Source organism: Pseudomonas sp. PDM21 (assembly GCF_014852505.2).
Classification (GTDB): domain Bacteria; phylum Pseudomonadota; class Gammaproteobacteria; order Pseudomonadales; family Pseudomonadaceae; genus Pseudomonas.
This window is the reverse complement of record NZ_CM181223.1, coordinates 616,998-727,593: the sequence shown is the minus strand read 5'-3', so window position 1 is coordinate 727,593 and position 110,596 is coordinate 616,998. Positions and strand designations below refer to the sequence as shown.

At 63.5% G+C, this 110,596-nt stretch carries 113 protein-coding genes, 6 tRNA genes, 3 rRNA genes and 4 riboswitches (1 of these 126 running past the window's edge); of the genes, 30 read left to right on the top strand and 92 right to left on the bottom strand.

Features of this window, described 5'->3' with window-relative positions; genetic code table 11:
* A protein-coding gene (locus IB275_RS03590) for a class I SAM-dependent methyltransferase (RefSeq protein WP_192290510.1) crosses the window boundary here: on the bottom strand, positions 1 to 439 show its 5' portion. 416 nt of this gene lie to the left of the window's left edge; only the first 439 of its 855 coding nucleotides appear in the window; its start codon is at positions 437 to 439; its stop codon lies beyond the left edge, outside the window.
* A 63-nt stretch (positions 440 to 502) separates the two neighbouring features.
* Between IB275_RS03590 and IB275_RS03585 the strand changes: the two genes are divergently transcribed.
* Both IB275_RS03585 and IB275_RS03580 read left to right on the top strand, forming a co-directional pair.
* Entirely contained in the window at positions 503 to 1,222 is a 720-nt protein-coding gene (locus IB275_RS03585; protein ID WP_192290512.1) for a DNA-3-methyladenine glycosylase, read from the top strand.
* On the top strand, positions 1,219 to 2,535 hold the full coding sequence (locus IB275_RS03580; RefSeq protein ID WP_192290514.1) for a bifunctional DedA family/phosphatase PAP2 family protein: 1,317 nt from the start codon (positions 1,219 to 1,221) through the stop codon (positions 2,533 to 2,535). Before IB275_RS03585 ends, IB275_RS03580 begins: the two co-directional genes overlap by 4 nt.
* A 7-nt stretch (positions 2,536 to 2,542) precedes the next feature.
* Here IB275_RS03580 and IB275_RS03575 read toward each other — a convergent pair whose 3' ends face one another.
* Positions 2,543 to 3,457, bottom strand: a complete 915-nt coding sequence (locus IB275_RS03575) for a LysR family transcriptional regulator (protein ID WP_192290516.1) — start codon at positions 3,455 to 3,457, stop codon at positions 2,543 to 2,545.
* Positions 3,458 to 3,560: 103 nt separating this feature from the next.
* Between IB275_RS03575 and IB275_RS03570 the strand changes: the two genes are divergently transcribed.
* Positions 3,561 to 3,848: a putative quinol monooxygenase gene (locus IB275_RS03570; RefSeq protein WP_017521835.1), complete on the top strand. Its 288-nt coding sequence runs from the start codon at positions 3,561 to 3,563 to the stop codon at positions 3,846 to 3,848.
* A gap of 25 nt (positions 3,849 to 3,873) precedes the next feature.
* Positions 3,874 to 4,887, top strand: coding sequence for a zinc-binding alcohol dehydrogenase family protein (locus IB275_RS03565; protein ID WP_192290518.1), 1,014 nt, complete (start codon positions 3,874 to 3,876; stop codon positions 4,885 to 4,887).
* A 61-nt stretch (positions 4,888 to 4,948) separates the two neighbouring features.
* Here IB275_RS03565 and IB275_RS03560 read toward each other — a convergent pair whose 3' ends face one another.
* The 13 genes from IB275_RS03560 to nrdR all read right to left on the bottom strand — a co-directional run bounded on the left by IB275_RS03560 (position 4,949) and on the right by nrdR (position 14,691).
* On the bottom strand, positions 4,949 to 5,749 hold the full coding sequence (locus tag IB275_RS03560; protein ID WP_192290520.1) for a cobalamin-binding protein: 801 nt from the start codon (positions 5,747 to 5,749) through the stop codon (positions 4,949 to 4,951).
* Positions 5,749 to 6,165, bottom strand: coding sequence for an MFS transporter (locus tag IB275_RS03555; protein ID WP_192290522.1), 417 nt, complete (start codon positions 6,163 to 6,165; stop codon positions 5,749 to 5,751). Before IB275_RS03555 ends, IB275_RS03560 begins: the two co-directional genes overlap by 1 nt.
* A complete protein-coding gene (gene ribA, locus IB275_RS03550) occupies positions 6,162 to 6,791 on the bottom strand; it encodes a GTP cyclohydrolase II (protein ID WP_081517131.1) in 630 nt (209 codons plus the stop codon). The genes IB275_RS03555 and ribA overlap by 4 nt, the downstream gene beginning before the upstream one ends.
* Positions 6,792 to 6,928: 137 nt before the next feature.
* Entirely contained in the window at positions 6,929 to 7,573 is a 645-nt protein-coding gene (locus IB275_RS03545) for a retropepsin-like aspartic protease family protein (RefSeq protein ID WP_192290524.1), read from the bottom strand.
* 5 nt (positions 7,574 to 7,578) lie between these two features.
* Complete coding sequence (locus IB275_RS03540) at positions 7,579 to 8,364, bottom strand: substrate-binding periplasmic protein (RefSeq protein WP_192290526.1); 786 nt, start codon at positions 8,362 to 8,364, stop codon at positions 7,579 to 7,581.
* Between the two features lie 9 nt (positions 8,365 to 8,373).
* Positions 8,374 to 8,889 (bottom strand): phosphatidylglycerophosphatase A family protein, encoded by a 516-nt coding sequence (locus tag IB275_RS03535; protein ID WP_081517128.1) that lies wholly within the window; start codon positions 8,887 to 8,889, stop codon positions 8,374 to 8,376.
* A gap of 2 nt (positions 8,890 to 8,891) precedes the next feature.
* Positions 8,892 to 9,851 carry a thiamine-phosphate kinase gene (gene thiL, locus IB275_RS03530; RefSeq protein ID WP_192290528.1) on the bottom strand — a complete coding sequence of 320 codons (960 nt, stop codon included), beginning with the start codon at positions 9,849 to 9,851 and terminating at the stop codon, positions 8,892 to 8,894.
* A 3-nt stretch (positions 9,852 to 9,854) separates the two neighbouring features.
* On the bottom strand, positions 9,855 to 10,337 hold the full coding sequence (nusB, locus tag IB275_RS03525) for a transcription antitermination factor NusB (protein ID WP_192290529.1): 483 nt from the start codon (positions 10,335 to 10,337) through the stop codon (positions 9,855 to 9,857).
* The gene (ribH, locus tag IB275_RS03520) at positions 10,334 to 10,810 is read right to left on the bottom strand and encodes a 6,7-dimethyl-8-ribityllumazine synthase (protein ID WP_081517125.1); all 477 of its coding nucleotides are present in this window, start codon (positions 10,808 to 10,810) and stop codon (positions 10,334 to 10,336) included. The genes nusB and ribH overlap by 4 nt, the downstream gene beginning before the upstream one ends.
* A 97-nt stretch (positions 10,811 to 10,907) precedes the next feature.
* Complete coding sequence (gene ribBA / locus IB275_RS03515; RefSeq protein ID WP_081517124.1) at positions 10,908 to 12,005, bottom strand: bifunctional 3,4-dihydroxy-2-butanone-4-phosphate synthase/GTP cyclohydrolase II; 1,098 nt, start codon at positions 12,003 to 12,005, stop codon at positions 10,908 to 10,910.
* A gap of 16 nt (positions 12,006 to 12,021) precedes the next feature.
* Positions 12,022 to 12,690, bottom strand: coding sequence for a riboflavin synthase (locus tag IB275_RS03510; RefSeq protein ID WP_192290531.1), 669 nt, complete (start codon positions 12,688 to 12,690; stop codon positions 12,022 to 12,024).
* Between the two features lie 154 nt (positions 12,691 to 12,844).
* Positions 12,845 to 13,007: riboswitch (FMN riboswitch) on the bottom strand.
* A 122-nt stretch (positions 13,008 to 13,129) separates the two neighbouring features.
* Positions 13,130 to 14,230: a bifunctional diaminohydroxyphosphoribosylaminopyrimidine deaminase/5-amino-6-(5-phosphoribosylamino)uracil reductase RibD gene (gene ribD / locus IB275_RS03505; RefSeq protein WP_192290533.1), complete on the bottom strand. Its 1,101-nt coding sequence runs from the start codon at positions 14,228 to 14,230 to the stop codon at positions 13,130 to 13,132.
* Complete coding sequence (nrdR, locus tag IB275_RS03500; protein WP_045215192.1) at positions 14,227 to 14,691, bottom strand: transcriptional regulator NrdR; 465 nt, start codon at positions 14,689 to 14,691, stop codon at positions 14,227 to 14,229. The genes ribD and nrdR overlap by 4 nt, the downstream gene beginning before the upstream one ends.
* A gap of 128 nt (positions 14,692 to 14,819) precedes the next feature.
* On the opposite strand from nrdR, the gene IB275_RS03495 reads away from it, so the two are divergent.
* The 3 genes from IB275_RS03495 to trxA all read left to right on the top strand — a co-directional run bounded on the left by IB275_RS03495 (position 14,820) and on the right by trxA (position 17,022).
* A complete protein-coding gene (locus IB275_RS03495; RefSeq protein WP_192290535.1) occupies positions 14,820 to 15,287 on the top strand; it encodes a YbaY family lipoprotein in 468 nt (155 codons plus the stop codon).
* Complete coding sequence (locus IB275_RS03490) at positions 15,284 to 15,940, top strand: class I SAM-dependent methyltransferase (RefSeq protein WP_192290537.1); 657 nt, start codon at positions 15,284 to 15,286, stop codon at positions 15,938 to 15,940. Before IB275_RS03495 ends, IB275_RS03490 begins: the two co-directional genes overlap by 4 nt.
* Positions 15,941 to 16,152: 212 nt before the next feature.
* A complete protein-coding gene (gene trxA, locus IB275_RS03485; protein WP_192290539.1) occupies positions 16,153 to 17,022 on the top strand; it encodes a thioredoxin in 870 nt (289 codons plus the stop codon).
* 81 nt (positions 17,023 to 17,103) lie between these two features.
* Here the strand turns inward: trxA and IB275_RS03480 are convergent, their stop codons facing one another.
* Complete coding sequence (locus IB275_RS03480) at positions 17,104 to 17,460, bottom strand: hypothetical protein (RefSeq protein ID WP_192290541.1); 357 nt, start codon at positions 17,458 to 17,460, stop codon at positions 17,104 to 17,106.
* A gap of 129 nt (positions 17,461 to 17,589) precedes the next feature.
* Between IB275_RS03480 and IB275_RS03475 the strand changes: the two genes are divergently transcribed.
* The 6 genes from IB275_RS03475 (at position 17,590) to IB275_RS03450 (ending at position 22,009) form a co-directional block, all read left to right on the top strand.
* A complete protein-coding gene (locus IB275_RS03475) occupies positions 17,590 to 18,174 on the top strand; it encodes a DUF2796 domain-containing protein (protein ID WP_192290543.1) in 585 nt (194 codons plus the stop codon).
* Positions 18,175 to 18,184: 10 nt separating this feature from the next.
* On the top strand, positions 18,185 to 18,892 hold the full coding sequence (locus tag IB275_RS03470; RefSeq protein WP_192290544.1) for an ABC transporter ATP-binding protein: 708 nt from the start codon (positions 18,185 to 18,187) through the stop codon (positions 18,890 to 18,892).
* A 2-nt stretch (positions 18,893 to 18,894) separates the two neighbouring features.
* Positions 18,895 to 20,160: an ABC transporter permease gene (locus tag IB275_RS03465; RefSeq protein WP_192290546.1), complete on the top strand. Its 1,266-nt coding sequence runs from the start codon at positions 18,895 to 18,897 to the stop codon at positions 20,158 to 20,160.
* A 53-nt stretch (positions 20,161 to 20,213) separates the two neighbouring features.
* Complete coding sequence (locus IB275_RS03460; RefSeq protein ID WP_192290675.1) at positions 20,214 to 20,738, top strand: DUF3299 domain-containing protein; 525 nt, start codon at positions 20,214 to 20,216, stop codon at positions 20,736 to 20,738.
* A gap of 137 nt (positions 20,739 to 20,875) precedes the next feature.
* A complete protein-coding gene (locus tag IB275_RS03455; RefSeq protein ID WP_081517113.1) occupies positions 20,876 to 21,595 on the top strand; it encodes an OmpW/AlkL family protein in 720 nt (239 codons plus the stop codon).
* A 57-nt stretch (positions 21,596 to 21,652) separates the two neighbouring features.
* On the top strand, positions 21,653 to 22,009 hold the full coding sequence (locus IB275_RS03450) for a SirB2 family protein (RefSeq protein ID WP_192290548.1): 357 nt from the start codon (positions 21,653 to 21,655) through the stop codon (positions 22,007 to 22,009).
* Here IB275_RS03450 and IB275_RS03445 read toward each other — a convergent pair.
* The 4 genes from IB275_RS03445 to nirA all read right to left on the bottom strand — a co-directional run bounded on the left by IB275_RS03445 (position 21,990) and on the right by nirA (position 26,116).
* On the bottom strand, positions 21,990 to 22,937 hold the full coding sequence (locus tag IB275_RS03445; RefSeq protein WP_192290550.1) for an NAD-dependent epimerase/dehydratase family protein: 948 nt from the start codon (positions 22,935 to 22,937) through the stop codon (positions 21,990 to 21,992). The genes IB275_RS03450 and IB275_RS03445 overlap by 20 nt on opposite strands.
* Positions 22,930 to 23,814: a sugar nucleotide-binding protein gene (locus IB275_RS03440; RefSeq protein WP_045215221.1), complete on the bottom strand. Its 885-nt coding sequence runs from the start codon at positions 23,812 to 23,814 to the stop codon at positions 22,930 to 22,932. The genes IB275_RS03445 and IB275_RS03440 overlap by 8 nt, the downstream gene beginning before the upstream one ends.
* Positions 23,815 to 23,954: 140 nt before the next feature.
* A complete protein-coding gene (locus tag IB275_RS03435; protein WP_192290552.1) occupies positions 23,955 to 24,443 on the bottom strand; it encodes a DUF934 domain-containing protein in 489 nt (162 codons plus the stop codon).
* On the bottom strand, positions 24,440 to 26,116 hold the full coding sequence (nirA, locus tag IB275_RS03430) for a nitrite reductase NirA (RefSeq protein WP_192290554.1): 1,677 nt from the start codon (positions 26,114 to 26,116) through the stop codon (positions 24,440 to 24,442). The genes IB275_RS03435 and nirA overlap by 4 nt, the downstream gene beginning before the upstream one ends.
* Positions 26,117 to 26,461: 345 nt before the next feature.
* Between nirA and ccoG the strand changes: the two genes are divergently transcribed.
* Entirely contained in the window at positions 26,462 to 27,871 is a 1,410-nt protein-coding gene (gene ccoG / locus IB275_RS03425; RefSeq protein WP_192290556.1) for a cytochrome c oxidase accessory protein CcoG, read from the top strand.
* A gap of 86 nt (positions 27,872 to 27,957) precedes the next feature.
* Positions 27,958 to 29,367 (top strand): GntR family transcriptional regulator MpaR, encoded by a 1,410-nt coding sequence (gene mapR, locus IB275_RS03420; RefSeq protein WP_192290677.1) that lies wholly within the window; start codon positions 27,958 to 27,960, stop codon positions 29,365 to 29,367.
* Positions 29,368 to 29,706: 339 nt separating this feature from the next.
* On the opposite strand, the gene cobM is transcribed toward mapR, so the two are convergent.
* The 4 genes from cobM to IB275_RS03400 all read right to left on the bottom strand — a co-directional run bounded on the left by cobM (position 29,707) and on the right by IB275_RS03400 (position 32,010).
* Positions 29,707 to 30,462 (bottom strand): precorrin-4 C(11)-methyltransferase, encoded by a 756-nt coding sequence (cobM, locus tag IB275_RS03415; protein WP_192290558.1) that lies wholly within the window; start codon positions 30,460 to 30,462, stop codon positions 29,707 to 29,709.
* A complete protein-coding gene (locus IB275_RS03410; protein WP_192290560.1) occupies positions 30,459 to 30,875 on the bottom strand; it encodes a cobalamin biosynthesis protein in 417 nt (138 codons plus the stop codon). The genes cobM and IB275_RS03410 overlap by 4 nt, the downstream gene beginning before the upstream one ends.
* A gap of 77 nt (positions 30,876 to 30,952) precedes the next feature.
* Complete coding sequence (locus IB275_RS03405) at positions 30,953 to 31,663, bottom strand: CbtA family protein (protein ID WP_192290562.1); 711 nt, start codon at positions 31,661 to 31,663, stop codon at positions 30,953 to 30,955.
* A gap of 158 nt (positions 31,664 to 31,821) precedes the next feature.
* A complete protein-coding gene (locus tag IB275_RS03400; RefSeq protein WP_192290564.1) occupies positions 31,822 to 32,010 on the bottom strand; it encodes a CbtB domain-containing protein in 189 nt (62 codons plus the stop codon).
* 103 nt (positions 32,011 to 32,113) lie between these two features.
* Positions 32,114 to 32,332, bottom strand: a riboswitch (cobalamin riboswitch).
* 71 nt (positions 32,333 to 32,403) lie between these two features.
* Positions 32,404 to 32,598: riboswitch (cobalamin riboswitch) on the top strand.
* Between the two features lie 235 nt (positions 32,599 to 32,833).
* Here IB275_RS03400 and cobW point away from each other — a divergent pair.
* Positions 32,834 to 33,886 (top strand): cobalamin biosynthesis protein CobW, encoded by a 1,053-nt coding sequence (gene cobW, locus IB275_RS03395; RefSeq protein WP_192290566.1) that lies wholly within the window; start codon positions 32,834 to 32,836, stop codon positions 33,884 to 33,886.
* A gap of 93 nt (positions 33,887 to 33,979) precedes the next feature.
* Positions 33,980 to 37,711, top strand: a complete 3,732-nt coding sequence (gene cobN / locus IB275_RS03390; RefSeq protein ID WP_192290568.1) for a cobaltochelatase subunit CobN — start codon at positions 33,980 to 33,982, stop codon at positions 37,709 to 37,711.
* Between the two features lie 168 nt (positions 37,712 to 37,879).
* On the opposite strand, the gene IB275_RS03385 is transcribed toward cobN, so the two are convergent.
* On the bottom strand, positions 37,880 to 38,977 hold the full coding sequence (locus IB275_RS03385) for a 3-deoxy-7-phosphoheptulonate synthase (protein ID WP_225601999.1): 1,098 nt from the start codon (positions 38,975 to 38,977) through the stop codon (positions 37,880 to 37,882).
* A 302-nt stretch (positions 38,978 to 39,279) separates the two neighbouring features.
* Positions 39,280 to 39,414, bottom strand: a complete 135-nt coding sequence (locus IB275_RS03380) for a hypothetical protein (RefSeq protein ID WP_263864838.1) — start codon at positions 39,412 to 39,414, stop codon at positions 39,280 to 39,282.
* 143 nt (positions 39,415 to 39,557) lie between these two features.
* On the opposite strand from IB275_RS03380, the gene IB275_RS03375 reads away from it, so the two are divergent.
* Positions 39,558 to 40,565, top strand: coding sequence for a magnesium chelatase ATPase subunit I (locus IB275_RS03375; protein ID WP_192290570.1), 1,008 nt, complete (start codon positions 39,558 to 39,560; stop codon positions 40,563 to 40,565).
* Positions 40,490 to 41,236 (top strand): vWA domain-containing protein, encoded by a 747-nt coding sequence (locus tag IB275_RS03370; RefSeq protein WP_192290572.1) that lies wholly within the window; start codon positions 40,490 to 40,492, stop codon positions 41,234 to 41,236. Before IB275_RS03375 ends, IB275_RS03370 begins: the two co-directional genes overlap by 76 nt.
* A 27-nt stretch (positions 41,237 to 41,263) precedes the next feature.
* On the opposite strand, the gene IB275_RS03365 is transcribed toward IB275_RS03370, so the two are convergent.
* The 4 genes from IB275_RS03365 to cbiE all read right to left on the bottom strand — a co-directional run bounded on the left by IB275_RS03365 (position 41,264) and on the right by cbiE (position 45,059).
* Entirely contained in the window at positions 41,264 to 41,887 is a 624-nt protein-coding gene (locus IB275_RS03365; protein ID WP_192290574.1) for a glutathione S-transferase family protein, read from the bottom strand.
* A gap of 135 nt (positions 41,888 to 42,022) precedes the next feature.
* Positions 42,023 to 42,751, bottom strand: coding sequence for a cobalt-precorrin-6A reductase (locus tag IB275_RS03360; protein WP_192290576.1), 729 nt, complete (start codon positions 42,749 to 42,751; stop codon positions 42,023 to 42,025).
* Positions 42,748 to 43,845 carry a cobalt-precorrin-5B (C(1))-methyltransferase gene (locus IB275_RS03355; RefSeq protein WP_192290578.1) on the bottom strand — a complete coding sequence of 366 codons (1,098 nt, stop codon included), beginning with the start codon at positions 43,843 to 43,845 and terminating at the stop codon, positions 42,748 to 42,750. Before IB275_RS03355 ends, IB275_RS03360 begins: the two co-directional genes overlap by 4 nt.
* Before the next feature lie 2 nt (positions 43,846 to 43,847).
* Positions 43,848 to 45,059 carry a precorrin-6y C5,15-methyltransferase (decarboxylating) subunit CbiE gene (gene cbiE / locus IB275_RS03350; protein ID WP_192290579.1) on the bottom strand — a complete coding sequence of 404 codons (1,212 nt, stop codon included), beginning with the start codon at positions 45,057 to 45,059 and terminating at the stop codon, positions 43,848 to 43,850.
* Between the two features lie 67 nt (positions 45,060 to 45,126).
* A riboswitch (cobalamin riboswitch) is annotated at positions 45,127 to 45,367 on the top strand.
* 78 nt (positions 45,368 to 45,445) lie between these two features.
* Between cbiE and cobG the strand changes: the two genes are divergently transcribed.
* The 8 genes from cobG (at position 45,446) to IB275_RS03310 (ending at position 55,548) form a co-directional block, all read left to right on the top strand.
* Positions 45,446 to 46,801: a precorrin-3B synthase gene (gene cobG, locus IB275_RS03345; protein ID WP_412548210.1), complete on the top strand. Its 1,356-nt coding sequence runs from the start codon at positions 45,446 to 45,448 to the stop codon at positions 46,799 to 46,801.
* The gene (locus tag IB275_RS03340) at positions 46,794 to 47,420 is read left to right on the top strand and encodes a precorrin-8X methylmutase (protein WP_192290583.1); all 627 of its coding nucleotides are present in this window, start codon (positions 46,794 to 46,796) and stop codon (positions 47,418 to 47,420) included. The genes cobG and IB275_RS03340 overlap by 8 nt, the downstream gene beginning before the upstream one ends.
* On the top strand, positions 47,420 to 48,160 hold the full coding sequence (locus tag IB275_RS03335) for a precorrin-2 C(20)-methyltransferase (RefSeq protein WP_081517091.1): 741 nt from the start codon (positions 47,420 to 47,422) through the stop codon (positions 48,158 to 48,160). The genes IB275_RS03340 and IB275_RS03335 overlap by 1 nt, the downstream gene beginning before the upstream one ends.
* The gene (gene cobJ, locus IB275_RS03330) at positions 48,160 to 49,809 is read left to right on the top strand and encodes a precorrin-3B C(17)-methyltransferase (protein ID WP_192290585.1); all 1,650 of its coding nucleotides are present in this window, start codon (positions 48,160 to 48,162) and stop codon (positions 49,807 to 49,809) included. Before IB275_RS03335 ends, cobJ begins: the two co-directional genes overlap by 1 nt.
* Before the next feature lie 145 nt (positions 49,810 to 49,954).
* On the top strand, positions 49,955 to 50,452 hold the full coding sequence (locus tag IB275_RS03325) for a sigma-70 family RNA polymerase sigma factor (protein WP_081517089.1): 498 nt from the start codon (positions 49,955 to 49,957) through the stop codon (positions 50,450 to 50,452).
* Positions 50,449 to 51,423: a FecR domain-containing protein gene (locus tag IB275_RS03320; RefSeq protein ID WP_318652551.1), complete on the top strand. Its 975-nt coding sequence runs from the start codon at positions 50,449 to 50,451 to the stop codon at positions 51,421 to 51,423. Before IB275_RS03325 ends, IB275_RS03320 begins: the two co-directional genes overlap by 4 nt.
* Positions 51,424 to 51,599: 176 nt before the next feature.
* The gene (locus IB275_RS03315; protein WP_192290587.1) at positions 51,600 to 54,044 is read left to right on the top strand and encodes a TonB-dependent siderophore receptor; all 2,445 of its coding nucleotides are present in this window, start codon (positions 51,600 to 51,602) and stop codon (positions 54,042 to 54,044) included.
* A 175-nt stretch (positions 54,045 to 54,219) separates the two neighbouring features.
* Positions 54,220 to 55,548 (top strand): MFS transporter, encoded by a 1,329-nt coding sequence (locus IB275_RS03310; RefSeq protein WP_192290589.1) that lies wholly within the window; start codon positions 54,220 to 54,222, stop codon positions 55,546 to 55,548.
* A 53-nt stretch (positions 55,549 to 55,601) separates the two neighbouring features.
* On the opposite strand, the gene IB275_RS03305 is transcribed toward IB275_RS03310, so the two are convergent.
* The 3 genes from IB275_RS03305 to IB275_RS03295 form a co-directional block, all read right to left on the bottom strand.
* Entirely contained in the window at positions 55,602 to 55,790 is a 189-nt protein-coding gene (locus IB275_RS03305) for a hypothetical protein (RefSeq protein ID WP_192290591.1), read from the bottom strand.
* A gap of 174 nt (positions 55,791 to 55,964) precedes the next feature.
* Positions 55,965 to 56,462 (bottom strand): single-stranded DNA-binding protein, encoded by a 498-nt coding sequence (gene ssb / locus IB275_RS03300; protein WP_017521888.1) that lies wholly within the window; start codon positions 56,460 to 56,462, stop codon positions 55,965 to 55,967.
* Positions 56,463 to 56,480: 18 nt separating this feature from the next.
* Positions 56,481 to 57,869, bottom strand: a complete 1,389-nt coding sequence (locus tag IB275_RS03295) for an MFS transporter (RefSeq protein WP_081517085.1) — start codon at positions 57,867 to 57,869, stop codon at positions 56,481 to 56,483.
* 213 nt (positions 57,870 to 58,082) lie between these two features.
* Between IB275_RS03295 and uvrA the strand changes: the two genes are divergently transcribed.
* Positions 58,083 to 60,917: an excinuclease ABC subunit UvrA gene (gene uvrA / locus IB275_RS03290; protein WP_081517084.1), complete on the top strand. Its 2,835-nt coding sequence runs from the start codon at positions 58,083 to 58,085 to the stop codon at positions 60,915 to 60,917.
* 120 nt (positions 60,918 to 61,037) lie between these two features.
* Here the strand turns inward: uvrA and bfr are convergent, their stop codons facing one another.
* The 56 genes from bfr to tyrS form a co-directional block, all read right to left on the bottom strand.
* Positions 61,038 to 61,502, bottom strand: coding sequence for a bacterioferritin (gene bfr, locus IB275_RS03285; protein ID WP_015475340.1), 465 nt, complete (start codon positions 61,500 to 61,502; stop codon positions 61,038 to 61,040).
* Positions 61,503 to 61,636: 134 nt separating this feature from the next.
* Complete coding sequence (katA, locus tag IB275_RS03280; protein ID WP_192290593.1) at positions 61,637 to 63,085, bottom strand: catalase KatA; 1,449 nt, start codon at positions 63,083 to 63,085, stop codon at positions 61,637 to 61,639.
* A gap of 272 nt (positions 63,086 to 63,357) precedes the next feature.
* Positions 63,358 to 63,747 carry a 50S ribosomal protein L17 gene (rplQ, locus tag IB275_RS03275; RefSeq protein WP_015475338.1) on the bottom strand — a complete coding sequence of 130 codons (390 nt, stop codon included), beginning with the start codon at positions 63,745 to 63,747 and terminating at the stop codon, positions 63,358 to 63,360.
* Positions 63,748 to 63,790: 43 nt separating this feature from the next.
* The gene (locus tag IB275_RS03270) at positions 63,791 to 64,792 is read right to left on the bottom strand and encodes a DNA-directed RNA polymerase subunit alpha (RefSeq protein WP_009617182.1); all 1,002 of its coding nucleotides are present in this window, start codon (positions 64,790 to 64,792) and stop codon (positions 63,791 to 63,793) included.
* A gap of 22 nt (positions 64,793 to 64,814) precedes the next feature.
* Positions 64,815 to 65,435, bottom strand: coding sequence for a 30S ribosomal protein S4 (rpsD, locus tag IB275_RS03265; protein WP_054906702.1), 621 nt, complete (start codon positions 65,433 to 65,435; stop codon positions 64,815 to 64,817).
* A gap of 16 nt (positions 65,436 to 65,451) precedes the next feature.
* Positions 65,452 to 65,841, bottom strand: a complete 390-nt coding sequence (gene rpsK / locus IB275_RS03260; protein ID WP_003093689.1) for a 30S ribosomal protein S11 — start codon at positions 65,839 to 65,841, stop codon at positions 65,452 to 65,454.
* Positions 65,842 to 65,859: 18 nt separating this feature from the next.
* The gene (gene rpsM, locus IB275_RS03255; RefSeq protein WP_024767079.1) at positions 65,860 to 66,216 is read right to left on the bottom strand and encodes a 30S ribosomal protein S13; all 357 of its coding nucleotides are present in this window, start codon (positions 66,214 to 66,216) and stop codon (positions 65,860 to 65,862) included.
* 130 nt (positions 66,217 to 66,346) lie between these two features.
* Positions 66,347 to 66,463: a 50S ribosomal protein L36 gene (gene rpmJ, locus IB275_RS03250; protein WP_045215308.1), complete on the bottom strand. Its 117-nt coding sequence runs from the start codon at positions 66,461 to 66,463 to the stop codon at positions 66,347 to 66,349.
* Between the two features lie 24 nt (positions 66,464 to 66,487).
* Complete coding sequence (secY, locus tag IB275_RS03245; protein WP_024767080.1) at positions 66,488 to 67,819, bottom strand: preprotein translocase subunit SecY; 1,332 nt, start codon at positions 67,817 to 67,819, stop codon at positions 66,488 to 66,490.
* Complete coding sequence (gene rplO / locus IB275_RS03240) at positions 67,820 to 68,254, bottom strand: 50S ribosomal protein L15 (protein WP_045215310.1); 435 nt, start codon at positions 68,252 to 68,254, stop codon at positions 67,820 to 67,822.
* Positions 68,255 to 68,257: 3 nt separating this feature from the next.
* Positions 68,258 to 68,434, bottom strand: a complete 177-nt coding sequence (rpmD, locus tag IB275_RS03235; protein WP_009617174.1) for a 50S ribosomal protein L30 — start codon at positions 68,432 to 68,434, stop codon at positions 68,258 to 68,260.
* Positions 68,435 to 68,436: 2 nt separating this feature from the next.
* Positions 68,437 to 68,937, bottom strand: a complete 501-nt coding sequence (rpsE, locus tag IB275_RS03230) for a 30S ribosomal protein S5 (protein WP_009617173.1) — start codon at positions 68,935 to 68,937, stop codon at positions 68,437 to 68,439.
* A gap of 3 nt (positions 68,938 to 68,940) precedes the next feature.
* Complete coding sequence (gene rplR, locus IB275_RS03225) at positions 68,941 to 69,291, bottom strand: 50S ribosomal protein L18 (protein ID WP_017521897.1); 351 nt, start codon at positions 69,289 to 69,291, stop codon at positions 68,941 to 68,943.
* Between the two features lie 10 nt (positions 69,292 to 69,301).
* On the bottom strand, positions 69,302 to 69,835 hold the full coding sequence (gene rplF, locus IB275_RS03220; protein ID WP_015475332.1) for a 50S ribosomal protein L6: 534 nt from the start codon (positions 69,833 to 69,835) through the stop codon (positions 69,302 to 69,304).
* An 11-nt stretch (positions 69,836 to 69,846) separates the two neighbouring features.
* Positions 69,847 to 70,239: a 30S ribosomal protein S8 gene (rpsH, locus tag IB275_RS03215; protein ID WP_015475331.1), complete on the bottom strand. Its 393-nt coding sequence runs from the start codon at positions 70,237 to 70,239 to the stop codon at positions 69,847 to 69,849.
* 188 nt (positions 70,240 to 70,427) lie between these two features.
* Positions 70,428 to 70,733: a 30S ribosomal protein S14 gene (rpsN, locus tag IB275_RS03210; protein WP_045215313.1), complete on the bottom strand. Its 306-nt coding sequence runs from the start codon at positions 70,731 to 70,733 to the stop codon at positions 70,428 to 70,430.
* A gap of 13 nt (positions 70,734 to 70,746) precedes the next feature.
* Complete coding sequence (gene rplE, locus IB275_RS03205; protein ID WP_017521899.1) at positions 70,747 to 71,286, bottom strand: 50S ribosomal protein L5; 540 nt, start codon at positions 71,284 to 71,286, stop codon at positions 70,747 to 70,749.
* 19 nt (positions 71,287 to 71,305) lie between these two features.
* Positions 71,306 to 71,620, bottom strand: coding sequence for a 50S ribosomal protein L24 (gene rplX / locus IB275_RS03200; protein ID WP_045215317.1), 315 nt, complete (start codon positions 71,618 to 71,620; stop codon positions 71,306 to 71,308).
* Positions 71,621 to 71,632: 12 nt separating this feature from the next.
* On the bottom strand, positions 71,633 to 72,001 hold the full coding sequence (rplN, locus tag IB275_RS03195; RefSeq protein WP_017521901.1) for a 50S ribosomal protein L14: 369 nt from the start codon (positions 71,999 to 72,001) through the stop codon (positions 71,633 to 71,635).
* Positions 72,002 to 72,017: 16 nt separating this feature from the next.
* Positions 72,018 to 72,284, bottom strand: a complete 267-nt coding sequence (gene rpsQ / locus IB275_RS03190; protein WP_009617165.1) for a 30S ribosomal protein S17 — start codon at positions 72,282 to 72,284, stop codon at positions 72,018 to 72,020.
* Positions 72,285 to 72,286: 2 nt separating this feature from the next.
* Positions 72,287 to 72,478, bottom strand: a complete 192-nt coding sequence (gene rpmC, locus IB275_RS03185) for a 50S ribosomal protein L29 (RefSeq protein WP_003093720.1) — start codon at positions 72,476 to 72,478, stop codon at positions 72,287 to 72,289.
* Positions 72,478 to 72,891 carry a 50S ribosomal protein L16 gene (gene rplP, locus IB275_RS03180; protein WP_009617163.1) on the bottom strand — a complete coding sequence of 138 codons (414 nt, stop codon included), beginning with the start codon at positions 72,889 to 72,891 and terminating at the stop codon, positions 72,478 to 72,480. Before rplP ends, rpmC begins: the two co-directional genes overlap by 1 nt.
* An 11-nt stretch (positions 72,892 to 72,902) precedes the next feature.
* Positions 72,903 to 73,589, bottom strand: a complete 687-nt coding sequence (gene rpsC / locus IB275_RS03175; RefSeq protein ID WP_015475326.1) for a 30S ribosomal protein S3 — start codon at positions 73,587 to 73,589, stop codon at positions 72,903 to 72,905.
* 13 nt (positions 73,590 to 73,602) lie between these two features.
* A complete protein-coding gene (rplV, locus tag IB275_RS03170) occupies positions 73,603 to 73,935 on the bottom strand; it encodes a 50S ribosomal protein L22 (protein ID WP_015475325.1) in 333 nt (110 codons plus the stop codon).
* Between the two features lie 12 nt (positions 73,936 to 73,947).
* A complete protein-coding gene (rpsS, locus tag IB275_RS03165) occupies positions 73,948 to 74,223 on the bottom strand; it encodes a 30S ribosomal protein S19 (protein ID WP_017521902.1) in 276 nt (91 codons plus the stop codon).
* A 16-nt stretch (positions 74,224 to 74,239) separates the two neighbouring features.
* Positions 74,240 to 75,061: a 50S ribosomal protein L2 gene (gene rplB, locus IB275_RS03160; RefSeq protein WP_024767388.1), complete on the bottom strand. Its 822-nt coding sequence runs from the start codon at positions 75,059 to 75,061 to the stop codon at positions 74,240 to 74,242.
* Between the two features lie 11 nt (positions 75,062 to 75,072).
* Positions 75,073 to 75,372 (bottom strand): 50S ribosomal protein L23, encoded by a 300-nt coding sequence (rplW, locus tag IB275_RS03155; RefSeq protein WP_015475322.1) that lies wholly within the window; start codon positions 75,370 to 75,372, stop codon positions 75,073 to 75,075.
* The gene (rplD, locus tag IB275_RS03150) at positions 75,369 to 75,971 is read right to left on the bottom strand and encodes a 50S ribosomal protein L4 (protein ID WP_017521904.1); all 603 of its coding nucleotides are present in this window, start codon (positions 75,969 to 75,971) and stop codon (positions 75,369 to 75,371) included. The genes rplW and rplD overlap by 4 nt, the downstream gene beginning before the upstream one ends.
* A gap of 14 nt (positions 75,972 to 75,985) precedes the next feature.
* Complete coding sequence (gene rplC, locus IB275_RS03145; RefSeq protein ID WP_024767389.1) at positions 75,986 to 76,621, bottom strand: 50S ribosomal protein L3; 636 nt, start codon at positions 76,619 to 76,621, stop codon at positions 75,986 to 75,988.
* An 82-nt stretch (positions 76,622 to 76,703) separates the two neighbouring features.
* Positions 76,704 to 77,015, bottom strand: a complete 312-nt coding sequence (gene rpsJ / locus IB275_RS03140; RefSeq protein ID WP_003243886.1) for a 30S ribosomal protein S10 — start codon at positions 77,013 to 77,015, stop codon at positions 76,704 to 76,706.
* Between the two features lie 155 nt (positions 77,016 to 77,170).
* Complete coding sequence (tuf, locus tag IB275_RS03135) at positions 77,171 to 78,364, bottom strand: elongation factor Tu (protein ID WP_054910987.1); 1,194 nt, start codon at positions 78,362 to 78,364, stop codon at positions 77,171 to 77,173.
* A 28-nt stretch (positions 78,365 to 78,392) separates the two neighbouring features.
* Complete coding sequence (fusA, locus tag IB275_RS03130) at positions 78,393 to 80,528, bottom strand: elongation factor G (RefSeq protein ID WP_045217356.1); 2,136 nt, start codon at positions 80,526 to 80,528, stop codon at positions 78,393 to 78,395.
* A gap of 30 nt (positions 80,529 to 80,558) precedes the next feature.
* A complete protein-coding gene (gene rpsG, locus IB275_RS03125) occupies positions 80,559 to 81,029 on the bottom strand; it encodes a 30S ribosomal protein S7 (protein ID WP_015475318.1) in 471 nt (156 codons plus the stop codon).
* Between the two features lie 85 nt (positions 81,030 to 81,114).
* Positions 81,115 to 81,486: a 30S ribosomal protein S12 gene (rpsL, locus tag IB275_RS03120; RefSeq protein ID WP_015475317.1), complete on the bottom strand. Its 372-nt coding sequence runs from the start codon at positions 81,484 to 81,486 to the stop codon at positions 81,115 to 81,117.
* Between the two features lie 154 nt (positions 81,487 to 81,640).
* Positions 81,641 to 85,840, bottom strand: coding sequence for a DNA-directed RNA polymerase subunit beta' (gene rpoC, locus IB275_RS03115; protein ID WP_081520878.1), 4,200 nt, complete (start codon positions 85,838 to 85,840; stop codon positions 81,641 to 81,643).
* Positions 85,841 to 85,906: 66 nt separating this feature from the next.
* On the bottom strand, positions 85,907 to 89,980 hold the full coding sequence (gene rpoB / locus IB275_RS03110) for a DNA-directed RNA polymerase subunit beta (RefSeq protein WP_192296375.1): 4,074 nt from the start codon (positions 89,978 to 89,980) through the stop codon (positions 85,907 to 85,909).
* A 223-nt stretch (positions 89,981 to 90,203) separates the two neighbouring features.
* Positions 90,204 to 90,572 (bottom strand): 50S ribosomal protein L7/L12, encoded by a 369-nt coding sequence (gene rplL, locus IB275_RS03105; RefSeq protein WP_192296376.1) that lies wholly within the window; start codon positions 90,570 to 90,572, stop codon positions 90,204 to 90,206.
* Positions 90,573 to 90,648: 76 nt separating this feature from the next.
* Positions 90,649 to 91,149: a 50S ribosomal protein L10 gene (gene rplJ / locus IB275_RS03100; protein ID WP_015475313.1), complete on the bottom strand. Its 501-nt coding sequence runs from the start codon at positions 91,147 to 91,149 to the stop codon at positions 90,649 to 90,651.
* 202 nt (positions 91,150 to 91,351) lie between these two features.
* Positions 91,352 to 92,047, bottom strand: coding sequence for a 50S ribosomal protein L1 (rplA, locus tag IB275_RS03095; protein WP_015475312.1), 696 nt, complete (start codon positions 92,045 to 92,047; stop codon positions 91,352 to 91,354).
* A complete protein-coding gene (gene rplK, locus IB275_RS03090; protein WP_024767122.1) occupies positions 92,047 to 92,478 on the bottom strand; it encodes a 50S ribosomal protein L11 in 432 nt (143 codons plus the stop codon). Before rplK ends, rplA begins: the two co-directional genes overlap by 1 nt.
* Positions 92,479 to 92,598: 120 nt before the next feature.
* Positions 92,599 to 93,132, bottom strand: a complete 534-nt coding sequence (gene nusG / locus IB275_RS03085; protein ID WP_015475310.1) for a transcription termination/antitermination protein NusG — start codon at positions 93,130 to 93,132, stop codon at positions 92,599 to 92,601.
* Between the two features lie 9 nt (positions 93,133 to 93,141).
* Positions 93,142 to 93,510, bottom strand: a complete 369-nt coding sequence (secE, locus tag IB275_RS03080) for a preprotein translocase subunit SecE (RefSeq protein ID WP_045217345.1) — start codon at positions 93,508 to 93,510, stop codon at positions 93,142 to 93,144.
* A 44-nt stretch (positions 93,511 to 93,554) separates the two neighbouring features.
* A tRNA-Trp gene (locus IB275_RS03075) sits at positions 93,555 to 93,630 on the bottom strand.
* 53 nt (positions 93,631 to 93,683) lie between these two features.
* Positions 93,684 to 94,877, bottom strand: coding sequence for an elongation factor Tu (gene tuf, locus IB275_RS03070; RefSeq protein WP_054910987.1), 1,194 nt, complete (start codon positions 94,875 to 94,877; stop codon positions 93,684 to 93,686).
* A gap of 83 nt (positions 94,878 to 94,960) precedes the next feature.
* Positions 94,961 to 95,036 (bottom strand) — tRNA-Thr (locus IB275_RS03065).
* A 19-nt stretch (positions 95,037 to 95,055) separates the two neighbouring features.
* Positions 95,056 to 95,129, bottom strand: a tRNA-Gly gene (locus IB275_RS03060).
* Between the two features lie 26 nt (positions 95,130 to 95,155).
* Positions 95,156 to 95,240: transfer RNA gene (locus IB275_RS03055), tRNA-Tyr, on the bottom strand.
* Positions 95,241 to 95,381: 141 nt separating this feature from the next.
* The gene (locus tag IB275_RS03050) at positions 95,382 to 96,062 is read right to left on the bottom strand and encodes an SPOR domain-containing protein (RefSeq protein ID WP_192296377.1); all 681 of its coding nucleotides are present in this window, start codon (positions 96,060 to 96,062) and stop codon (positions 95,382 to 95,384) included.
* 9 nt (positions 96,063 to 96,071) lie between these two features.
* Entirely contained in the window at positions 96,072 to 96,821 is a 750-nt protein-coding gene (locus IB275_RS03045; RefSeq protein WP_192296378.1) for a pantothenate kinase, read from the bottom strand.
* Complete coding sequence (birA, locus tag IB275_RS03040; protein ID WP_192296379.1) at positions 96,811 to 97,755, bottom strand: bifunctional biotin--[acetyl-CoA-carboxylase] ligase/biotin operon repressor BirA; 945 nt, start codon at positions 97,753 to 97,755, stop codon at positions 96,811 to 96,813. The genes IB275_RS03045 and birA overlap by 11 nt, the downstream gene beginning before the upstream one ends.
* A gap of 135 nt (positions 97,756 to 97,890) precedes the next feature.
* Positions 97,891 to 98,006, bottom strand: a 5S ribosomal RNA gene (gene rrf / locus IB275_RS03035).
* 134 nt (positions 98,007 to 98,140) lie between these two features.
* Positions 98,141 to 101,032: ribosomal RNA gene (locus IB275_RS03030) — 23S ribosomal RNA — on the bottom strand.
* A gap of 229 nt (positions 101,033 to 101,261) precedes the next feature.
* Positions 101,262 to 101,337: transfer RNA gene (locus tag IB275_RS03025), tRNA-Ala, on the bottom strand.
* A 27-nt stretch (positions 101,338 to 101,364) separates the two neighbouring features.
* Positions 101,365 to 101,441, bottom strand: a tRNA-Ile gene (locus IB275_RS03020).
* Between the two features lie 64 nt (positions 101,442 to 101,505).
* Positions 101,506 to 103,042: ribosomal RNA gene (locus tag IB275_RS03015) — 16S ribosomal RNA — on the bottom strand.
* Together the 16S, 23S and 5S rRNA genes with 2 tRNA genes alongside form the textbook arrangement of a ribosomal RNA operon.
* Before the next feature lie 545 nt (positions 103,043 to 103,587).
* Entirely contained in the window at positions 103,588 to 104,787 is a 1,200-nt protein-coding gene (gene tyrS, locus IB275_RS03010) for a tyrosine--tRNA ligase (RefSeq protein ID WP_192296206.1), read from the bottom strand.
* Between the two features lie 182 nt (positions 104,788 to 104,969).
* Between tyrS and IB275_RS03005 the strand changes: the two genes are divergently transcribed.
* Both IB275_RS03005 and IB275_RS03000 read left to right on the top strand, forming a co-directional pair.
* Positions 104,970 to 106,415 (top strand): peptidoglycan DD-metalloendopeptidase family protein, encoded by a 1,446-nt coding sequence (locus tag IB275_RS03005; protein WP_192296207.1) that lies wholly within the window; start codon positions 104,970 to 104,972, stop codon positions 106,413 to 106,415.
* A 3-nt stretch (positions 106,416 to 106,418) separates the two neighbouring features.
* Positions 106,419 to 107,510, top strand: coding sequence for an anhydro-N-acetylmuramic acid kinase (locus tag IB275_RS03000; RefSeq protein WP_192296208.1), 1,092 nt, complete (start codon positions 106,419 to 106,421; stop codon positions 107,508 to 107,510).
* Positions 107,511 to 107,567: 57 nt separating this feature from the next.
* Here the strand turns inward: IB275_RS03000 and erpA are convergent, their stop codons facing one another.
* The 3 genes from erpA to IB275_RS02985 form a co-directional block, all read right to left on the bottom strand.
* Positions 107,568 to 107,918 (bottom strand): iron-sulfur cluster insertion protein ErpA, encoded by a 351-nt coding sequence (gene erpA / locus IB275_RS02995; RefSeq protein WP_045212604.1) that lies wholly within the window; start codon positions 107,916 to 107,918, stop codon positions 107,568 to 107,570.
* Positions 107,919 to 108,053: 135 nt separating this feature from the next.
* Positions 108,054 to 109,088, bottom strand: a complete 1,035-nt coding sequence (argC, locus tag IB275_RS02990; protein ID WP_045212607.1) for an N-acetyl-gamma-glutamyl-phosphate reductase — start codon at positions 109,086 to 109,088, stop codon at positions 108,054 to 108,056.
* Positions 109,089 to 109,177: 89 nt separating this feature from the next.
* Entirely contained in the window at positions 109,178 to 110,545 is a 1,368-nt protein-coding gene (locus tag IB275_RS02985) for a chloride channel protein (protein WP_225607893.1), read from the bottom strand.
* Positions 110,546 to 110,596: the final 51 nt, after the last annotated feature.

The window sequence follows — 110,596 nt, the reverse complement described above, 5'->3', positions numbered from 1 at the left end:
GTTCGGCGAGGATATCCACGGCCCGCACGCGGTGCTTGCCGTCCAGCCAGCCCTGTTCCTGCAGCAGCGCAGACTTGCGTGCCGCCATCGGCGGCAGGTCGGCTTCAATGTAAGTCAGCTGGGGATAGCGTTCGCGGAAGCGCCGGCCACGGGGCGAAAGCCCGCAGGCGATCTCCACCACCTGGGTAACGCCGCGCAATTCGATGGCCTGGGTCAGCCGGGCATCGATCAGCAGGTGACGTTGTAACAGGAAGTCTTCGATATTCAGCCCGAAGCCGATCCGCGCCCCCCAGTTGATCGGCGCCACACAGCCGTGCACCCAGCGGCCGAACGCCGTGGCGAAGGCCGGATCGGCCAGTTGGTGGCGATACCAGACGTAACCGGTGTAGTGCGCGCTGGGGGTGATGTGGGCGCTGTCGGCCCGGATCCGTTCAGCCATGCTTAAGAATCTTGTTGTTATGATCCCCCAGCCTAAGACCGGCCCGAGAACCGCGACAATCCGATGCCCGCCGAACCCAACCTAAGTTTGCCCTGGCCCGATGCGAATCCGCTGCCGGACGCCTTCTTCAACCGCGACGCCCTCACCGTCGCCCGCGAGCTGCTGGGCAAGGTGATCCGCCACCGGGTCGGCGAGCTGTGGCTATCCGCGCGGATCATCGAGACCGAAGCCTATTACCTGGCCGAGAAAGGCAGCCACGCCTCGCTGGGCTACACCGAGAAGCGCAAGGCGCTGTTCCTCGATGGCGGGCACATCTACATGTATTACGCCCGCGGCGGCGACTCGCTGAACTTCAGCGCCGGCGGTGCGGGCAATGCGGTGCTGATCAAGTCCGGCCACCCCTGGCTCGATCGCATTTCCGGCGACGCCGCCCTGGCCTGCATGCGCCGGCTCAACCCCGCCGCTGACGGCAGCGAGCGCGCGCTGGGCAAGCTGTGCTCCGGCCAGACCCTGCTCTGCCGCTCCATGGACCTGAAGGTGCCGGACTGGGACGCCCAGCGTTTCGACCCGCAGCGCCTGTTCGTCGACGACCTCGGCGAGCAGCCCTCGCTGGTCATCCAGACCGCGCGCCTGGGCATTCCCCACGGCCGCGACGAACACCTGCAATACCGCTTCGTCGATGCCGCCTTCGCCAGCTTCTGCACGCGCAACCCTTTGCGCCGCGGGCAGGTCGAAGGCCATGACTACCACTTGCTCGGAACCCAGGACGCCACCTTCCGATGATCGATCTCGCCGCCTTCAACACCTGGATGGCCACCCATCCGCAATGGCTCGCCCTGGTCCTGTTCCTGGTCGCCTTCCTCGAATGCGCCGCCGTCATCGGCATCATCCTGCCCGGCGTGGTGATGCTCTTCGCCATCGCCGTGCTGGCCGGCAGCGGCGCCCTCGGGCTGTGGGAAACCCTGGCGCTGGCGTTCTTCGGCGGCTTGCTGGGTGATATGTCGTCCTACTGGATCGGCCGCCACTTCCATCAGGACATCCGCCGCCTACCGGTGCTGCGCCACCATCCGGAATGGATGGCGGCCGCCGAAGGCTTCTTCCACCGCTACGGTGTCGCCAGCCTGCTGGTGGGCCGTTTCATCGGGGCGCTGCGGCCGTTCCTGCCGATGATCGCCGGCATGCTCGACATGCCGTTCGGGCGCTTCCTGGCAGTCTCCATCGTGGCCGCCGCCGGCTGGTCGATCGCCTACCTGGTGCCCGGCTGGGCCACCGGCGCGGCCATGCGCCTGCCGCTGCCCGAGGGCTTCTGGCCGCAGGCCGGGGTGGTCGCCGCCTGCGTCGCCGCGGTGCTGACCCTAATCATCCACGCCGAGCTGCGCAAGGAGCGCAAGGCTGCGCTGATCGGCGCAGCCGGCTGTTTCGCGCTGCTGATCGCCATGCTGATCGGCTGGCCGCACCTCGATGCTTTGGACAAGGGCCTGATGGCGCTGGTACAGGAACACCGCCACGCCTGGCTGGACGATGTGATGGTGGCCGTCACCCGCGTCGGCGACTTCCGCACCCAGTTCATCGCCGGCGCTTTGCTGGCGGTGCTGCTGGCCGCGCTGCGACTATGGCGCCACGCGTTCTTCGCCGCCGGCACCATGGTCGGCACCGCCCTGCTCAACACCACCCTCAAGCACCTGTTCAGCCGCGCGCGCCCCGAAGTGATCGCCGACCCGCTGTCCGCCTTCAGCATGCCCAGCGGGCACAGCTCGGCCTCCTTCGCCTTCTTCCTGGTGCTTGGCGTGCTGGCCAGCCGCGAGAAGTCCCCACGCGTACGCCTGACCTGGATGCTGCTGGCAGTGATCCCTGCCGCCAGCATCGCGCTGTCGCGCGTGTACCTGGGCGCCCACTGGCCCAGCGACATCATTGCCGGCGCCCTGCTCGGCGCCTCGGTATGCGCCGCCAGCCTGTGGATAAGCCAGCTCCGCAGCGAGCTGCCGGCCCTGGCGCCACGCATCTGGTGGAGCCTGCTGCCGACCGCCATGGTGCTGCTGGCGGTGGCCAGCGCCTGGGGCCTGTCCGCGGCGATCCACCGCTACACGCCGCTCTGATCCCGCGTCAGGCCCAGGGGCGCTCGCGCATCAACTCGGTGCAACGCCACTGGACGAACTCGCGCAGCTGGGTCACCGCCCGGCTGAGCTGGGCGCGGTGGGTACAGAACAGGTTCATCGGCGTGGCCTCGCCCAGGTAATCTGCCAGCGCCACCTCCAGCCTGCCGGCCTGCACGTCAGCCGCGACGTCCAGCCAGGACTTGTAGACCACCCCCTGCCCCGCCACAGCCCAGCGCCGTACCACATCGGCATCGTCGCAAAGGCGGTCGCCGCGCACCGCCACCACATGCTGCTTGCGGCTGTCGCTGAAGCTCCAGCGCTCATGGGCGCGTCCTCCCAGCATGTAGAGCAGGCAATTGTGCCGGTGCAGCTCGTCCGGGTGCGTCGGCTTGCCGTGGCGTGCGAAATACTCGGGAGCGGCACAGAGCACGCGGCGATTGTCCGGGGCCAGCGGCAGCGCCACCAGGTTGGAATCACCCGGCTGGCCGAGACGGAAGGCCACGTCCACCGGTTGCCGGTAGAGATCGGCCTGGCGGTCGCTGATCAGCAGACGCAGGTTCATTCGCGGGTGCAGCGCCTGGAATTCGTCGAGCCAGGGGAGCAACACGTTGCGGCCGAAGTCCGACGGCGCCGAGACCTGGAAGTTGCCGGCAATCTCGCTCTTGCCGCCGGCCAGCAGCTGGCGGCCGTCGTCCAGGCTTTGCAGCGCGGCACGAGCGTGGGCCAGGTACAGCTCGCCCTCGGCAGTCAGACGCAGGCTGCGGGTAGAACGGGCGAACAGGCGCACATCCAGCTCGCTTTCCAGGCGTTTGAGCGCCGCGCTGGCCACCGCCGGTGACAGCTCCAGCTCACGGGCGGCGGCCGAGAGGCTGCCCCGCTCGGCGGTGCGGACGAAGATCTGCAGGTCGTCGAAACGCAGCATTTTCAAAAATCCTTTGAAAGAGACTCTCTACTTACGCGGTTTTTCTTCCCAACGAAAGAGAGCAGCATGCCCTCACCTTCCCCGCCCCACTGGAGATACCCGGATGAGCCTGACCCTGATCGCCATCATTCGCGCCAAACCCGGCCGCGCCGACAGCCTGCAGGAACGCCTGCACGGCATGCTCGCGCCTTCCCGCGCCGAGGCCGGTTGCCTGCAATACGACCTGCACCGCGACATCAAGGACGCCGAGCTGATCTACATGATCGAGCAGTGGCGCGATGAGGAGGCCCTGGCCGAGCACGAGGCCAGCCCGCACTTCCAGGCCTTCGTGAAGGCCGCCGAACCCGACCTGGCGGAACTCGATATCCGCCTGATGAACCGCATCGACTGATCGCCTCGAACGCATAGGAATTCCCATGAAAGCCATCGGCTACACCCAGAGCCTGCCCAGCACCGACGCCAATTCCCTGCTCGACATCCAGCTGCCCGAGCCCACGCCCGGCCCGCGCGACCTGCTGGTGGAAGTGCGCGCCATCTCCGTCAACCCGGTGGACACCAAGGTGCGCCAGCGCGCCCAGCCCGCCGAAGGCCAGTACAAGGTGCTGGGCTGGGACGCCGCTGGCGTGGTTCGCGCGGTGGGCAGTGAGGTCAGCCTGTTCAAGCCGGGCGACAAGGTCTGGTACGCCGGCGACCTGACCCGCCCCGGCAGCAACGCCGAGCTGCAGCTGGTGGACGAGCGCATCGTCGGCCCGATGCCGCAGAGCCTGGACTTCGCCCACGCCGCCGCACTGCCGCTGACCACCATCACCGCCTGGGAACTGCTCTTCGACCGCCTGCAGGTGGCCGAAGGCAAGGCCAGCGCCGGACAGAGCCTGTTGATCGTCGGCGCCGCCGGCGGTGTCGGCTCGATCCTCACCCAGCTGGCGCGCCAGCTCACCGGCATGACCGTGATCGGCACCGCTTCGCGTCCGGAAACCCAGGAATGGGTGCGCAACCTCGGCGCGCACCACGTGATCGATCACCGCAAGCCGCTGAGCGAAGAACTCAAGCGCATCGGCGTCGGCGAAGTCACCCACGTGGCCAGCCTCAACCAGACCGAGGAGCACCTCGCCGAGATCGTCGCCAGCCTGCGCCCGCAGGGCCGCCTGGCGCTGATCGACGACCCGCTGAACCTCGACGTGCGCCTGCTCAAGCAGAAGAGCCTGTCGCTGCACTGGGAGTTCATGTACACCCGCTCGATGTTCCAGACCGACGACATGATCGAGCAGCACAAGCTGCTGCAGCGAGTGGCCGGGCTGATCGACAGCGGCGTGCTGAAGACCACCCTGGGCGAGCACTTCGGCAGGATCGACGCCGCCAACCTGCGCCGCGCCCACGCGCTGCTGGAAAGCAACACGGCCAAGGGCAAGATCGTGCTGGAAGGGTTCTGACCTGCGGCTCCCTGTAGGAGCGCCCCATGGGCGATCGCGGGCATGGCCCGCTCCTACAGGGTTACTCTTTCGCCTTGGACAGCAACCGACAGAGCTTCTCGGTGGCGTCGAGCATCGCAAAGCTCGGCTTCTCCAGGTTGCGATCCGGCACCACCCAGAGCTGCCTGAGCCGCGTGGCGCTGAGTTGCTGCATGCCAGTCCAGCTACGCAGCTGGTCCTCGCTGGCCGCCACGATCACCTGCGGATCGCGCGCCAGCACGGCTTCCCGGCCAACCTGCGGCGCGGGCAGGTCTAGATCGGCGAACAGGTTACGGCCCCCGCAGACTTCCAGCGCCTCGCTGATGATCTGCCGACCACCGACGGTATAAAGCGGACGGTCCCACACCTGATAGAACACCTTGAGCGGCGGCGCGCGGTGGTACTGCGTCCGCAGCTGCGCCATGCGCGCCTCGAAGGCTTGCGCCAGTTCTCGCCCCTTCTCCGCTCGCCCCAGTCGCTCGCCCAGCTCGCGGAACTGCCGGGCGATATCCTCCAGACGGTGCGGATCGGCCACATAGACCGGGATGCCCACGGACGTCAGGCGTTGCAGCTGCGCTTCGGGCACGGCGCCAGGCCAGACCAGCAGCAGGTCAGGCTGCAGGGCAAGAATCTGTTCGAGGTTGACCTGACCATAGCGGCCGACGGAAGGCAGGTCTTTCAGGGATTCCGGGCGCGGCCCGCCATCGAGCAGGCCGGCCAGCCGGTCGCCGGCGCCCAGTTCGAGGACCATGTCGGTGAGGGAAGGCGCGAGGCTCACCACCCGCTCCGCCGCCGCAACCGGCAGGCCGGCAAGCAGCAGGAGCAGGCAGAGTAAACGGCGCATCAGGCCAGTTGGCGCGGCAGACGGTACAGCCAGAGGATGACCAGGCTGGCGAAGCCCAGCAGCAGGACGGGCACGCCATGCAGGTCGACCAGCACCGCCAGGGCGCCGATCCAGCCCGGCAGGCTGCCGACCAGCGCGCCACGGCGCTGCGCGGCGCCCAGCGCCTGCCAGGCGGCGGGTTCATCCGCGCCATCGCGGGCCTTGCCAGTGGCAATCAGCGCATGCTTGTAGCGGCGGAACAGCGGCAGGGTAAGGAACATCGACAGCAGGCCGACGACGAACACCGGCGTGGCCAGCGATTCCGGCCCGGGCGCATCACCCACCAGCGCCAGCATCAGGTGCTGCGGCGCCAGCGCGAGCGCCAGCAGCAACCACCAGAGCAGATTCAGCCGGCGCCGGGCAGCGGCGCGATTCACGAAGCGGATGCCTCGGCCTCGGCTTCGCCCTGATGCATGTTGCCCAGCATGTGGCCCAGCTTGCCTGCCTTGGTCTGCAGGTAACGCTTGTTGTGCGGGTTCAGGCCCTTCTGCAGCGGCACGCGCTCGGCAACGGTCAGGCCGTAACCTTCCAGCGCCTTCACCTTGCGCGGGTTGTTGGTCATCAGCCGCAGCGAGCAGACGCCCAGGTGCTTGAGCATCGGCAGGCACATGGCGTAGTCACGCTGGTCGGCGCCGAAGCCCAGGGCCAGGTTGGCTTCAACGGTATCGGCACCTTCGTCCTGCAAGGCGTAGGCGCGGATCTTGTTGAGCAGGCCAATGCCACGGCCTTCCTGACGCAGGTACAGCAGGACGCCGCGGCCTTCCTTGGCGATGGCCGACAACGCGCCCTCGAGCTGGAAACCGCAGTCGCAGCGCAGACTGAACAGCGCATCGCCGGTGAGGCATTCGGAATGCAGACGCCCCAGCGCCGGCTGGCCGTCGTCGAGCTTGCCCATGGTCAGGGCGACGTGTTCCTTGCCGGTTTCCTCGTCGAGGAAGCCATGCATGGTGAATTCGCCGAAGGGAGTGGGCAGCTTGGAGGCGGCGACGAAAACGACAGACACCGGAAACTCCTGAAAGATTTATCTAAGGAAGGAGGACCGGGATTGTAACAGCTGCGCCGGCTGCACCGTCATTGCGAATTCTGCAAGATAAGCATCGATGCTTTTGATAGAAGTCACGGGGACTGCAGACTAGCGGCTCAGTGCTTGGCCTGGATGTACATCATGCCCTGGTCTTCCCGCCAGCCGACGCGGTTGAGATAGCTCATGCCCAGCAGGATGTCGGTGGGAAAATCGCCCTCGAGCACCACCGCCTCGACCCCCAGCACCTCGACGCCGCCGAGCTTCACGCTGTTGAGGGTCACCCGCCAGCCCTTGGCCGTGCCGCTGGCGGTGGAGGCCATCATCGGCGTACCGCCGGCACGGTAATCCAGTCCCAGGCGCCGGGCCTGACCTTCGTTCATGGCGATCGAAGTCGCGCCGGTATCCACCAGGAACTGCGCATTCTGGTTGTTGATCGTGCCGGCGACCCAGTAATGACCGCCGGTACCGCGGGCGATGCTGGTCTCGGCGTGCGCGGCCGGCGCGGCATAGCCGGCCGTGTTGTACTCGCGGCTCAACTCATAAGTCTGCTCGACGCCGCCCACGCGCAGAACCGCCTTGTGGCTGTCGGCACTGACCACCTGCACGCCTTCCGGGCCGGTCTGGCCGACCTTCACCAGCTTGCGCTGGCCGTCGATGCTGAGCACCGCCGCGCCGGGGAACAGCCCCACCACCTGCACTTGTGGCGCTGCCAGAGCAGCGAAGGAACAGAGGGACAGGCAGATCAGGACGGACAGGCGCATGGCAGTCACTCCTTGGGCGGCAGCAGCGGTTTCAGCGGGGCGTAGGGCCAGTGCCAGCGGGCGAAGATGCGTTCCAGCTCGCCGCTGCGGTAGAGCACCTGCATGCGTGAATCATAGAGTTTCGCCAATGCCCGCCCACGGTCATTGTTGGCGAAGCCAAGATACAGCGGAATCGAACCGACATCGGTGATGTGGTAGACGCTGGCATCAACGCCCCTGGCCTCGATCATCTCTTCCAGCTCGGGCCGCGCGTCGATGAAGTAGTCGATGCGGTGGCCATCGAGCATCGGCAGGGCAGAGCTGCGCCGTTGCAGCTCGTTGCGCTGTTTGAGGTGGTCCAGGTAGCGGTCGAACGCATAGCCGCGCATCCACGCCAGGCGGTAGCGGTCGAGCGTGGCCAGGGTCGGCTGGGGAGAAGTCTTCAGGCCCAGCGCGCCGATGGGATCGACGTCATAGGGCCAGTGTGGATAGATGATGTGATCGATTTCGTTTCGGTAGGAGCCGACCCAGGCGTCTGCCTCGCCGCGCTGCACCAGCCCGACCGAGCGCACGTAGGGCTCGCTGCGCAGGCTCAGGCGCACGCCTTCGGGCTCGTAGATGGCCCGCAGCAGATCCCAGGCCAGGCCACGGCCGTCGGCCTGGCTGTAGTTGACCCAGACTTCACTGACCACCCGGACTTCCGCGGGCAGCCCGGCAGGCGCTTTGGTTGTATTGTCAGCGGCCAGGGCCGACGCCAGGGAAATCGCCGGCAGCCAGCACAGGCAGAGGAGCAGGCACAGCAGTCGGCGCATCGATCTTCCTCAGATCAGCCAGTGGGCCCAACCCCATGTCAGGCCTTGCATCACCAGCCAGGCGAAAACGCCGGCCAGCACGTCATCGAGCATGATGCCGACGCCGCCATGGACGTTACGGTCGATCCAGCTGATCGGCCAGGGCTTGGAAATGTCGACGATGCGGAACACCACGAAACCGACCAGCAGCCACCACCAGCCTTCCGGCACCAGCCAGAGGGTGATCCACATGCCGACCATCTCGTCCCAGACGATGCCTTCGTGATCGTGCACGCGCAGGTCGTCGGCAACCTTGCCGCACAGCCAGAAGCCGAACAGCATGGTGACGCCCAGCATCAGCCAGTAACCCCAGTCCGGCAGCATCTGCCAGAGTGGTATGAAGGGTAGCGCAACCAGCGAACCCCAGGTGCCCGGCGCCTTGGGCAGGGTGCCCGAGCCGAAGCCGAAGGCCAGGAAGTGCCAGGGATTGCTCCATACCGAATGGGGTACGGGTTGGGCCGGGGCCTGGTTGGGGTGTTCTGTCACGGTCACTCCATGAAATGCAGGTAGCCGCCCTGATGCGGCGTGATATCGGCACCAGCGCCATCGAGCACGCGCACGCCCGAACCGGCTTCCACCCTACCGACCACGCGCAGGGCCGGCCAGTTCGCCGAAAGTGCAGGCAGATGCTCGGCAGGCAGGGTGAAGGCGAGCACGTAGTCGTCACCGGCGCCCAGCTTGAGCTGCTGCGCACGCTCGGCGCCCAGCAGGGCTTCAAGCGCGGGGCTCTGGGGCAGTCTGTCGGCTTCAACGATAAGCGCCACGCCGGAAGCGCGGGCGATGTGGCCGCAGTCGGCGAGCAGCCCGTCGGAAATATCCAGCGCCGCCGTGGCCTTGCCACGCAGCGCCTGGCCGAAATCCAGCTGCGGCTGTGGCGACCAGTAACGCGCCAGCAGCGGTTCAGCGACGGACGGCTCGGCGGTCATCTCGCCCAATACCAGCGGCAACGCCCCACCCGCCTCGCCCAACGGCCCACCGACACACAGCAGGTCGCCCGGCCGCGCACCGGCGCGGGTCAGCGCCTGCCCGGCGGGCACGCCGCCGAATACGGTGACGGTCATCGCCAGCGGGCCACGGGTGGTGTCGCCGCCGATCAGCACCAGCGCGCATTCCTGCGCCTTCTGGTTCAGGCCACGGGCGAAACCTTCCAGCCAGGCCGGGTCGGCCTCGGGCAGGGTCAGGGCAAGGGTGAAGCCGATGGGCGCGGCGCCCATGGCCGCCAGGTCGCTGGCGGACACCGCCAGGGCACGCTGGCCGAGCAGGAAGGGATCGCAGACGGCGGGAAAATGCACGCCGACGACCAGGGTGTCGGTGGAGATCGCCAGCTGTTCGCCGGCCCTGGGCGCGAGGAGCGCGCAGTCGTCGCCGATCCCCAATGCCACTGCCTCGCCGCCGGCCGCACACGCGGCCGAGGCGAAGTAGCGACGGATCAGCTCGAACTCACCCATGCCTCAGCGCTTGGCGCCACGCAGTTCGGCGGCGCGCAGACGCGGAGCGAGCTTGTCCAGCACGCCGTTGACGAACTTGTGTCCGTCGGTAGCGCCGAAGGTCTTGGCCAGCTCGATACCTTCGTTGATGACGACCTTGTACGGCACGTCCAGGCGATTGCGCAGCTCGTAGGTGGCCAGGCGCAGGATGGCCAGCTCCACCGGGTCGATCTCTTCCAGCGCACGGTCCAGGCAGGGAGTGAACGCCTCGTCCAGATCGGTCTTCAGGCGCGGTACGCCGTGCAGGACCTCGTGGAAGTAGGCGCCGTCGACATCACTGAAATCGTTGTCGGTACGGAAGGTCGCCTCGATCTCGTTGAGCGGCTGGCCAGCCATCTGCCAGGAGTACAGGGCCTGCACCGCGAGGCTGCGGGCCTTGCGGCGCATGGCGATCTTGTTCGGCTTGGCGGGCTTTGCCGGGGCGTTGTTGCCGTCCTGGGTGCTCACTTGGCCTCCAGCTGCGACAGCAGGCTCACCATTTCCAGGGCGGACAGGGCAGCTTCGGCGCCTTTGTTGCCGGCCTTGGTGCCGGAGCGCTCAATGGCTTGTTCGATGGAGTCGACCGTCAGCACGCCGAAGGCAACCGGCACGCCGAACTGCAGGGAAACCTGCGCCAGACCCTTGGTGCACTCACCAGCAACGTACTCGAAGTGCGGGGTGCCGCCACGGATCACCGCGCCGAGGGCGATGATGGCGTCGAACTCGCCGCGCTGGGCGACTTTCTGCGCCACCAGCGGGATTTCGAAGGCGCCCGGAGCACGGATCACGGTGATTTCGCTCTGGGCGACGCCGTGGCGCACCAGCGCGTCGATAGCGCCTTCCACCAGGCTTTCCACCACGAAGCTGTTGAAGCGGCCAACCACCAGGGCGAAGCGGCCTTTGGGGGCGATGAAGGTACCTTCGATGGTCTTCAGGGTCATGGGCAAGTCTCACTGTTAAAGAGCCGGAGCGTCACTGTGGCGCTCCGCAAATAGGGTAGAAGAACGGCACCGCCGTGCCAGGGCACGGCGGCGAGGTTCATTCAGCGGGCAGGTATTCTACAACTTCCAGGTCGAAACCGGATATCGCGTTGAAGCGCATCGGTGCCGACATCAGGCGCATCTTGCGAACGCCCAGGTCGCGCAGGATCTGCGAACCGGCACCCACGGTGCTGTAGGTGGTGGTCGGTTTCTGCACGGGCGCCGGGGTATTGGTGATCTCGCGGACATGCGCCAGCAGATCGTCGCCGCCGACCTGGTGGCCCAGCAGCAGGACCACGCCGGTGCCGGCCTCGGCCACCTTGGCCATGGCCGCGCGCAGGCTCCAGCGGCCTGCCTGGTTGACCATCAGCAGGTCGCGCAGTGGATCGGGGTTGTGCACGCGCACCAGGGTCGGCTCTTCCGGACAGACGTTGCCCAGAGTCAGCGCCAGGTGCACGTCGCCTTCCACGGAATCGCGGTAGGTGATCAGCTTGAACTGGCCCAGTTCGGTATCCAGCGGCTGCTCAGCGAGGCGCTCGACGGTGCGCTCGTGGATCAGGCGGTAGTGGATCAGGTCGGCAATGGTGCCGATCTTGATACCGTGCTGCTGGGCGAACTCTTCCAGCTCCGGGCGACGGGCCATGGTGCCGTCGTCGTTCATGATCTCGCAGATCACGCCGGACGGCTCGAAACCGGCCATGCGCGCCAGGTCGCAGGCCGCTTCGGTGTGACCGGCGCGAGCCAGCACACCGCCAGGCTGGGACATCAGCGGGAAGATGTGGCCGGGGCTGACGATGTCGGCGGCAACCGCATTCTTCGCGGCGGCGGCCTGCACGGTGCGGGCGCGGTCAGCGGCGGAGATGCCGGTGGTGACGCCTTCAGCGGCCTCGATGGAGACGGTGAACTTGGTGCCGAAGCCGGAACCGTTGCGCTGCACCATCAGCGGGATGCCGAGGCGCTCGCAGCGCTCGCGGGTCATCGGCATGCAGATCAGGCCACGGGCGAAGCGGGCCATGAAGTTGATGTCTTCGGTGCGGACACACTCGGAGGCGATGATCAGGTCGCCTTCGTTCTCGCGGTCCTCGTCATCCATGAGGATGACCATCTTGCCCTGACGCATGTCGTCGAGCAGTTCTTCAATGCTGTTGAGTGCCATACGGGGAAGAGCCTTATCAGTGTTTCATGAAGCCGTTTTCGGCCAGGAATGCTTCGGTGATGCCGCCAGCGCCGGCGGCGGGGTCCGCCGCCTTGTCGCCGAGCAGCAGGCGCTCCAGGTAGCGCGCCAGCAGGTCGACTTCGAGGTTGACCAGGCGACCACCGCGGTAGTCGGCCATGATCGTCTCCTGCACGGTGTGCGGGACGATAGTCAGCTCGAACTCGGCGCCGTTGACCGCGTTCACCGTCAGGCTGGTGCCGTCCACGGTGATCGAGCCCTTGAGCGCGATGTACTTGGCCAGTTCACGCGGTGCGCGCACGGTGAACTGGATGGCGCGGGCGTTTTCCTCGCGCTTGACGATCTCGCCGACACCGTCGACGTGGCCGCTGACCAGGTGACCGCCCAGGCGGGTGGTCGGTGTCAGGGCCTTTTCCAGGTTCACCCGGCTGCCGATCTTGAGCTGCGCGAAGGCGGTGCGCGCGAGGGTCTCGCGGCTGACGTCGGCCCAGAAGCCGTCGCCCGGCAGCTCCACGGCCGTCAGGCAGATGCCGTTGACCGCGATGCTGTCGCCGAGCTTGACGTCGGCGAGGTCGAGCTTGCCGGTCTTCACGTACAGGCGTACGTCACCGCCTTTCGGGGTGATGGCAGCAATGGTGCCGATGGATTCGATTATGCCGGTGAACATGGGGCCTCCCGCACGGCGAAGGCCGCTGGCCGGGTGGGCCGCGTAGCCAACTGGGAAAGATGATGCATGTGGCGAACTCCTGTTTTGGTTAAAAAACAGGGCGTATCGATCGAAGGGATTTCACGGACGCGCGCAGGCACGCCCCGATGGCTCATCCCGTTCTCTCTTCATCCGGACTATGACCGTCGGCCCCGGAATCACACCGGGTCTGCTGACCCTGGCCATCCGGCGAACCGGTCTGGACAGGCGCTCGCGGGCTAGACGCATTGCGCGCCATTACCGCCGGTGGGGACTTGCACCCCGCCCTGAGAACGTCAATCGCGGTCGTTACAGCGTCGACCGCGTGTGGCGTTTTACCACAGGCCGGCGCAAGTCGGAAGCTTCCTATTGATCGCTCCGCGCCCGCCGGCAAGCCGAAGTCAGTGGCGCCAGCGCGCCATCACAGCGGTCTGGCCGTGACCAGCCAGTCGTCTCCCACTGCGCGGATGTCGACGATCTTCAGTTCGCGGGATTCGCTCATGCGCTCCAGCGGCAGTTCCAGCAGCGGGCGCGCGGCGGAGCCGAGCAGCTTGGGCGCCATGAAGATGCTGTATTCGTCCACCAGCCCGAGGCGGGCGAAGGCCCCAGCAAGGCGCGGACCGGCCTCCACCAGCACCTCGTTGACACCTCGGCGGCCGAGTTCGGCCAGCAGCGCCATCAGGTCGACCTGACCGTCGAGGCCGGCGAGGTTCAGCAGTTCGTGGCCGACCACGGCGTAGTTCGGATCGTCCCGGGTGCTCACCACCAGCGCCGGGCCGGCCTGGAAGAAGGTGGCGGTCAGCGGCACGCGCAGGCGGCCGTCGATCAGCACGCGCAGCGGCTGGCGCCGGGAGGCCAGCTCGGTCTGTTCGGCGTCCAGGCCCAGGTCGTCCGGGCGCACGGTGAGGCGGGCGTCATCGGTCAGCACCGTATCGGCGCCGGACAGCACCACGCTGGCTTGCGCGCGCAGGCGCTGCACGGCGCGGCGCGCGGCCGGCCCGGTGATCCACTGGCTCTCGCCGCTGGCCATGGCGGTGCGGCCGTCCAGGCTCATCGCCAGCTTCACGCGCACGAACGGCAAGCCGGTTTCCATACGTTTGAGGAAACCCTGGTTCAGCGCGCGGGCTTCGTTTTCCAGCACGCCGGAGCGCACTTCGATGCCGGCTTCGGCGATGCGCCGCATGCCGCTGCCGGCGACCTGCGGGTTCGGGTCCTGCATGGCCGCGACGACGCGGGCGAGGCCGGCGCCGATCAGCGCATCGGCGCACGGCGGCGTGCGGCCGAAGTGGCTGCAGGGTTCCAGGGTGACATAGGCGGTGGCGCCACGGGCCTTGTCGCCGGCCTGGCGCAGGGCGTGAACTTCCGCATGGGGCTCGCCAGCGCGCACGTGCCAGCCTTCACCGACCACCTCGCCATCGCGAACGATGACGCAGCCGACGCGCGGATTGGGATGGGTCGTGTACCAGCCCTTGCGCGCCAGCTCGATGGCGCGGGCCATCCAACGCTCGTCCATGCCACTCATTCCTTCGACGGCTCGCGAGCCAGGCGCTCGATTTCCTCGCGGAACTCGTTGAGGTCCTGGAAGCGGCGGTACACCGAGGCGAAGCGGATATAGGCGACCTCATCGAGTTTCTGCAGCTCGGCCATCACCAGCTCGCCCAGCACCCGCGACTTGATCTCGCGCTCGCCGGTGGCGCGCAGCTTGTGCTTGATGTGCGCCATCGCCTCCTCCAGCCGCTCGATGCTCACCGGACGCTTCTCCAGCGCACGCTGCATGCCGGCGCGCAGCTTGTCCTCGTCGAAGGGCTGGCGGCTGCCGTCCTGCTTGATCAGGCGCGGCATGACCAGTTCGGCGGTCTCGAAGGTGGTGAAACGCTCGCCGCAGTTCAGGCACTCACGGCGCCGGCGGACCTGGTCGCCCTCGGCGACCAGGCGCGAATCGATGACTTTGGTGTCGTGGGCGCCGCAGAAAGGACAGTGCATGGCGAGTCTTGGGCAGTCAGAAAGGTAAGAGGCTCATGGTAGCGCATCGACTGGCCGAAGAAACCCCGCTCCCACGAGACACGCCGCAGGCATTAGGCTATACAGGCGCCCGCCTGGAATCTGTTGCGATGGAGCCCGCCATGTTCGCCCGCCTGCTCTGCCTGTCTCTTACCGTCCTGCTGGCCGCCTGCGCCAGCGAGAAGCCCGTGCCGGTTACCCAGCCGGTCGCCGTCACGAAGCCATCGACTTCCCCGCTGGACGAGCCCGTGCCAGCCAACATGCGCGCCCTCAGCGGTCAGCTCAGCAGCTCCCAGGGCTTCCTGCCAGCCGGCAGCGAAGTGGAACTGGCGCTGCTGGTGATCGACCAGCGCGACCGCCCGCAGCAGTTGCTCTCCAGCGAGAAGATGATTGCCACCGGCCAGGCCCTGCCGTTCCGCGTGGTGTTCAACCCGCAGTCCTTCCCGGCCGGCGCCCGCGTCGAACTGCACGGCCGCGTCTCGCAGTCCGGCCAACTGGCCTGGCGCCTGCCGCCGGTGCGCATCACCCAGCCGGAAACCCGCGCCCTCGGCGAGCTGCGCCTGGAGCGCGCGCCGTGACGCCACCGCTTTCCCTGCAGACGGCCCTCGGTGAACTGCTCGGCGACGCGCGCCTGTCGGCCGAGACCTTGCCCGGCACCGACATCCGTCTCTGGCTGATCGACGCACAGAACATGGACCGCGAGTTCAGCCCCGACGAAACCCGGCGCATCCTCGAAGAACCGCCCTACTGGTGCTTCTGCTGGGCCAGCGGCCTGGTGCTGGCCCACTGGCTGGCCGAGAAACCCGAATGGGTGCGCGGCAAGCGCGTGCTGGATTTCGGCGCGGGCTCGGGCATCGCCGCTATCGCCGCGGCCAAGGCCGGCGCCGCCGAAGTGGTGGCCTGCGACCTCGACCCGCTGGCGCTGGATGCCTGCCGCGCCAACGCCGAGCTGAACGGCGTGGAGCTGACGCACTCGGCGGACTTCTTCCAGGAGGAGGACCGCTACGACCTGATCATCGTCGCCGACGTGCTCTACGACCGCGCCAACCTGCCGCTGCTGGACGAATTCCTCAGCCGTGGCCGCGAGGCCCTGGTCGCCGACTCGCGGGTCCGCGACTTCAGCCATCCGCTGTACCAGCGCCTGGGCACTCTCGACGGCTGCACCTGGCCGGACCTGGCCGAGCCGGCCGAATTCCGCCATGTGAGCCTCTATCACGCGCGCCGCGGATAGCGCGGGCGCGGCGGGGCAAACCATCTCGGATACAGTCCTACGCTCAATGCACGCCTGGTGCGCCATTGTAGGAGCGGGCCATGCCCGCGATCGCGCCCATGGGGCGCTCCTACAGGGAATGCCGGCGCCAGCGTGTGGGTTGTTTCCGTCAGGCAGCGCCCCCACTTATAGTGGCAACCACCTTCATCGCCCCACTCGATTCGAGATTCCCCATGAGCGATACGCCCTACATCTTCGACGCCAGCATCGCCAACTTCGATCAGGTCGTCATCGAGAACTCCTTCCACAAACCGGTCCTGGTGGACTTCTGGGCCGACTGGTGCGCCCCGTGCAAGGCCCTGATGCCGCTGCTGGCGCAGATCACCGAGTCCTACCAGGGCGAGCTGCTGCTGGCCAAGGTCAACTGCGACGTCGAACAGGACATCGTGATGCGCTTCGGCATCCGCAGCCTGCCCACCGTGGTGCTGTTCAAGGACGGCCAGCCGGTGGATGGCTTCGCCGGCGCGCAGCCCGAATCGGCGATCCGCCAGATGCTCGAGCAGCACGTACAGCCACCCGCTCCGGCCGCCGACAATCCACTGGAACTGGCGCAGATTGCCTTCAACGAAGGCCGCTTTGCCGAATCCGAGGCACAGCTCAAGGTGCTGTTGGGCGAAGACAACACCAACGCCGCCGCCCTGATCCTCTACGCCCGTTGCCTCGCCGAACGCGGCGAGCTGGGTGAAGCCGAGACCGTGCTCGACGCAGTGAAGAGCGACGAGCACAAGCAGGCGCTGGCTGCCGCCAAGGCCCAGCTGACCTTCCTCCGCCAGGCTGCCGACCTGCCCGACGCCGCCACACTGAAGACCCGCCTGGCCGCCGACGCCAACGACGACGAAGCCACGTACCAACTGGCCGTCCAGCAACTGGCCCGCCAGCAGTACGAGGCGGCGCTGGACGCCCTGCTCAAGCTGTTCGTGCGCAATCGCAGCTACGGCGAGGACCTGCCGCGCAAGACGCTGGTCCAGGTGTTCGACCTGCTGGGCAACGACCATCCGCTGGTGATCGCCTACCGGCGCAAGCTGGCGAACGTTCTCTACTGATCGCTTCGCGGTACTTTTTCACCTGTAGGAGCGCCCCATGGGCGCGATCGCGGGCATGGGCCGCTCCTACAGGCAGATTCGTTATTCCCCGTCGATCCAGTTGAAGACCTGCACACCCTCGTGCACCTCGATCTTCACCTTCGGACTGTGCCGCAGGCGCACCAGCAGCCCCTTCGCTGCCCCTGAACTCCCCGCCAGCGCCGCCAGCTCATCCAGCAGTTGCGGCCCCTCGCTGCTGCCACTGCGGCGCAGCAGGTCCTGCGCAGCCAGCCACAGCTGATCCACTGGCGCGCCCGCTGCGGGCGCAGGCACGGCAGCGGCCACCGACGCCACGGCGGCAGCCGGCAGGTTCTGCGCCAGCCGCGCCCAGTCGCCGTCATCCATCTCCACGGTGAGGTCCACCGGCCAGTCGCCGATGGTGCCCTTGATTCTCAGCATCGCCCTTCTCCTCGCGGCCTTTCGCGCATGCTCCCACGGCGCAGCCGTCGCGCCAAACGCACGCTAAGCTGGCGTTAATAATTCACCTGTTATAACGTAACAAAATCATTCATCGCACCGGAGTTTCCCATGCGCCCCCTGCTCCTCGCTGTCGCCCTGCTGCCCCTCGCCGCCCAGGCCCACGACGAACATGAACACGGCAGCCTCGGCAAGCACGAGCATGGCGTCGCCCAGCTCAACGTCGCCCTCGACGGCAAGACCCTGGAACTGGAGATGGACAGCCCGGCGATGAACTTCGTCGGCTTCGAGCACGCCGCCACCAGCGACGCCGACAAGGCCACGGTTGCCGCCGTGCAGACCCAGCTCAAGCAGCCGCTGCAACTGCTCGCCCTGCCCGCCTCGGCAAAATGCAGCGTGCAGTCGGTGGAGCTTTCCAGCCCGCTGTTCGGCGATGCGCCCAAGGCCGACGACGATCATGACCACGATCACGAGCATGCCGACGGCGACCACGACGAACACGAAGGTCACCATCACGCCGACATCGACGCCCACTACCAGCTGACCTGCACTCAGCCGCAGGACCTGGCCAGCCTCGATTTCGCGCCGCTGTTCAAACGCTTCCCGGCGACCCAGAAGATTCAGGTACAACTGATCGGTCCGAGCGGCCAGCAAGGTGCAGAATTGACCGCCGCCAATCCAATCCTGAACTTCTGAAAGCCTTGAAATGACAGCACTGCTCGAACTCGACAATCTTGGCTTCGCCTGGCCCGGCCAGGCGGAGCTGCTGGACATCCCCGCCTTCGCGCTGGGCCGTGGCGAGACCCTGTTCCTCAAGGGCCCGTCCGGCAGCGGCAAGACCACCCTGCTCGGTTTGCTCGGCGGCGTGCAGCGCCCCCAGCGCGGCAGTGTGAAGCTGCTCGGCGAGGACATTGCGCAGATGAAGCCGGCGCGCCGCGATCGTTTTCGCGTCGACCACACCGGCTACATCTTCCAGCAGTTCAACCTGCTGCCGTTCCTCTCGGTGCGGGAGAACGTCGAGCTGCCCTGTCATTTCTCCCACAGCCGTGCCGAACGCGCGACCCTGCGCCACGGCAGCGTGGCCAAGGCCGCCGAAGCGCTGCTCAAACATCTGGGCCTGGGCGATGCGGCGCTGATCGAACGCCGCGCCGACAGCCTGTCGATCGGCCAGCAGCAGCGCGTCGCCGCCGCCCGCGCGCTGATCGGCCAGCCGGAACTGGTGATCGCCGACGAGCCGACCTCGGCGCTGGACGCCGACGCCCGCGAAGCCTTCCTCCAATTGCTGTTCGCCGAATGCCGCGAGGCCGGCGCCAGCCTGCTGTTCGTCAGCCACGACCAGAGCCTGGCGCCCCTGTTCGATCGCAGCCTGTCGCTGAGCGACCTCAACCGCGCCGCCCGCGCTCCGGGAATCTGAGCATGTACCTGTTGCGCCTGGCGCTCGCCAGCCTGTCCAACCGCCGCTTCACCGCCCTGCTGACCATCTTCGCCATCGCCCTCTCCGCCTGCCTGCTGCTGGCGGTGGAGCGCGTGCGCACCGAGGCCAAGGCCAGCTTCGCCAGCACCATCTCCGGCACCGACCTGATCGTCGGCGCCCGTTCCGGCTCGGTGAACCTGCTGCTCTACTCGGTGTTCCGCATCGGCAACGCCACCAACAACATCCGCTGGGAAAGCTACGAGACGGTGACCCATAGCCCGCTGGTGAAGTGGGCCATCCCGATCTCCCTGGGCGATTCGCACCGCGGCTATCGCGTCATGGGCACCGACACCGGTTACTTCGAGCACTACCGCTTCGGCCGCGGGCAGACGCTGGAGTTGGCAGAGGGCAAACCGTTCGGCCAGGACCTGTTCGACGTAGTGCTCGGCGCGGAAGTCGCGCAGGCCCTGCATTACAAGCTCGGCGACAAGGTCGTCCTGGCCCACGGCGTCAGCACCATCAGCCTGGTGCAGCACGACGACAAGCCGTTCACCGTGGTCGGCATCCTCAAGCGCACTGGTACGCCGGTGGACCGCACCCTGCACATCTCCCTGCAAGGCATGGAGGCGCTGCACGTCGACTGGAAGAACGGCGTCCCGGCACGCGGCGCCGACCGCGTCAGCGAAGACCAGGCGCGCGGCATGGACCTGCAGCCCAAGGCGATCACCGCCTTCCTGCTGGGCCTCAAGAGCAAGGTGGCAACGTTCACTCTGCAGCGGCAGATCAACGAATACGACGGCGAACCGCTGATGGCGATCCTCCCCGGCGTGGCGCTGCAGGAGCTGTGGGGGCTGATGGGCACGGCGGAGAAGGCGCTGTTCGTGGTCTCGCTGTTCGTGGTGCTGACCGGCCTGATCGGCATGCTCACCGCCATCCTCACCAGCCTCAACGAACGCCGCCGCGAGATGGCCATCCTGCGCTCGGTGGGCGCGCGGCCCTGGCACATCTTCAGCCTGCTGGTGGCGGAAGCCTTCGCTCTGGCGCTGGCGGGCGTGGCACTGGGCATCGGGCTGCTCTACGCCGGCATCGCCGGCAGCCAGGCGTACGTCCAGGCGAACTACGGCATCTTCCTGCCATTGGCACTGCCCAGCGCCTATGAATGGTCACTGCTGGGCGGCATACTCCTGGCGGCGCTGCTGATCGGTTGTGTACCGGCGTGGCGTGCCTACCGGCAATCGCTGGCCGATGGCCTGTCGATCCGTCTCTGATTCAGCCACCAGCGAGCCAGCCCCTGCGAGCCAGCCCCGTGAAAGCAAGTCCCATGCGCCGCCTGCTGTTCCTCCTCCTGCTGCTGCTCGCCACCAGCGCCACCGTCTGGGCGGCGCCGCGTGAGCTGAGCTGGCCGGAACTGATCCCCGAGGGCGCACCGCCGCCCCCGCCGCCCGTGCCGCTGCACGATATGTCCAAGCTCTCCGATGTACTCAATTCGGAGAGTGGACCGGCGGTGAAGCAGCAGATACCCAACGCTCCCGTGGTACAGCAGCTGGACGGCCAGGAAGTGAAGATGCCCGGCTACATCGTGCCGCTTGAAGTGGAGGAAGACGGCCAGACCGTTCGCGACTTCCTGCTGGTGCCCTACTACGGCGCCTGCATCCACGTACCGGCGCCGCCGTCCAACCAGATCGTCTATGTTCGAGGCGGCAAGGGCGTAAAAGTCGACGAGCTTTATCAGCCTTTCTGGATCATCGGCAGGATGAGCGTGAAGGCGATGGAAAGCGACCTCGCCGAGGCCGGCTACCAGATGCAGGCCAGCAGCATCGAACCCTACGAATACACCGGCCAGTGACAGGGCGCGGCGCTTTGCCGCACCCTCGATTCCTACAAAGCTTGTGGGCTTTATTGAGCCAGGTCAAAAGTGTGCTTTTAGCGCTGTCTACTATTCTGGGCACCAACACTTATACCAAAGAGATATTGGAGCTCATCATGCGTAAGTCCTGGCTCACCACTTCGCTTCTCTCACTTGCCGTCGCAGCGCCGGTCGCAGCCCAGGCCGCCGACATTCGCGGCCACCAGGCCGGCGACTTCCTGGTACGTGGTGGTTTCGCCACCGTGGCGCCCGATGACAGCAGCTCCAACGTCAAGCTCGACGGCACCAAAGTCAGCGGCACCAAGGCCACCGTCGACAGCGACACCCAGCTGGGCCTGACCTTCGCCTACCTGCTCACCGACAAGATCGGCATCGAGCTGGTCGCCGCCACCCCGTTCAACCACCAGGTCGACGTCAAGGGCCTGAACAAGGCCACCGGCCTGACCGGCCTGGACGGCAAGCTGGCCGACATCAAGCAGCTGCCGCCGACCGTGCTGCTGCAGTACTACCCCATGGGGGGTACCAACTCTGCCTTCCAGCCGTACGGCGGCCTGGGCATCAACTACACCACCTTCTTCGACGAAGACCTGGCCAGCAACCGCAAGGACCAGGGCTTCAGCAACCTTAAGCTGCAGGATTCCTGGGGCCTAGCCGCCGAACTGGGCATGGATTACATGCTCAACGAGCACGCCTTCGTCAACGCCGCGGTCTGGTACATGGACATCGACACCAAGGCGAGCGTAGACGGCCCGTCCGCGCTGGGCGTACAGAAAACCAAGGTCGATGTTGACGTCGACCCCTGGGTTTACATGGTCGGTTTCGGCTACCGTTTCTGACGGAGCAAACATGAAAAAGGCGCCCAAGGGCGCCTTTTTCACCTTCAGGGAACCGGTATGTACCTAGAACTCAAAGCACTGCACGTCAGCCTTGCGATCATCAGCACCCTGCTTTTCCTCCTGCGCCTGGGCCTGAGCTGGTGGGGCAAGCGTCCAACCGGCTGGCAGCGCGGATTGCCCCATCTGATCGACACCCTGCTGCTGCTCAGCGCCCTGGGCCTGGTGCACCTGGCGATGCCCTGGCCGCTGCCGGTCTGGCTGCAGGTGAAGCTCGGCCTGCTGGTGCTCTACATCGTGCTGGCGGCCTTCGCCCTGCGCAGCGCGTCGAAGCCGCTCAAGGCGCTGCTCAGCGTTCTGGCGCTGGGCTCGCTGGCCGGCATCTTCTACCTGGCCGTCAACAAACCCTGGTGGTGATCAACTGGGCCAGGCCATCGGCCAGCGGCGTGGGCGCGTCCAGGCTGTAGCGCTGCAGCAGGCGGCGGTTGTCCGCGCGGGAATGGCGGATATCGCCGTGGCGCGCCGGCAGGTAGGTAATCTCCGGCAGGCCGCCGGTGAGCTTGCCGATCTCGGCCAGCAACTGGTTGAGGCTGGTGGACTGGTCGAGGCCGACGTTGATCGCCGACTCGGCCACGTCATCGGCCAGCAGCGCGGCCACCAGCAGCTTCACCAGGTCACCGACGTAGATGAAGTCACGGGTCTGCTCGCCGTCGCCGAACACGGTGATCGGCAGGCCCTGCTCGGCGCGCCGGGCGAAGATGCTGATCACCCCGGAATAGGGCGAGGACGGATCCTGGCGCGGGCCATAGACGTTGAAGAAGCGGAAGATCGCCGGCTCCAGTCCGTGTTCGCGACGGTAGAAGTCCAGGTAATACTCGCTGGCCAGCTTGTCTGCGGCATAGGGCGTCAGCGGTGCCTTCACCACGTCTTCGTCGATGGCGGAGCCTTCACCGTTCTGCCCATAGACCGCCGCGCTGGACGCGAACAACACCCGGTGGATGCCTTCCTGGCGCATCGCCTCGCAGAGGTTCAGGGTGCCGATGAAGTTGGCGCGGTGGGTGCCCACCGGGTCTTCCACCGAAGCCTGCACCGAGGCGATGGCCGCCAGGTGCACGACGCCCTGGCAGCCGCTCAGCGCACCACGCAGGGCGGCTTCATCGGCGACGTTGCCGACTATCAGGTCGACGCGGCTGTCGAGGTTCTCGCGCCGGCCGGTGGACAGGTCGTCCAGCACGCGCACGGCAAAGCCCTGCGCGAGCAGCGCGTCGGCCAGATGGGAACCGATGAACCCCGCGCCGCCGGTGATGAGGATGGGCTGCGCGGAGGGAGAAAGACGATCAGACATGGCGGTAATAGCGATCCAGCAAGGCGGGCAGGCCGGCGCGCCAGGCGCGTGGCTTGATACCGAAGGTATGGAGGATTTTCTTGCAGGCGAGCACCGCGTGCTGCGGTTCGTCGCCGGCATCCGGGCGCGCGGCGTGGGCCTGCGGGCTCGGCTCCTGGACAGCCAGGGTATGGAAGGCGCGGGCCTCGCCGAGTACCACCTGGCCCAGGGACAGGGTGGTCGTGGCCTCCAGGCCGCCGTAGTGGTAGGTGCCCCACAGCGGTGCCTGGCAGTCGAGTTGCTTGAGCACCGAGAGGATCACCCGCGCGGCGTCATCCACCGGGGTCGGGTTGCCGCGCCGGTCGTCGGCGAGGAACAGCACCTGCTCCTTCTCGGCACGCCCGAGGAAGCGGCCGAGCACGCCGTCGGCGCTGTCGTCCAGCAGCCAGCCGAAACGCAGCAGCACATGCCGCGGGCAGGTCGCCCGCACCCACTGTTCCATGCGCCACAGCGCCTGGCCACGCGGGCCCAGGGGCAGCGGCTCGTCCTTCTCGCTGTAGGCCGTGGCGCGGGCGCCATCGAACACGCGGTAGCTGGACGGCTGGATCAGCAGGATCTCGTGGTGCTGGCAGAGTTCGGACAGACGCTCCACCGCGCGCTCCTGGCTGGCCAGGCGAGCGGCGTCGACGGCCTCGGCCTGGAACCAGTCGTAGTAGTAGGCGAGGTTGATCACCGCGTCGGGGCGGGTCTCGTCCAGCAGGACGGTGAGGCTGGAAGCATCCCAGCCCTGCTCGGGCGGCCGGGGGGCGAGGAAGCCGATGTCCTCCTCGGCGCCAAGGCGGATCAGCGCCTGTCCAAGGGCATTACCGCCACCCAACAGCATCAGGCGCATGCGCATATTCTGGGGGTCACTCGAATCCGTGGGTTACCGCCAGCGCGCAAGGCGCCGGGGATGATGCCCGCATTTTTCCTGTGCCCCGGCACAGCGTCAAGCTTGGCCGACCCGCTGCAGCCTTCGCCGCACGCGGCGACTCCTGTCTAGGAGCGGCGACGGAACAGCGGACGCGGCTCGATCACCGAGCGGCCATAGAGCACGCTCAGGCCCGCCAGGCCCTTCAGGGCGTCCTCCACGGACTTGTCCTCGCGCACGGCGAAGGCATCGAAACCGCACTGGCGCAGGTGCGCCAGCTGGTCGCGCAGCACATCACCCACCGCGCGCAACTCCCCGCGCCAGCCCAGACGGCTGCGCAACAGGTAGGCCAGGCTGTAACCGCGACCATCGCGGAAACTGGGGAAGTCGATGGCAATGAGTGCGGGTTCCTTCAGGCGCCAGATGAGGCCCTCGGGATCGTCCTCCGGCGCCAGCCAGACGCCGAAGCCCGTCCCGGACTCCAGCGCCAGCCAGTGCTTCAACGGCAGGATCAGTCGCCCACCGGGCAATACCTCCGGCACTTCGCGCAGCAATTCCCAGGGGTCGCCCGGCGCCACTTCCGCCACCCCGTCACGCAGATGAATCAGGTTCTTCATGCCGGCACCTCCGCCTGGCGGTAGACCCGTGCCTTGAAAGGTTCCAGGCCGATACGCTCGACCGTTTCGACGAAGCGCTCCCCGGCACCTCGCTGCTCGACATAGGTGTGCACCAGCGCCTCGATCACGTCCGGCACCTCGACCGCGCTGAACGACGGGCCGATCACCTTGCCCAGCGCGCTCTTCACACCCTGCGCGCCGCCGAGGGTGATCTGGTACCACTCGCTGCCGTTCTTATCGACGCCGAGGATGCCGATATTGCCGATATGGTGGTGACCGCAGGCGTTCATGCAGCCGGAGATGTTCAGGCTGAGATCGCCCAGATCGTGCAGGTAGTCGAGGTCCTCAAAGCGCTGCTGGATACCCTGGGCGATGGGAATCGACTTGGCGTTGGCCAGCGCACAGAAATCGCCGCCGGGGCAGGCGATGATGTCGGTCAGCAGGCCCTGGTTTGGCGTGCCCAGGCCAGCCACGCAGGCTTCCCGCCAGAGCGCGTGGAGGTCGGACTTGCGCACGTCCGGCAGCACCAGGTTCTGTTCGTGGGCGACACGGATCTCGCCGAAGCCGAAGCGTTCGGCCCAGTCGGCCACCTGCTCCATCTGCTCGGCGGTCGCGTCCCCCGGCGGCGCCTCGGCGCCCGGCTTGGTGGACAGCACCACGCTGGCATAGCCGGGCACGCGGTGCGGGCGCACGTTGCGCGAGACCCAGCGGGCGAACGCAGCATCGGCGGCCAGTGCGCTGCCATAGGCCAGCTCGTCGGCCGCTTCGTGATTCTCCTTGTAGCTCGGCGGATCGAATGCCGCGGCCACGCGCTGGTACTCGTCGAGCGTCAGTTGCGCCTCGCCATCGCGCAAATGCTGCCACTCCTCCTCCACCTCGCGGGAGAACGCCTCGATGCCCAGCGCCTTCACCAGGATCTTGATCCGTGCCTTGTACTTGTTGTCGCGCCGACCGTGACGGTTGTACACGCGCAGGATGGCCTCGACATAGGACAACAGGTGCCACCAGGGCAGGTCGTCGCGGATCACCTGGCCGAGCATCGGCGTGCGCCCCAGCCCGCCGCCCACCAGGACTTTCAGGCGTAGCTCGCCGTCTTCGGCGCGGCGCAGGTAGAGGCCGATGTCGTGCATCATCACCGCCGCGCGGTCTTCCTCGGCGGCACAGAGGGCGATCTTGAACTTGCGCGGCAGGAACAGGAATTCGGGGTTCACCGTCGACCACTGGCGGAGGATTTCCGCCAGCGGGCGCGGGTCGAGGAATTCGTCGGCGGCGACACCGGCGAAGGCCTCGGTGGTGATATTGCGCACGCAGTTGCCGGAGGTCTGGATGGCGTGCATCTCGACATCCGCCAGGCGCTCGAGGATGTCCGGCACCCGCGCCAGCTCGACCCAGTTGAACTGGATGTTCTGCCGCGTGGTGAAGTGGCCGTAGCCGCGGTCGTGCTCGCGGGCGATCCAGGCCAGGGTGCGCATCTGCTCGCTGGACAGGGTGCCGTAGGGAATCGCCACCCTCAGCATGTAGGCGTGCTTCTGCAGGTACAGGCCGTTCTGCAGGCGCAGCGGCAGGAATTCCTCCTCGCTCAGCTCATCGCTCAGGCGCCGCTGCACCTGGTCGCGGAACTGCGCCACCCGTTCGCGCACCAGGGCGCGGTCGTAATCATCGTATCGGTACATCGCCAGGCCACCTTCAGGACGTTGCGTAGCGGCCTGCTTCTGTCGTCGAGCGCGCTACTTTGCGGTTGACCGAATAGTGGCCGGCGCCTGCTGTGCAAAACAGCGGCAGATCGTGCGGGAAAAACCGGATCAGATGCGCCCGGCGCCCGCCCCCGCGGGCCTGCGACCGGTTGCCGCAACAGGCCCGATCAGCCGTCCCATCGCGCAGCACGCCAGGCCCGTAGCGCTGCGGGGTGGAGCGATTTCCGCCATCTGATATGGTTTTTTCCGACGAACCTGAATCTGTTTCGGGTGCAGACCGATTCGTACAGTCGCGGCGCCTCTTCTGCCTGATGGGCCACGACAATGAGCGAAAGAATCCAAGCGAAGGTCATCGAGATTGACGCCCCGCAACGTTTCACCCCGCCACCCAAACCGCTGTCGGCGGTGACCCCGACGGTCTACACCAAGCGCTTTGCCGGACGTTTCCGCGACCTGCGGCGTCTCGGCGGCGGCCTGCTGTTCCTGCTGTTCTTCGGCACCCTGTGGCTGCAGTGGAACGGCCGCCAGGCGGTGCTCTGGGACCTGCCCGAGCGCAAGTTCTACATCTTCGGCGCGACCTTCTGGCCGCAGGACTTCATCCTGCTCTCGGCGATCCTGATCATCGCCGCCTTCGGCCTGTTCTTCATCACGGTGTTCGCCGGCCGCGTCTGGTGCGGGTACACCTGCCCGCAGAGCGTATGGACCTGGGTCTTCATGTGGGCCGAACAGGTCACCGAAGGCGACCGCAACCAGCGCATGAAACTCGACAAGGGCCCGGCCAGCGCCGAGAAAGTCCTGCGCAAGGGCGCCAAGCACGGCCTCTGGCTGCTGATCAGCCTGGTCACGGCGATCACCTTCATCGGCTACTTCACGCCGGTGCGCCCCCTGGTGGCGGACCTGTTCACCTTCAGACTCGACCTGGAAAGCACCTTCTGGGTCGCCTTCTTCGCCGCCGCCACCTACGCCAACGCTGGCTGGCTGCGCGAGCAGGTGTGCATCCACATGTGCCCGTACTCGCGCTTCCAGAGCGTGATGTTCGACAAGGACACCCTGATCATTTCCTACGACGCGGCGCGGGGTGAGTCCCGTGGTGCGCGCAAGAAGGACGCCGATCCCAAGGCTCTCGGCCTGGGCGACTGCATCGACTGCCACCAGTGCGTGCAGGTCTGCCCCACTGGCATCGACATCCGCGACGGTCTGCAGATCGCCTGCATCGGCTGCGCCGCCTGCATCGACGCCTGCGACTCGGTGATGGACAAGATGGGCTACGAACGCGGCCTGGTGCGCTACACCTCGGAAAGCGCGCTGGAGGGCGGCAAGACCCACCTGCTGCGCCCACGCCTGATCGGCTACGCGGCGGTGCTGCTGGTGATGATCGGCGCGTTCGTCTGGGCGCTGGAGGCACGGCCACTGATCAACCTCGACGTGGCCCGCGACCGTGGCCTGTTCCGCGAGAACGCCGTCGGCGAGATCGAGAACATCTACAACCTCAAGCTGATCAACAAGACCCAGCAGCCGCAGCATTACCAGCTGAGCCTCGCCGATGGCGCCGGCTACCGCCTGCAGGGCGTGCCGGAACTGATGCTGCAGCCGGGCGAGATCCGCGACTTCGCCGTCTCGGTGGCAAGCCTGGCGCAGAGCAGCGCCGGTGGCTCGGTGCCGCTGCACTTCAAGGTCAGCGATGGCAACGAGTCCATCGACGCCGCCAGCACCTTCGTCTCGCCGAGGCGCTGAGCATGGCTCGGGAGCTTGGCGTGACCTCGGCGCAGCGCCTAGAGTGGGCAGATTCTTCCGCCCCTCAGGCCGCCGTGCAGGACAAGATGAAGCGCTACGAGAAATTCGCCGACGAGATCGCCGGCCTGATCCGCAGCGGCGTACTCGCCCCCGGCCAGAAAGTCCCCTCGGTGCGGCATGCCAGCCGCACCTACGGGGTCAGCGCCTCCACGGTATTCCAGGCCTATTACCTGCTGGAGGATCGCGGACTGATCGTCGCCCGCGCGCGCTCGGGCTACTTCGTCCGCGAACACGTGCAACGCGCCCTGGCCGAACCGGAAATCTCCCGCCACGACGCGCAGACCACCGAGGTGGACGTCAGCGAACTGGTGTTCTCAGTACTCAGCTCGATCAAGGACCCGGATACCGTGCCCTTCGGCTCGGCCTTCCCGGCGCCGGAACTGTTCCCCCTGCCGCGCCTGGCGCGCTCCATGGCCCACGCCGTGCGCGACATGGACCCTCGCTCGGTGGTCGCCGACCTCGCCCCCGGCAGCCACGCGCTGCGCCGACAGATAGCCCTGCGCTACATGGTCGGCGGCATGCCGCTGCCGGTGGAGGAGCTGGTGGTCACCAACGGCGCGCTGGAAGCGCTGAACCTGTGCCTGCAGGTGGTCACCCAGCCGGGCGACCTGGTCGCCATCGAGGCGCCGGCCTTCTATGCCAGCCTGCAGGTGCTCGAGCGCCTGAAACTCAAGGCCGTGGAAATCCCCGTGCACCCGCGCGAAGGCATCGATCTGGACGTGCTCGCCGACAGCCTGGCGCGCCTGCCGATCAAGGCCTGCTGGTTCATGAGCAACTTCCAGAACCCGCTGGGCGCGAGCATGGCCGAGGACAAGAAGCGCGCCCTTGCCGCGCTGCTGGCCCAGCACCAGGTGCCGCTGATCGAGGACGACGTCTACGCCGAGCTGTACTTCGCCGCCCAGGCGCCCAAGCCAGTAAAGGCCTTCGACAGCGAAGGGCTGGTGATGCACTGCAGCTCCTTCTCCAAGAGCCTCGCGCCGGGCTACCGGGTCGGCTGGGTCGCCGGCGGGCGCTACGCCGAGCCGATCGAGCGGCTCAAGCTGATGACCAGCCTGTCGGCCTCGGTGCCGGCCCAGGCGGCCATCGCCGACTACCTGCAGCACGGCGGCTACGACCGCCACCTGCGCAAGCTGCGCCACGCGCTGGAAAGCCAGCAGCACGCGATGCTCGCCGCCGTGGCCCGGCACTTCCCCGCCGCCACCCGCGTCACCCGGCCCAGTGGCGGCTACTTCCTGTGGCTGGAGCTGCCCGAGCACATCGACGCGCTCAAGCTGTTCCAGCTCGCCCATGCCCAGGGCATCAGCCTCGCGCCGGGGCCGATCTTCTCGGCGACGCGGCGCTTCGGCCACTGCCTGCGCCTGAACTATGGCCACCCGTGGACCACGGCCAGCGAACAGGCCATGGAAACCCTCGGGCGGATCATTCACTCGCTGTAGAGCGGCAGCCGGACTGATCCGCACATTCGGAAACGATCTGTATCTGTGCGGCGCTTTGTCGCAGGCCTACCCTGTCAGGCAGGAAACCCGGACGAGGGAAGCTGCCATGGAAGCAGAAGGCCTGATGATCCTGCTCACAGTGAGCGCCGCGCTCGGCGTGCACCTGTGGGTGCGCTGGTACCTGCGGCGCGGGATGCTGCCGCGCGGGGATCAGTGGCTGGCCTGAACCTCGTGCCTATCTGCTCTTCCGCAGGAGCGAGGGGGACGCCATCGTTATTGCTCGCGAACCGACCAGCCCTGGCGCCTCCGGGAATCCCTGCTCGCGCGCAAAGCTCGCGCCTACAAGGAGCCCCCGCGATACAGATGCGCATGCCCCGCACTGTACAGCGAGGAATCGGCAAACCCCTCCGCCCCCAGCACCTTGCCCACCAGGATCAGCGCCGTGCGCCGGAAACCCTTGGCCGCCGCCTTGGGCAGGATGTCGCCGAGGGTGCCGGTGACCAGGTCCTGATCCGGCCAGCTGGCGCGATGGATCACTGCAATGGGGCAGTCCGCACCGTAGTGCGGTAGCAGCTCGGCGACGATATTCGCCAGTTGACCAACGCCCAGGTGAATGGCCAGGGTCGCGCGGTGCTGCGCCAGTTCCGCCAGCGACTCGCCCTCGGGCATGCGCGTCCTGCTCGCGTAGCGGGTGAGGATCAGCGTCTGGGAAATGTCCGGCAGGGTCAGCTCGCAGCCGAGAATCGCCGCGCAGGCGGAAGTCGCGGTGACGCCGGGAACGATCTCGTAGGCGATGCCCCGTTCGCGCAGGTGGCGGATCTGCTCGCCGATGGCGCCGAACAGCGAGGGATCGCCGGAGTGCACCCGCGCGACGTCCTTGCCCTCCGCGTGGGCCTGCGCCAGCAGCTCGACGATCTCCTCCAGGTTCAGTTCGGCGGTATTCACCACGCGCTCTGCGCTGTGCCCTTCCAGCACGGCCGGCGGCACCAGAGAACCGGCGTAAAGGATCACCGGGCAGGTGCGGATCAGCCGCTGGCCCTTGACCGTGATGAGTTCGGGATCGCCGGGGCCGGCGCCGATGAAGTGGACCGTCATGAAGGCTCCTGTGCGGATTCGACGGGGATGAAAGCGAGTGCGCAGGTGGCCTGCTCGCTGCGGCGCTTACCCACCAGCAGGCGTGCCGGCGCACCACCTTGCGCCTCGGCCCGCAGCAATGCCGCCGCTTCGGCCACGCTCGCGCTGCCGGTGGCCGCGCGCACAGTTTCGGAAGGGTCGCTCAGGCGTTTCTCGCAGGCCGCGAGCTGTTGAGGCGTGAACAGCGCCAGCGGCAGGTCGAGCTCGGCAGCCAGGGCGGTCAGCCCTTCCTCGTCGGCCTTCAGCGTGGCGCTGGCCAGCGCGGTGAGGTTCGACTCGTCGAGCCCTGCTTCGGCCAACGTTTCTCGCAGCAGCGCACGCAGCTCGTCGAGCGGGCAGCCCCGGCGGCAACCGAGGCCGGCAACCAGCGTCATGGTCGCTCTCCTGGAAGGTGACAATAAAAACCCCGCAGACGGCCTGGCCGGCTGCGGGGTCGAGCATAGCGCGCGGATCAGGCCGACGGCGCGAAGCGGCGGAACAGCCAGGCGGCGACCAGGCCGAGCGCCAGCCAGAACACTGCGTTGGTGACCAGCGAGGCGAGGATGAACTCATGGGCCAGGCTTTCCGGCGCGAGGCTGGAATGCACTTCCGGTTGCGGCGCGCCGATCACGTGTGGCACCACCAGCAAGGCCAGGCCGACGATACGCAGCGCCCAGTGGCGGCCGAACACCAGCAGCGCGAGGCCAGCGGCGGTGGCGGCGGCCGTGCCGATCCACCAGGTCTGCCGCAGGCTCAGGTCGGCGGCGGCGGTGCCGGGGACTTCCGGCGGCAGGCCGAGGGACGGTGCGAGGGTGAACACGGCAAAGCCGGCCAGGCCCCAGAACAGGCCTTCGGAGGTTTTGCCCGGCGCGCGCAGGGCGAACAGGCCGGCCAGCATCAGGGCGAAGCCCACCGCGACCACCAGGTTGCCACCAGTGGTGGAGAGGATGCGCTGCCAGCCGTCTTCCGGCTCCCAGGCTTCCGCGTCGTGGTGGTGGCCCGCAGCAGCACCGTCGGCATGCTCGTGGGCGTGCTCCTCGACCAGCGCGGCGGCCGGCTCGGATTTCTCATAGGTTTCCGCCTTGAGGATCAGCGGGGATACCCACAGCAGCTGGACTAAGGTCAGCACCAGCGCGGCGATCAGACCGGCGAAACCGGCGGTCTGGGCGATACGTTTGATCATTTTTTCCTTTCCTTTTCGGACTCTCGAATCGAGCGAGCTAGAGCCAGGCAAGGCGGAGGATCGCCGGGGACGCGGAGTTGACTGCAGTCAATGAGCAGTCCACGGCGATACTCCAACGCAGCCTGGCCGACGCGCAGCCGATTGAAATCAGAACCGCATCAATGGCAGGGGAATCCCGCACTATGGCGGGTATCGTGCGCGGCGTTGTGTACCGCTTCCAGATGCGAGAAACCGGCGAAATACACCAGCAGCGCACCGAGCAGGCTGGCGCCGACGGCCAGGCTGATGCGTTTGGAAAGGGGGATGGAAGTGCTCGACACCTGTTGCGTCAGGATGCTGCTGGACATGAACGTTCCCTCTGAAACCTAGAGTGAGAACGCAGAGGTTGAACGCATTCGAACGCGCCGGATCGGTCGCGCCACGGCCTGCGCCCGCCCACCGCGGGTTGCCAAAATGTGAGGATTCCAGGCCGGTCTCCGGGCTTGCGACGCCAGCGAGAGACTCTCGCCGGATGGGTCAGCCTTCCCATGCCTTGGCACAGTGGCTACTGACGACCCTCGATGCGCTTACCGTTGCGGGGGCAGCGCCGGACTGGTCCTTGCGGACGCACCGGCTTCCCGTTTCACCTCGCGCGCGTCGGCGCGAGACACCTGAAACCGCGCTAGCTGACCACGGCAGTCCCGCAGCGTCAACTGCGCAGCAACCGATCCCCGGCGATTGACCGGCCCGGCCACGCTGCGTAGCCTTCCTCCCTTCGAGGTTCTCCGGCACTGGCCGGAGCTAAGAGGGAACGTGGAAATCTTCGGATGCGCCACGGCTGCCCCCGCAACTGTGAACAGCCTGTCTCTTCACGCGCCACTGCCGATTCGGGCGGGAAGGCGAAGGGATAACAAAGGGCTGTGAGCCAGGAGACCTGCCTCGTGACGGGTTTTCGATCTGCTGCGCGTCGGCCATGCTGCGTTGGAGGATCGCCGTGGACTGCTCATTGACTACAGTCAACTCCGCGTCCCCAGCGACCCTCCGCCTTGCCTGGCTCCAGCTCGCGAGATCCAGAACTGGTTCGTTATCAACAGACAACCGGGCGGGGTGATCCGGTGGCGACCTTCGTTGCGCGGCGAACCCGCGCGCGCGCCCTTCATCCGCCCTCCCAATTTCGCTTGCGAGGCGCGCATGAAAACCCTGGCCAAACTCCCCGTCACCATCGTCACCGGCTTCCTCGGTGCCGGCAAGACCACCCTGCTCCGCCACATGCTCGATACTGCCTCCGGCCGCCGCATCGCGGTGATCGTCAACGAATTCGGCGAGCTGGGCATCGACGGCGAAATCCTCAAGCAGTGCTCCATCGGCTGCAGCGAAGAAGAAGCGGTCGGCCGCGTCTTCGAGCTGGCCAACGGCTGCCTGTGCTGCACCGTGCAGGAAGAGTTCTTCCCGGTGATGCGCGAGCTGGTGGCGCGCCGTGGCGACCTCGACCAGATCCTCATCGAAACCTCCGGCCTCGCCCTGCCCAAGCCGCTGGTGCAGGCCTTCCAGTGGCCGGAAATCCGCAACGCCTGCACCGTCGACGCGGTGATCACCGTGGTGGACAGCCCGGCCGTGGCCGCGGGCACCTTCGCCGCCCACCCCGAGCAGGTGGACGAGCAGCGCAAGCAGGACCCGAACCTGGACCACGAATCGCCGCTGCACGAACTCTTCGAAGACCAGCTGGCCAGTGCCGACCTGGTGGTGCTGAACAAGGCCGACCTGCTCGACGCCGATGCGCTGGCCCGCGTGCGTGCCGAAGTTGCCGAGGAGCTGCCGCCGGCGGTGAAGATCGTCGAGGCCAACTCCGGCCAACTGCCGCTCTCGGTGCTGCTGGGGCTGAACGCCGAGGCCGAACTGCACATCGACAGCCGCCCGACTCATCACGACCACGAAGGCCATGAAGATCATGACCACGACGAGTTCGACTCCTTCCACGTCGACCTGCCGGAAGTGGAGGAGCGCGCCCTGCTCGATGCGCTGAGTGCGCTGGTCGAACGTCACGCCGTGCTGCGCATCAAGGGCTTCGTCGCCATCCCCGGCAAGCCCATGCGCCTGCTGGTGCAGGGCGTCGGCAAGCGCTTCGACAAGCACTTCGACCGCGCCTGGCGCAGTGACGAACCCCGTGGCACCCGACTCGTGGTGATCGGCCAGGAACTGGACCAGGCCACCATCGCCAACGAGCTGCGTACCGCCCTGGCGTAACACAACGCTACCCGCAAACGCCGAACTGCCCCCTCTCCCTTCAGGGAGAGGGCTGGGGAGAGGGTGTTACCACCGAGCGACAAGGCCCGATCCATGCACCTGCTGCGCACCCAACCCGGCGGCTTCGTCCCCGATGATGGCATCGCACACCTGGCCCAGACGCCCGCCGAACTGGTGATCCTCTGCAGCGGCGACTCGCACCTGGCGCTGCTCGCCGAGGCCGCGCGCGAACTGCCGGAAGACTACCCGAGCCTGCGCCTGGCCAACCCCATGCAGCTGCAGAACCACGCCTCGGTGGACCTCTACGTCGACGAGGTGCTGCAGCACGCCAGGGTCATCCTGATCTCGGTGCATGGCGGCGTCGGCTACTGGCGCTACGGCATGGAGCAGTTGGCGACGCTGGCCGAGCGCGGCGCCACGTTGATCGCCGTCCCCGGCGACGACAAGCCCGACCCCGAACTCGGCGCCCTGTGCAACGTTCCACCTGAGGATGCCGAACGCCTCTGGCAGTACCTGCGCCAGGGCGGCATGGACAACGCCCGGCAGTTCTTCGCCTGCCTGGCCAGCCGTCACCTGCAACGCGACTACGCCTGGAGCGAACCACAGACCTTGCCGCGCGTGGCGGTCTATCACCCGCGGATTGGCAGCTGCGACCTCGCCCGCTGGCAGGTCGACTGGAGCCCCGCGTGCCCGGTCACCGCGCTGCTGTTCTATCGCACCCACCTGCAGGCGGCGAACACCGGCTTCATCGACACTTTCTGCGAACGCCTGCAGGCCCAGGGCATCAACCCGTTGCCCATCGCCGTCGCCAGCCTCAAGGAGGCCGCCTGCCTGGACGCGGTGGAAAGCCTGCTGGACAGCGCCGACGCCGAGCTGATCATCAACACCACCGGCTTCGCTCAGTCAAACCCGGAAGCGCCGCAGGACCGGCCGTTCCGACGCGACGTGCCGGTGCTGCAAGCCATCTGCTCGCTGGACAACCTCGACCTCTGGCGCGCCAGCCCGCTAGGCCTCGGCCCGCGCGACCTGGCCATGCACATCGCCCTGCCGGAACTGGACGGGCGCATCATCACCCGGCCGATCAGCTTCAAGGGCCTGGCCTGGCGCAGCGAGCGCAGCCAGAGTGACGTGGTCTGCTACCTGCCGCATCTTCCCGGCATGGACTTCATCGCCGAGCTGGCGCGGCGCTGGATGCTGCTGGCGCGCAAGGCCAACGCCGACAAGCGCGTGGCGCTGATCCTGGCCAATTATCCGACCCGCGACGGGCGCATCGGCAACGGTGTCGGCCTCGACACGCCGGCCACCGCGCTGAATATCCTGCGCGCGCTGGAGGCTCAGGGTTATCCGGTCGCCGGCCTGCCCGATTCCGGCACCGCGCTGATCCAGCAACTGCTCAGCGGCGTCAGCAACGACCTCGACAGCCTCGACCTGCGCCCCTGCGCGCAGAGCCTGGCGCTGGACGACTACCTGGCCTGCTTCGCGCGCCTGCCCCAAGCCAACCAGCAAGCCGTGCGCGAACGCTGGGGCGAGCCGCAGCAGGACCCGATGTTCCGCAGCGGCCGCCTGATGGTCGCCGGCCTGCGCCTGGGCCTCGGCTTCGTCGGCATCCAGCCGGCACGCGGCTACCAGCTCGACGCCGCGGCGATCTACCACGATCCGTCGCTGGTGCCGCCCCACGGCTACCTCGCCTTCTACTTCTGGCTGCGCGAGGTGTTCGGCGCCGACGCGGTGGTCCACGTCGGCAAGCACGGCAACCTCGAATGGCTGCCGGGCAAGGGTGTCGGGCTCTCCGAGGAATGCTGGCCGGACGCGATCCTCGGCGCGCTGCCGAACCTCTACCCGTTCATCGTCAACGACCCCGGCGAAGGCGCCCAGGCCAAACGCCGCGCCCAGGCAGTGATCATCGACCACCTGATGCCGCCGCTGACCCGCGCGGAAAACTACGGCCCGCTGCGTGACCTCGAACGCCTGGCCGACGAGTACTACGACGCCTCCCTGCTCGACCCGCGCCGCGCCACCGAATTGCGTGGCGACATCCTCACGCTGGTGCGCGAGACCTCGCTGGACCGCGAGCTGGGCTTGCAACTGAGCGACGATGCGGAAAGCTGGCTGCCGCAGCTGGATGCTTACCTGTGCGACCTCAAGGAGTCGCAGATTCGCGATGGCCTGCATGTGTTCGGCGAATCGCCTTCAGGCGCGTTGCGCCGCGACACACTGCTGTCGCTGGTGCGCATCCCACGCGGTGATGGACGCGGCGGCAACGCCAGTCTGCTGCGTGCGCTGAGTGAAGACCTGCAGCTGGGTCGCGATCCGCTGGACGAGACCTTCGCCGGGATGTGGGAAGGCCCGCGCCCGGAAGCGCTGCTCGCGGTGAGCGACGAGCCCTGGCGCAGCAACGGCGACACCCGCGAGCGCCTGGAGCTGTTCGCCCTGCGCCTGATCGACGGCTCAGCCAGCGCGCCGGGCAGCGCCAGCGCGGCGGTCCTCGCGCAACTTCAGCAGCAGATCGCACCGACCCTGGACGCCTGTGGCGCCAGCGAAATCGGCCACCTGCTCGCCGGCCTCGACGGCCGCTTCGTCCCGCCCGGCCCCAGCGGCGCGCCCAGTCGCGGGCGGGTCGACGTGCTGCCCACCGGGCGCAACTTCTTTACCGTGGACGTGCGCAACCTGCCCACGCCCACCGCCTTCCGCCTCGGCTTCCAGTCGGCCAGCCGCCTGCTCGAACGCCACCTGCAGGACCATGGCGACCACCTGCGCCAGCTCGGCCTGTCGGTGTGGGGCACGGCGACCATGCGCACCGGCGGCGACGACATCGCCCAGGCCCTCGCGCTGCTCGGCGTGCGCCCGGTGTGGCAGGCCGGCAGCCAGCGCGTGGAAGACTTCGAGATCCTGCCGATCACCCTGCTCGACCGTCCGCGGGTCGACGTGACGCTGCGAGTCTCGGGCTTCTTCCGCGATGCCTTCGCCAACCTGATCCGTCTGTTCGACGCCGCCGTACAGGCCGTCGCCGCGCTGGACGAACCGGACGATCTGAACCCGCTCGCCGCCCGCGTACGGGCCGACCAATCACGTTTGCAGTCCGAGGGATTGGCGCGGGATGAAGCCCGCCGCCAGGCCGGCTGGCGCATCTTCGGCGCCCAGCCCGGCGCCTACGGGGCCGGCGTGCAGGGTGTGATCGAATCGCGCCAGTGGGACAGCCGCGCCGACCTCGCCGAGGCGTACCTGAACTGGGGCGGCTACGCCTACGGCGCCAGCGACGACGGCACGCCGGCGCGCGAACGCTTCGCCCAGCGCCTCTCCGGCCTGCAGGCAGTGCTGCACAACCAGGACAACCGCGAGCACGACATCCTCGATTCCAACGACTACTACCAGTTCCAGGGCGGCATGCTGGCCGCCGCCGAGGTCATCCAGGGGCAGTCGCTCTCCAGCTACCACGGCGACCACAGCCAGCCGGACAACCCGCGCATCCGCACCCTGAAGGAAGAACTCGGCCGCGTGGTACGCGCCCGCGCGGTGAACCCGAAATGGATCGCCGGCATGAAGCGCCACGGCTACAAGGGCGCCTTCGAACTGGCCGCGACGGTGGACTACCTGTTCGCCTTCGACGCCACCAGCGAACTGGTGGACGACCACCAGTACCGCCTGCTGGCGGACGCCTACCTGCTGGACGACGACACCCGCGAGTTCATCCGCCAGCACAACCCCGAGGCCCTGCGCGACATCGCCGAACGCCTGGTGGAAGCACAGCAGCGCGGGTTGTGGGAAGAGCCAGGGGAGTACCGGGAGGCGCTGGAGAATCTGCTGGTGGACAGCGAAGAGCAGTGAGGGATTCCGCCCTGTCGCAGGATGGCGCGGAGCACAGCGATACCCATCAATCCCAGGCTCCGAGCACAGCACAAACTGTAGGAACGAGCTTGCTCGCGAACCCGCCTCCGCCATGGAGCAGTGTTCGCGAGCAAGCTCGCTCCTACCTAAAGCCGCAGACGCTCGACATCAGCCCCGGCGCAGCCGCTCCGCCGCATTCAGCAGCAGCGCCTCGGTGCCGCTCCAGCCCAGACAGCCATCGGTGATCGAGACACCGTAGCGCAGCTCGCCGGACAGCGGCTGGCAGCCGTCGAACAGATGACTCTCCAGCATCACGCCGCGCAGCGAAGCGTCGCCGGCCACGCGCTGGTCGAGGACGCTGTCCAGTACTGCCGGCTGGCGCAACGGGTCCTTGCCGCTGTTGGCGTGGCTGCAGTCCACCATGATGCTCGGGTCGAGGCCGAGCTTTTCCAGCCCCTGGCGAATCTGCTGCACGCTGGCCGCGTCGAAGTTCGGCCCGGCGTGGCCGCCGCGCAGCACCAGATGGGTGTCCGGGTTTCCCTGGGTCTGCACCAGCGACGGGCGACCCAGCGCATCGATGCCGAAGTGCTGGTGCGGGTGCGCCGCCGAACGCATGGCGTCGGTGGCGATGCCGATGCTGCCGTCGGTGCCGTTCTTGAAGCCCACCGGCAGGTCGAGGCCGCTGACCATCTCGCGGTGCACCTGGGATTCGCTGGTGCGCGCGCCGATCGCGGCCCAACCGAGCAGGTCGTCGAAGTAGCCGGCCACCAGCGGTTGCAGCAGTTCGGTGGCGATCGGCAGGCCGCGTTCGAGCATGCCCAGCATCAGCCGTCGCGACAGCTCCAGGCCGCCAGCCATGTCGCCAGTACCGTCCAGCTGCGGGTCGTAGACCAGGCCTTTCCAGCCAATGGTGGTACGCGGTTTCTCGACGTAGGCGCGCATCACCAGCAGCAACTGGTCGCTGACCTGCGGCGCCAGTTCGGCGAGGCGGTCGGCGTATTCGAGGGCGGAGATGGGGTCATGCAGCGAGCAGGGGCCGATGACGACCAGCAGGCGCGGGTCGCGGCCATCGAGGACGGCACGGATCGCCTCGCGACCTTCGCGGACACGGTGGGCCATGGCGGCGGACAGCGGCAGGCGCTGGCGCAGTTCGGCGGGGCTCGGCAGCGGGTGTTCGCGGCGGCGGGCGGAGGGCAGCGGCAGGTCGAGGACTTCGGCGCATGCTGCGTGTTCGGGGCGGATCAGGGTGGAGGTGGAAGCATTCATCTGACTGGCATCCTTGGCCGGCGCGGAGGTCTTTCCGCGCTCGGCGCTCTATCTAAGTGTTCGTGGCAAGGCTCGTTGGGTGGCACGCAGCGCGCTGCTAAATCGCCAGTCGGAGTTGCGGTAATAGCGGTAATCGGTGGTGTAGGCGGTCATGTCTCGATCCTCTGTCTGAGCGTTTGCGCTCGTTTCAATGCGTTGGGCCTTGTGGGCTTAGAAAAACAAAAACCCCGGTCGGGTTGCCGACCGGGGTTTCGTGAATCTGTCTGGTTGGCGACCCTGCTTGCTAGGCCGCCTGTGGGGTATCAGGCGCGCCTTTGGCTAAACCAATACCCATAGAAGAAATAGCCAGCAGCAGCAGCCAGGACCTGCGCGCGAGCAGCCACGGAGCCGATGGCACCGAGGCGGGCGAGGGACTGGATGGACAGGCTGGACTGCATGATGTTCTCCGTGGAAGTGAAACCAAGGTACTGCATCGCGCAGCGCCGATCAATGACTTGAATCTATCGTTCCGATGGACATTGGTCGCACCTCCTACACCCGGTTCGCTACCATGCACGGACGAAATCCGCAGGAAATCCCCATGAGCGCCCTTCCCCATTTCCCACTGGCAGCCGTCGTAGGCGCTGATGAGCTGAAGCTGGCCCTGTGCCTGGCAGCCATCGACCCGGCCATCGGCGGCGTGCTGATAGAAGGGCCGCGCGGCATGGCCAAGTCCACCCTGGCGCGCGGCGTCGCCGACCTGCTGGACGGCGGGCGCTTCGTCACCCTGCCGCTGGGCGCCAGCGAGGAACGCATCGTCGGCACCCTCGACCTGGACGCGGCGCTGGGCCAAGGCCGCGCGCAGTTCTCCCCCGGTGTGCTGGCCCAGGCTCACGGCGGCGTGCTTTATGTGGATGAAGTGAACCTGCTGCCCGACCATCTCGTCGATTTGCTGCTCGACGTGGCTGCCAGCGGGGTCAACCTGATCGAGCGCGACGGCCTGTCCCACAGCCACCCGGCGCGCTTCGTGCTGATCGGCACGATGAACCCCGAAGAAGGCGAGCTGCGCCCACAACTGCTGGACCGCTTCGGCCTCAAGGTGCAGCTGGAAGGTACGCCCGCACCGAGCGAGCGTGCCGAGATCGTCCGCCGCCGGCTGGCCTTCGACGCCGACCCGCAGGTGTTCCTGGCGCAATGGCAAGCCGCGCAGCAGGCTCTGCAACAACGCTGCGGCCAAGCGCGCCAGCAGTTGGCCGCGATCCCCCTGGACGATGCCGCGCTGGAGACCATCGCCGAGCGCTGCCACGCCGCTGGCGTCGACGGCTTGCGTGCTGACCTCGTGTGGCTGCGCGCGGCTCGCGCTCATGCCGCCTGGCGTGGCGCCAACGCCATCGAGGCGCAGGACATCGATGCGGTCGATCACTTCGCCCTCGCCCATCGCCGCCGCCATCCGCCAGCGCAGTCAAGCACGCCACCACAGGCCTCATCCAGCCAACCACAGACTCCATCCAACGCCTCCCACGGCGAAGGCCAATGGGGCGAACTGCCCGCGCAGAGCGTCGCCATGGGCGAACGCCGGCAACTGGCGGGCTGGCCAAAAAAGCCCTGAGCATCCGCCCGCGCCCGGCCCCAGGCGCGGATGCCAACCCCCGACCCGGCCAGCTCGCCGGCGGCCGCAGCGGCGCCCGCCACACCGGCGCGCACGCCCGCATCGACTGGCCCGCCAGCCTGCGCAACGGCCGCCCGCAACGCCGCGCCGACCTGGTGCTGCGCGCCCGCAGCCGCCAGCCCGGCGAACTCTGGCTGGTGATAGTCGATGCCTCCGCCAGCACCCGCCGCCACGGCGCCCTCGCCCAGGCCAAGGGCCTGCTCGCCGACACCTTCGAACAGGCCTACCGGCAACGCGCTCGCCTCGCCGTGCTGCATGCCACGGGCGCACAACCGCGCTGGTTGTGGCAGGGCCAGAAGGCTTCGAGTCAATTGCAGGAATGGCTGGAGCAACTCGGCGCCGGCGGCGGCACCCCGCTGATCGAGGCGCTGCAGCAAGCGCGCGAATGGCTGGACCAGCGCCAGCGACAGAAGCCGGGCGAGAGTCAGCGCCTGCTGGTGCTGACCGACGGCCGCCTCCGCGACTGGCCGGCGCTGCAGCCGCTAAGCTGCCCGACGGTGCTGGTTGATATCGAGGGTGGAGCGATCAGGCTGGGACGAGCCAGGAAGCTGGCGGAAGAACTCGACGCCGACTACCGGCCGATCGGCGACCTGGCAAGCACAGTTCGCTGATTTCAACACTGCACGGCATGGCCCGGATCAAGGCTCGCCATTGCGCCCATGCAACAGGAACCCCGGCCGCTCGCTCAATCGCTCGTAGTAGGCCGCCACTGCCGGTAGATCGGGGCGCTGCATGGGCGTCAGGTACCAGCGGTTCACCGACAGACCGAGCACGACATCAGCGAGGCTGAAGCAGGCGCCGGTGACGAACGCGCCGGTGTGCGCCAGCTGGCGGTCCAGCAGGGCCATGCCGTGGTTCCACTGCGCCTCGCTCAGGGCGATGGCCGATTCGTCGGTATGGCCCGGGCTGCTGCGCACTCTGGCCATGAACGCATAGCGCCAGGCGTTGTTCAGCTCGGTGGCCTGCCAGCCCATCCACTGTTCCACCAGGGCTCGCTCGCGCGGCCGGGTCGGCAGCAACTCGTCGAGCGGGTACTGGGTAGCGAGGTAGCTGCAGATGGCGTTGGATTCCCAGAGCACGAAGTCACCGTCGACCAGGACCGGCACCAAGGCGTTGGGGTTGAGCGCGATGAACTCCGCCGAGGCGGTGGAGCGCAAGCCCGTGCCCCAGTCTTCGCGTTCATAGGGCAGGTTCAGTTCGGCGCAGGTCCAGAGCACCTTGCGCACGTTGATCGATGAGGCGCGGCCGAGGATTCGCAGCATGGTGTCACTCCCTGTGAAAACCGGGGCCCAGCATAGAGGCTGGCGGGGCGGCGGAGAAGCGCGGTCTTGACGCAACCGCGAGCTTGCCCGCGAATCGCTACGAAGCTGTGAACGCCCGCGGCGCAGGACGTTCCGTCAATCGGCTGCGAGAGGCTCCAGCGCCAGCCAGAGCGTCTCGACACTGCCGAACTGCCGGTCCACTTCCGGCAGCTCCGGCCGCGCCAGGATCAGCACCGGCACACCGCGCTCGCGGGCGACCTGCAGCTTCGGTTCGGTGGCCTGGCTGCCGCTGTTCTTGCTGACCAGCACATCGGTGCCCAGACGGGTGAACAACTCACGCTCGCCCTCGAGGGTGAATGGCCCCCGGGCGCCGAGCACTTCGGCCCGCGTGTTGCCGGGCAGGCTTTGCAGGCAGCGCACGGTCCAGTGTTGATGGGCGGGGATCTCGCCCAGATGCTCCAGCGGCTCGCGGCCCATCGTGAAAAGCGGGCGGCGAAAGTCCTCCAGCGCCGAGATCAGCGCCGGCCAGCCGGCCACCTCGCGCCAGTCGTCAGCGGCGCCTGCCTGCCAACCGGGGCGACGCAGCGCCCAGCAGGGCACGCCAGCCAGTTGTGCGGCGCGGGCGGCATTGGCACTGATCTGCGCGGCGTAGGGGTGGGTAGCATCGAGCAGCAGGTCGAAACCGCGTTCGCGGATGAAGTCCGCAAGGCCTTCGGCGCCGCCGTAACCACCCACCCTCACTTCACAGGCGAGGTCGTCCGGCACCTTGCCGAGGCCGGCGAGGCTGTACAGGTGCCGAGGCCCAAGACAGCGCGCAATGGCCAGCGCCTCGCCAATACCGCCCAGTAGGAGGACCCGTTTCATCGCACCTCCAGCGCCTCGCCCACCAGGTTGCCCTGACGGTCGATGGCGAAGACTTCCAGCGTCACTTCAAGGGGCACGATGCGCCGGGCAAAGGCGAGCGCGCGGGCGCAGACGGCATCCCCGAGGGCGATGCCCTCGGCGCGGCACAGCGCCAGCGCCTGCTGACTGGTATTGGCTTCGCGCATGCGTTGTTGCAGGCCTGCCGACGCGCCAATCTCCGCCGCCCACCCGGCCAGCTGCGGCAGGTCGATGCTGGAGTGGCGGCTGTGCAGGTCCATGTGGCCGGCGGCGAGCTTGCTGATCTTGCCGAAGCCGCCGCAGACGCTGAAGCGCTCCACCGGCACCTTGCGCAGGTGCTTGAGCGCGGCGCCGGCGAAGTCGCCCATCTCGATCAGCGCGGTGTCGTCGAAGCCGTAGCGACGGCGCATGGCGTCCTCGCTGGCGTTGCCGGTGCAGGCGGCGAGATGGCGGAAGCCGTTGGCGCGGGCGACGTCAATGCCCTGCTGGATCGAGGCGATATACGCCGAGCAGGAGAACGGCCGGACGATGCCGGTGGTGCCGAGGATCGACAGGCCACCGAGGATGCCCAGGCGCGGGTTCATGGTCTTGAGTGCCAGCTCGGCGCCGCCCTCGATGTTGATCGTGACGTCGAAGCCGCCGGCGTAGGCGCACTCGGCCGCCAACGCAGCGAGGTTGCCCTGCATCATCTGCCGCGGCACCGGGTTGATCGCCGGCTCGCCCACCGCCAGCACCAGCCCCGGCTTGGTGACGGTGCCGACGCCTTCTCCTGCGTGGAAGCGCACGCCCGGTTCGGCAGTCAGAACGACACGGGCGAAAACCAGCGCACCGTGGGTCACGTCCGGGTCGTCGCCGGCATCCTTCAGCGTGCCGGCTTCGGCGCCCTCGGCGGTGAGCCGGCAGAACTCCAGGCGCAGGGTCGCGCTGCGCTCTTTGGGCAGGGCGATCTGCGCCGCGTCCAGCGCCTCACCGGTCAGCAGCAGGCGCGCCGCCGCCAGGCTGGTGGCGGTGGCGCAGCTGCCGGTGGTGTAGCCACTGCGCAGCGGACGGGGTTCTTCGCAAGTCTCTTCGCGCATCGTCAGTCGGCCAGGGGCTTGCGCACTTCCAGCAGGGTGATCGGCAACGCCGCGCGCCAGGTATCGAAACCGCCGAGCGGCTGGGCCTGGGACACCGACAGGCGGGTCAGCTCGCCGCCGATGCGGGCGCGCCAGCTCAGCAGCATGGACTCGCTCTGCAGGGTGACGGCGTTGGCGACCAGCCGGCCGCCGGGCCTGAGTTGTTCCCAGCACTGCTCGAACACGCCGGGCAGGGTCACGCCGCCGCCGATGAAGATCGCGTCGGGGCGCTCCAGCCCCAGCAAGGCTTCCGGCGCGGCACCGCAGACCAGCTGCAACGCCGGCACGCCGAGGGCGTCGCGGTTGAAACGGATATGCTCCTGGCGCCCGTCGTTGGCTTCGATGGCCAGCGTGCGGCAGCTCGGATGCGCGCGCATCCACTCGATACCGATGGAGCCACAGCCGGCACCGACATCCCAGAGCAGCTCGCCAGGCTTCGGCGCCAGCCGTGCCAGGGTCACGGCACGCACGTCACGTTTGGTCAGTTGGCCGTCATGGCGGTAGGCATCGTCCGGCAGGCCTATGGTCAGCGGCAGACGCACCGCGTCGAAACCGGCTACGCACTGCACAGCCACCAGATTGAGCGCAGCGGTCTCGCTCGGCGACCAGTCGCTGGCGAGCCCGTCGATGCGTCGCTCCACCTCGCCGCCCAGGTGCTCCAGCACGCTGAGGCGACTCGCGCCGAAACCCCGTTCGCGCAGCAGCGCAGCAATAGCCGCCGGGCTGTCACCATCGTTGCTGAGGATCAACAGCTTCGAGCCGTGGTGGATCTGCGCGTTGAGTGCGGTCAATGGGCGCGCCACCAGCGACAGCAGCGTGCAGTCCTGCAAGGCCCAGCCCATCCGTGCGGCGGCGAGCGAGGCGGAAGACGGCGCGGAAAGCACGAGCATTTCCTCGGACGGAATCTGACGGGCAAGGCTCGCGCCGACGCCGAACAGCATGGGGTCACCGCTGGCCAGTACGCAGGTCGGCTCGCCGCGACGGCACAGCACCGGTTCCAGGCTGAACGGGCTGGGCCAGGCCTGACGACGGGCGCCCAGGCAATGCGGCAGCAACTCCAGCTGGCGTGGCGCGCCAATCACTTCGCTGGCAGCGAGCAGCGCGCGGCGCGCGGCCTTGCCGAGGCCGGCATAGCCGTCCTCGCCGATGCCGACGATGGTCAGCCAGGGCGTCATGAAATGTCCTCGAAGGTGCGACGATCGATCCGACGGGCAGGCTTTTCCTGACCTCGGGCAAAGCAGGCATAATACCCGCTTCGTCGGTGCTCGTAGGACGCTTCGCCTTTTACGGTGAGGTTTCTCAGAGCCGAAGAGGGAACACGGTTAAGCCGTGGCTGCCCCCGCAACTGTAAGCAGCGAGTCCGCGCAATGCGGCGACACGAGAACGAGGTTCCGTGCCGCCGGCCAGGCCACTGGGCAACCGGGAAGGCCGCGCTGGATGAGGACCTGCCAGCCAGGAGACCTGCCGACGAAACCAGTCGCGCGTGCAGACATCGAGCGGGGTGTATCGATGTCGTGAAGTCCCCTTTGGGGGATTCGCAGGTCACCGCGACCCAGCCCTGGTGACCTCAGTGCAAAACTCCTCAGCTCTGCCCGTCCGTCCGCATGCCTGCCCCGGCCTGCTGCGTATCGTGGCCTCCCGCGATGGCGGCATCTGCCGCATCAAGCTGCCCTGCGGGCAACTCGACGCTAGCGCCGCGCGCGCCATCGCCCTGGCTGCCGAACGCCATGCCAACGGCGTGCTGGAAGCGACCAACCGCGCCAACCTGCAGATTCGCGGCGTGCATGCGGGTGCCGAAAACGCGCTGAGTCGTGAGTTGCTGGCCGCCGGCCTCGGCCCGCGCGAACTGGCGTCGGACGACGTGCGCAACCTGCTGGTCAGCCCGGCAATGGGCCTGGGCACTGGCAGCGCATTCGATGCGAGCCCACTGGCCCGCCAACTGCTCGACCTGCTGGAACGCACGCCGCGTTTCCACGACCTGTCACCCAAGTTCGGTATCCAACTGGACGCCGGCGAAGCGCTGGCGATGCTGGAGCACCCCAACGATCTCTGGCTGTCGGCCCTGTCCGACGATGCGGCGCCGCTGTTCGCCTTCGGCCTGGCCGGTTGCCCGCCGCAGCGCGAGAGCGATCGCTCCGCCCTCGCCGCCGTGTCCGCCGGGCAGGTACCGCAGTTGGTGGAAGCCCTGCTGCACCTGTTCCTCGACCTCGCCGGCGACGGCCAGACGCGCATGCGCCACCTGCGCGAGATGCTCTGCGATGAGGTGCTGCTGGAGCGCCTGCAGCAACGCCTGCCGTTCGCGCTGCAACTCGGGCCGGCTGTGGATAACTGGCGACGTCCTGCACCGCAGACCTTCGGGCACCTCGGGATTCAGCCCCAGCGCCAGCCGGAACGCACCATGGTCGGCGCGGGATTCGTCCTCGGACGACTCGACAGCACCACCCTGTTCGGCCTCGCGGACCTTGCCGAGCGCTTCAGCGTCGGACAGCTGCGTCTGACTCCCTGGCAAAGCCTGATCCTCCCAGACGTGGCACAAACCGATGCCGCCGTTGTACTCGGCGCGCTGGCCAATCTCGGCCTGGTGATCGACGCCGCGCAGCCGCTGTCGCGCCTGGTCGCGTGCAGCGGCTCCAGCGGTTGCGCCCGCGGGCTGGCCGACACCAAGGCCGATGCCCTGCGCCTGGCCGAACGCCTACGCCACGCACCGCCGGCCGGCGTGCACCTGTGTGGCTGCCCGCGCTCCTGCGCCGCCGCCCACGTCGCCCCCTACACCCTGCTGGCCGTCGCCGACGGCCGCTATGACCTGTTCCGTCGCGCCGACGACGTGGCCGGCTTCGGCCAGCCATTGGCGCGCAACCTTTCCCTCGATGCCGCCGGCGACCTGCTGGCCGCACCCGGAGCCCTCACCGATGCTTGATTACATTCGCGACGGCCAGGCGATCTACCGCCAGTCCTTCGCCACTATTCGCGCCGAAGCCGATCTGTCCGGCATCCCCGCGGACCTCGAGAAACTCGCCGTGCGGGTGATCCACGCCTGCGGCATGGTCGACGTCGTGCAGGACCTGCACTTCTCCGCCGGCGCCGGGGCCATCGGCCGTGCGGCGCTGGCCGCTGGCGCGCCGATCCTCTGCGATGCGCGGATGGTCGCCGAGGGCATCACCCGCGCGCGCCTGCCGGCACACAACGAGGTGATCTGCACCCTCAACAATGCGGACGTGCCCGACCTCGCCCGCGAGCGGGGCAATACCCGCTCCGCGGTGGCGCTGGAGCACTGGCGCGAGCACCTGGAAGGCAGCGTGGTGGTGATCGGCAACGCGCCGACCGCGCTCTTCTACCTGCTGGAAATGCTCGATGCCGGCGCGCCGAAGCCGGCGCTGATCCTTGGCTTCCCGGTGGGTTTCGTCGGCGCCATGGAATCCAAGGACGCCCTCGCCGCCGACAACCGTGGCGTGCCCTACGTGATTGTCCGAGGCCGCCGTGGCGGCAGCGCGATGGCCGCCGCCGCAGTGAACGCCCTGGCCACGGAGGTGGAGTGATGACCGGCCGCCTCATCGGCCTGGGCGTCGGCCCGGGCGACCCGGAACTGCTGACCCTCAAGGCCCTGCGCCTGCTGCGCGCGTCCCCGGTGATCGGCTACTTCGTGGCCAAGGCCAAGCACCACGCCGGCCAGGGCGGCAACGCCTTCGCCATCATCGAGCAGCACCTGCTCGATGAGCAGCAACGCCTACCGCTGGTCTACCCGGTGACCACCGAGAAGCTGGAGCCACCGCTGACCTACGAAGGCGTGATCAGCGACTTCTATGACACCGCCGCCGAGCAGGTGGCGATGCACCTGGATGCCGGCCGCGACGTGGCGGTGATCTGCGAGGGCGACCCGTTCTTCTACGGTTCCTACATGTACCTGCATGACCGTCTTTCGGAACGGTATGACACCGAAGTCGTACCCGGCGTCTGCTCGATGCTCGGCAGCGCGGCGGTGCTCGGCGTGCCGCTGGTTTATCGCAACCAGAGCCTGTCGGTGCTGTCCGGCGTGCTGCCGGAGGACGAACTCAAGCGTCGCCTGGCCGACGCCGATGCGGCGGTGGTGATGAAGCTCGGCCGCAACTTCGACAAGGTCCGTCGCGTGCTGCGCGAGCTGGGCCGTGACGGCGGCGCCCACTACGTCGAGCGCGCGACCATGCGCGAACAGCGCATCGTGGCGCTGGACGACGTCGACCCGATGGCCTCGCCGTACTTCTCGATGATCGTCATCCCCGGCCAGCGGTGGAACGGCTGATGCGCGCTGCCATTGTCATTCTCGGCCAGGGTGCGCTGGCCACGGCGCGACGCCTGCAGGGTATTTATCCACAGGCGCGTGTGCTGGGCCTGAAGGACCGCGTCGAAGGCGCCGATGAGTCCTACACAAACTTCGGCGAGACCCTGCGCCAGCTTTACCGCGACGACACCCCGATCATCGCCCTGTGCGCGGCCGGTATCGTCATCCGCACCCTCGCTGCGCTGCTGGTCGAGAAAGGCGCTGAGCCGCCAGTGCTGGCCGTCGCCGAAGACGGCAGCGCCGTGGTACCGCTGCTCGGCGGGCTCGGCGGGGTGAACCGCATGGCCCGCGAGATGGCCGCCGCACTGGAGGTGGCGGCCGCCATCACCACCAGCGGCGAGCTGCGTTTCGGTGCCTGCCTGCTCGACCCGCCACCGGGCTATGCACTGGCGGATATCGAACAGGGCAAGCGCTTCGTCTCCGACCTGCTGGGCGGCGACACCCTGCGCATCGAGGGCGACGCGCCCTGGCTGGAGGAACTGGGCCTGCCGCTGGCCGACGACGCCGCGCACACCCTGCGTATCGATGCGCGCGCCGAGGGCATCGCGCAGAACGAACTGCGCATCCATCCTCGTATCGTCCTCGCCCACGTCACGCTGGTGGACTCGCAACTGCACGAGCGCATTCGCCAGGGCCTGGCGCAGGCCGGGCTGGCCGAGGCGTCGCTGGCCGCGCTGGTGGCGCCGCGCTGCCGCATGGCCGATCCGGCGCTGGCGGAGGCTGCCCGTGAGCTGGGCGTGCCACTGCGGTTCATCCACAGCGACGACGAACTGCCGCCAGCGGTGCTGCAGGGCGACTCCTTCCACCTGCACCGCGCCGCCACGCCAGCTGAAGCCCAAGGTATTGGTCAGCCGCGCGGGCGACTCAGCGTGATCGGTCTGGGCCCAGGCGCCAGCGACTTCATGATTCCTGCCGTACGTCGCGCGCTGGACGAAGCCCAGGACCTGCTCGGCTACGAGACCTACGTGAAGATGGCCGAGCCGTTGCGCGACGACCAGGTGCGCCACTGCACCGACAACCGCGAGGAAATGCAGCGCGCCCGTCATGCCTTCGAACTGGCCGCCAGCGGCCGGCGCGTGGTGGTGATATCCTCCGGCGACCCCGGCGTGTTCGCCATGGCCGCCGCCGTGATGGAAGCCCTGCACGAGAGCGGCGACCCGCATTGGCATGGTGTGGAGCTGGAGGTGCTGCCGGGCGTGTCCGCCGCGCTGGCGGCTGCCGCCAAGGCCGGTGCGCCGCTGGGGCATGATTTCTGTCTGATTTCCCTGTCGGACAACCTCAAGCCCTGGGACGCCATCGAGAAACGTCTCGATCATGCCGGCGCTGCCGACCTGGCCATGGCCTTCTACAACCCGATATCCAGGGCCAGGCCCTGGCAATTGGGGCGCGCGCTGGAAATCGTCCGCCGCCACCGCACGCCGGAAACCGTGGTGGTGCTCGGCCGCGACGTCGGCCGCCCGGCGGAAGCCCTGCGCGTCGTCACCCTCGGCGAGCTGGTGCCGGAGATGGTGGATATGCGCACGCTGGTAATCATCGGCTCCTCCCTGACTCGGCGCTTCCCCCGTGCCGGCGGTGGCGACTGGGTGTATACGCCGCGCTGGTATCGCTGAAGCAAAACTGTAGGAACGCCCCACGGGCGTGGTCGCGGGCATGGCCCGCTCCTACAGGAAACACCGGAGCTTCAGACACATCTTGCAAATGGCTATCGCCTTGTTGAAAATGCGATAAATTATCATTTGCAACCTTTGCGCGCCCATGTCCTCGACCTTCGACGTCCAGTCGCTCTACAGCGACCATCACGGCTGGCTGCACAACTGGCTTCGCGGCCGGCTGGGCAACGCCGCCGATGCCGCCGACCTGGCCCAGGACACTTTCCTGCGCGTATTGCTCAGGCCCGAGCGCGTCGAACTGCATACCCCGCGCGCCTTCCTGCGCACCGTCGCCCGCGGTCTGGTGATCGACCACTGGCGTCGCCAGGAGCTGGAGCGCGCCTACCTCGACTCCATCGCCCATCTGCCGGAAGCGCAGGTGCCGTCGGCGGAAGACCGGCACACCATCCTCCAACTGCTGGAGAACATCGCCCGCCTGCTCGACGGCCTCAAGCCGAAGGTGCGCAGCGCTTTCCTGCTGGCCCAGTGCGAAGGCATGCCCCATGCGCGGATCGCCGAGGAGCTGGGCGTCTCGGTCCGCTCGGTGGAGCGCTACATCGCCGAAGCGCTGTTCCACTGCTATCAGTTGCGGTACGCCGAGTGAGCGGCGCCAGCGCCACGCCCGATCCGCGGGTGGTGAAGCAGGCCATCCAGTGGACCCTGCGCCTGAGCGGCAATGCCGATGCTGAGTTGCTCAGCGCCTGCGAGCACTGGCGCCAGGCCAACCCCGAACACGAAACCGCCTGGCTGCGGGTGCAGGCGCTGAACAGCGAACTGGCCGCCGGCTACCAGGCCGTGCCCGGCGCCCGCGTGGCTCTGGAGACGCTGGAAAACACCAGCCAGCGCCTGCAGCGGCGCCAGGCGCTCAAGCTGCTATCGACCTTCGCCATCGGCGCCTCCGCGCTGTGGCTGGCGCGCGAAGTCGCTCCCTGGCAAAGCTGGATGGCCGACTACAGCACCACCACCGGCGAGCGCCGGCGCTTCACCCTGGCCGATGGCAGCCTGCTGCAACTGAACACCGACAGCGCGGTGAACGTACGCTTCGATCCGAGCCAGCGCCTGCTGGTGCTGGAGCGCGGCGAGATTCTCGTCAGCACCGCGAAGGACGCCGCGCGCCCATTGCGGGTGCGCAATCGCGACGGCCTGTTCGAGGCCCTGGGCACCCGCTTCGTGCTGCGCCAGGACGAGCGCTCCACGCGCCTGAGTGTCGAGGAAGGTTCGGTGGCCATCGCCCCGCGCGTACGCGGCCAGACCACCACCATCGCCGAAGCCGGGCAGTCCTACGAGATCAATGGCGACAGCGCGCTGCTGGCCGAACGCAGCAACATGGACAGCGCCGCCTGGGCCGACGGCCTGATCGTCACCCGCGACATGCGCCTGGCGGACTTCCTCGCCGAGATCGGCCGCTACCGTCACGGGCATCTGCATTGCGATGCCAGCGTGGCCGACCTGCGACTGTCCGGCGTATTCCGCCTGGACGACACCGACAAGCTGCTGGCCCTGTTGCCTCAGACACTGCCGGTGCGGGTGGAAAAGCGTACGGACTGGTGGGTGACGGTAAGCGCACGCGGCTGACGGTCAATTCCATCGGCAGGAGCGCCCCATGGCGCAATCGCGGACGTGGCGCGCTCCTACATGTCAGCGCCAAACAGTTTTATTTCTCAAACGAGAATTATTTTTGTCGGGTTTCGCCGACCGGATCGGCAAGGAGGAATAACCCGATCATTCCCCTTGTCCACGGAAGCCCCAGCATGCCAGCCGTCCACCTCCCGATGCCCTCCTACGCCCTGCCCCGCGCCAGCCGGCTGGCCCATGCCGTGCGCGGCGCGCTGCTGTGCGCCAGCCTGGGAGCCAGCCTGCCGCTGAGCGCCTTCGCCGCAGACGCTTCCGCCATCACCAGCAGTCGCGCCTACGCGATTCCGGCCGGACCGCTGGACGAGGTGCTGAACAGCTTCGCCCGCGAAGCCGGCATCACTCTGTCGGCCACGCCGGAGCAGACCCGCGGCCTGAACTCGGCCGGGCTGAACGGGACCTACTCGGTGGATCAGGGCTTGTCGCGCCTGCTGGCCGACACTCCGTTGGAAGCCGCCGACCAGGGCGACGGCAACTACGTGCTGCGCGCCGCCGCGCCGAGGGACGTGCTGGCCATGCCGTCCAGCGAAGTGTTCGCCCTCGGCAACGCGCTGGGCGAGGAAGACGGCTACCTGGCGACCCACAGCCAGATCGCCACCAAGACCTCCAAGTCCCTGCTGGAGACCAGCCAGAGCGTCTCGGTGATCACCCGCGAGCAGATCGACGATACCGCCTCCAAGACCGTACAGCAGGCGATCCGCTACACCCCCGGCATCTTCACCGGCCAGGTCGGCGCCTCGAACCGCTATGACTACATCGTCATGCGCGGCTTTGCCGACAACAGCGTGGACAACATCTATCTCGACGGCCTGAAGGCCATGGGCGACAGCGGCACCTTCAGCTCGATGCAGATCGACCCGTACTTCCTCGAACGCATCGACGTGCTCAAGGGCCCCTCCTCGGTGCTTTACGGCCGCAGCCTGCCCGGCGGCCTGGTGGCGCTGACCAGCAAAAAGCCGCTGTACGAGGACTACCACCAGATCACCGGCACCGTGGGCAACATGGGTCAGAAGGAAATGGGCTTCGACTTCAGCGGCCCGCTGGATGAGGAGAAGCGCATCGCCTACCGCCTGGTCGGCCTGGGCAAGGGTTCGGACACCCAGTTCGACCACGTCAAGGAGGAGCGCTACGCCATCGCCCCGACCCTGGCCATCGACTTTACCGACGACACCACCCTGACCCTGCAGGGTTACCTGCAGCACGACCCGAACGGCGGCTACCACGGCGGCGTGCCGGCGGACGGCGCACTGTTCCACCACAACGGCCAGAAGATATCCCGCGAGTTCTTCGACGGCGAGCCGAGCAAGGATGACTTCGACCGTACGCAGCGCATGTTCGGCTACCAGCTGGAACACCGTTTCGACGACGTGTGGACCGCACGGCAGAACTTCCGCTACCTGGATTCCGACGTCGATCTCTCGCAGGTCTACGCCTACGGCTGGACAGCGCCTGACCAGAACACCCTGAACCGCTACTTCTCCGGCGCCCGCGAGCACCTGCAGGCGTACATCGTGGATAACATGGCGCAGGCCGAGTTCAGCACTGGCGCGGCCAAGCACACCCTGCTGATGGGCCTGGACTACCAGCGCCGCCGCACCACCGTGGACTGGCGCTCCGGCTCGGCGCAGCCGCTGGACGCGTTCGACCCGCACTATGGCAACGACGCCATCAGCTACTACCCGGACGACAACCACACCCGCCGCCTGGAGCAGACCGGCGTCTACCTGCAGGACCTGATCGACGTCGACAACTGGCGCTTTTCCCTCGGCATGCGCGAGGACTGGGTGACGGTCGAGGACAAGAACCGCAGCAGCGGCAGCAAGGCCGACGACGACTGGAAGAAATTCACCGGACGCCTCGGCGCGCTGTACCTGTTCGACAACGGCATCGCGCCGTACATCAGCTACTCCGAGTCGTTCAACCCCAACGCTTACTCCGACCAGTCCGGCACGCCGCTGGAACCGACCGAAGGCAAGCAGTGGGAAGCCGGCCTGAAATTCCAGCCCGAGGGCAGCCGCAGCCTGTACACCGCGTCGATCTTCCACATCACCCAGGAAAACGTCGCGTCGAAGGAGCCGCAGGACAACTTCTACACCTCCGTGGGTGAAGTGCGCTCCCAGGGCCTGGAGCTGGAGGCCCACACCCAGGTCACCGACAACCTCAAGGTACTCGGCAGCTACACCTACACCGACATCACCTACACGAAATCGCTGGACGGCAACCAGGGCCATACCCCGAACCAGGCGCCCAAGCACATGGCCTCGCTGTGGGCCGACTACGGCTTCAACGCCGGCCCGCTGGACGGCCTGACCCTCGGCGGCGGCGCCCGCTACGTCGGCGAGACCTGGGCGGACAAGGAAAACACCCTGCGTGTACCGGACTACACCCTGGTGGATGCACGCATCGGCTACGACCTGTCCCGCGTCGGCCTGAAGGGCCTGGACGTCAGCCTCAACGCCAACAACCTGCTGGACAAGGACTACGTGGCGTCCTGCTACAGCCTGGACTTCTGCTACTTCGGCGAGAAGCGCAACGTCACCGCAACGGTGAACTACCAGTTCTGATTGCAAGCCACCCAGTTGCAGAGGGCGCATGCCCTCTGCAACTTCCTCTTACATATGCAGCCAGCCATATCCCCCCTTCGGGTGGGCACTGCTGGAACAGCACCGCTCTATGCTCGCCCTCCTGTCCGCGCTCTCGCACAACAAGAACAACCTGGCCAAGCCAGCAGGAGCACTCATGAGTCAAAGTCTCGAGACAATTTCGTCCCCTCTGGCCGAGCAGATGTCATCCAGCCGCGCGCTCTATCGCAAGGTCATCTGGCGTCTGCTGCCATTCCTGGTGCTTGCTTACGCGATCAACGCCATCGACCGCCTCAACATTTCCTTCGCCAAGCTGCGCATGGCCGAAGACATCGCCCTGAGCGAGGCAGCGTACGGGATCGGCGCCGGTATCTTCTACCTGGGCTACATCCTCTTCGAGGTACCCAGCAATCTGTACATGCAGCGCGCCGGCGCCCGCGCCACGCTGACACGGATCATGGTGTTGTGGGGCATCGTCACGGTGGCCACCGCCTTCGTCACCACCGCCAATCAACTGATCGTCGCGCGGTTCTTCCTGGGCGTCGCTGAAGCCGGGTTCTTCCCTGGCGTCATTCTCTACCTCACGTACTGGTTCCCCAGCGAACTGCGGGGCCGGATCACAGCCGTATTCATCATGTCGGCAATGGTCGCCGGCATCACCAGCGGCCCGCTGGCCGGCTGGATCATGACCTACTTCCACGGCTGGATGGGCCTGCGTGACTGGCAGGTGCTGTTCGTCCTCGAAGGCATCCCCGCGATACTGCTGGGGGTGTTCGGCTGGTACTGGCTGGCCGACCGCCCACGCGAGGCGAACTGGCTGAGCAACGAGGAGAAGGATCGCCTGGAGGCGGCACTGGCCAGCGAGCCGGCGAAATCCGGCGAACACGGCCGCTTCCTCGATGTGCTGCGCGACCCGCGGGTGTATATCGCCGGCCTGGTGTTCTTCTGCGTCTACAGCGGTTCGAACACCGTATCGTACTGGATGCCGACACTGATCCGCGGCTTCGGCATTGAGGACCTCAAGTCCATCGGACTGCTCGCCAGCCTGCCGTACGCGGTGGGTATCGTCGGCATGTACCTGCTCGGTCGCAGCTCGGACAAGCGCCAGGAACGCCGCTGGCACGTCGGCGCGACCATGCTGGTCAGCGCCATCAGTTTCTTTCTGCTCGGTTTCGCCCAGGGTCACCTGCTGCTCTCGGTGGCCCTGATGACCCTCGGCGCAGCAACGGCGATGTCCGCCCTCTCGCTGTTCTGGACCATTCCACCGGCCCTGCTCAGCCCTGCCCGGGCAGCCGGCGGCATTGCAGTGATCAGCGCCATCGGCGGCCTGGCAGGAGTGATCAGCCAGATCATGGTCGGCGCGATCAAGACCGCCACTGGCAATCTGTACCTGGCCTTCGATGTGATTGCAGCGACCCTGGCCATCGGCGCGCTGATCCTGCTGATCGGCATTCCGGCGCATCACTTGCGCAAACGGCCGCACTGAGCGGCAGACAGCAAAAGGCCCCGCTTCGACGGGGCCTTTTGCTTCAACCGGGGTTAGAACTCCGCCGCGTGGCGGTAGCGCGCCTCCAGCTCCAGGGAGACGCGGTAGGCCTGCGCCTCGCCTTCGGTGTGGAAGATCCCGACCAGCTGGCCTTCCTGGTGCACATCCCAGCAACGCCCGCCGTGGGCGCGGAACTCACGGGATTTATGGTCGTCGTCACGCTCGGTCACTGTAATGCTCATGTCTTTTCTTCTCCGGTTTGCCGTACATCAAGGCAATGCCAGAATCATTTAATTAGCTAGCTAATTAAATACTCGCTTTCGAGAAAGACCCTTGCAAGGATTCGCCAAAACGAGCGTCCCAGAAACGCAAAAGCGCAGCTCGAAGGCTGCGCTCTTGGTGACGATCCGTTCGGCTTAGAACGGAATGTCGTCATCGAAGCTGTCGTAGTCCGGAGCCGGTTGCGGCGCGGGCTGGGACTGCTGTTGCGGCGCAGGGCGCTGGGCCTGCTGCGGACGCTGCTGCGGCTCGCGGGGAGCGCGCGGAGCATCGTCACCACCGGCGCCCGGACGGCCGCCCAGCAGCTGCATGTTGCCGTTGATGTCGACCACGATTTCGGTGGTGTACTTGTCCTGGCCGTCCTGACCCTGCCACTTGCGGGTACGCAGGCTGCCTTCGACGTAGATCTGCGAACCCTTGCGCACGTACTCGGCGACGATTTCCGCCAGGCGACCGAAGAACACCACGCGGTGCCACTCGGTACGCTCCTGCTGCTGACCGGTCTGCTTGTCCTTCCAGCTCTCGCTGGTGGCCAGGGTGACGTTGGTCACTGCGTTGCCGTTGGGCATGTAGCGGGTTTCCGGATCGCCACCAACGTTACCGACCAGAATGACTTTGTTAACCCCACGGGCCATGACGCTCTCCTAAAGGCTTCAGCACGTCGCCTGCTCGGCACCGGCAAGGCGCTCGAGGGACGTGCGATCAACTTGTTGGGAATCCACTTTGACATAAGCGGCCGCTTCTTCAGCGACCACCATCACATCGCTCACACCGGGCAATGCCTTGAAACGCTCAGCCAACGAAGCATCGCGCAGCGCCTCATCGGAAAGAGGCAGGCGAATACTCGTTACATAAGGCGGTTCGCGCATGGTAACAGCAATCGCCAGCCAGATGGCAGCCAGCACCGCGCAGCCGATGAACACCCCGTCGAGCCCGCCGTGCTGGAACATCCAGCCGCCCAGGATGCCGCCCACGGCGGCGCCGAGGAACTGGCTGGTGGAGTACACGCCCATTGCCGTGCCCTTGCCGCCGGCCGGAGAAACCTTGCTCACCAGCGAAGGCAGCGAAGCCTCCAGCAGGTTGAACGCGGTGAAGTAGACGATGATGCCGAACACCAGTTCCTTGAGGCTGTTGCCGAACTCCCAGAAGAACAGTTCGCAGAGCATCAGGGTCGCCACGGCACCGGTCAGCACGCGTTTCATCTGACGCTTCTTCTCGGCGTAGATGATGAACGGGACCATGCCGAAGAAGCCCACCAGCAGCGCGGTCAGGTAGACCCACCAGTGTTCTTCCTTGGGCAGCCCGGCGCGCTCCACCAGCGCCAGTGGCAGCGCGACGAAGCTGGCCATGAGGATAGCGTGCAGGACCAGAATGCCGGCGTCCAGGCGCAGCAGTTCGCCGTTCTTCAGGGTCGGCAGCAGCGACTGCTTGGCCACGCTGGACTCGCGGTGCTGCATGCGGTGGTCGGGGGTCGGCACGAAGAACAGGATGATCAGCATGCCCACCAGCGCCATGCCGGCGGTGAACCAGAACAGGCCGTGCAGGCCGAACCAGTGGGTCAGTACCGGGCCTGCGACCATCGCCACGGCGAAGGATACGCCGATGCTCATGCCGATCATGGCCATGGCCTTGGTGCGGTGCTGCTCGCGGGTGAGGTCGGAGAGCATCGCCATCACCGCCGCGGAGATCGCCCCGGCGCCCTGCAGGACGCGGCCGGCGATAATGCCCCAGATGGAGTCGGCGTTGGCCGCCAGCGCGGCACCAGCGGCGAACACCAGCAGGCCAACGACGATGATCGGCCGACGGCCGATGCGGTCGGACAGGGTGCCCAGCGGAATCTGCAGGATCGCCTGGGTCAGGCCGTAGGCGCCGATGGCCAGGCCGATCAGTGCCGGGGTGGCGCCGGCCAGGTCCTGGCCGTAGGTGGCGAGCACCGGCAGGACCATGAACATGCCGAGCATGCGGAACGCGAAGACCAGGGACAGGCCGGCGGCCGCGCGGGTTTCGGTGCCACTCATGCGCTCAGTGTGGGAATCGTGCATAAGCCCCTCATGAAAAGACAAAAAACGGGAATGCGCTGGATTGCCCCCGTGGCGGCGCGCCATCCGGGCCTTGCAGGGCCGGTTGTCGCCAACGCCGAAAAATAGCCGCGCATTCTACCAGCCCAACGGTCCAAGGGCACACACGCGCTACTTTGCCGCGTGCCGGAAACGCCCCGTATAATCGATAGTTTTCGCCCGCCATGCGAGGCCGCAGTGGACAAGATCCTCATCCGTGGGGCACGTACCCACAACCTGAAGAACATCGACCTGACCCTGCCGCGCGACAAGCTGATCGTGATCACCGGCCTGTCCGGTTCCGGCAAGTCTTCCCTGGCCTTCGACACGCTCTACGCCGAAGGCCAGCGCCGCTATGTGGAATCCCTGTCGGCCTACGCCCGGCAATTCCTCTCGATGATGGAAAAGCCTGATGTCGACACCATCGAAGGCCTGTCGCCGGCAATTTCCATCGAGCAGAAATCCACCTCCCACAACCCGCGTTCCACCGTGGGCACCATCACCGAGATCTACGACTACCTTCGCCTGCTCTATGCACGCGTGGGTATTCCGCGCTGCCCGGACCACGATATCCCGCTGGAAGCCCAGACAGTCAGCCAGATGGTCGACCAGGTGCTCGCGCTGCCCGAAGGCCGCAAGCTGATGCTGCTGGCTCCGGTGATCCGCGAGCGCAAGGGCGAGCACCTGGCGGTGTTCGAGGAGATGCGCGCCCAGGGCTTCGTCCGTGCCCGCGTCGACGGCAAGCTCTACGAACTGGATGAAGTGCCCAAGCTGGACAAGAAGCTCAAGCACTCCATCGACATCGTGGTCGACCGCTTCAAGGTGCGTGGCGACCTGCAGCAGCGCCTCGCGGAATCCTTCGAGACGGCGATCAACCTGGCAGACGGCATCGCGCTGGTGGCACCGATGGATGACGAAGAAGGCGAAGAGATGATCTTCTCCGCCCGCTTCGCCTGCCCGATCTGCGGCCATTCCATCAGCGAGCTGGAACCCAAGCTGTTCTCCTTCAACAACCCGGCCGGCGCCTGCCCGACCTGCGACGGCCTGGGCGTGAAGCAGTTCTTCGACGCGCGCCGGGTGGTCAACGGCGAGCTGACCCTCGCCGAGGGCGCGATCCGCGGCTGGGACCGGCGCAATGTCTACTACTTCCAGATGCTCGGCTCGCTGGCCGGGCACTTCGGCTTCAGCCTGGAAGAACCGTTCCAGGACCTCGACCCGGACCACCAGAAATTCATCCTCAACGGCTCCGGCCGCGAGAATGTCGAGTTCCGCTACCTCAACGACCGTGGCGACATCGTCAAGCGCGCGCACCCGTTCGAGGGCATCCTGCCGAACCTGGAGCGCCGCTACCGCGAGACCGAGTCGGCCACCGTGCGCGAGGAGCTGGCCAAGTTCCTCAGCACCCAGCCCTGCCCGGACTGCCACGGCACCCGCCTGCGCCGCGAGGCGCGTCACGTCTGGGTGGGCGACAAGACCCTGCCGGCGATCACCTCGATGCCGGTGGGCACCGCCTGTGAGTACGCCGAAAGCCTGACCCTGACCGGCCGCCGCGGCGAGATCGCCTCGAAGATCCTCAAGGAGATTCGCGAGCGCCTGCAGTTCCTGGTCAACGTCGGCCTCGACTACCTGACCCTGGACCGCAGCGCCGACACCCTGTCCGGCGGCGAGGCCCAGCGCATCCGACTGGCCAGCCAGATCGGCGCCGGCCTGGTGGGCGTCATGTACATCCTCGACGAGCCCTCCATCGGCCTGCACCAGCGAGACAACGAGCGCCTGCTGGGCACCCTCACCCATCTGCGCAACCTGGGCAACACGGTGATCGTGGTCGAGCACGACGAGGACGCCATCCGCCTCGCCGACTATGTCGTCGACATCGGCCCCGGCGCCGGCGTGCACGGCGGGCAGATCGTCGCCGAGGGCACACCGCAACAGGTCATGGACCATCCGGACTCGGTCACCGGCGCCTACCTGTCCGGCCGCACCAAGATCGTCGTGCCCGCCGAGCGCACCCCGCGCAACAAGAAGCAGCTGCTCAAGCTCAAGGGCGCGCGCGGCAACAACCTGCAGAACGTCAACCTGGAAATCCCGGTCGGCCTGTTCACCTGCATCACCGGCGTCTCCGGCTCGGGCAAGTCGACGCTGATCAACAACACCCTGTTCCCGATCACCGCCACCGCGCTCAACGGCGCCACCACGCTGGAGGTCGCGCCCTACGACTCGTTCGACGGCCTGCAGCACCTGGACAAGGTGGTGGACATCGACCAGAGCCCGATCGGCCGCACCCCGCGCTCCAACCCGGCGACCTACACCGGGCTGTTCACGCCGATCCGCGAGCTGTTCGCCGGCGTGCCGGAAGCCCGCTCGCGCGGCTACGGTCCGGGGCGTTTCTCGTTCAACGTCAAGGGCGGCCGCTGCGAGGCCTGCCAGGGCGACGGCGTGATCAAGGTAGAGATGCACTTCCTGCCGGACATCTACGTCCCCTGCGACGTCTGCAAGGGCAAGCGCTACAACCGCGAGACCCTGGAAGTCCGCTACAAGGGCAAGAGCATCACCGAGGTGCTGGACATGACCATCGAGGACGCCCGGGCGTTCTTCGACGCCGTGCCGGCCATCGCCCGCAAGCTGCAGACACTGATGGACGTCGGCCTGTCGTACATCAAGCTGGGCCAGAGCGCGACCACGCTGTCCGGTGGTGAGGCGCAACGGGTGAAGCTGTCCCGCGAGCTGTCCAAGCGCGATACCGGCAAGACCCTGTACATCCTCGACGAGCCGACCACCGGCCTGCACTTCGCGGATATCCAGCAACTGCTCGACGTGCTGCACCGCCTGCGCGACCACGGCAACACGGTGGTGGTGATCGAGCATAACCTGGATGTGATCAAGACCGCCGACTGGCTGGTCGACCTCGGCCCCGAGGGCGGCTCCAAGGGCGGCCAGATCATCGCCACCGGCACACCGGAGCAGGTCGCGGAACTGGCGGTGTCGCACACCGGGCACTTCCTCAAGCCGCTGCTGGAGCGCGATCGGGCCTGATCCGCACCGGCATGAAAAAAGCCCCTGCCGCCGAATGGCGCAGGGGCTTTTCTTTTGGATCTTGTAGGAGCGGACTATGCCCGCGATCAGCGCGCCTCGCGCGCTCCTGCAAGATACAGATCAGATCTGCGACTGCAGGTAGTTCTCCAGGCCCATCTTCTGGATCAGGCCCAGCTGCTGCTCAAGCCAATACGCGTGGTCTTCCTCGGTATCGGTCAGCTGCACGCGCAGGATGTCGCGGGTGACGAAGTCCTTGTGCTTCTCGCACAGGGCGATGCCCTTGGCCAGGGCGGCGCGTACGTGACGCTCCAGCTTAAGGTCGGCTTCCAGCATCTCCGGCACGGTCTTGCCCGGGTGGATGTCGTCCGGGCGCATGCGCGGAGTGCCTTCGAGCAGCAGGATGCGACGCAGCAGGGCGTCGGCGTGCTGGGTTTCCTCTTCCATTTCGTGGTTGAGGCGCTCGTAGAGCTTGGTAAAGCCCCAGTCCTCGTACATGCGCGAATGGATGAAGTACTGGTCGCGAGCGGCCAGCTCACCGGTCAGCAGCGTGTTGAGATAATCGATAACCTCGGCGTGGCCTTGCATCAGCCTTCTCCCTGGGACGTGACAGCGAATTAAACGGCGCTATGGTCGCGACTGGCCATGACCGGGGTCAAGTCCGCAATGCCCCACAAACGCAACCGCCCTCCGAAGAGGGCGGCAGGTGGAACGGCTTCAGCTTAGTCCAGCTTCAGGCCCAGCGCCTTGGCAACGCCTTCACCGTAGGCCGGGTCGATGTTGAAGAACAGTGCCAGCTGACGACGCTGGATGGCCTCTGGCACACCCGCCATGTCACCGGCGATATTCTCGTAGAGACGCTGCCGCTGGGCTTCGTCGAACAGGCGGAACAGCGCAGCCGGCTGGCTGTAGTAGTCATCGTCAACGCGGTGGTTCCAGTGATCCGCAGTGCCTTCCAGCGTCAACGGCGGCTCGGAGTAGTCCGGCTGCTCCTGCCACTGGTTGAAGCTGTTCGGCTCGTAGGTGACGGTCATGTCGCCGTTGTTGCCGTCCACCCGCATGGCGCCGTCGCGGTGGTAGATTCGCGGGTTATTGCGCGCAGCGTTCACCGGGATCTGGTGGTGGTTCACGCCCAGGCGGTAGCGGTGCGCATCGCCGTAGGAGAACAGGCGGCCCTGGAGCATCCTGTCCGGCGAGAAGCCGATACCGGGGACGATGTTCGCCGGGCTGAAGGCGGACTGTTCGACCTCGGCGAAGTAGTTCGCCGGGTTACGGTTGAGCTCGAAGTAGCCCACCTCGATCAGCGGATAGTCGCCGTGCGGCCAGACCTTGGTCAGGTCGAACGGGTTGTATCGGTAGCTCGCAGCCTCCTTCTCAGGCATTACCTGCACATACATCTTCCAGCGCGGGAAATCGCCGCGTTCGATGGCGTCGTACAGGTCACGCTGCGAGCTTTCGCGGTCGGCGCCAACCAGCTTGGCGGCTTCCTCGTTGCTCAGGTTCTCGATGCCCTGTTGGGTCTTGAAGTGGAACTTGACCCAGAAGCGCTCGTGGCTGGCGTTGATGAAGCTGAAGGTGTGGCTGCCGAAGCCGTGGACGTGACGGTAGCTGCGCGGCAGCCCGCGATCGCTGAAGTCGATGGTCAGCTGGTGCAGGGCTTCGGGCAGGTGCGAGAAGAAGTCCCACTTCAGGGTCGCGTTGCGCAGGTTGGTGCGCGGATCGCGTTTCACCACGTGGTTCAGGTCGGGGAATTTCAGCGGGTCGCGGAAGTAGAAGACCGGGGTGTTGTTGCCCACCAGGTCCCAGTTGCCTTCCTCGGTGTAAAACTTCATGGCGAAGCCGCGGATGTCGCGCTCGGCATCCGCCGCGCCACGCTCGCCTGCCACCGTGGAAAAGCGCAGGAACAGCGGAGTCTGCTTGCCGACCTCGGAGAACAGCTTGGCGCGGCTGTACTGGGTAATGTCGTGGGTGACGGTGAAGGTGCCGTAGGCCGCGGAGCCCTTGGCATGCATGCGGCGCTCAGGGATCACTTCGCGGTCGAAGTGCGCCAGTTTCTCCAGGAACCAGACGTCCTGCAGCAGCATCGGGCCCCGCGGGCCGGCGGTCTGGACGTTCTGGTTATCGGCGACCGGCGCTCCGGCAGCAGTCGTCAGGCGGGTGTTGTCACTCATCGTTACTCTCCTCAACGGCGGGGTGTTCGAAGACCGGCGGATCACGAAGGCTGTGAGCGCGGCCCGACATCCCAGTCGGACAATTAAGCGCCTCCACCGGCGTTGCGGCTGTTGATCCAGCTCAGCAAGCAGTAGAAGTCGGCGTCGTTAAGGATCGGTGACAAGGGCATGGATCAGCCAATTTATTGATTCGAGCCGATCGATAGATAAAAACTTTTCTATGGGCGATAAAAAACCGGGCACAGGGCCCGGTTTCTTATAAGGCGTAAACCTTACTCTGCAGCTTCTACTGCTTGGCCGCCAACAGCGCGGTCAATCAGTTCGACGTATGCCATGGGGGCATTGTCGCCAGCGCGGAAGCCGCACTTCAGGATGCGCAGGTAGCCGCCCGGACGGTTGGCATAGCGCTTGCCCAGTTCGTTGAACAGCTTGCCTACGGCTTCTTTCGAACGGGTACGGTCGAAAGCGAGACGACGGTTGGCAACGCTATCCACTTTAGCCAGGGTGATCAGCGGCTCGGCAACGCGACGCAGTTCCTTGGCCTTAGGCAGGGTGGTTTTGATCAGTTCGTGTTCGAAGAGCGACACAGCCATGTTCTGGAACATAGCCTTGCGGTGCGCGCTGGTGCGGCTCAGGTGACGACCACTTTTACGATGGCGCATGGTTCAATTCCTTTCCAAACTTTACGTTCGGTAGCTACGACGATCAGGCAGTAGCCTTGTCGTCTTTCTTGAGACTTGCCGGCGGCCAGTTGTCGAGGCGCATACCGAGGGACAGACCGCGAGAGGCCAGAACGTCCTTGATTTCGGTCAGGGACTTCTTGCCCAGGTTCGGCGTTTTGAGCAGCTCTACTTCGGTGCGCTGAATCAGGTCACCGATGTAGTAGATGTTCTCTGCCTTCAGGCAGTTGGCCGAACGGACGGTCAGCTCAAGGTCATCGACCGGACGCAGCAGGATCGGATCGATCTCGTCTTCCTGCTCTTCAACAACAGGCTCGCTGTCGCCTTTGAGGTCCACGAACGCTGCCAGCTGCTGTTGCAGGATGGTAGCGGCGCGACGGATAGCCTCTTCAGGGTCCAGGGTGCCGTTGGTTTCCAGATCGAGGACCAGCTTGTCCAGGTTGGTACGCTGTTCGACACGGGCGTTTTCGACCACGTAGGCAACACGACGTACGGGGCTGAACGAGGCGTCGAGCTGAAGACGGCCAATGCTACGGCTTTCATCTTCATCGCTCGAACGGGCATCAGCCGGCTCGTAGCCACGGCCACGAGCGACTTTCAGCTTCATGTTCAGCGCGCCGTTATCGGCCAAGTGGGCGATAACATGGTCACCGTTGACGATCTCGACATCATGATCCAGCTGAATATCGGCAGCGGTCACCACACCCGAGCCCTTTTTCGCCAGGGTCAGCGTCACTTCGTCACGGCCGTGCAGCTTGATGGCCAGGCCTTTCAGGTTGAGCAGGATCTCGATGACATCTTCCTGCACACCTTCGATGGCGGAGTACTCGTGGAGTACGCCGTCGATCTCGGCCTCGACTACTGCACAGCCAGGCATGGAGGACAACAGGATGCGACGCAGCGCGTTGCCCAGGGTATGGCCGAAACCACGCTCGAGAGGCTCGAGAGTGATCTTGGCGCGGGTTTGGCTGACCACCTGCACATCGATGTGGCGGGGGGTCAGGAACTCATTTACCGAACTCTGCATGGATGCACCTATTTTCTAGCCCTTACTTGGAGTAGAGCTCGACAATCAGGTTTTCGTTGATGTCGGCGGACAGATCGGCACGAGCCGGGACACTTTTGAAGGTGCCAGCTTTCTTGTCGGTGTCCACGTCGACCCACTCAACGCGACCGCGCTGGGCGCACAGGTCCAGAGCTTGGGCGATACGCAGCTGGTTCTTCGATTTCTCGCGAACAGCAACCACGTCACCAGCTTTGACCTGGTAGGACGGTACGTTTACGGTCTGACCGTTGACGCTGATGGTCTTGTGGGACACCAGCTGACGGGATTCGGAACGAGTGGAACCGAAGCCCATACGGTAGACGACGTTGTCCAGACGGCACTCAAGCAGCTGCAGCAGGTTTTCACCCGTGGAGCCCTTGCGGCGGGACGCTTCCTGATAGTAGCCACGGAATTGACGTTCCAGAACGCCGTAGATGCGGCGAACTTTTTGCTTCTCGCGCAGCTGCAGACCGTAGTCGGACAGGCGACCACGACGCTGGCCATGCTGACCGGGAACTTGTTCTGCCTTGCACTTCGAGTCGAGGGCACGAACGCCGCTCTTCAGGAAGAGGTCAGTGCCTTCGCGGCGGGACAGTTTGCACTTGGGACCAATGTAACGAGCCATTTCTCACTGTCTCCTATTACACGCGACGCTTTTTCGGCGGACGGCAGCCGTTATGCGGGATCGGGGTTACGTCGGTGATGCTGGCGATCTTGTAACCGCAGGCATTCAGCGCACGAACAGCCGACTCGCGACCCGGGCCCGGGCCTTTGACGTTTACGTCAAGGTTCTTCAGACCGTATTCCAGAGCAGCCTGGCCGGCACGCTCGGCCGCTACCTGGGCAGCGAACGGGGTGCTCTTACGCGAGCCGCGGAAGCCCGAACCACCGGAGGTAGCCCAGGACAGAGCGTTGCCCTGACGATCAGTGATGGTAACGATGGTGTTGTTGAAGGACGCGTGGATATGCGCGATCCCGTCGACCACCGTCTTTTTGACTTTCTTGCGAGGACGAGCAGCAGGTTTTGCCATGACTAGATTCCTAAGCGATTACTTGCGGATCGGCTTACGCGGGCCCTTACGGGTGCGCGCGTTGGTCTTGGTGCGCTGACCGCGAACCGGCAGACCACGACGATGACGCAGACCGCGGTAGCAACCGAGGTCCATCAGACGCTTGATGTTCATGTTGATTTCGCGACGCAGGTCACCTTCGGTGGTCAGCTTGGCCACCTCGGTACGCAGCGAATCAATCTGCTCTTCGCTCAGCTCTTTGATCTTTACAGCCGGGCTGATGCCGGTGGCTGCACAGATGCTCTGTGCGGTAGTGCGACCAACACCATAGATGTAGGTCAGCGAGATAACAGTGTGCTTGTTATCCGGAATGTTTACGCCTGCAATACGGGCCATTCAGAAAAACTCCAATTGACAGCTACCCGGCGCCCAGGGAGCCAAGAAAGGGCGCGGATATTAGCGCTGTAAAAACAAATAATCAACCCGGCAGCACACTAGCTGCCGGGTTATAACGCGTGGTTCACACTCAGCCTTGGCGCTGCTTGTGACGCGGCTCCGAGCTGCAGATCACACGAACGACGCCTTCGCGACGGACGATCTTGCAGTTACGGCACAGCTTCTTAACCGATGCACGAACTTTCATCAGTGACTCCTCGAACCTTACGGGTCAGCGCAGCAGTCCGCTGCCATAGCCCTTCAGGTTGGCTTTCTTCATGAGGGATTCGTACTGGTGCGAAACGAGGTGCGATTGTACTTGAGCCATAAAGTCCATCACAACCACGACCACGATCAGCAACGAGGTCCCGCCAAGGTAGAACGGTACGTGGGCAGCTACGACCAGGAACTGGGGCAGCAGGCACACAGCCGTCATGTACAGGGCACCGAACATGGTCAAACGGGTCAACACGCCATCGATGTAGCGAGCCGACTGTTCACCCGGACGAATACCCGGAATAAATGCACCGGACTTCTTGAGGTTTTCCGCCACGTCCTTCGGGTTGAACATCAGCGCTGTGTAGAAGAAGCAGAAGAAAACGATCCCTGCACTAAACAGCAGAATGTTCAGCGGCTGACCAGGAGCAATCGCTTGCGCGACGTCCTGCAGCCAACCCAGGCCTTCCGACTGACCGAACCAGGCACCCAGGGATGCCGGGAACAGCAGGATGCTGCTGGCGAAAATCGCGGGGATTACACCCGCCATGTTCACTTTCAGCGGCAGATGGCTCGTCTGGGCGGCAAACACCTTGCGACCTTGCTGGCGCTTGGCGTAATGCACGGCGATACGGCGCTGACCCCGCTCGATGAACACCACGAACGCGATGATTGCCACAGCCAGGAGGCCGATGGCGATCAGGGCGAAGATGTTGATGTCACCTTGACGCGCGGACTCGAAGGACTGACCGATTGCTCGGGGCAGGCCTGCGACGATACCGGAGAAGATCAGCATGGAGATGCCGTTGCCGACACCCCGTTCGGTGATCTGCTCACCCAGCCACATCATGAACAGTGCACCCGCCACGAAGGTGGTGACCGACACGAAGTAGAAGCCGAAGTCGTTGGAGAAGGCCACGCCCTGGCTACCCAGACCAATGGACATGCCAATGGCCTGGACGAGTGCCAGGACGAGAGTTGCGTAGCGGGTGTACTGGCTGATCTTGCGACGCCCAGACTCACCCTCTTTCTTCAACTGCTCCAGCTGCGGGCTGATAGCGGTCATGAGCTGCATGATGATCGATGCCGAGATGTACGGCATGATCCCCAGTGCAAAGATACTCATGCGCTCCAGCGCGCCGCCGGAAAACATGTTGAAGAGGCTAAGAATGGTCCCCTCGTTCTGCCGGAACAGTGCCGCCAAGCGATCGGGGTTGATGCCCGGGACTGGGATATGCGCGCCGATCCGATAGACGATGATCGCCAGGAACAGGAAACGCAGACGTGCCCAGAGCTCGGACAAACCACCACCGTTGCTCAGCGCAGAGAGAGCACCTTGCTTAGCCATTTAGTCCTCGATTTTGCCGCCAGCTGCTTCGATAGCCGCACGAGCGCCCTTGGTGGCGCCGATGCCTTTCAGGGTGACTGCGCGAGTAACGTCGCCCGACAGCATGACTTTCACACGCTGTACGTTCTGGTTAATCACGTTGGCATCCTTCAGGGACTGCACGGTTACGACATCACCCTCGACCTTGGCCAGTTCGGAAGTGCGCACTTCTGCGCGATCCATGGCTTTCAGCGAGTTGAAGCCGAACTTCGGCAGACGACGGTGCAGCGGTTGCTGACCACCCTCGAAGCCCGGAGCGATGGAGCCACCGGAGCGGGAGGTTTGACCTTTGTGACCACGGCCACCGGTCTTGCCCAGACCGCTACCGATGCCACGGCCCGGACGGTGCTTTTCGCGACGGGCACCCGGCGCGGAACGCAGATCGTTCAGTTGCATGGATTAACCCTCCACACGCAGCAGGTAGTAAGCCTTGTTAATCATGCCGCGGTTTTCAGGAGTGTCCTGAACTTCGACGGTGTGATTAATGCGACGCAGGCCGAGGCCTTTGACGCAAGCCTTGTGATTGGCCAGACGGCCGTTCAGGCTCTTGATCAGGGTAACTTTGACAGTTGCCATGGTTAGAGAATCTCCTCGACGCTCTTGCCACGCTTGGCCGCTACCGACTCAGGGGACTGCATGTTCTTCAGGCCCTTGAAGGTTGCGTAGACCACGTTCACCGGATTGGTGGAGCCGTAGCACTTCGCCAGAACGTTCTGCACACCAGCAACTTCCAGGACAGCGCGCATGGCGCCGCCGGCGATGATGCCGGTACCTTCGGAAGCCGGCTGCATGTACACCTTGGAGGCGCCATGAGCGGACTTGGTCGGGTACTGCAGGGTGGTGCCGTTCAGATCAACCTGGATCATGTTGCGGCGAGCAGCTTCCATTGCCTTCTGGATGGCAGCAGGCACTTCACGCGCCTTGCCACGACCGAAGCCAACACGGCCCTTGCCATCGCCAACCACGGTCAGCGCGGTGAAGGCGAAGATACGGCCACCTTTTACGGTTTTGGCGACGCGGTTCACTTGAACCAGCTTCTCGATGTAGCCTTCGTCGCGCTTTTGATCGTTGTTTGCCATAACTTAGAACTCCAGACCGCCTTCACGAGCGGCATCAGCCAGGGCCTTGATACGACCGTGGTACTTGAAGCCAGAACGGTCGAACGCCACCTGAGTGACGCCGGCAGCCTTGGCGCGTTCCGCGACCAGTTGACCAACTTTCTTGGCTGCGTCGACGTTGCCGGTGGCAGCTTCGCGCAGTTCTTTGTCCAGGGTCGAGGCGCTGGCCAGGACCTTGCCGCCGTCGGCTGCAATGACCTGGGCGTAGATGTGCTGGGAGGAGCGGTACACGCAGAGGCGTACGGCTTCCAGTTCGCGCATCTTCAGGCGAGCCTTGCGAGCGCGGCGCAGACGGGTTTCTTTCTTGACGCTCATTTGCTATGCCCTACTTCTTCTTGGCTTCTTTACGAAGGACGACTTCGTCGGCGTAACGCACGCCCTTGCCTTTGTACGGCTCCGGCGGACGGAAGTCGCGGATTTCCGCGGCAACCTGGCCAACCAGCTGCTTGTCGATACCCTTGATCAGGATGTCGGTCTGGCTGGGGGTTTCCGCGACGATGCCGGCAGGCAGTTCGTAATCAACCGGGTGGGAGAAGCCGAGAGCCAGGGACAGCACTTGGCCTTTGGCCTGCGCTTTGTAACCAACACCAACCAGCTGGAGCTTGCGCTCGAAGCCCTGGCTGACGCCGATTACCATGTTGTTGACCAGAGCGCGGGTGGTACCGGCCATGGCACGGGTCTGCTGGTCGCCGTTACGCGCAGCGAAACGCAGCTCACCGTTGTCCTGAATGACTTCGACGGACGGATGTACTTTCAGCTCGAGAGCGCCTTTGGCACCCTTGATCGAAAGTTCCTGACCAGCCAGCTTGATTTCGACGCCGGCGGGCAGAATGACGGGGTTCTTAGCAACGCGAGACATGCTGATTCCCCTTAGAACACAGTGCAGAGCACTTCGCCACCGACGCCAGCGGCACGGGCAGCACGATCAGTCATCACACCTTTGTTGGTGGAGACGATCGAAACGCCCAGGCCGCCACGAACTTTCGGCAGCTGGTCTACGGATTTGTACTGGCGCAGGCCAGGACGGCTGATTCGCTTCACTTCCTCGATGACAGGCTTGCCTTCGAAGTACTTCAGCTCGATCGACAGCAGAGGCTTGGCCTCGGCGGTGACTTGGAAATCCGCAATATAGCCTTCGTCCTTGAGGACTTTGGCGACTGCCGCTTTCAGCTTGGAAGACGGCATGCTCACGACGGTCTTCTCAGCCATCTGGGCATTACGGATGCGAGTTAGCATGTCTGCTAACGGGTCCTGCATACTCATGGGCTTAATGCTCCTGATACAAAAGATAAGCCTTCAACTTCATAACTCGCCCTCAAAACGCCGGGCGATCTAAACCCAGGCTCGGGGGAGCCGGGTATTCTAGAGATCGCTCAAAAACGAATCAAGCCCCACGAGGGGGCTTGCTTCGCAAAGCGATCAACGGAGCCGTTGCCGACCCCGTCTAGCACTTACCAGCTGGCTTTCACCAGGCCCGGTACGTCACCGCGCATTGCCGCTTCACGCAGCTTGTTACGGCTCAGGCCGAACTTGCGGTAGTAACCGTGCGGACGACCGGTCAGGCGGCAACGGTTACGCAGGCGGCTGGCGCTCGCGTCACGCGGTTGCTTCTGCAGGGCGACCTGGGCATTCCAACGATCTTCAGCCGAAGTGCTCGGATTAGCGATGATCGCTTTCAGCTCGGCACGCTTTTTGGCGTACTTAGCTACCGTTTGCTGACGCTTCAGCTCACGGTTCTTCATGCTCTCTTTAGCCATGGTCCTACTCCAATCAGTTGCGGAACGGGAATTTGAAGGCGCGCAGCAGTGCACGACCCTCATCATCCGAACGCGCGGTGGTGGTCAGAGTGATATCCATACCGCGGAGGGCATCGATCTTGTCGTAATCGATTTCCGGGAAGATGATCTGCTCTTTGACGCCCATGCTGTAGTTGCCACGGCCGTCGAAGGACTTGGCGTTCAGACCGCGGAAGTCACGAACGCGCGGCAGAGAGATCGACAGCAGACGGTCCAGGAACTCGTACATGCGATCGCCACGCAGGGTGACTTTCACGCCGATCGGCCAGCCTTCACGAATCTTGAAACCAGCGATGGACTTACGAGCGTAAGTCACAACCGGCTTCTGACCCGCGATCTTTTCCAGATCAGCTACGGCGCTCTCGATGACTTTCTTGTCGCCGACAGCTTCGCCAAGACCCATGTTCAGGGTGATTTTGGTAACGCGCGGAACTTCCATCACGTTCGCCAGCTGAAGCTCTTGCTTCAGCTTGGGAGCGATTTCCTTCCGATAAATTTCTTTCAATCGTGCCATGGTGATCTACCTAGCTCCCTCAAGCCTGAACCGGTTTCTGGGTCGACTTGAAGACACGAATCTTCTTACCGTCTTCGACTTTGAAACCAACGCGGTCAGCCTTGTTGGTTTCAGCGTTGAAGATGGCGACGTTGGAGACGTGCAGAGGCGCCTCCTTCTCGACGATCCCGCCTTGCTGGTTGAGCATGGGGTTGGGCTTGGTGTGGCGCTTGACCAGGTTCACACCGCCAACGACCAGACGGTCGTCAGCCAGAACCTTGATCACTTTGCCACGCTTGCCCTTGTCCTTGCCGGCAATGACGATGACTTCGTCGTCACGACGAATTTTTTGCATGACGGCTACTCCTTACAGCACTTCTGGGGCAAGGGAGACGATCTTCATGAACTTCTCGGTACGAAGTTCACGAGTCACGGGCCCGAAGATACGGGTGCCGATCGGCTCCTGCTTGTTGTTCAGCAGGACGGCGGCGTTGCCGTCGAAGCGAATGATGGAACCGTCGGTACGACGTACGCCGTGCTTGGTGCGAACGACCACGGCAGTCATTACCTGGCCCTTCTTCACCTTGCCACGCGGAATTGCTTCCTTGACGGTGACCTTGATGATGTCGCCAATGCCGGCGTAGCGGCGGTGGGAACCGCCGAGCACCTTGATGCACATTACGCGACGCGCGCCGCTGTTGTCAGCGACTTCGAGCATGGATTGAGTCTGAATCATCTTCTATCTCCGACCCTTAGACTTCAACCGCGCGCTCGACGATGTCAACCAGAGTCCAGGCCTTGGTTTTGGCCAGAGGACGGGTCTCGCGAATGGTGACCAGGTCACCAATGCGGCACTGGTTGGTTTCGTCGTGGGCGTGCAGTTTGGTCGAACGCTTCACGTATTTGCCGTAGATCGGGTGCTTAACGCGGCGCTCGATCAGAACGGTGACGGTCTTGTCCATCTTGTCGCTGACGACGCGGCCAGTCAGCGTACGGACGGTTTTCTGAGCTTCAGCCATGATTACTTACCTGCTTGCTGGTTGAGCACAGTTTTCACGCGAGCGATGTCGCGCTTAACCTGCGAGAGCAGGTGAGACTGCCCCAACTGGCCAGTTGCTTTCTGCATGCGCAGATTGAACTGGTCGCGCAGCAGGCCGAGCAGTTGCTCGTTCAGCTGCTCAACGGATTTTTCACGAAGTTCATTCGCTTTCATCACATCACCGTCCGCTTAACAAAGGAGGTGGCGAGCGGCAGCTTTGCAGCAGCCAGGGCGAATGCCTCACGCGCCAGCTCTTCGGATACACCCTCGATCTCGTACAGGACCTTGCCCGGTTGAATCTGGGCTACCCAGTACTCGACGCCGCCCTTACCTTTACCCATACGTACTTCCAGGGGCTTCTTGGTAACAGGCTTGTCGGGGAATACGCGAATCCAGATCTTGCCGCCACGTTTAACGTGACGGGTCAGCGCACGACGTGCGGACTCGATCTGACGCGCGGTGAGACGGCCGCGGCTGGTTGCCTTGAGGGCGAACTCGCCGAAGCTGACTTTGGAACCGCGATGAGCCAGGCCACGGTTGTGACCGGTCATTTGCTTGCGGAACTTCGTACGCTTAGGTTGCAGCATTTGCGTACTCCTTACTTAGCAGCTTTTTTACGAGGAGCGGGCGCTACAGGCTTCAGCTCTTCCTGGCGGCCACCAATGACCTCGCCTTTGAAGATCCAAACCTTCACACCGATCACACCGTAGGTGGTGTGCGCTTCGTAGGTTGCATAGTCGATGTCGGCACGCAGGGTGTGCAGGGGCACACGACCTTCGCGATACCACTCGGTACGAGCGATTTCAGCACCGCCCAGACGACCGCTTACCTGGATCTTGATGCCTTTGGCACCAATGCGCATGGCGTTCTGTACAGCGCGCTTCATGGCGCGACGGAACATAACGCGACGCTCCAGCTGCTGAGCTACGCTCTGCGCAACCAGCATACCGTCGAGTTCCGGCTTGCGGATCTCTTCGATGTTGATGTGCACCGGCACACCCATTTGCTTGGTCAGGTCCTGACGCAGCTTCTCAACATCTTCACCTTTCTTGCCGATCACAATGCCGGGACGAGCGGTGTGGATGGTGATGCGTGCAGTCTGAGCCGGACGATGGATGTCGATACGGCTGACGGACGCGCTTTTTAGTTTGTCTTGGAGATACTCACGTACCTTCAGGTCGGCAAACAGATAATCGGCGTAAGTGCGCTTATCTGCGTACCAAACGGAGGTGTGCTCCTTGACGATACCCAGGCGGATGCCATTGGGATGTACTTTCTGACCCATCTGATCGACTCCGTTACTTGTCCGCAACCTTGACAGTGATATGGCAAGACCGCTTGACGATGCGATCAGCACGGCCTTTGGCACGCGGCATGATGCGCTTGAGCGAACGACCTTCGTTGACGAAGACGGTGGAGACTTTGAGATCGTCTACATCGGCGCCTTCGTTGTGCTCGGCGTTGGCAACGGCCGACTCCAGCACTTTCTTCATGATCTCGGCGGCTTTCTTGTTGCTGAAAGCCAGGAGGTTGAGCGCGTCGCCCACCTTCTTCCCGCGGATCTGGTCGGCGACCAAGCGGGCTTTCTGGGCGGAGATACGAGCGCCCGAGAGCTTAGCGGCTACTTCCATCTTCCTTACCCCTTAACGCTTGGCTTTCTTGTCCGCAGCGTGCCCACGATAAGTGCGGGTAGCAGCGAACTCGCCGAGTTTGTGACCGACCATGTCTTCGTTGACCAGAACCGGCACGTGTTGACGGCCGTTGTGGACAGCGATGGTCAGACCAACCATGTGCGGCATGATCATAGAACGGCGCGACCAGGTCTTGATCGGCTTGCGGTCGTTCTTTTCTACCGCCACTTCGATCTTCTTCAGCAGGTGAAGATCGATAAAAGGACCTTTTTTCAGAGAACGTGGCACTGTCGTATCCCTCTATTTACTTGCGGCGACGGACGATCATGTTGTCGGTACGCTTGTTCGCGCGAGTCTTCTTACCCTTGGTCTGAAGACCCCACGGCGATACCGGATGACGACCAGCAGAGGTACGACCTTCACCACCACCATGCGGGTGGTCGACCGGGTTCATGGCAACACCACGAACGGTCGGGCGAACGCCACGCCAGCGTTTGGCACCGGCTTTACCCAGCGAACGCAGGCTGTGCTCGGAGTTCGAGACTTCACCCAGGGTCGCACGGCAGTCAGCCAGGACTTTACGCATCTCACCGGAACGCAGACGTACGGTTACGTATGCACCTTCACGGGCTACCAGCTGAGCCGAAGCGCCAGCGGAGCGAGCGATCTGAGCGCCTTTGCCAGGCTTCAGTTCGATACCGTGGATGGTGCTACCCACCGGGATGTTGCGCAGCGGCATGTTGTTGCCGGCCTTGATCGGAGCGCCGATACCGGAGATCAGTTGATCGCCAGCCACCACGCCTTTGGGGGCGATGATGTAACGACGCTCGCCGTCCGCGTATTTCAGCAGAGCGATGTGAGCAGTACGGTTCGGATCGTATTCGACGCGTTCAACGATGGCAGGAATGCCATCCTTGTTGCGACGGAAGTCGACCAGACGATAGTGCTGCTTGTGACCACCACCGATATGACGGGTGGTGATGCGACCGTTGTTGTTACGGCCGCCCGACTTGGACTTCTTCTCGAGCAGGGGAGCGAACGGAGCACCTTTGTGCAGGTCCTGGTTCACTACCTTGACGACGAAACGACGACCAGCGGAAGTCGGTTTGCATTTAACGATTGCCATGATGCACCCCTTTACTCAGCGCCAGCTGCGAAATCGAGATCCTGGCCCGGCTGGAGAGCGATGTACGCTTTTTTCCAGTCGTTACGCTTGCCCAGGCCGCGAACGGTACGCTTGGTCTTGCCCTGAACGTTCAGGGTGGTGACGCGACGTACTTTCACGCCGAACAGGCTTTCTACGGCCTTCTTGATTTCCAGCTTGGTTGCATCAGTGGCAACCTTGAAAACGAATTGGCTGTTGCCGTCCGCCAGGCCAGTGGCCTTCTCGGAGATATGCGGGCCCAGCAGCACTTTGAATACGCGTTCCTGGTTCATGCCAGCAGCTCCTCGAACTTCTTCACGGCGGACACGGTGACCAGCACCTTGTCGTAGGCGATGAGGCTGACCGGATCGGAAGCCTGGACGTCACGCACATCGACGTGGGCCAGGTTGCGAGCTGCCAGGTACAGGTTCTCATCGACGCCTTCGGTGACGATCAGTACATCTTTCAGGCCCAGGCCTTCCAGCTTGCTGACCAGACCTTTGGTCTTCGGTGCGTCGACAGCGAAGTCGGCAACGACAACCAGACGGTCCAGACGAACCAGCTCAGAGAGGATGGAGCGCAGTGCAGCGCGGTACATCTTCTTGTTGAGCTTCTGGGAGTGATCCTGGGGCTTGGCCGCGAAGGTCGCGCCGCCGCCACGCCAGATGGGGCTACGGATGGTGCCAGCACGAGCACGACCAGTGCCCTTCTGACGCCACGGCTTCTTGCCACCACCGGAGACTTCGGAACGAGTTTTCTGAGCCTTGGTGCCCTGACGACCGCCAGCCATGTAGGCGACGACTGCCTGGTGAACCAGGGTCTCGTTGAATTCGCTACCAAAGGTACGCTCGGAAACCTCGATCGCCTGAGCGCCATTTACATTCAGTTGCATCTCAGCTTCCTCTCTTAACCGCGAGCCTTGGCTGCCGGACGCACCAGCACATCACCACCGGTAGCGCCGGGAACGGCACCTTTGACCAGCAGCAGATTGCGCTCTGCATCGACACGCACGACCTCAAGGGATTGAACGGTTACACGCTCAGCACCCATGTGGCCCGACATTTTTTTGCCCTTGAACACTCGACCAGGAGTCTGGCACTGGCCGATGGAACCCGGGACGCGGTGGGAAACGGAGTTACCGTGGGTGTTATCTTGACCACGGAAGTTCCAGCGCTTGATGGTACCGGCAAAGCCTTTACCTTTGGACTCGCCAGTAACGTCTACCAGCTGACCGGCCTGGAACAGGTCGACAGAGATGGAATCGCCTGCCTTGAACTCCTCTTCGCCCAGACGGAATTCCCACACGCCGCGACCGGCGGCGACATTCGCCTTGGCAAAGTGACCGGCTTGCGCCTTGGTCACGCGAGAAGCACGGCGCTCGCCAGCAGTTACCTGCACAGCGCGATAGCCATCGCTTTCTTCGTTTTTGAACTGGGTGACGCGATTCGGCTCGACCTCAATGACCGTGACCGGAATGGAGACACCATCTTCGGTGAAGATGCGGGTCATGCCGCACTTACGACCGACAACACCAATTGTCATCTTTAGAACCTCTTTAGTGTACGGGGCTTTCACCCGCTATGGCCGCCCATTTCAGAGCGTTACACGACCAATGCCGAAGGCATTAGCCGAGGCTGATCTGTACTTCGACGCCAGCAGCAAGGTCGAGCTTCATCAGCGCGTCGACAGTTTTGTCGGTCGGCTGAACGATGTCGAGAACACGCTTGTGGGTACGAATTTCGTACTGGTCACGAGCGTCCTTGTTGACGTGCGGGGAAATCAGCACGGTGTAACGTTCCTTGCGGGTCGGCAGAGGAATCGGACCACGCACCTGAGCCCCAGTACGTTTCGCGGTTTCCACGATTTCCTGGGTAGATTGGTCGATCAGGCGGTGATCAAAAGCCTTCAACCGAATACGGATTTGTTGATTTTGCATTTGACCTCAGACTCCAAGTTGCCATTCCCAACGGACGGACTCCGCCCGTTAAAAGGAGGCGCAATTGTACGGATGCGTCTGGGGGGTGTCAATATTTAACCAACTCAACGAAAAAGGGACCCCGAAGGGTCCCTTTTCCTGGAGCGGATCAGCGATTACTCGATGATCTTGGCAACCACGCCGGCGCCAACGGTACGGCCGCCTTCGCGAATCGCGAAGCGCAGACCATCTTCCATGGCGATCGGAGCGATCAGGGTAACAACCATTTTCACGTTGTCGCCCGGCATTACCATCTCAACGCCTTCCGGCAGTTCGCAGTTGCCGGTTACGTCGGTGGTACGGAAGTAGAACTGCGGACGGTAGCCTTTGAAGAACGGGGTGTGACGACCACCTTCTTCTTTGGACAGCACGTACACTTCGCACTCGAACTTGGTGTGCGGCTTGATGGTGCCCGGCTTGGCCAGAACCTGGCCACGCTCTACGTCTTCACGCTTGGTGCCACGCAGCAGAACGCCAACGTTCTCACCAGCACGACCTTCGTCGAGCAGCTTGCGGAACATTTCAACGCCGGTGCAGGTAGTTTTGGTAGTCGCCTTGATGCCGACGATTTCCACTTCTTCCTGGATCTTGACGATGCCACGCTCAACACGGCCAGTTACCACGGTGCCACGACCGGAGATCGAGAATACGTCTTCGATCGGCATCAGGAACGGCTTGTCGATGGCGCGCTCGGGCTCAGGGATGTACGAGTCCAGGGTTTCTACCAGCTTGCGCACGGCGGAAACGCCCATCTCGTTGTCGTCCTGGCCGTTCAGGGCCATCAGAGCGGAACCGATCACGATCGGGGTGTCGTCGCCCGGGAAGTCGTAGGTGTTCAGCAGATCGCGAACTTCCATTTCGACCAGTTCCAGCAGCTCGGCGTCGTCAACCATGTCGGCCTTGTTCAGGAACACGACGATGTAAGGAACGCCTACCTGACGGGACAGCAGGATGTGCTCGCGGGTCTGCGGCATGGGGCCGTCAGCAGCGGAGCAAACCAGGATCGCGCCGTCCATCTGGGCAGCACCGGTGATCATGTTCTTCACGTAGTCGGCGTGACCCGGGCAGTCTACGTGAGCGTAGTGGCGTACCGGCGAGTCGTATTCAACGTGAGAGGTGTTGATGGTGATACCACGAGCCTTCTCTTCCGGCGCGTTGTCGATCTGGTCGAAAGCGCGAGCGGAGCCGCCCCAGGTCTCGGAGCAGACCTTGGTCAGAGCAGCGGTCAGAGTGGTTTTGCCGTGGTCAACGTGACCGATGGTGCCGACGTTGACGTGCGGTTTGTTACGTTCAAATTTTTCTTTAGCCACGAGAGTAACCTCTACTAAAAGAGCTGAATCAAGCTTGTTTTTTGGCCAGAGCTTCGACGACGTTCGCCGGAGCTTCAGCGTACTTGGAGAATTCCATGGAGTAGCTAGCGCGACCCTGGGACATGGAACGCACGTCGGTTGCGTAACCGAACATCTCGCCCAGCGGAACCTCGGCACGGATAACCTTACCGGAAACCGAGTCTTCCATCCCCTGAATCAGACCACGACGACGGTTCAGGTCACCCATCACGTCACCCATGTAGTCCTCAGGAGTCACCACTTCCACCTTCATGATCGGCTCCAGAACCTTGCCGCCGCCCTTCTGGGCCAGCTGCTTGGTCGCCATGGAAGCAGCGATCTTGAACGCCATCTCGTTGGAGTCGACGTCGTGGTAGGAACCATCGAAGACGGTCGCCTTCAGGCCGATCAGCGGATAGCCGGCAACAACGCCGTTCTTCATCTGCTCTTCGATGCCCTTCTGGATGGCCGGGATGTATTCCTTCGGAACCACACCGCCCACGACTTCGTTGGTGAAGACCAGGCCTTCAGTGATGTTGCCCTTGTCGTCCACGTCCGGAGTCGAGAAGCGAATCCAGCAGTGACCGAACTGACCACGACCACCGGACTGACGAACGAACTTGCCTTCGATCTCGATGTTGTCCTTCGAGATGGTTTCGCGGTACGAAACCTGCGGCTTGCCAATGTTCGCCTCAACGCCGAATTCACGCTTCATGCGGTCGACGAGGATGTCCAGGTGCAGCTCACCCATACCGGAGATGATGGTCTGGCCGGTTTCTTCGTCGGTCTTGACGCGGAACGACGGGTCTTCCTGAGCCAGCTTGCCGAGGGCAATGCCCATCTTCTCCTGGTCAGCCTTGGTCTTCGGCTCAACAGCTACCGAGATTACCGGCTCCGGGAAGTCCATACGCTCGAGGATGATCGGCTTCTCGATATCGCACAGGGTGTCACCGGTGGTGACGTCCTTCATGCCAATCAGAGCAGCGATGTCGCCAGCGCGTACTTCTTTGATCTCGTCACGCTGGTTCGCGTGCATCTGCACCATACGACCAACGCGCTCTTTCTTGCCTTTCACGGAGTTGATAACGGAGTTACCAGACTCCAGAACGCCCGAGTAGACGCGAACGAAGGTCAGAGTACCTACGAACGGGTCGGTGGCGATCTTGAATGCCAGAGCCGAGAACGGAGCATTGTCGTCGGCAGGACGATCGTCCTTCGGAGCTTCGTCGCCGTCGTCGATGTGATCCGGGTGGATACCCTGGATAGCAGGGATCTCGGTCGGAGCAGGCAGGAAGTCGATCACGGCGTCGAGAACCAGGGGCACGCCCTTGTTCTTGAACGAGGAGCCGCAGACAGCCGGTACGATTTCGCAGGCGATGGTACGCAGACGCAGGCCAGCCTTGATCTCTTCGATCGACAGCTCACCCTCTTCCAGGTACTTGTTCATCAGCTCTTCGTTGGCTTCGGCAGCAGCTTCGACCATGTTGTTGCGCCACTCGGTGGCCAGCTCGACCATATCGGCAGGAATTTCTTCCTCGCGATAGGAAGTGCCCTTGTCGTCTTCGTTCCAGTAGATGGCCTTCATCTTCAGCAGGTCAACCTGACCCTGGAAGTCATCTTCTGCACCGATGGCCAGCTGAACCGGAACCGGGGTGTGCCCCAGGCGGTTCTTGATCTGACCGACGACGCGCAGGAAGTTGGCGCCGGCGCGGTCCATCTTGTTCACGTAAACGATACGCGGAACGCCGTACTTGTTGGCTTGACGCCATACGGTTTCGGACTGCGGCTCAACGCCGGAGGTGCCGCAGAACACAACGACGGCGCCGTCCAGCACGCGCAGGGAGCGCTCAACTTCAATGGTGAAGTCTACGTGGCCGGGGGTGTCGATGACGTTTACGCGGTACTTGTCGTACTGGCCGCGCGAACCTTCCCAGAAGGTGGTGATCGCAGCGGAGGTGATGGTAATACCACGCTCCTGCTCCTGCACCATCCAGTCGGTAGTGGCAGCGCCGTCATGCACCTCACCCATCTTGTGGCTGAGACCTGTGTAGAACAGGATCCGCTCGGTGGTGGTGGTCTTGCCCGCGTCAACGTGGGCACAGATACCAATGTTCCGGTAGCGGTTGATTGCTGTGTTACGAGCCATAAAGCCCTCGCAGAAGTAGTGTTGCCGTAATTAGAAGCGGTAGTGCGAGAACGCTTTGTTGGCCTCGGCCATACGGTGTACGTCTTCACGCTTCTTGACAGCGGCGCCTTTACCTTCAGCGGCGTCCATCAGTTCGCCAGCGAGACGCAGAGCCATGGACTTCTCGCCACGCTTGCGGGCGAAGTCCACCAGCCAGCGCATGGCCAGTGCATTACGACGGGACGGACGTACTTCGACCGGAACCTGGTAGGTAGCACCGCCTACACGGCGGGACTTCACTTCGACCAGCGGAGCGATGGCGTCGAGTGCTTTTTCGAAGAGTTCCAGGGGGTCGCCTTTACCGCGCTCTTTGACCTTGTCCAGAGCACCGTAAACGATACGCTCGGCAACGGCTTTCTTGCCGCTTTCCATCACGTGGTTCATGAACTTCGCCAGAATCTGGCTTCCGTATTTAGGATCGGCCAGGATCTCACGTTTGGCCGCTACACGACGTCTTGGCATTGATAAGCCCTCAAACGGTCTTCAGGTAATCCGGGACTTGATGCCCGACCTTACTCTTATCGACTCAGCAAATAGGAAAACAAAATTACTTCGGACGCTTCGCGCCGTACTTCGAACGACCCTGCTTACGGTCTTTAACGCCGGAGGTATCCAGCGAACCGCGCACGGTGTGGTAGCGAACACCCGGAAGGTCCTTTACACGACCGCCACGGATCAGCACTACGCTGTGCTCCTGCAGGTTGTGACCTTCACCACCGATGTACGAGGAAACCTCGAAACCGTTGGTCAGACGAACACGGCACACTTTACGCAGTGCGGAGTTCGGCTTCTTCGGGGTGGTGGTGTATACGCGGGTGCATACGCCGCGACGCTGAGGGCAGTTCTGCAGGGCAGGAACGCCGCTCTTGTCTACCAGGCGCTTGCGCGGTTTGCGCACCAGCTGGTTGATAGTTGCCATCTATAGCTCCACTGATTGTCTTACGACACTTAAAAACGAAAATGGGCAGAGCACGCGCCCTGCCAATTTTCGGGGTACAAGATACTAAAGAGCTTACGGAAGCCAGTCAAGACAAAGCCCCGGTTGTCAAGACAACCGGGGCTTCGTTTGAGGCTTAATTACCGCTCAGATTGAGCGCTTCGGCCAGTGCTGCTTCGGCCTCGCTCGCGCTCACGCGCTGCGGCTTGCCGAGTTCGCGCTGACGCTTGCGCTCGCTGTGGTAGGCCAGACCGGTACCCGCCGGGATCAGACGACCCACGACCACGTTCTCCTTCAGGCCGCGCAGGAAGTCGCGCTTGCCGGTGACCGCCGCCTCGGTGAGGACGCGGGTGGTCTCCTGGAAGGATGCCGCCGAGATGAACGACTCGGTGGACAGCGAGGCCTTGGTGATACCCAGCAGAACGCGCTCGTACTTGGCCGGGAACTTGTCCTGGGTGCCCAGTACTTCGTTCTCTTCCAGCACGTGAACCAGTTCGACCTGGTCGCCCTTGATGAAGGACGAATCGCCCGACTCGGCCACTTCGACCTTGCGCAGCATCTGGCGCAGGATGGTCTCGATATGCTTGTCGTTGATCTTCACGCCCTGCAGACGGTAAACGTCCTGGATCTCGTTGACGATGTACTTGGCCAGCGAGCTGACACCCAGCAGACGGAGGATGTCGTGCGGGTTGCTCGGGCCGTCGGAGATCACTTCACCACGGCTTACCTGTTCACCTTCGAACACGTTCAGGTGACGCCACTTCGGAATCAGCTCCTCGTACGGATCGCTACCGTCGGTGGGAGTGATGACCAGGCGACGCTTGCCCTTGGTTTCCTTGCCGAAGGAAATGGTGCCGCTGATTTCCGCCAGGATCGAAGGCTCTTTCGGACGACGAGCTTCGAACAGGTCGGCAACGCGCGGCAGACCACCGGTGATGTCGCGGGTCTTCGAGGTTTCCTGCGGGATACGCGCGATAACGTCACCGATACGCACTTTCGCGCCATCGTTGAGGTTGACCAGGGCGTTCGCCGGCAGGAAGTACTGGGCCGGTACGTCGGTACCCGGCAGCAGCAGATCCTTGCCTGCGGCGTCGATCAGCTTCACAGCCGGACGAATGTCCTTGCCGGCAGCCGGACGATCCTTCGGATCCATCACTTCAATGTTGGTCAGACCGGTCAGTTCGTCGGTCTGGCGCTTGATGGTGATGCCCTCTTCCATGCCCACGAAGGCCACGGTGCCGTCCATCTCGGTGACGATCGGGTGGGTGTGCGGGTCCCACTTGGCGACGATGGCGCCCGGGTCGACCTTGTCACCTTCCTTCACGGAAATCACCGCACCGTACGGCAGCTTGTAGCGCTCGCGCTCACGACCGAAGTCGTCGGCTACCGCCAGCTCACCGGAACGGGAAACCGCTACCAGGGCGCCGTCGGCACGCTCTACGTGCTTCAGGTTGTGCAGGCGAATGGTGCCGCCGTTCTTGACCTGTACGTTGTCCACCGCGGAAGTACGGCTGGCCGCACCACCGATGTGGAAGGTACGCATGGTCAGCTGGGTACCCGGCTCACCGATCGACTGGGCAGCGATAACGCCAACAGCCTCACCGATGTTCACGCGGTGACCACGGGCCAGATCGCGGCCGTAGCACATGGCGCAGATGCCGTGACGGGTTTCGCAGGTGATTGGCGAACGCACAACGACTTCGTCGACGCTCATCTGCTCGAGGAAGTCGACCCACTTCTCGTCGATCAGGGTACCGGCTTCGACGATCACGTCGTCGCTGCCCGGCTTGAACACGTCGCGAGCCATTACGCGGCCGAGTACACGCTCACCCAGCGGCTCTACCACGTCGCCGCCTTCGATGTGCGGGGACATGACCAGGCCATGCTCGGTGCCGCAGTCGATCTCGGTCACGACCAGGTCCTGGGCCACGTCGACGAGACGACGGGTCAGGTAACCGGAGTTCGCGGTCTTCAGTGCGGTATCCGCCAGACCTTTACGAGCACCGTGAGTGGAGATGAAGTACTGGAGTACGTTCAGGCCTTCACGGAAGTTCGCGGTGATCGGGGTCTCGATGATGGAGCCGTCCGGCTTGGCCATCAGGCCACGCATACCGGCCAGCTGACGGATCTGGGCCGCGGAACCCCGCGCACCGGAGTCCGCCATCATGTACATGGAGTTGAAGGACTCCTGGTCGACCTGCTTGCCTTCGCGATCGGTCACCTTCTCTTTCGAGAGGTTGGCCATCATCGCCTTGGACACTTCGTCGTTGGCCTTGGACCAGAGGTCGATCACCTTGTTGTACTTCTCGCCCTGGGTTACCAGGCCGGAGGCGTACTGGCTTTCGATCTCCTTCACTTCCTCGGTGGCGGCATCGATGATGCGGGCCTTTTCGTCCGGGATGACGAAGTCGTTCACGCCGATCGACACACCGGAGATGGTCGAGTAGGCGAAGCCGGTGTACATCAGCTGGTCAGCGAAGATGACGGTGTCCTTCAGACCCACCACGCGGTAGCAGTGGTTGATCAGCTTGGAGATCGCCTTCTTCTTCATCGACTGATTGACCACGTCGAAGGGCAGGCCGGCCGGGACAACCTGGAACAGCAGCGCACGGCCGACAGTGGAGTCGACGATACGGGTGTTGGCGGTCAGGGTGCCGTCTTCGTTCTTGATCTTCTCGTTGATGCGCACTTTTACGCGGGCGTGCAGGGACACCTGGCCGCTGCGGTACGCGCGGTCAACTTCCTGCAGATCTGCGAAAGCCATGCCCTCGCCCTTCGCGTTGATCGCTTCACGGGTCATGTAGTACAGACCCATTACCACGTCCTGCGACGGAACGATGATCGGCTCGCCGTTGGCGGGCGACAGAATGTTGTTGGTCGACATCATCAGCGCGCGCGCTTCCAGCTGAGCCTCGAGGGTCAGCGGAACGTGCACGGCCATCTGGTCACCGTCGAAGTCGGCGTTGTACGCGGCGCAGACCAGCGGGTGCAGCTGGATGGCTTTACCTTCGATCAGTACCGGCTCGAACGCCTGGATGCCCAGACGGTGCAGGGTCGGCGCACGGTTCAGCAGTACGGGGTGTTCGCGGATGACTTCAGCGAGAACGTCCCACACTTCCGGCAGCTCGCGCTCGACCATCTTCTTGGCAGCCTTGATGGTGGTGGCCATGCCACGACCTTCCAGCTTGCCGAAGATGAACGGCTTGAACAGCTCCAGGGCCATCTTCTTCGGCAGACCGCACTGGTGCAGACGCAGGGTCGGGCCTACGGTAATGACCGAACGACCGGAGTAGTCCACGCGCTTGCCGAGCAGGTTCTGACGGAAGCGACCCTGCTTGCCCTTGATCATGTCGGCCAGGGACTTCAGCGGGCGCTTGTTCGAGCCGGTGATGGCACGGCCGCGGCGGCCGTTGTCCAGCAGGGCGTCGACGGCTTCCTGCAGCATGCGCTTTTCGTTGCGCACGATGATGTCGGGAGCTGCCAGATCGAGCAGGCGCTTCAGACGGTTGTTACGGTTGATCACGCGGCGATACAGATCGTTCAGATCCGAAGTCGCGAAGCGGCCGCCATCCAGCGGAACCAGCGGACGCAGGTCCGGCGGCAGCACCGGCAGGACGGTCAGCACCATCCACTCGGGATGGTTGCCGGAGCCCTGGAAGGCTTCCATCAGCTTCAGGCGCTTGGACAGCTTCTTGATCTTGGTTTCCGAGTTGGTCTGCGGAATCTCTTCGCGCAGGCGGCCAATCTCGTGCTCCAGATCGATAGCGTTGAGCAGCTCGCGAACGGCTTCCGCACCCATGCGGGCGTCGAAGTCGTCACCGAACTCTTCGAGGGCTTCGAAGTACTGCTCGTCGTTCAGCAGCTGACCCTTCTCGAGGGTGGTCATGCCCGGATCGATCACCACGTAGCTCTCGAAATAGAGCACGCGCTCGATGTCACGCAGGGTCATGTCCAGCAGCAGGCCGATACGGGACGGCAGGGACTTCAGGAACCAGATGTGGGCGACCGGCGAGGCCAGCTCGATGTGGCCCATGCGCTCGCGGCGCACCTTGGCCAGAGCGACTTCCACGCCGCACTTCTCGCAGATCACACCGCGGTGTTTCAGGCGCTTGTACTTACCGCACAGGCACTCGTAGTCCTTCACCGGGCCAAAGATCTTGGCGCAGAACAGGCCATCGCGCTCCGGCTTGAAGGTACGGTAGTTGATGGTCTCCGGCTTCTTGACTTCGCCGAAGGACCAGGAACGAATCATCTCGGGCGAGGCCAGGCCAATACGGATGGCATCGAACTCTTCGATCTGACCCTGGTTTTTCAACAGATTAAGCAAGTCTTTCAAGGCCTTTCCTCCTCACGGACCCGGTGCGACCGGCCTTGACCAGCCGCACCGTTCTGACGTCACGTGTTATTCGGTTTCCAGTTCGATATCGATGCCGAGCGAGCGGATCTCTTTGATCAACACGTTGAAGGACTCGGGCATGCCGGCCTCCATGCGGTGATCCCCGTCCACGATGTTCTTGTACATCTTGGTACGGCCGTTCACGTCGTCCGACTTCACGGTCAGCATTTCCTGCAGGGTGTAGGCGGCACCGTAGGCTTCCAGCGCCCAGACCTCCATCTCCCCGAAACGCTGGCCACCGAACTGCGCCTTACCACCCAGCGGCTGCTGGGTAACCAGGCTGTAGGAGCCGGTGGAACGTGCGTGCATCTTGTCATCGACCAGGTGGTTCAGCTTGAGCATGTACATGTAACCAACGGTGGTCGTACGCTCGAACTGGTTGCCGGTGCGGCCGTCATACAGACGCATCTGACCGCTCTCCGGCAGATCGGCCAGCTTCAGCATGGCCTTGATCTCGCGCTCCTTGGCACCGTCGAACACCGGGGTAGCCATGGGCACGCCGCCCTTGAGGTTGTTGGCCAGAGCGAGGATCTCGTTATCGTTCAGCTCGTCCAGGCTTTCCTGGCGGCCGCCGATCTCGTTGTAGATCTCGTTCAGGAACACACGCAGCTCGGCGATCTTGCGCTGCTCTTCGAGCATGCGGTTGATCTTCTCGCCCAGACCCTTGGCCGCGAGGCCCAGGTGGGTTTCGAGAATCTGTCCGACGTTCATACGCGACGGTACGCCCAGCGGGTTCAGAACGATATCGACCGGAGTGCCATGCACGTCGTGCGGCATGTCTTCGACCGGCATGATCACCGAGACCACACCCTTGTTACCGTGACGGCCTGCCATCTTGTCGCCCGGCTGGATGCGGCGCTTGATAGCGAGGTAGACCTTGACGATCTTCAGTACGCCCGGAGCCAGGTCATCGCCCTGCTGCAGCTTGCGCTTCTTGTCTTCGAACTTGTCGTCCAGCATCTGACGGCGGTCGCTGATGTAGGCCTGGGCCTTCTCCAGCTGCTCGTTCAGAGGATCTTCCGCCATGCGCAGCTTGAACCACTGGCCGCGCTCGAGGCCGTCCAGGTACTCGTCAGTGATCTCTGCGCCTTTCTTCAGGGCAGGACCGCCGTCGGCCTTGGCACCGACCAGAGCGGAACGCAGACGCTCGAAGGTTGCGCCTTCGACGATGCGGAACTCTTCGTTCAGGTCCTTGCGGATCTCGTCCAGCTGCATCTTCTCGATGGACAGGGCACGGCTATCGCGCTCCACGCCATCACGGGTGAAGACCTGTACGTCGATCACAGTGCCCTTGGTGCCGGTCGGCACACGCAGGGAGGTGTCCTTAACGTCGGACGCCTTCTCACCGAAGATCGCACGCAGCAGCTTCTCTTCCGGAGTCAGCTGGGTCTCGCCTTTCGGGGTGACCTTGCCGACCAGGATGTCGCCAGCCTGCACTTCGGCGCCGACGTAGACGATGCCAGCTTCGTCCAGCTTGTTCAGCGCAGCCTCACCCACGTTCGGGATGTCCGCGGTGATTTCTTCTGGGCCGAGCTTGGTGTCACGGGCAACGCAAGTCAGTTCCTGGATGTGGATCGTGGTGAAACGATCTTCCTGGACCACGCGCTCGGACAGGCAGATGGAGTCTTCGAAGTTGAAGCCGTTCCAGGGCATGAACGCTACGCGCATGTTCTGACCCAGAGCCAGTTCACCCATGTCGGTGGACGGGCCGTCGGCCAGAATGTCGCTGCGCGAAACCTGGTCACCCTTCTGCACCAGCGGACGCTGGTTGATGCAGGTGTTCTGGTTGGAACGGGTGTATTTGGTCAGGTTGTAGATGTCGACACCGGCTTCGCCAGTCTCGACTTCGTCGTCGTTCACGCGGACCACGATACGGCTGGCGTCGACCGAGTCGATCACGCCGCCACGACGGGCAACCACGCAGACACCGGAGTCACGGGCGACGTTGCGCTCCATGCCAGTACCTACCAGCGGCTTGTCGGCGCGCAGGGTCGGTACAGCCTGACGCTGCATGTTCGAACCCATGAGTGCACGGTTGGCGTCGTCGTGCTCGAGGAACGGAATCAGCGAGGCAGCGACGGAAACGACCTGCTTCGGCGACACGTCCATGAGGGTGACGTCTTCCGGCGCCTTCACGGTGAATTCGTTCAGGTGACGTACGGCTACCAGCTCGTCGATCAGCTCACCCTTTTCGTTCAGGGTGGCGGAGGCCTGGGCGATCACATGATCGGCCTCTTCGATCGCGGACAGGAAGACGATGTCGTCGCTGACCAGACCTTCCTTCACCACGCGGTACGGGCTTTCGAGGAAGCCGTACTTGTTGGTGCGGGCGTAGGTGGCCAGGGAGTTGATCAGACCGATGTTCGGACCTTCAGGGGTTTCGATTGGGCACACGCGGCCGTAGTGGGTCGGGTGTACGTCACGAACCTCGAAGCCCGCACGCTCACGGGTCAGACCACCTGGGCCGAGTGCGGAGACGCGGCGCTTGTGGGTGATCTCGGAGAGCGGGTTGTTCTGGTCCATGAACTGCGACAGCTGGCTGGAACCGAAGAACTCCTTGATCGCGGCAGCCACCGGCTTGGCGTTGATCAGGTCCTGCGGCATCAGGCCTTCGCTTTCGGCCATCGACAGACGTTCCTTGACCGCGCGCTCTACACGCACCAGGCCAACACGGAACTGGTTCTCGGCCATCTCGCCGACGCAACGGACGCGACGGTTACCCAGATGGTCGATGTCGTCGACGATGCCTTTGCCGTTACGGATGGCAACGAGGGTCTTGAGGACCTCTACGATGTCTTCCTTGCTCAGGACGCCGGCGCCTTCGATCTCGGTACGACCGATACGACGGTTGAACTTCATGCGGCCAACGGCGGACAGGTCGTAACGCTCGGCACTGAAGAACAGGTTGCCGAACAGGGTCTCGGCAGCTTCCTTGGTCGGCGGCTCGCCGGGACGCATCATGCGATAGATCTCGACCAGCGCTTCCAGTTGGTTGCTGGTGGAGTCGATCTTCAGCGTGTCGGAGATAAACGGACCGCAGTCGATGTCGTTGGTGTACAGGGTTTCCAGGCGGGCAACCTGGGCCTTGGCGATCTTCGCCAGGGCATCGACGGTCAGCTCGGTGTTGCACTCGGCGATGATCTCGCCGGTAGCCGGGTGCACGACAGCCTTGGCCACGGTACGGCCAATCAGGTAGTCGAAAGGCACTTCCAGCTGGCTGATGCCAGCCTTCTCGAGCTGGTTGATATGGCGCGCAGTGATACGGCGGCCCGCCTCAACGATGACCTTGCCGGCAGCATCCTTGATGTCGAAGCTGGCGATCTCGCCACGCAGACGCGACGGCACCAGCTCCAGATTCAGGGTCTCGCCCTTGATCTCGTAGACGTTGGTGTCATAGAACGCGTTGAGGATTTCCTCGGTGCTGTAGTTCAGCGCGCGCAGCAGGACGGAAGCCGGCAGCTTGCGGCGACGGTCGATACGAACGAACACGCAGTCCTTCGGATCGAACTCGAAGTCGAGCCAGGAACCACGGTAAGGAATGATGCGAGCGGAGTACAGCAGCTTGCCGGAGCTGTGGGTCTTGCCACGGTCGTGGTCGAAGAACACACCCGGGGAGCGGTGCAGCTGAGAAACGATGACGCGCTCGGTACCGTTGATGATGAAGGTACCGTTCTCGGTCATCAGGGGGATTTCCCCCATGTAGACTTCTTGTTCCTTGATGTCCTTGATCGCTTTGTTCGACGATTCCTTGTCGAAAATGATCAGGCGCACTTTCACACGCAGCGGGACCGCAAAGGTCACACCGCGCAGCACGCATTCCTTGACATCGAAGGCCGGCTCGCCCAGACGGTAGCCGACGTATTCCAGGGCAGCATTGCCGGAATAGCTGATAATCGGGAAGACGGACTTGAAGGCCGCATGCAGGCCGATGTCTCGGACCTGGTCCTTGCTTGCACCCGCCTGCAGGAATTCGCGATAGGAATCCAGCTGGATGGCCAGCAAATACGGCACATCCATGACGTCCGGCAACTTGCTAAAGTCCTTGCGGATACGTTTTTTCTCAGTGTATGAGTAAGCCATCAGCGTTCCCCAGCTTGGTCACCTGCTTGTTTGGCCTCTCCCGCACAGGGGAGCAGCCCAAAAATCGTGCAAACCCTAGGTTTGCGCCGCCACTCGTGGCGGGATTTTCACGTTATGGGAGGCACCTACGGCACCCCACCCATAACGGAAAAAGGCCGGTGGCAATTGCCACCAGCCATCAGCCTGTCGCTTAACGCTCGGGCTGTCGACGCAAGGTACGAACTTACTTGAGCTCGACCTTGGCGCCTGCTTCTTCCAGGGCTTTCTTGGCAGCTTCGGCTTCTTCTTTCGAAGCGCCTTCCTTGACCACGCCCGGGGCGCCGTCAACGACAGCCTTGGCTTCTTTCAGGCCCAGGCCGGTCAGTTCACGAACGACCTTGATCACGTTCACTTTCTTGTCGCCAGCTTCGGCCAGGACGATGGTGAACTCGGTCTGCTCTTCAGCAGCGGCAGCAGCCGGGCCGGCAGAAGCAACGGTAGCGGCAGCAGCGGTAACGCCGAACTTCTCTTCCATCGCCTTGATCAGTTCAACGATCTGCATGACGGACATTTCGGATACGGCGGAGATGATGTCTTCGTTGGTCAGAGCCATGACTCTAATTCCTGTATTGGGTGACGGCCTAAGGCCATCGAATTAAACAAAAAAGGTTGAAAGGAGTTGCCGAGCCTTAGGCTGCGGTAGCTTCTTTCTGATCGCGAATTGCCGCCAGAGTACGAGCCAGCTTGCTGGTAGCGCCTTGGATCACGCTCATCAGCTGTGCAACAGCTTCGTTGTAGGTCGGCAGGGTCGCCAGCACGTCGATCTGATTGGCTGCGAGGAACTGACCCTCGAACGCGGCCGCCTTGATCTCGAACTTGTCCTGACCCTTGGCAAACTCCTTGAAGATACGAGCGGCAGCGCCCGGATGTTCGTTGGAGAAAGCAATCAGGGTCGGGCCCTTGAACACGTCGTTGAGCACTTCAAACTGAGTGCCTTCAACGGCGCGCTTGAGCAGGGTGTTACGTACGACTTTCACGTACACACCAGCTGCGCGGGCCTCTTTACGGAGTCCGGTCATAGCGCCGACAGTCACGCCGCGTGCATCAACCACGACAGCGGACAGACCGGCTTTGGCAGCCTCGTTGACTTCAGCGACGATGGCCTTCTTGTCTTCGAGTTTAATTGCCACGGGTTTACTCCTGGATGTTACCGATTCGTCCAGCCGGAGCCGGACGGCGTTTTGGTGTCTGATTCGGTAAACGAATCGGGAGCACCATCTGCGTAGGCTTGAGGTTTAAGGCTTGCGCCGCCTACGGTCTTGGATAGCCCCCGCCAGGCAGGGACCCCAATACCTGCGAGCAGTGGGCGAACCCACTACTCGACTTAGTTCATCAGCCTTCCAGCGAAGCCTGATCGATCTGCAGACCCGGGCCCATGGTGGTGCTCAGGGTCACGCGCTGAACGTACACGCCCTTCGAGGAGGACGGCTTCAGGCGCTTCAGATCGCTCAGCAGCGCTTCCACGTTCTGCTTCAGCTTGACCGGCTCGAAGTCGATCTTGCCAACGGAAGCGTGGATGATGCCGTTCTTGTCGGTACGGAAACGTACCTGACCGGCTTTGGCGTTCTTGACGGCGGTAGCGACGTCCGGAGTCACGGTGCCGACCTTCGGGTTCGGCATCAGACCGCGCGGGCCCAGTACCTGGCCCAGCTGGCCAACAACACGCATCGCGTCCGGGGAGGCGATAACGACGTCGTAGTTCAGGTCGCCGGCTTTCATTTCGGCAGCCAGTTCGTCCATGCCAACCTTGTCTGCACCAGCAGCCAGGGCAGCTTCAACACCAGGACCCTGGGTGAAGACGGCAACGCGTACGGATTTGCCGGTACCGTTCGGCAGAACGGTGGCGCCACGTACGACCTGATCGGATTTACGCGGATCAACGCCCAGATTGATGGCGATGTCCACGGACTCCTTGAACTTGATAGTCGACAGCTCGGCCAGCAGCTTGGCGGCATCTTCGAAGCCGTATTGCTTGCCTGCTTCGATCTTCTCGGCGATAGCCTTTTGACGCTTGGTCAGCTTAGCCATTACACACCCTCCACGTTCAGGCCCATGCTGCGCGCGGAGCCAGCAATGGTGCGTACGGCAGCGTCCAGGTCAGCAGCGGTCAGGTCAGCCTGCTTGGCCTTGGCGATCTCTTCCAGCTGAGCACGGGTAACGGTGCCGACTTTCTGAGAGTTCGGACGAGCGGAACCGCTGGTGATGCCAGCTGCTTTTTTCAGCAGGACGGCAGCGGGGGTGCTCTTGGTTTCGAAGGTGAAGCTACGGTCGCTGTAAACGGTGATGATCACAGGAGTCGGCAGACCCGGCTCTTGGCCTTGGGTCTTGGCGTTGAACGCCTTGCAGAATTCCATGATGTTCACGCCGTGCTGACCCAGAGCCGGGCCGACGGGCGGCGACGGGTTGGCCTGGCCGGCCTTAACTTGCAGCTTGATGTAAGCCGTGATTTTCTTAGCCATTTGCTACTCCAAATGCGGGTCAAGCGCCCTGTCGGGCTCCCCGGTTGCTTTCGCGTTTTATCCCAAGGACGACAAAACCCCGCAGCCTAGGGCTGCGGGGTGTGGGATTCAGTATGCCAGTTAAACTTTCTCTACCTGGCTGAACTCCAGCTCTACCGGGGTAGAGCGACCGAAAATGAGCACAGCGACCTGGATGCGGCTCTTTTCGTAGTTAACCTCTTCGACGACGCCATTGAAGTCAGCGAACGGACCATCGATGACACGAACGGTCTCGCCCGGCTCGAACAGTGTCTTCGGCTTCGGCTTGTCGCCGCTATCAGCGACACGACGCAGAATGGCATCAGCCTCTTTATCGGTGATCGGCGCCGGCTTGTCGGCAGTACCACCAATGAAGCCCATGACACGAGGGGTATCCTTGACCAGGTGCCAAGTACCCTCGTTCATTTCCATCTGCACCAGGACATAGCCCGGGAAGAATTTGCGCTCACTTTTGCGCTTCTGGCCGTTCCGCATCTCCACCACTTCTTCGGTAGGGACGAGAATCTCACCAAACCCATCTTCCATGCCGGCCAGTTTGACCCGCTCGATCAGCGAGCGCATGACATGCTTCTCGTAACCCGAGTAGGCATGCACAACGTACCAACGCTTAGCCACGGAACACCCTTAACCTACGATCATGGAAACCAGCCAACCCAGCAGGGAGTCAAGCCCCCAAAGCACCAGCGCCATTACAAGCACTACTGCCACTACGATCAGCGTGGTCTGAGTTGTCTCTTGACGAGACGGCCATACAACCTTGCGAATCTCGGCGCGAGCTTCTTTAGCCAAGGTAAAGAATGCACGCCCCTTGACGGTCTGCAGCGAGACAAAGCCTGCAACAGCCGCCATCACGAGGATACCGAGAACGCGATAGAAGATCGGTTGCGCGGAGTAATACTGGTTGGCAACCACAGCCACCACCACCAGCACTGCAACCACAAGCCACTTCAAGAGATCAAGACGCGACTCTTTGGCTTCTACCTTCGCATTCATCTGCTAGGAATCCCGTTTAAAGAAGTGCCAGATCTTGAGAAATCTGGCAGGCCAGGAGGGAATCGAACCCCCAACCTGCGGTTTTGGAGACCGCCGCTCTGCCAATTGAGCTACTGGCCTAGAACAAAGTCAGGCCGACCATTATGCCGGCCTGAGAGGGAAAGATCAATCGATTACTCGATGATCTTGGCGACCACGCCGGCGCCAACGGTACGGCCGCCTTCGCGAATCGCGAAGCGCAGACCATCTTCCATGGCGATCGGAGCGATCAGGGTAACAACCATTTTCACGTTGTCGCCCGGCATTACCATCTCAACGCCTTCCGGCAGTTCGCAGTTGCCGGTTACGTCGGTGGTACGGAAGTAGAACTGCGGACGGTAGCCTTTGAAGAACGGGGTGTGACGACCACCTTCTTCTTTGGACAGCACGTACACTTCGCACTCGAACTTGGTGTGCGGCTTGATGGTGCCCGGCTTGGCCAGAACCTGGCCACGCTCTACGTCTTCACGCTTGGTGCCACGCAGCAGAACGCCAACGTTCTCACCAGCACGACCTTCGTCGAGCAGCTTGCGGAACATTTCAACGCCGGTGCAGGTAGTTTTGGTAGTCGCCTTGATACCGACGATTTCCACTTCTTCCTGGATCTTGACGATGCCACGCTCAACACGGCCAGTTACCACGGTGCCACGGCCGGAGATCGAGAATACGTCTTCGATCGGCATCAGGAACGGCTTGTCGATGGCGCGCTCGGGCTCAGGAATGTACGAGTCCAGGGTTTCTACCAGCTTGCGCACGGCGGAAACGCCCATCTCGTTGTCGTCCTGGCCGTTCAGAGCCATCAGAGCGGAACCGATCACGATCGGAGTGTCGTCGCCCGGGAAGTCGTAGGTGTTCAGCAGATCGCGAACTTCCATTTCGACCAGTTCCAGCAGCTCGGCGTCGTCAACCATGTCGGCCTTGTTCAGGAACACGACGATGTAAGGAACGCCTACCTGGCGGGACAGCAGGATGTGCTCGCGGGTCTGCGGCATGGGGCCGTCAGCAGCGGAGCAAACCAGGATCGCGCCGTCCATCTGGGCAGCACCGGTGATCATGTTCTTCACGTAGTCGGCGTGGCCCGGGCAGTCTACGTGAGCGTAGTGGCGTACCGGCGAGTCGTATTCAACGTGAGAGGTGTTGATGGTGATACCACGAGCCTTCTCTTCCGGCGCGTTGTCGATCTGGTCGAAAGCGCGAGCGGAGCCGCCCCAGGTCTCGGAGCAGACCTTGGTCAGAGCAGCGGTCAGAGTGGTTTTGCCGTGGTCAACGTGACCGATGGTGCCGACGTTTACGTGCGGCTTGTTACGCTCAAACTTTTCTTTAGCCATCTTGACCGCCTCCCGTAAGGAATTGAGAAAGTCACGTCACCATTAAAACAAAGGCAGATATTTTCATATCTGCCTTTGCGAGATGGAGCTCATGAGCGGATTTGAACCGCTGACCTCACCCTTACCAAGGGTGTGCTCTACCAGCTGAGCTACATGAGCAAGACATAAGCAACAAACTTGGAGCGGGTAGCGGGAATCGAACCCGCATCATCAGCTTGGAAGGCTGAGGTTCTACCACTGAACTATACCCGCGGAGCTTGCAGCTCACGCTTGAAAACTGGTGGAGGGGGAAGGATTCGAACCTTCGAAGTCTGAGACGTCAGATTTACAGTCTGATCCCTTTGGCCGCTCGGGAACCCCTCCGAGTGAGGCGGCATTCTACAGCCTGCCACCGCGTTGTCAACTGTTTTTCTTTAAAAAACTTGAGCTTAGCTCTTCGACAACGGCTTCCAGTGTTTGACCTTTTCAGGCCACCCCTGTGAAGCGGGCGCCATTCTATTCAAACTATTGAGGGCTTGCAACGTTTTTACACGGCATTGTTTGTTTTTGCAGTTCCGGGAAATCCGGGGCCAGCTGACGCACCAGGGAATCGTCCACCAGGCGCCCGCTTTCCGCGGCTATCTGCGCCCAGTAATCATGTTGCGAACGAGCAAGTTCGCGCACCAGAGCATCGTAGCCAGCGGTCTTCAGACGTTCGACAACGCTGTCCGCCGAGTCCTTGCGCTGGAAAATTCCAAGGGAGATTCCGTCAGTCAGGTCACCCTCTGTAATGATGTAACTATCGATCTTGCGCGCCTGCAGCTCGCGCAGCTGCCACAACGAAGCCTGTCGCGAAGCCAGGGGCGGGAGATAAACCCAGTAATCGACACCAGCAGCGGCATCCACTGTCTGCAGCGAGGCCTGGACATCCAGGCTCAGCAAGCGCTGAACCAGCTGCCGAGCGCGATCTTCCGCAGAGAAGCTGCCCAGGTAGATACACGCAGACGGGGGAGTAACCGCCGGCTTCTCTTCTGCCGGACGGCGCTGGGGCGTCTCAGCAGACTCACTGAGCAGACGAATATTCTTCTGCTCAGCGTGGAACAGACTGAGCGGCGCGATCTCCTTTGGACGGAGAGGCGCCTGCTGTTGGTGCCAGACGTAGTAGAAGACGTTAAGTGCGAGCAGAAAAAGAAAGAACCAACGCATCGATCAGACTCACTCGATCGGACAGGCAAGCGCCAGGCCGAGAAATACCAGATCCGGAAGCACGACAGCACGCGCAGATTCATCCTTGACCAGCTCAGCGTCGCCCCCGGTCAGATAGACAGCACAGTCATCCCCCAGCAGCTTGTTGGCCAGATCGATCTGCTCCCGCACAAATCCGCGCAGCATCAGCACGCAGCCCCGCTCCACCGCCTCTGAAGTTTCCTGGCCTGGCAACAGGTTCTGCAGCGCCTCATGAGCCGCCTCATCGTCATAGCGAATACGGCGGGTGTGGGTTCGCAGCTGGCTACGCATCAGAGGCATGCCGGGAGCTATATAGCCCCCCAGGTGCCTTCCGCCGGCGTCGACGAGATCGGAAGTAACCGCGGTACCAAGATCAAGCACCAAGCAGCCACGCCCGGCGAGGCAATGGCCCGCCACGAGGGCTAGCCAACGATCCATCCCAAGACGCTGATACTCACGGTAGCCATTCAGCACACCGCTCAGCTCGGTCGCCGGCGCAGCAATCTGCACCACAATGGAGAATGCGTTTTCCAGCCCCACACGAAGCGCGTCGGTTTCCTGCTCGCTGCGTACGCTGACCATACGGCAATAGCGAATATCCACCACTTCGCTGGCCTGCAATTGCGCAAGCAGCGCCTGATCGGAATCAGCCACGCCTCCAGCGACAGTCACCAGGTCGTGCTTTCTGACCACCCGCCACTTGATCAGGCTGTTTCCGCAATCCAACTCAAGAATCATCCGACAACCTCAGACTCAGCTCGCCTCCGCTGTAGCTCTGCTCCTTGCCATCCACCAGGAGACGCAGCGCGCCTCTCTCATCGATACCAAGGGCACGCCCAACGATATTATTGGCGACAGTGGACAGCGTGACTTGCCGCCCCTGCCATAGATGAAGGGACTCCCACTCTTCGCGGCTGGCAGCGAATCCTTGCTCGCGATGACGGGAAAGCGCACAGGCAAGCTGCGACTCCAGCGCCTGCAAAAGCTCGTTGCGATCGACCAGCTTGCCGAGAGCCTCTCGCGCCGAGGTCCACGGCTGGTCGATGGCGTCCGCCTTGCGCATATTCACATTGATGCCGATGCCGATGGCAACGCTGCAGATATCTGCAGGATCGCCCGTGAGCTCCAGCAGGATTCCAGCGATCTTCTTGCCCCCCACCAGCACATCATTCGGCCACTTGAGACCTACGTCCTTCACGCCCAGCGCCTGGATCGCCTTAGCTACCGCAAGGCCAACCACCAGACTCAACCCTTCCAACTCCTGAGCCCCACCACGCACGGTGATACCCAGGGTGTAATAAAGGTTGGCGCCGAAGGGGCTTTCCCACTGCCGACCTCTTCTCCCTCGCCCAGCGGTCTGCCGCTCACCCAGGATGGCAAACGGCGCTGCGGCGCCCGCAGACAGTCGTCGCAGAACCTCGGCATTGGTAGAGTCGATCGAAAGAAGGACATCGAGAGACCACAGGCCGGAGTCGGACCTGGGCGAGATGATGCTCAAAGGCTCTTCCAGGCGATAACCACGGCCGCGCACGCGCTGCACGACCATCCCGTAGTCACGCTCAAAGCCCTCAAGGCGCTTCCAGACGGCGCTGCGACTTACTCCGAGAAGAGCACCCAGCTCTTCCCCGGAATGAAAGCGGCCATCGCTCAGCAATTTCAGCAAGGTCTGCATATCACCCCCGCAACAGTCAGGCACGCATCATATAGAGGCATGCCCGAATTGCCTACGCAGCGATGCGTCCGAGTTTTCCGCGCGCAAAAGCAAAACCCCCGGCCAGCGATGCTGACCAGGGGTCTTGGGATAGGAGCTTGACGATGACCTACTCTCACATGGAGAAACTCCACACTACCATCGGCGATGCGTCGTTTCACTACTGAGTTCGGGATGGGATCAGGTGGTTCCAACGCTCTATGGTCGTCAAGCAATTCTTTATGGACGCTCGTGGCAAGTGCACACGTTCATCCAGATTCGGGTATGTGACAGGTATTTGCGGTTCACACGAACTTTCGGTTCGTTACGTCTTCACCGTACAACACGCAAATTGTTTGGGTGTTATATGGTCAAGCCTCACGGGCAATTAGTATCGGTTAGCTCAACGCCTCACAGCGCTTACACACCCGACCTATCAACGTCGTAGTCTTCGACGGCCCTTCAGGGGAATCAAGTTCCCAGTGAGATCTCATCTTGAGGCTAGTTTCCCGCTTAGATGCTTTCAGCGGTTATCTATTCCGAACATAGCTACCCGGCAATGCCACTGGCGTGACAACCGGAACACCAGAGGTTCGTCCACTCCGGTCCTCTCGTACTAGGAGCAGCCCCTCTCAAATCTCAAACGTCCACGGCAGATAGGGACCGAACTGTCTCACGACGTTCTAAACCCAGCTCGCGTACCACTTTAAATGGCGAACAGCCATACCCTTGGGACCGGCTTCAGCCCCAGGATGTGATGAGCCGACATCGAGGTGCCAAACACCGCCGTCGATATGAACTCTTGGGCGGTATCAGCCTGTTATCCCCGGAGTACCTTTTATCCGTTGAGCGATGGCCCTTCCATACAGAACCACCGGATCACTAAGACCTACTTTCGTACCTGCTCGACGTGTCTGTCTCGCAGTCAAGCGCGCTTTTGCCTTTATACTCTACGACCGATTTCCGACCGGTCTGAGCGCACCTTCGTACTCCTCCGTTACTCTTTAGGAGGAGACCGCCCCAGTCAAACTGCCCACCATACACTGTCCTCGATCCGGATAACGGACCAGAGTTAGAACCTCAAGCATGCCAGGGTGGTATTTCAAGGATGGCTCCACGCAGACTGGCGTCCACGCTTCAAAGCCTCCCACCTATCCTACACAAGCAGGCTCAAAGTCCAGTGCAAAGCTACAGTAAAGGTTCACGGGGTCTTTCCGTCTAGCCGCGGATACACTGCATCTTCACAGCGATTTCAATTTCACTGAGTCTCGGGTGGAGACAGCGCCGCCATCGTTACGCCATTCGTGCAGGTCGGAACTTACCCGACAAGGAATTTCGCTACCTTAGGACCGTTATAGTTACGGCCGCCGTTTACCGGGGCTTCGATCAAGAGCTTCGCTTTCGCTAACCCCATCAATTAACCTTCCGGCACCGGGCAGGCGTCACACCCTATACGTCCACTTTCGTGTTTGCAGAGTGCTGTGTTTTTAATAAACAGTCGCAGCGGCCTGGTATCTTCGACCGGCATGGGCTTACGGAGTAAATCCTTAACCCTCGCCGGCGCACCTTCTCCCGAAGTTACGGTGCCATTTTGCCTAGTTCCTTCACCCGAGTTCTCTCAAGCGCCTTGGTATTCTCTACCCAACCACCTGTGTCGGTTTGGGGTACGGTTCCTAGTTACCTGAAGCTTAGAAGCTTTTCCTGGAAGCATGGCATCAACCACTTCATCATCTAAAAGATGACTCGTCATCAGCTCTCGGCATTAAGACCCCGGATTTACCTAAGATCTCTGCCTACCACCTTAAACTTGGACAACCAACGCCAAGCTGGCCTAGCCTTCTCCGTCCCTCCATCGCAGTAACTAGAAGTACAGGAATATTAACCTGTTTCCCATCGACTACGCTCTTCAGCCTCGCCTTAGGGACCGACTAACCCTGCGTCGATTAACGTTGCGCAGGAACCCTTGGTCTTTCGGCGTGGGAGTTTTTCACTCCCATTGTCGTTACTCATGTCAGCATTCGCACTTCTGATACCTCCAGCAAGCTTCTCAACTCACCTTCACAGGCTTACAGAACGCTCCTCTACCGCGCATCTTGCGATGCACCCGTAGCTTCGGTGTATGGTTTGAGCCCCGTTACATCTTCCGCGCAGGCCGACTCGACTAGTGAGCTATTACGCTTTCTTTAAAGGGTGGCTGCTTCTAAGCCAACCTCCTAGCTGTCTAAGCCTTCCCACATCGTTTACCACTTAACCATAACTTTGGGACCTTAGCTGACGGTCTGGGTTGTTTCCCTTTTCACGACGGACGTTAGCACCCGCCGTGTGTCTCCCACGCTGACACTTCCAGGTATTCGGAGTTTGCATCGGTTTGGTAAGTCGGGATGACCCCCTAGCCGAAACAGTGCTCTACCCCCTGGAGTGATACGTGAGGCGCTACCTAAATAGCTTTCGAGGAGAACCAGCTATCTCCGAGCTTGATTAGCCTTTCACTCCGATCCACAAGTCATCCCCTACCTTTTCAACGGGAGTGGGTTCGGTCCTCCAGTCAGTGTTACCTAACCTTCAACCTGCTCATGGATAGATCGCCCGGTTTCGGGTCTATACCCAGCGACTAAAACGCCCTATTAAGACTCGCTTTCGCTACGCCTTCCCTATACGGTTAAGCTCGCCACTGAATATAAGTCGCTGACCCATTATACAAAAGGTACGCAGTCACCTAACAAAGTAGGCTCCCACTGCTTGTACGCATACGGTTTCAGGTTCTATTTCACTCCCCTCTCCGGGGTTCTTTTCGCCTTTCCCTCACGGTACTGGTTCACTATCGGTCAGTCAGTAGTATTTAGCCTTGGAGGATGGTCCCCCCATATTCAGACAAAGTTTCTCGTGCTCCGTCCTACTCGATTTCACTTCAAAGAACCTTTCACATACGGGGCTATCACCCACTATGGCCGCACTTTCCAGAGCGTTCTGTTAGATTCAAAGAAGCTTAAGGGCTAATCCCCGTTCGCTCGCCACTACTAAGGGAATCTCGGTTGATTTCTTTTCCTCAGGGTACTTAGATGTTTCAGTTCCCCTGGTTCGCCTCTTACACCTATGTATTCAGTGCAAGATACCTAACTTATGCTAGGTGGGTTTCCCCATTCAGAGATCTCCGGATCAAAGTCTGTTTGCCGACTCCCCGAAGCTTATCGCAGGCTACCACGTCTTTCATCGCCTCTGACTGCCAAGGCATCCACCGTATGCGCTTCTTCACTTGACCATATAACCCCAAGCAATCTGGTTATTGTCTCGAACGTGAAGACGACATTCGCCGAAAATTCGCGCTTGAACTCGCAAATTTTACCTTGACTTGAATAATCACCAGTGAAAGAGATTATTCAGTCTACTTCTATCACATACCCAAATTTTTAAAGAACAGTTCTGGCACAAAGACCAGACATCAATGTTCGTTCATCTTGAACATTCATGTCTGAGCTTTCGACGATTAATGGTGGAGCCAAGGAGGATCGAACTCCTGACCTCCTGCGTGCAAAGCAGGCGCTCTCCCAGCTGAGCTATGGCCCCATCGGATCAGCAGCACACCACAACAATTGGTGGGTCTGGGCAGATTCGAACTGCCGACCTCACCCTTATCAGGGGTGCGCTCTAACCAACTGAGCTACAGACCCAATCGTCTAACCAGTGAATCAAGCAATTCGTGTGGGAGCTTATGAAGAAGCTGAGATCTTCGATTAAGGAGGTGATCCAGCCGCAGGTTCCCCTACGGCTACCTTGTTACGACTTCACCCCAGTCATGAATCACTCCGTGGTAACCGTCCCCCTTGCGGTTAGACTAGCTACTTCTGGAGCAACCCACTCCCATGGTGTGACGGGCGGTGTGTACAAGGCCCGGGAACGTATTCACCGTGACATTCTGATTCACGATTACTAGCGATTCCGACTTCACGCAGTCGAGTTGCAGACTGCGATCCGGACTACGATCGGTTTTATGGGATTAGCTCCACCTCGCGGCTTGGCAACCCTCTGTACCGACCATTGTAGCACGTGTGTAGCCCTGGCCGTAAGGGCCATGATGACTTGACGTCATCCCCACCTTCCTCCGGTTTGTCACCGGCAGTCTCCTTAGAGTGCCCACCATAACGTGCTGGTAACTAAGGACAAGGGTTGCGCTCGTTACGGGACTTAACCCAACATCTCACGACACGAGCTGACGACAGCCATGCAGCACCTGTGTTCCGATTCCCGAAGGCACTCTCGCATCTCTGCAAGATTCCGGACATGTCAAGGCCAGGTAAGGTTCTTCGCGTTGCTTCGAATTAAACCACATGCTCCACCGCTTGTGCGGGCCCCCGTCAATTCATTTGAGTTTTAACCTTGCGGCCGTACTCCCCAGGCGGTCGACTTATCGCGTTAGCTGCGCCACTAAGATCTCAAGGATCCCAACGGCTAGTCGACATCGTTTACGGCGTGGACTACCAGGGTATCTAATCCTGTTTGCTCCCCACGCTTTCGCACCTCAGTGTCAGTATCAGTCCAGGTGGTCGCCTTCGCCACTGGTGTTCCTTCCTATATCTACGCATTTCACCGCTACACAGGAAATTCCACCACCCTCTACCGTACTCTAGTCAGGCAGTTATGGATGCAGTTCCCAGGTTGAGCCCGGGGATTTCACATCCATCTTACCAAACCACCTACGCGCGCTTTACGCCCAGTAATTCCGATTAACGCTTGCACCCTTCGTATTACCGCGGCTGCTGGCACGAAGTTAGCCGGTGCTTATTCTGTTGGTAACGTCAAAACAGCAAGGTATTAACTTACTGCCCTTCCTCCCAACTTAAAGTGCTTTACAATCCGAAGACCTTCTTCACACACGCGGCATGGCTGGATCAGGCTTTCGCCCATTGTCCAATATTCCCCACTGCTGCCTCCCGTAGGAGTCTGGACCGTGTCTCAGTTCCAGTGTGACTGATCATCCTCTCAGACCAGTTACGGATCGTCGCCTTGGTAGGCCTTTACCCCACCAACTAGCTAATCCGACCTAGGCTCATCTGATAGCGCAAGGCCCGAAGGTCCCCTGCTTTCTCCCGTAGGACGTATGCGGTATTAGCGTTCCTTTCGAAACGTTGTCCCCCACTACCAGGCAGATTCCTAGGCATTACTCACCCGTCCGCCGCTGAATCCGGGAGCAAGCTCCCATCATCCGCTCGACTTGCATGTGTTAGGCCTGCCGCCAGCGTTCAATCTGAGCCATGATCAAACTCTTCAGTTCAATACTGCTTGGGTTTTGAGAAAACCCTAAACTTGGCTCAGCAATCGCATGCTCTATTTAAAGAGCTAAAACTCTCGAATTCACGAGTGTTACTTGCGTTGCTGATAATCAGTCGATCATCAGTCTTACATCACAAGCACCCACACGAATTGCTTGATTCAACTTGTTAAAGAGCGTTTGGCTGAGGCTTTCGTCTCAACCGAGGCGCGCATTCTACGCTAACCTCATCTTTCGTCAAGCTTTATTTTTCGAAAATTTCTTTTCTACTCAATCGCTTGTGCTTCAGCGAAGGAAACCTTCTCATCAGCGGGAGGCGCATTCTACAGCGATCAAACTCACTGTCAACCACCTCGGCGATCTTCTTTTCAGCTCGCTGCCGGAGCAGCTAATGAAGAGCGGCAAGTGAATCACCTGCCTGACCACCACCCTCAACTTCGAATCTTTGTAAGTACTTGATTTTCAAGTTCTTTCAGCGCTTCGTCGCTGGGAGTGGTGCGCATTATAGGGAGTTTAAATCGGCCGTCAACGACTAATTTAAACTTTCTTCACTCAGCGACCAGGGAGACGCGAGCGAAAGCCTTCTTGCCCGCCTGCAGGACGTGGGTAGCGCCCACCTTGAAGACAAAGCTGCGATCCACAGCCTCACCATCCACCCGCACACCGCCGGACGACAGCAAGTCGCGAGCGACAGCCGAGTTCTTCACCAGGCCTGCCTTATTAAGGACAGCACCAATGGGCAGGTCTTCCGCAGCGGCGACCTCCACTTCCGGCAGGTCTTCCGGTAGCTCGCCCTCTTTCAGGCGGTTGCCAGCGGACTTGTGCGCGGAAGCGGCCGCTTCGTCACCATGGAAGCGGGCTACGATTTCTTCCGCCAGCTTGATCTTGATGTCGCGCGGGTTGGCGCCAGCCTCGACGTCTTTCTTGAAGCCCTCGATCTCTTCCATGGAGCGGAAGCTGAGCAGCTCGAAGTAACGCCACATCAAAGTATCCGGGATGGAGACGAGCTTGCTGTACATGACGCCCGGCGCTTCCTGGATGCCGATGTAGTTGCCCAGCGACTTGGACATCTTCTTCACGCCGTCCAGGCCTTCGAGCAGCGGCATGGTCAGAATGCACTGAGGCTCCTGCTCATAGGCACGCTGGAGCTCACGCCCCATCAGCAGGTTGAACTTCTGGTCGGTGCCGCCGAGCTCGACATCCGCACGCAATGCCACCGAGTCGTAACCCTGAACCAGCGGATAGAGGAACTCGTGAATGGCGATGGACTGATTGCTGGCATAGCGTTTGCTGAAATCATCGCGTTCCAGCATACGAGCAACGGTGTACTGGGAAGCCAGACGAATGAAATCAGCGGGGGAAAGCTGGTCCATCCAGGTGGAATTGAAGGCTACTTCGGTCTTCGCGGGGTCGAGGATCTTGAAGACCTGGGCCTTGTACGTCTCGGCGTTGTCGAGAACCTGCTCGCGAGTGAGGGGTGGGCGGGTAACACTTTTCCCGCTGGGGTCACCGATCATCCCAGTGAAGTCGCCGATCAGGAAGATCACCTGATGGCCCAGCTCCTGGAACTGACGCAGCTTATTAATAAGGACGGTGTGCCCCAGGTGCAGGTCGGGAGCGGTCGGGTCGAAGCCGGCCTTGATACGCAGGGGTTGGCCGCGCTTGAGCTTCTCGATCAGCTCGGCCTCCACGAGAATTTCGTCTGCACCGCGCTGGATCAGCGCCAGCTGCTCTTCGACCGACTTCATTGCAGGTTCCTGTACGTTGCGAATTGCGAAAGGGAACCAACGATACAAGAACAGGCACTAAAAACAAGTTTTGCCCAGCGCCAGAGGACAGGACGTCAGAAGCCCGACATCAGGGTTGCTTCAGAGGGAATTTGGTTATATTTTAGGCAGTTATTTCACATTCCAAAAACACCACTCACGCCATGACGCAATCCGATCAGAAAGCGCCGTACTACCCGAAGAGCCATCTGCTGGCCGCAAGCGGTGTAGCAGCGCTCCTCAGCCTGGCTCTGCTGGTGTTCCCCTCGGCCGAGGTCGAGGCGAAGAAGACCACGCTCAATCTCGAGCTGGAAAACAGCACCGAGCAGATCCTTCAGGAAAAAGACGATCTTCGACCCAACGCGGTCACGGAAGACGACGGCTCTTCGCCTTTTGCACAGATAGAAGGTCAGCCGGACAACCAGAACAGCGCCGGAAAAGACGCGGACAAGAAGAACGATCTCGCCGATTCGAACCAGCAACCCTCCCCCTCCGCTTCCGCAGATCCTGCGTGGAAAAGCGTGACCGTGGGCAAGGGCGACACCCTTTCTACCGTGTTCGCGAAGGCCGGCCTGCCGGCGAACGTCGTGCACGACATGCTTGCCGCCAGCAAGGACGCCAAGCAGTTCACCCGTCTTGATATCGGCCAGGACGTGGACTTCCTCATCGACACCAAGGGCGAGCTGCAGGGTCTGAAGGTCAAGCGCAGCGACCTGGAGACCATCAGCCTGAACAAGTCCGCCAAGGGCTATGACTTCAAGCGCGACCTGGTCAAACCCTCGGTCCATGCGAACTATGCCCACGGCCGCGTAGACAGCTCGCTGTTCGTCGCAGGCAAGAACGCCGGACTGTCCCACGACCTGATCATGTCGATGGCCAACATTCTCGGCTACGACATCGACTTCGCCCAGGATATTCGCGAAGGCGATTCGTTCGACGTGATCTACGAATCCCAGCAGGTGCAGGGCAAGCAGGTCGGTACCGGCAGCATCCTTGCGGTGCGCTTCGTCAACCGCGGCAAGGAATACACCGCGGTGCGCTACACCAGCAAACAGGGCAGCACCAGCTACCTGCGCGCCGATGGCAGCAGCATGCGCAAGGCGTTCATCCGCACTCCGGTGGACTTCGCCCGTATCAGCTCGCGCTTCTCTATTGGGCGTTTCCACCCGATCCTGAACAAGATTCGTGCACACAAGGGCGTGGACTACGCGGCGCCTATCGGTACACCGATCAAGGCGACCGGCGACGGCAAGATCCTCGAGGCCGGCCGCAAGGGCGGCTACGGTAACGCCGTGGTGATCCAGCACGGCCAGCGCTACCGCACCGTGTACGGCCACATGAGCCGCTTCGCCAAGGGCATCCGCTCCGGCGTGGCGGTGAAGCAGGGCCAGATCATCGGCTACGTCGGCATGACCGGCCTTGCCACCGGCCCGCACCTGCACTACGAGTTCCAGGTCAACGGCCAGCATGTCGATCCGCTGAGCGCCAAGCTGCCGACGGCTGATCCGCTGTCCGGTCCGGAGCGCAAGCGCTTCATGGCACAGGCGCAACCGCTGATCGCGCGCATGGACCAGGAGAAGGCGACCTTCCTGGCCCTGAACAAGCGCTGAGTCATGCCGCTCTACCTGGGTGTGATGTCCGGTACCAGTCTCGACGGGCTGGACATCGCCCTGATCGAGCAAGGCGAGCAGACTACTCTGCTCGCCTCCCACTACCTCCCCATGCCTGCGGCGCTGCGTGCCGACCTTCTGGCACTCTGCTCTCCCGGCCCTGACGAAATTGCCCGCTCCGCCCTCGCGGAAAACAGCTGGGTACGCCTGGCCGCCCAAGGCATCAACGAACTCCTCGCCCGCGAGAAGCTGAGCACCAGCGCCATTCGCGCCATCGGTAGCCACGGCCAGACCATTCGCCATGAACCGCATCTAGGCTTCACTGTGCAGATCGGCAACCCGGCACTGCTCGCCGAGCTGACGGGCATCGACGTAATCGCCGACTTCCGCCGCCGCGACGTAGCCGCCGGCGGCCAGGGCGCACCGCTGGTACCCGCCTTCCACCGCGCGTTGTTCGGTAGCGATGGTCGCGAATGCGCCATCCTCAACGTCGGCGGCTTCAGCAACGTCTCGCTGCTCAGTCCTGGCAAGCCGGTTCGCGGATTCGACTGCGGCCCCGGCAACGTCCTGCTGGATGCCTGGATCCAGGAGCAGCGCGGCGAAGCCTATGACCGCGACGGCGCCTGGGCTGCCAGCGGCAGCATCGATCAGGCGCTATTGCAGAAAATGCTGGCCGATGACTTCTTCGCCGCCAAAGGCCCGAAAAGCACCGGACGCGAGCGCTTCAACCTGAACTGGCTGAACGCAGTCCTCGCCGGGCACGACCCGGTGAAGGTCGAAGACGTGCAGGCAACCCTGCTCGAACTGACCGCACAAAGCATCGCTGCAGCACTATTGGACGCGCAGCCCGGCTGCGAGGAAGTGGTGGTTTGCGGTGGCGGCGCCTTCAACGCGACACTGATGCAACGACTGGCCGCGCACATGCCGGGCGCCAGCGTGATCAGCAGCCTCGAGCGCGGCGTACCGCCGGAATGGATGGAGGCGATGGCCTTCGCCTGGCTGGCCCATCGCTTCTTTGAACGCGAGCCCGGCAACTGCCCGGAAGTCACGGCCGCGCCGGGGCCCCGTATCCTCGGCGCGCTCTACCCCGCCTGAATCCGACGCACAAACAAAAACGCCGCGCATCTGCGCGGCGTTTTCGATGCTACGGCATCAGATCGAGAAGGACTGACCGCAGCCGCAGGTGGTCGCTGCGTTCGGGTTCTTGATGACGAACCGCGAACCTTCGAGGCCTTCCTGGTAGTCCACTTCCGCACCGGCGAGGTACTGGAAGCTCATCGGATCGACCACGAGGTTGACGCCGTCGCGCTCGACGATGGTGTCGTCGTCCGCGGTGTCTTCATCGAAGGTGAACCCATACTGGAAGCCCGAACAGCCACCGCCCGTGACGAACACCCGCAGCTTGAGGCGCGGGTTGCCTTCTTCGTCGATCAGGTTCTTCACCTTGTTCGCAGCGCCTTGCGAGAACATCAGCGGAGTGGGGGTGAAGGTTTCGATGGTCATGGTGAAAACTCTCCCGGCCGAGGCCGTACGTTACAACATTGCGGACCATTATCCGCTTACCCCAGAAAAACGGTCAACTAATCCGACTCATCCATTGGTCCAGATCAATCGACCGCCTTCCGGGGCAGTCTTTCCTTACGGCAGCAGCGCGACGTTGGACAGGCCCAGGTGCTCGTCCAGGCCGAACAGGATGTTCATGTTCTGGATCGCCTGGCCGGATGCACCCTTCACCAGGTTGTCGATGACCGAGAGGATCACCACCAGGTCGCCGCCCTGCGGACGGTGTACCGCGATGCGGCAGACGTTGGCGCCGCGCACGCTACGGGTTTCCGGATGGCTGCCAGCCGGCATCACGTCGACGAACGGCTCGTTGGCGTAGCGCTCTTCATACAGCTTCTGCAGGTCGACGCCACGGTCAGCGACACGTGCGTACAGGGTCGCGTGAATGCCACGGATCATCGGGGTCAGGTGCGGCACGAAGGTCAGGCCGACATCGCCCTTGGCTGCACGACGCAGGCCCTGACTGATTTCCGGCAGGTGACGGTGACCTTTCACCGAGTAGGCCATCATGCTTTCACCGGCTTCGCAGAACAGCGAACCGACCTTGGCACCACGGCCAGCACCGCTGACGCCGGATTTGCAGTCAGCGATCAGCTGGCTGGCATCGGCCAGGCCGTTCTCCAGCAGCGGGATGAAACCGAGCTGGGTAGCGGTCGGGTAGCAGCCGGGAACGGCGATCAGGCGAGCGGACTTGATCGCCTCGCGATTCACTTCCGGCAAGCCGTAGACGGCTTCGGGGAGCAGTTCCGGCGCGCCGTGCGGTTGGCCGTACCACTTGGCCCACTCCTCCGCGTCCTGCAGCCGGAAGTCCGCGGACAGGTCGATCACCCGGGTACCGGTCGCCAGCAGTTCGCCGGCCAGTGCGTGGGCCACGCCGTGCGGGGTGGCGAAGAACACCACATCGCATTCGCCCAGACGCTTCACGTCCGGCACGCTGAAAGCCAGGCCGTCGTAGTGGCCTCGCAGGTTCGGGTACATGTCGGCGACTTTCACGCCCTCCTCGGAACGCGAGGTAATCACCTCGACGCGAGCCTGGGGATGCTGTGCCAGCAGGCGCAGCAGTTCCACGCCCGTATAACCCGTACCGCCTACGATACCGACCTTGATCATCTGCCTGTCACTCCACCTATGGGACCAAATTCAGGGGCAGCCATGATATGAGCCGCTGCCCCTGCTGAACAGAGCGAATGCACGCAGGTTTAAGGGCCTTTGGTCGGAGCCAGGGTTTCCTGCATCTGACGAGCGAGCGCGTGATAGATCGGCAGCGGGTTCAGGCGCGCCGATACACCACTGGCCAGCAGCGTCGCGGCGAGGATAGGGATCAGCATGTCCGGGCTATGGGACATCTCCACGGTGATCACCGTGGCGGTGAGCGGCGTGCGCGTGACCCCGGCGAGGTAGGCGGACATCCCCAGCAGCGCCACTGCCGGCAGGCTTGCGCCGGGGATCAGCGGCGTCAGCCAGGGTGCCAGACTGGCGCCGACGGTGAGCGAGGGCGAGAACAACCCACCCGGGATGCCGGCGATGAAGGAGATCACGTTGGCGATGAACTTCCACAGGAGGAAGTCATGCCCCACCACCGGCTGCCCCTCGAGGATGGACCGGGTCTCGGCGTACCCGGTGCCGAACACATGTTGCCCGGACAGCAGGCCGAGCAACGCCAGCACCAGCCCGCAGGCAGCGGCGAAGCGGATCGGCCAGCGCCCGCGCAAGCGGCTGATGAAGCTGAGCGGACCGCGATGGGTCGGCAACACGAGCCGGCAGTAGAGGCCGCCAAGCAAGCCCCCGAGCACTCCGCAGGCCACCACGGCGATCCACGCCGGGCCCAGGGGCATGCTTTCCGAGAGACGACCGAAATAGCTGTAACTGCCCATCAGGCCGAGCGTAACCATGCCGCCGAGCAGGACGGCGGTGAGCACCAGCCCGCTGAAGCGTTGCTCGAAGGTGCGGCTCAGTTCCTCGATGGCGAAGACCACCCCGCCCAATGGCGTATTGAAGGCGGCGGCGATACCTGCCGCACCGCCGGCGATGATCAGGCCGGACACCGTGCGCTTGTCATAGAGCCCCAGGCGACGGCCAAGCGAGTACATCAGGGCCGCGCCGATATGCACGGTCGGGCCCTCGCGGCCGGCCGAGGCGCCCACCAACAACGCCATCAGAGTCATCGCCAACTTGCCCACGGCAATCCGTACTGACAGCAAGGCATTGCGTGTGCGGCTGCTGCGTTGCTCCAGCGCCACGATGACCTGTGGAATGCCGCTGCCACGGGTGTTCTTCAGCGCTCCCTGGGTCAGCCAGACCAGGCCGGCGAAGCCCAGCGGGCAAAGCAGCCACGGCCACCACGGACTATGCGCGACCACGCCGCGGAAGGTCGCGCTGGCGAGGTCAGCCAAGTGGGCGAAGGCCAGTGCCACCAGGCCCACCAGCAACGCACCGAGCCAGAACGCCAGGTTGCGCCGCCACTGGCGCAGCAATGGGTGTCGCGCCAGTGGGCGCTTGGGGACGGTACGAGCGGACAGATCACCAGTCGGCTCGCTGGAACTCTCCGGCGGTACAGGTTCTGACATGGATACGAAGCCGGGCATCTTCCGGATGCCATGCGGCGCGCGCGGCAAACA

What these genes read in the sequence shown, in the direction of transcription:
- rplC (WP_024767389.1), bottom strand. Translation starts at nt 76,621, where the DNA reads ATGACAATTGGTGTTGTCGGTCGTAAGTGCGGCATGACCCGCATCTTC.
- ssb (WP_017521888.1), bottom strand. Translation starts at nt 56,462, where the DNA reads ATGGCCCGTGGGGTTAACAAAGTCATTCTGGTCGGTAACGTTGGTGGC.
- nrdR (WP_045215192.1), bottom strand. Translation starts at nt 14,691, where the DNA reads ATGCACTGTCCTTTCTGCGGCGCCCACGACACCAAAGTCATCGATTCG.
- IB275_RS03465 (WP_192290546.1), top strand. Translation starts at nt 18,895, where the DNA reads ATGTACCTGTTGCGCCTGGCGCTCGCCAGCCTGTCCAACCGCCGCTTC.
- trxA (WP_192290539.1), top strand. Translation starts at nt 16,153, where the DNA reads ATGAGCGATACGCCCTACATCTTCGACGCCAGCATCGCCAACTTCGAT.
- rpsG (WP_015475318.1), bottom strand. Translation starts at nt 81,029, where the DNA reads ATGCCAAGACGTCGTGTAGCGGCCAAACGTGAGATCCTGGCCGATCCT.
- IB275_RS03000 (WP_192296208.1), top strand. Translation starts at nt 106,419, where the DNA reads ATGCCGCTCTACCTGGGTGTGATGTCCGGTACCAGTCTCGACGGGCTG.
- ribH (WP_081517125.1), bottom strand. Translation starts at nt 10,810, where the DNA reads ATGACCCTGAAGACCATCGAAGGTACCTTCATCGCCCCCAAAGGCCGC.
- rpsN (WP_045215313.1), bottom strand. Translation starts at nt 70,733, where the DNA reads ATGGCTAAAGAGAGCATGAAGAACCGTGAGCTGAAGCGTCAGCAAACG.
- rpoB (WP_192296375.1), bottom strand. Translation starts at nt 89,980, where the DNA reads ATGGCTTACTCATACACTGAGAAAAAACGTATCCGCAAGGACTTTAGC.
- IB275_RS03585 (WP_192290512.1), top strand. Translation starts at nt 503, where the DNA reads ATGCCCGCCGAACCCAACCTAAGTTTGCCCTGGCCCGATGCGAATCCG.
- bfr (WP_015475340.1), bottom strand. Translation starts at nt 61,502, where the DNA reads ATGCAAGGCCACGCCGAGGTTATCGATTATCTCAACACGCTGCTGACC.
- birA (WP_192296379.1), bottom strand. Translation starts at nt 97,755, where the DNA reads ATGCAGACCTTGCTGAAATTGCTGAGCGATGGCCGCTTTCATTCCGGG.
- rpsD (WP_054906702.1), bottom strand. Translation starts at nt 65,435, where the DNA reads ATGGCTCGTTACATTGGTCCCAAGTGCAAACTGTCCCGCCGCGAAGGC.
- IB275_RS03325 (WP_081517089.1), top strand. Translation starts at nt 49,955, where the DNA reads ATGTCCTCGACCTTCGACGTCCAGTCGCTCTACAGCGACCATCACGGC.
- IB275_RS03005 (WP_192296207.1), top strand. Translation starts at nt 104,970, where the DNA reads ATGACGCAATCCGATCAGAAAGCGCCGTACTACCCGAAGAGCCATCTG.
- IB275_RS03470 (WP_192290544.1), top strand. Translation starts at nt 18,185, where the DNA reads ATGACAGCACTGCTCGAACTCGACAATCTTGGCTTCGCCTGGCCCGGC.
- IB275_RS03355 (WP_192290578.1), bottom strand. Translation starts at nt 43,845, where the DNA reads ATGCGCGAAGAGACTTGCGAAGAACCCCGTCCGCTGCGCAGTGGCTAC.
- rpsQ (WP_009617165.1), bottom strand. Translation starts at nt 72,284, where the DNA reads ATGGCTGAAGCTCAGAAAACCGTCCGTACGCTGACTGGCCGCGTCGTC.
- rplR (WP_017521897.1), bottom strand. Translation starts at nt 69,291, where the DNA reads ATGAGCGTCAAGAAAGAAACCCGTCTGCGCCGCGCTCGCAAGGCTCGC.
- IB275_RS03405 (WP_192290562.1), bottom strand. Translation starts at nt 31,663, where the DNA reads ATGATCAAACGTATCGCCCAGACCGCCGGTTTCGCCGGTCTGATCGCC.
- rplF (WP_015475332.1), bottom strand. Translation starts at nt 69,835, where the DNA reads ATGTCTCGCGTTGCTAAGAACCCCGTCATTCTGCCCGCCGGCGTCGAA.
- rplK (WP_024767122.1), bottom strand. Translation starts at nt 92,478, where the DNA reads ATGGCTAAGAAAATCACGGCTTACATCAAGCTGCAAGTTAAGGCCGGC.
- rpmC (WP_003093720.1), bottom strand. Translation starts at nt 72,478, where the DNA reads ATGAAAGCGAATGAACTTCGTGAAAAATCCGTTGAGCAGCTGAACGAG.
- cobM (WP_192290558.1), bottom strand. Translation starts at nt 30,462, where the DNA reads ATGACGGTCCACTTCATCGGCGCCGGCCCCGGCGATCCCGAACTCATC.
- rpmJ (WP_045215308.1), bottom strand. Translation starts at nt 66,463, where the DNA reads ATGAAAGTTCGTGCATCGGTTAAGAAGCTGTGCCGTAACTGCAAGATC.
- IB275_RS03410 (WP_192290560.1), bottom strand. Translation starts at nt 30,875, where the DNA reads ATGACGCTGGTTGCCGGCCTCGGTTGCCGCCGGGGCTGCCCGCTCGAC.
- rplD (WP_017521904.1), bottom strand. Translation starts at nt 75,971, where the DNA reads ATGCAACTGAATGTAAATGGCGCTCAGGCGATCGAGGTTTCCGAGCGT.
- IB275_RS03400 (WP_192290564.1), bottom strand. Translation starts at nt 32,010, where the DNA reads ATGTCCAGCAGCATCCTGACGCAACAGGTGTCGAGCACTTCCATCCCC.
- IB275_RS03450 (WP_192290548.1), top strand. Translation starts at nt 21,653, where the DNA reads ATGTACCTAGAACTCAAAGCACTGCACGTCAGCCTTGCGATCATCAGC.
- rpsK (WP_003093689.1), bottom strand. Translation starts at nt 65,841, where the DNA reads ATGGCAAAACCTGCTGCTCGTCCTCGCAAGAAAGTCAAAAAGACGGTG.
- rplP (WP_009617163.1), bottom strand. Translation starts at nt 72,891, where the DNA reads ATGCTGCAACCTAAGCGTACGAAGTTCCGCAAGCAAATGACCGGTCAC.
- rplL (WP_192296376.1), bottom strand. Translation starts at nt 90,572, where the DNA reads ATGGCTCTGACCAACGAAGACATCATCTCCGCCGTATCCGAAATGTCC.
- erpA (WP_045212604.1), bottom strand. Translation starts at nt 107,918, where the DNA reads ATGACCATCGAAACCTTCACCCCCACTCCGCTGATGTTCTCGCAAGGC.
- IB275_RS03475 (WP_192290543.1), top strand. Translation starts at nt 17,590, where the DNA reads ATGCGCCCCCTGCTCCTCGCTGTCGCCCTGCTGCCCCTCGCCGCCCAG.
- rpsM (WP_024767079.1), bottom strand. Translation starts at nt 66,216, where the DNA reads ATGGCCCGTATTGCAGGCGTAAACATTCCGGATAACAAGCACACTGTT.
- rpsJ (WP_003243886.1), bottom strand. Translation starts at nt 77,015, where the DNA reads ATGCAAAATCAACAAATCCGTATTCGGTTGAAGGCTTTTGATCACCGC.
- IB275_RS03340 (WP_192290583.1), top strand. Translation starts at nt 46,794, where the DNA reads ATGCTTGATTACATTCGCGACGGCCAGGCGATCTACCGCCAGTCCTTC.
- cobJ (WP_192290585.1), top strand. Translation starts at nt 48,160, where the DNA reads ATGCGCGCTGCCATTGTCATTCTCGGCCAGGGTGCGCTGGCCACGGCG.
- IB275_RS03565 (WP_192290518.1), top strand. Translation starts at nt 3,874, where the DNA reads ATGAAAGCCATCGGCTACACCCAGAGCCTGCCCAGCACCGACGCCAAT.
- mapR (WP_192290677.1), top strand. Translation starts at nt 27,958, where the DNA reads ATGAAGCGCTACGAGAAATTCGCCGACGAGATCGCCGGCCTGATCCGC.
- secY (WP_024767080.1), bottom strand. Translation starts at nt 67,819, where the DNA reads ATGGCTAAGCAAGGTGCTCTCTCTGCGCTGAGCAACGGTGGTGGTTTG.
- tyrS (WP_192296206.1), bottom strand. Translation starts at nt 104,787, where the DNA reads ATGAAGTCGGTCGAAGAGCAGCTGGCGCTGATCCAGCGCGGTGCAGAC.
- IB275_RS03335 (WP_081517091.1), top strand. Translation starts at nt 47,420, where the DNA reads ATGACCGGCCGCCTCATCGGCCTGGGCGTCGGCCCGGGCGACCCGGAA.
- ribD (WP_192290533.1), bottom strand. Translation starts at nt 14,230, where the DNA reads ATGAGTGGCATGGACGAGCGTTGGATGGCCCGCGCCATCGAGCTGGCG.
- ccoG (WP_192290556.1), top strand. Translation starts at nt 26,462, where the DNA reads ATGAGCGAAAGAATCCAAGCGAAGGTCATCGAGATTGACGCCCCGCAA.
- rplX (WP_045215317.1), bottom strand. Translation starts at nt 71,620, where the DNA reads ATGCAAAAAATTCGTCGTGACGACGAAGTCATCGTCATTGCCGGCAAG.
- IB275_RS03440 (WP_045215221.1), bottom strand. Translation starts at nt 23,814, where the DNA reads ATGCGCATGCGCCTGATGCTGTTGGGTGGCGGTAATGCCCTTGGACAG.
- IB275_RS03540 (WP_192290526.1), bottom strand. Translation starts at nt 8,364, where the DNA reads ATGCGCCGACTGCTGTGCCTGCTCCTCTGCCTGTGCTGGCTGCCGGCG.
- rpmD (WP_009617174.1), bottom strand. Translation starts at nt 68,434, where the DNA reads ATGGCAACTGTCAAAGTTACCCTGATCAAGAGCCTGAACGGCCGTCTG.
- IB275_RS03560 (WP_192290520.1), bottom strand. Translation starts at nt 5,749, where the DNA reads ATGCGCCGTTTACTCTGCCTGCTCCTGCTGCTTGCCGGCCTGCCGGTT.
- rpsE (WP_009617173.1), bottom strand. Translation starts at nt 68,937, where the DNA reads ATGGCAAACAACGATCAAAAGCGCGACGAAGGCTACATCGAGAAGCTG.
- rplV (WP_015475325.1), bottom strand. Translation starts at nt 73,935, where the DNA reads ATGGAAGTAGCCGCTAAGCTCTCGGGCGCTCGTATCTCCGCCCAGAAA.
- IB275_RS03310 (WP_192290589.1), top strand. Translation starts at nt 54,220, where the DNA reads ATGAGTCAAAGTCTCGAGACAATTTCGTCCCCTCTGGCCGAGCAGATG.
- IB275_RS03045 (WP_192296378.1), bottom strand. Translation starts at nt 96,821, where the DNA reads ATGATTCTTGAGTTGGATTGCGGAAACAGCCTGATCAAGTGGCGGGTG.
- IB275_RS03510 (WP_192290531.1), bottom strand. Translation starts at nt 12,690, where the DNA reads ATGTTCACCGGCATAATCGAATCCATCGGCACCATTGCTGCCATCACC.
- fusA (WP_045217356.1), bottom strand. Translation starts at nt 80,528, where the DNA reads ATGGCTCGTAACACAGCAATCAACCGCTACCGGAACATTGGTATCTGT.
- ribBA (WP_081517124.1), bottom strand. Translation starts at nt 12,005, where the DNA reads ATGGCACTCAACAGCATTGAAGAACTGCTCGACGACATGCGTCAGGGC.
- IB275_RS03455 (WP_081517113.1), top strand. Translation starts at nt 20,876, where the DNA reads ATGCGTAAGTCCTGGCTCACCACTTCGCTTCTCTCACTTGCCGTCGCA.
- IB275_RS03545 (WP_192290524.1), bottom strand. Translation starts at nt 7,573, where the DNA reads ATGCGCCTGTCCGTCCTGATCTGCCTGTCCCTCTGTTCCTTCGCTGCT.
- IB275_RS03445 (WP_192290550.1), bottom strand. Translation starts at nt 22,937, where the DNA reads ATGTCTGATCGTCTTTCTCCCTCCGCGCAGCCCATCCTCATCACCGGC.
- rplW (WP_015475322.1), bottom strand. Translation starts at nt 75,372, where the DNA reads ATGAACCAGGAACGCGTATTCAAAGTGCTGCTGGGCCCGCATATCTCC.
- IB275_RS03580 (WP_192290514.1), top strand. Translation starts at nt 1,219, where the DNA reads ATGATCGATCTCGCCGCCTTCAACACCTGGATGGCCACCCATCCGCAA.
- nirA (WP_192290554.1), bottom strand. Translation starts at nt 26,116, where the DNA reads ATGTACCGATACGATGATTACGACCGCGCCCTGGTGCGCGAACGGGTG.
- rpsL (WP_015475317.1), bottom strand. Translation starts at nt 81,486, where the DNA reads ATGGCAACTATCAACCAGCTGGTGCGCAAACCGCGCAAGCGCCTGGTA.
- cobN (WP_192290568.1), top strand. Translation starts at nt 33,980, where the DNA reads ATGCACCTGCTGCGCACCCAACCCGGCGGCTTCGTCCCCGATGATGGC.
- rpsH (WP_015475331.1), bottom strand. Translation starts at nt 70,239, where the DNA reads ATGAGTATGCAGGACCCGTTAGCAGACATGCTAACTCGCATCCGTAAT.
- IB275_RS03575 (WP_192290516.1), bottom strand. Translation starts at nt 3,457, where the DNA reads ATGCTGCGTTTCGACGACCTGCAGATCTTCGTCCGCACCGCCGAGCGG.
- IB275_RS03570 (WP_017521835.1), top strand. Translation starts at nt 3,561, where the DNA reads ATGAGCCTGACCCTGATCGCCATCATTCGCGCCAAACCCGGCCGCGCC.
- IB275_RS03365 (WP_192290574.1), bottom strand. Translation starts at nt 41,887, where the DNA reads ATGCTGCGAATCCTCGGCCGCGCCTCATCGATCAACGTGCGCAAGGTG.
- rplA (WP_015475312.1), bottom strand. Translation starts at nt 92,047, where the DNA reads ATGGCTAAGCTGACCAAGCGTCAAAAGGCTATCGCCGAGAAGATCGAA.
- rplQ (WP_015475338.1), bottom strand. Translation starts at nt 63,747, where the DNA reads ATGCGCCATCGTAAAAGTGGTCGTCACCTGAGCCGCACCAGCGCGCAC.
- katA (WP_192290593.1), bottom strand. Translation starts at nt 63,085, where the DNA reads ATGAGTGACAACACCCGCCTGACGACTGCTGCCGGAGCGCCGGTCGCC.
- IB275_RS03360 (WP_192290576.1), bottom strand. Translation starts at nt 42,751, where the DNA reads ATGAAACGGGTCCTCCTACTGGGCGGTATTGGCGAGGCGCTGGCCATT.
- tuf (WP_054910987.1), bottom strand. Translation starts at nt 94,877, where the DNA reads ATGGCTAAAGAAAAGTTTGAGCGTAACAAGCCGCACGTAAACGTCGGC.
- argC (WP_045212607.1), bottom strand. Translation starts at nt 109,088, where the DNA reads ATGATCAAGGTCGGTATCGTAGGCGGTACGGGTTATACGGGCGTGGAA.
- IB275_RS03375 (WP_192290570.1), top strand. Translation starts at nt 39,558, where the DNA reads ATGAGCGCCCTTCCCCATTTCCCACTGGCAGCCGTCGTAGGCGCTGAT.
- rplO (WP_045215310.1), bottom strand. Translation starts at nt 68,254, where the DNA reads ATGCAACTGAACGATCTGCGTTCCGCGCCGGGTGCCCGTCGCGAAAAG.
- rplE (WP_017521899.1), bottom strand. Translation starts at nt 71,286, where the DNA reads ATGGCACGATTGAAAGAAATTTATCGGAAGGAAATCGCTCCCAAGCTG.
- IB275_RS03495 (WP_192290535.1), top strand. Translation starts at nt 14,820, where the DNA reads ATGGAGCCCGCCATGTTCGCCCGCCTGCTCTGCCTGTCTCTTACCGTC.
- IB275_RS03380 (WP_263864838.1), bottom strand. Translation starts at nt 39,414, where the DNA reads ATGCAGTCCAGCCTGTCCATCCAGTCCCTCGCCCGCCTCGGTGCCATC.
- IB275_RS03435 (WP_192290552.1), bottom strand. Translation starts at nt 24,443, where the DNA reads ATGAAGAACCTGATTCATCTGCGTGACGGGGTGGCGGAAGTGGCGCCG.
- IB275_RS02985 (WP_225607893.1), bottom strand. Translation starts at nt 110,545, where the DNA reads ATGTCAGAACCTGTACCGCCGGAGAGTTCCAGCGAGCCGACTGGTGAT.
- thiL (WP_192290528.1), bottom strand. Translation starts at nt 9,851, where the DNA reads ATGGGTGAGTTCGAGCTGATCCGTCGCTACTTCGCCTCGGCCGCGTGT.
- secE (WP_045217345.1), bottom strand. Translation starts at nt 93,510, where the DNA reads ATGAATGCGAAGGTAGAAGCCAAAGAGTCGCGTCTTGATCTCTTGAAG.
- IB275_RS03460 (WP_192290675.1), top strand. Translation starts at nt 20,214, where the DNA reads ATGCGCCGCCTGCTGTTCCTCCTCCTGCTGCTGCTCGCCACCAGCGCC.
- rplN (WP_017521901.1), bottom strand. Translation starts at nt 72,001, where the DNA reads ATGATTCAGACTCAATCCATGCTCGAAGTCGCTGACAACAGCGGCGCG.
- IB275_RS03370 (WP_192290572.1), top strand. Translation starts at nt 40,490, where the DNA reads ATGGGGCGAACTGCCCGCGCAGAGCGTCGCCATGGGCGAACGCCGGCA.
- IB275_RS03295 (WP_081517085.1), bottom strand. Translation starts at nt 57,869, where the DNA reads ATGCACGATTCCCACACTGAGCGCATGAGTGGCACCGAAACCCGCGCG.
- IB275_RS03050 (WP_192296377.1), bottom strand. Translation starts at nt 96,062, where the DNA reads ATGCGTTGGTTCTTTCTTTTTCTGCTCGCACTTAACGTCTTCTACTAC.
- IB275_RS03385 (WP_225601999.1), bottom strand. Translation starts at nt 38,977, where the DNA reads ATGAATGCTTCCACCTCCACCCTGATCCGCCCCGAACACGCAGCATGC.
- rpsC (WP_015475326.1), bottom strand. Translation starts at nt 73,589, where the DNA reads ATGGGTCAGAAAGTACATCCCAATGGCATCCGCCTGGGTATCGTCAAG.
- IB275_RS03270 (WP_009617182.1), bottom strand. Translation starts at nt 64,792, where the DNA reads ATGCAGAGTTCGGTAAATGAGTTCCTGACCCCCCGCCACATCGATGTG.
- IB275_RS03315 (WP_192290587.1), top strand. Translation starts at nt 51,600, where the DNA reads ATGCCAGCCGTCCACCTCCCGATGCCCTCCTACGCCCTGCCCCGCGCC.
- cobW (WP_192290566.1), top strand. Translation starts at nt 32,834, where the DNA reads ATGAAAACCCTGGCCAAACTCCCCGTCACCATCGTCACCGGCTTCCTC.
- IB275_RS03480 (WP_192290541.1), bottom strand. Translation starts at nt 17,460, where the DNA reads ATGCTGAGAATCAAGGGCACCATCGGCGACTGGCCGGTGGACCTCACC.
- rplB (WP_024767388.1), bottom strand. Translation starts at nt 75,061, where the DNA reads ATGGCAATCGTTAAATGCAAACCGACTTCCGCTGGTCGTCGTTTCGTC.
- IB275_RS03305 (WP_192290591.1), bottom strand. Translation starts at nt 55,790, where the DNA reads ATGAGCATTACAGTGACCGAGCGTGACGACGACCATAAATCCCGTGAG.
- cbiE (WP_192290579.1), bottom strand. Translation starts at nt 45,059, where the DNA reads ATGACGCCCTGGCTGACCATCGTCGGCATCGGCGAGGACGGCTATGCC.